The 113,776-nt window shown below is 48.8% G+C and carries 117 protein-coding genes, 1 tRNA gene and 2 riboswitches (1 of these 120 cut by a window edge); of the genes, 56 read left to right on the top strand and 62 right to left on the bottom strand.

Annotated elements, in window-relative coordinates; genetic code table 11:
- The 4 genes from fghA to R3187_RS13640 form a co-directional block, all read left to right on the top strand.
- On the top strand, positions 1-841 hold the 3' portion of the coding sequence (gene fghA, locus R3187_RS13655) for an S-formylglutathione hydrolase (RefSeq protein WP_318967613.1). 11 nt of this gene lie to the left of the window's left edge; 841 of the gene's 852 nt are visible here — the last part of the coding sequence; its start codon lies beyond the left edge, outside the window; its stop codon occupies positions 839-841.
- A gap of 215 nt (positions 842-1,056) precedes the next feature.
- Positions 1,057-1,470, top strand: coding sequence for an HIT family protein (locus tag R3187_RS13650; RefSeq protein ID WP_318967612.1), 414 nt, complete (start codon positions 1,057-1,059; stop codon positions 1,468-1,470).
- 62 nt (positions 1,471-1,532) lie between these two features.
- Positions 1,533-2,957, top strand: a complete 1,425-nt coding sequence (locus tag R3187_RS13645; RefSeq protein WP_318967611.1) for a diguanylate cyclase — start codon at positions 1,533-1,535, stop codon at positions 2,955-2,957.
- Between the two features lie 86 nt (positions 2,958-3,043).
- Positions 3,044-5,056, top strand: coding sequence for a bifunctional metallophosphatase/5'-nucleotidase (locus tag R3187_RS13640; RefSeq protein WP_318967610.1), 2,013 nt, complete (start codon positions 3,044-3,046; stop codon positions 5,054-5,056).
- Here R3187_RS13640 and chrA read toward each other — a convergent pair.
- Together chrA and R3187_RS13630 are read right to left on the bottom strand one after the other, a co-directional pair.
- Complete coding sequence (gene chrA, locus R3187_RS13635) at positions 5,053-6,393, bottom strand: chromate efflux transporter (RefSeq protein WP_318967609.1); 1,341 nt, start codon at positions 6,391-6,393, stop codon at positions 5,053-5,055. The genes R3187_RS13640 and chrA overlap by 4 nt on opposite strands.
- An 11-nt stretch (positions 6,394-6,404) precedes the next feature.
- Entirely contained in the window at positions 6,405-6,869 is a 465-nt protein-coding gene (locus R3187_RS13630) for an Lrp/AsnC family transcriptional regulator (protein ID WP_318967608.1), read from the bottom strand.
- 155 nt (positions 6,870-7,024) lie between these two features.
- On the opposite strand from R3187_RS13630, the gene R3187_RS13625 reads away from it, so the two are divergent.
- The 12 genes from R3187_RS13625 (at position 7,025) to R3187_RS13570 (ending at position 19,222) form a co-directional block, all read left to right on the top strand.
- The gene (locus R3187_RS13625) at positions 7,025-8,248 is read left to right on the top strand and encodes an aspartate aminotransferase family protein (protein WP_318967607.1); all 1,224 of its coding nucleotides are present in this window, start codon (positions 7,025-7,027) and stop codon (positions 8,246-8,248) included.
- A gap of 3 nt (positions 8,249-8,251) precedes the next feature.
- Complete coding sequence (gene astA / locus R3187_RS13620; RefSeq protein WP_318967606.1) at positions 8,252-9,292, top strand: arginine N-succinyltransferase; 1,041 nt, start codon at positions 8,252-8,254, stop codon at positions 9,290-9,292.
- 91 nt (positions 9,293-9,383) lie between these two features.
- On the top strand, positions 9,384-10,187 hold the full coding sequence (locus R3187_RS13615; protein ID WP_318967605.1) for a DUF1338 domain-containing protein: 804 nt from the start codon (positions 9,384-9,386) through the stop codon (positions 10,185-10,187).
- A gap of 53 nt (positions 10,188-10,240) precedes the next feature.
- Entirely contained in the window at positions 10,241-10,747 is a 507-nt protein-coding gene (locus R3187_RS13610) for a hypothetical protein (protein WP_318967604.1), read from the top strand.
- Between the two features lie 62 nt (positions 10,748-10,809).
- Positions 10,810-11,052, top strand: coding sequence for a type II toxin-antitoxin system Phd/YefM family antitoxin (locus tag R3187_RS13605; protein WP_318967603.1), 243 nt, complete (start codon positions 10,810-10,812; stop codon positions 11,050-11,052).
- Positions 11,053-11,202: 150 nt separating this feature from the next.
- The gene (locus tag R3187_RS13600) at positions 11,203-12,438 is read left to right on the top strand and encodes a serine hydrolase (protein ID WP_318967602.1); all 1,236 of its coding nucleotides are present in this window, start codon (positions 11,203-11,205) and stop codon (positions 12,436-12,438) included.
- 110 nt (positions 12,439-12,548) lie between these two features.
- Entirely contained in the window at positions 12,549-13,310 is a 762-nt protein-coding gene (locus tag R3187_RS13595) for a substrate-binding periplasmic protein (RefSeq protein WP_318967601.1), read from the top strand.
- A gap of 112 nt (positions 13,311-13,422) precedes the next feature.
- Positions 13,423-14,895: a VCBS repeat-containing protein gene (locus tag R3187_RS13590; protein WP_318967600.1), complete on the top strand. Its 1,473-nt coding sequence runs from the start codon at positions 13,423-13,425 to the stop codon at positions 14,893-14,895.
- Positions 14,896-14,984: 89 nt separating this feature from the next.
- On the top strand, positions 14,985-17,744 hold the full coding sequence (locus R3187_RS13585; protein ID WP_318967599.1) for a reprolysin-like metallopeptidase: 2,760 nt from the start codon (positions 14,985-14,987) through the stop codon (positions 17,742-17,744).
- A gap of 86 nt (positions 17,745-17,830) precedes the next feature.
- On the top strand, positions 17,831-18,211 hold the full coding sequence (locus R3187_RS13580) for a CrcB family protein (RefSeq protein WP_318967598.1): 381 nt from the start codon (positions 17,831-17,833) through the stop codon (positions 18,209-18,211).
- The gene (locus R3187_RS13575; RefSeq protein WP_318967597.1) at positions 18,205-18,630 is read left to right on the top strand and encodes a CrcB family protein; all 426 of its coding nucleotides are present in this window, start codon (positions 18,205-18,207) and stop codon (positions 18,628-18,630) included. The genes R3187_RS13580 and R3187_RS13575 overlap by 7 nt, the downstream gene beginning before the upstream one ends.
- Positions 18,620-19,222 (top strand): hypothetical protein, encoded by a 603-nt coding sequence (locus tag R3187_RS13570; protein WP_318967596.1) that lies wholly within the window; start codon positions 18,620-18,622, stop codon positions 19,220-19,222. Before R3187_RS13575 ends, R3187_RS13570 begins: the two co-directional genes overlap by 11 nt.
- Before the next feature lie 80 nt (positions 19,223-19,302).
- On the opposite strand, the gene R3187_RS13565 is transcribed toward R3187_RS13570, so the two are convergent.
- Positions 19,303-19,755 (bottom strand): RT0821/Lpp0805 family surface protein, encoded by a 453-nt coding sequence (locus R3187_RS13565; RefSeq protein ID WP_318967595.1) that lies wholly within the window; start codon positions 19,753-19,755, stop codon positions 19,303-19,305.
- A gap of 167 nt (positions 19,756-19,922) precedes the next feature.
- On the opposite strand from R3187_RS13565, the gene R3187_RS13560 reads away from it, so the two are divergent.
- The 3 genes from R3187_RS13560 to R3187_RS13550 all read left to right on the top strand — a co-directional run bounded on the left by R3187_RS13560 (position 19,923) and on the right by R3187_RS13550 (position 21,130).
- Positions 19,923-20,045 carry a hypothetical protein gene (locus tag R3187_RS13560; protein WP_290616830.1) on the top strand — a complete coding sequence of 41 codons (123 nt, stop codon included), beginning with the start codon at positions 19,923-19,925 and terminating at the stop codon, positions 20,043-20,045.
- A gap of 294 nt (positions 20,046-20,339) precedes the next feature.
- Positions 20,340-20,921, top strand: a complete 582-nt coding sequence (locus R3187_RS13555; protein WP_318967594.1) for a hypothetical protein — start codon at positions 20,340-20,342, stop codon at positions 20,919-20,921.
- A 50-nt stretch (positions 20,922-20,971) separates the two neighbouring features.
- Positions 20,972-21,130 (top strand): YqaE/Pmp3 family membrane protein, encoded by a 159-nt coding sequence (locus R3187_RS13550; RefSeq protein WP_318967593.1) that lies wholly within the window; start codon positions 20,972-20,974, stop codon positions 21,128-21,130.
- Between the two features lie 235 nt (positions 21,131-21,365).
- On the opposite strand, the gene R3187_RS13545 is transcribed toward R3187_RS13550, so the two are convergent.
- From R3187_RS13545 to R3187_RS13460, 18 genes are all read right to left on the bottom strand, one after another.
- The gene (locus tag R3187_RS13545) at positions 21,366-21,995 is read right to left on the bottom strand and encodes a hypothetical protein (protein WP_318967592.1); all 630 of its coding nucleotides are present in this window, start codon (positions 21,993-21,995) and stop codon (positions 21,366-21,368) included.
- A gap of 178 nt (positions 21,996-22,173) precedes the next feature.
- Complete coding sequence (locus R3187_RS13540; protein WP_318967591.1) at positions 22,174-22,578, bottom strand: hypothetical protein; 405 nt, start codon at positions 22,576-22,578, stop codon at positions 22,174-22,176.
- Positions 22,579-22,864: 286 nt separating this feature from the next.
- Positions 22,865-23,320 carry a DUF6194 family protein gene (locus tag R3187_RS13535; RefSeq protein ID WP_318967590.1) on the bottom strand — a complete coding sequence of 152 codons (456 nt, stop codon included), beginning with the start codon at positions 23,318-23,320 and terminating at the stop codon, positions 22,865-22,867.
- Between the two features lie 118 nt (positions 23,321-23,438).
- Entirely contained in the window at positions 23,439-23,582 is a 144-nt protein-coding gene (locus R3187_RS13530; RefSeq protein WP_290616814.1) for a hypothetical protein, read from the bottom strand.
- A 57-nt stretch (positions 23,583-23,639) separates the two neighbouring features.
- Positions 23,640-24,197, bottom strand: a complete 558-nt coding sequence (locus tag R3187_RS13525; RefSeq protein WP_318967589.1) for a GNAT family protein — start codon at positions 24,195-24,197, stop codon at positions 23,640-23,642.
- Positions 24,198-24,329: 132 nt separating this feature from the next.
- On the bottom strand, positions 24,330-24,566 hold the full coding sequence (locus R3187_RS13520) for a hypothetical protein (RefSeq protein WP_318967588.1): 237 nt from the start codon (positions 24,564-24,566) through the stop codon (positions 24,330-24,332).
- A 70-nt stretch (positions 24,567-24,636) separates the two neighbouring features.
- The gene (locus tag R3187_RS13515) at positions 24,637-24,894 is read right to left on the bottom strand and encodes a hypothetical protein (RefSeq protein ID WP_318967587.1); all 258 of its coding nucleotides are present in this window, start codon (positions 24,892-24,894) and stop codon (positions 24,637-24,639) included.
- A 184-nt stretch (positions 24,895-25,078) separates the two neighbouring features.
- The gene (locus R3187_RS13510; RefSeq protein ID WP_318967586.1) at positions 25,079-25,432 is read right to left on the bottom strand and encodes a hypothetical protein; all 354 of its coding nucleotides are present in this window, start codon (positions 25,430-25,432) and stop codon (positions 25,079-25,081) included.
- 17 nt (positions 25,433-25,449) lie between these two features.
- Positions 25,450-25,782, bottom strand: coding sequence for a low molecular weight protein tyrosine phosphatase family protein (locus tag R3187_RS13505; protein WP_318967585.1), 333 nt, complete (start codon positions 25,780-25,782; stop codon positions 25,450-25,452).
- 22 nt (positions 25,783-25,804) lie between these two features.
- Positions 25,805-26,275: a L,D-transpeptidase family protein gene (locus tag R3187_RS13500; protein WP_318967584.1), complete on the bottom strand. Its 471-nt coding sequence runs from the start codon at positions 26,273-26,275 to the stop codon at positions 25,805-25,807.
- Positions 26,276-26,370: 95 nt separating this feature from the next.
- A complete protein-coding gene (locus R3187_RS13495; RefSeq protein WP_318967583.1) occupies positions 26,371-26,751 on the bottom strand; it encodes a hypothetical protein in 381 nt (126 codons plus the stop codon).
- Between the two features lie 61 nt (positions 26,752-26,812).
- Positions 26,813-27,349 (bottom strand): hypothetical protein, encoded by a 537-nt coding sequence (locus R3187_RS13490; protein ID WP_318967582.1) that lies wholly within the window; start codon positions 27,347-27,349, stop codon positions 26,813-26,815.
- 127 nt (positions 27,350-27,476) lie between these two features.
- On the bottom strand, positions 27,477-27,746 hold the full coding sequence (locus tag R3187_RS13485) for a hypothetical protein (RefSeq protein WP_318967581.1): 270 nt from the start codon (positions 27,744-27,746) through the stop codon (positions 27,477-27,479).
- A gap of 96 nt (positions 27,747-27,842) precedes the next feature.
- Positions 27,843-28,256: a hypothetical protein gene (locus tag R3187_RS13480; RefSeq protein ID WP_318967580.1), complete on the bottom strand. Its 414-nt coding sequence runs from the start codon at positions 28,254-28,256 to the stop codon at positions 27,843-27,845.
- Between the two features lie 121 nt (positions 28,257-28,377).
- Positions 28,378-28,995 carry a DUF3885 domain-containing protein gene (locus R3187_RS13475; RefSeq protein WP_318967579.1) on the bottom strand — a complete coding sequence of 206 codons (618 nt, stop codon included), beginning with the start codon at positions 28,993-28,995 and terminating at the stop codon, positions 28,378-28,380.
- 138 nt (positions 28,996-29,133) lie between these two features.
- Positions 29,134-29,508, bottom strand: a complete 375-nt coding sequence (locus R3187_RS13470; RefSeq protein WP_318967578.1) for a hypothetical protein — start codon at positions 29,506-29,508, stop codon at positions 29,134-29,136.
- A 129-nt stretch (positions 29,509-29,637) separates the two neighbouring features.
- Entirely contained in the window at positions 29,638-29,994 is a 357-nt protein-coding gene (locus R3187_RS13465; protein WP_318967577.1) for a hypothetical protein, read from the bottom strand.
- Between the two features lie 314 nt (positions 29,995-30,308).
- Positions 30,309-33,482, bottom strand: coding sequence for an amidohydrolase family protein (locus tag R3187_RS13460; protein ID WP_318967576.1), 3,174 nt, complete (start codon positions 33,480-33,482; stop codon positions 30,309-30,311).
- Between the two features lie 141 nt (positions 33,483-33,623).
- On the opposite strand from R3187_RS13460, the gene R3187_RS13455 reads away from it, so the two are divergent.
- The 3 genes from R3187_RS13455 to R3187_RS13445 are packed head-to-tail and all read left to right on the top strand — an operon-like array spanning position 33,624 to position 36,056.
- Positions 33,624-33,869: a DUF1289 domain-containing protein gene (locus tag R3187_RS13455; RefSeq protein ID WP_318967575.1), complete on the top strand. Its 246-nt coding sequence runs from the start codon at positions 33,624-33,626 to the stop codon at positions 33,867-33,869.
- Between the two features lie 22 nt (positions 33,870-33,891).
- A complete protein-coding gene (locus R3187_RS13450; RefSeq protein WP_318967574.1) occupies positions 33,892-34,446 on the top strand; it encodes an MgtC/SapB family protein in 555 nt (184 codons plus the stop codon).
- A 59-nt stretch (positions 34,447-34,505) separates the two neighbouring features.
- Complete coding sequence (locus R3187_RS13445; protein ID WP_318967573.1) at positions 34,506-36,056, top strand: cation:proton antiporter; 1,551 nt, start codon at positions 34,506-34,508, stop codon at positions 36,054-36,056.
- A 58-nt stretch (positions 36,057-36,114) separates the two neighbouring features.
- Here the strand turns inward: R3187_RS13445 and R3187_RS13440 are convergent, their stop codons facing one another.
- The 3 genes from R3187_RS13440 to glpK all read right to left on the bottom strand — a co-directional run bounded on the left by R3187_RS13440 (position 36,115) and on the right by glpK (position 38,984).
- Entirely contained in the window at positions 36,115-36,486 is a 372-nt protein-coding gene (locus tag R3187_RS13440) for a DUF3718 domain-containing protein (RefSeq protein ID WP_318967572.1), read from the bottom strand.
- Positions 36,487-36,599: 113 nt separating this feature from the next.
- Positions 36,600-36,685, bottom strand: a riboswitch (cyclic di-GMP riboswitch).
- A gap of 88 nt (positions 36,686-36,773) precedes the next feature.
- Positions 36,774-37,409 (bottom strand): pyroglutamyl-peptidase I, encoded by a 636-nt coding sequence (pcp, locus tag R3187_RS13435; RefSeq protein ID WP_318967571.1) that lies wholly within the window; start codon positions 37,407-37,409, stop codon positions 36,774-36,776.
- 72 nt (positions 37,410-37,481) lie between these two features.
- Positions 37,482-38,984 carry a glycerol kinase GlpK gene (gene glpK, locus R3187_RS13430; protein ID WP_318967570.1) on the bottom strand — a complete coding sequence of 501 codons (1,503 nt, stop codon included), beginning with the start codon at positions 38,982-38,984 and terminating at the stop codon, positions 37,482-37,484.
- A 111-nt stretch (positions 38,985-39,095) separates the two neighbouring features.
- Between glpK and R3187_RS13425 the strand changes: the two genes are divergently transcribed.
- Positions 39,096-39,425 carry a DUF1840 domain-containing protein gene (locus R3187_RS13425; protein WP_318967569.1) on the top strand — a complete coding sequence of 110 codons (330 nt, stop codon included), beginning with the start codon at positions 39,096-39,098 and terminating at the stop codon, positions 39,423-39,425.
- Here the strand turns inward: R3187_RS13425 and R3187_RS13420 are convergent.
- The 6 genes from R3187_RS13420 to R3187_RS13395 are packed head-to-tail and all read right to left on the bottom strand — an operon-like array spanning position 39,400 to position 46,693.
- A complete protein-coding gene (locus tag R3187_RS13420; protein WP_318967568.1) occupies positions 39,400-40,821 on the bottom strand; it encodes a sensor histidine kinase in 1,422 nt (473 codons plus the stop codon). The two genes, R3187_RS13425 and R3187_RS13420, sit on opposite strands and share 26 nt — an antisense overlap.
- Positions 40,802-42,127 carry a sigma-54 dependent transcriptional regulator gene (locus R3187_RS13415; RefSeq protein WP_318967567.1) on the bottom strand — a complete coding sequence of 442 codons (1,326 nt, stop codon included), beginning with the start codon at positions 42,125-42,127 and terminating at the stop codon, positions 40,802-40,804. The genes R3187_RS13420 and R3187_RS13415 overlap by 20 nt, the downstream gene beginning before the upstream one ends.
- A 3-nt stretch (positions 42,128-42,130) precedes the next feature.
- Positions 42,131-43,315 (bottom strand): FtsX-like permease family protein, encoded by a 1,185-nt coding sequence (locus tag R3187_RS13410; protein WP_318967566.1) that lies wholly within the window; start codon positions 43,313-43,315, stop codon positions 42,131-42,133.
- Between the two features lie 12 nt (positions 43,316-43,327).
- Positions 43,328-44,635, bottom strand: a complete 1,308-nt coding sequence (locus R3187_RS13405; protein ID WP_318967565.1) for an ABC transporter permease — start codon at positions 44,633-44,635, stop codon at positions 43,328-43,330.
- A 1-nt stretch (position 44,636) separates the two neighbouring features.
- Positions 44,637-45,362 carry an ABC transporter ATP-binding protein gene (locus R3187_RS13400; protein WP_413229028.1) on the bottom strand — a complete coding sequence of 242 codons (726 nt, stop codon included), beginning with the start codon at positions 45,360-45,362 and terminating at the stop codon, positions 44,637-44,639.
- Between the two features lie 59 nt (positions 45,363-45,421).
- Positions 45,422-46,693, bottom strand: coding sequence for an efflux RND transporter periplasmic adaptor subunit (locus tag R3187_RS13395; RefSeq protein ID WP_318967564.1), 1,272 nt, complete (start codon positions 46,691-46,693; stop codon positions 45,422-45,424).
- Positions 46,694-46,907: 214 nt separating this feature from the next.
- On the opposite strand from R3187_RS13395, the gene R3187_RS13390 reads away from it, so the two are divergent.
- Positions 46,908-47,864 carry a DUF3667 domain-containing protein gene (locus R3187_RS13390; RefSeq protein ID WP_318967563.1) on the top strand — a complete coding sequence of 319 codons (957 nt, stop codon included), beginning with the start codon at positions 46,908-46,910 and terminating at the stop codon, positions 47,862-47,864.
- A gap of 4 nt (positions 47,865-47,868) precedes the next feature.
- Here R3187_RS13390 and R3187_RS13385 read toward each other — a convergent pair whose 3' ends face one another.
- From R3187_RS13385 to R3187_RS13345, 9 genes are all read right to left on the bottom strand, one after another.
- Entirely contained in the window at positions 47,869-48,213 is a 345-nt protein-coding gene (locus tag R3187_RS13385; protein WP_318967562.1) for a hypothetical protein, read from the bottom strand.
- A 56-nt stretch (positions 48,214-48,269) separates the two neighbouring features.
- Positions 48,270-49,274: an ArsA family ATPase gene (locus R3187_RS13380; protein ID WP_318967561.1), complete on the bottom strand. Its 1,005-nt coding sequence runs from the start codon at positions 49,272-49,274 to the stop codon at positions 48,270-48,272.
- A complete protein-coding gene (locus R3187_RS13375) occupies positions 49,265-49,537 on the bottom strand; it encodes a cory-CC-star protein (protein WP_318967560.1) in 273 nt (90 codons plus the stop codon). The genes R3187_RS13380 and R3187_RS13375 overlap by 10 nt, the downstream gene beginning before the upstream one ends.
- Positions 49,534-51,219, bottom strand: a complete 1,686-nt coding sequence (locus R3187_RS13370; RefSeq protein WP_318967559.1) for a carbon starvation protein A — start codon at positions 51,217-51,219, stop codon at positions 49,534-49,536. The genes R3187_RS13375 and R3187_RS13370 overlap by 4 nt, the downstream gene beginning before the upstream one ends.
- A 137-nt stretch (positions 51,220-51,356) precedes the next feature.
- Positions 51,357-51,707, bottom strand: a complete 351-nt coding sequence (locus R3187_RS13365) for a YdbL family protein (protein WP_318967558.1) — start codon at positions 51,705-51,707, stop codon at positions 51,357-51,359.
- Between the two features lie 13 nt (positions 51,708-51,720).
- On the bottom strand, positions 51,721-51,909 hold the full coding sequence (locus R3187_RS13360) for a YnbE family lipoprotein (RefSeq protein WP_318967557.1): 189 nt from the start codon (positions 51,907-51,909) through the stop codon (positions 51,721-51,723).
- Entirely contained in the window at positions 51,906-54,608 is a 2,703-nt protein-coding gene (locus R3187_RS13355; RefSeq protein WP_318967556.1) for a YdbH domain-containing protein, read from the bottom strand. Before R3187_RS13355 ends, R3187_RS13360 begins: the two co-directional genes overlap by 4 nt.
- 181 nt (positions 54,609-54,789) lie before the next feature.
- Positions 54,790-56,487 (bottom strand): M28 family metallopeptidase, encoded by a 1,698-nt coding sequence (locus R3187_RS13350; protein WP_318967555.1) that lies wholly within the window; start codon positions 56,485-56,487, stop codon positions 54,790-54,792.
- Positions 56,488-56,536: 49 nt separating this feature from the next.
- Positions 56,537-57,133, bottom strand: a complete 597-nt coding sequence (locus R3187_RS13345; RefSeq protein ID WP_318967554.1) for a hypothetical protein — start codon at positions 57,131-57,133, stop codon at positions 56,537-56,539.
- Positions 57,134-57,251: 118 nt separating this feature from the next.
- On the opposite strand from R3187_RS13345, the gene R3187_RS13340 reads away from it, so the two are divergent.
- The gene (locus R3187_RS13340) at positions 57,252-57,524 is read left to right on the top strand and encodes a DUF3081 family protein (protein WP_318967553.1); all 273 of its coding nucleotides are present in this window, start codon (positions 57,252-57,254) and stop codon (positions 57,522-57,524) included.
- A gap of 164 nt (positions 57,525-57,688) precedes the next feature.
- Positions 57,689-57,862: riboswitch (Lysine riboswitch) on the top strand.
- A 93-nt stretch (positions 57,863-57,955) separates the two neighbouring features.
- Positions 57,956-59,305 carry a lysine-sensitive aspartokinase 3 gene (gene lysC / locus R3187_RS13335; protein WP_318967552.1) on the top strand — a complete coding sequence of 450 codons (1,350 nt, stop codon included), beginning with the start codon at positions 57,956-57,958 and terminating at the stop codon, positions 59,303-59,305.
- Positions 59,306-59,359: 54 nt separating this feature from the next.
- Here lysC and queC read toward each other — a convergent pair whose 3' ends face one another.
- The gene (queC, locus tag R3187_RS13330) at positions 59,360-60,016 is read right to left on the bottom strand and encodes a 7-cyano-7-deazaguanine synthase QueC (RefSeq protein ID WP_318967551.1); all 657 of its coding nucleotides are present in this window, start codon (positions 60,014-60,016) and stop codon (positions 59,360-59,362) included.
- Between the two features lie 96 nt (positions 60,017-60,112).
- Between queC and queE the strand changes: the two genes are divergently transcribed.
- Positions 60,113-60,781, top strand: coding sequence for a 7-carboxy-7-deazaguanine synthase QueE (gene queE / locus R3187_RS13325; RefSeq protein ID WP_318967550.1), 669 nt, complete (start codon positions 60,113-60,115; stop codon positions 60,779-60,781).
- 34 nt (positions 60,782-60,815) lie between these two features.
- Here queE and R3187_RS13320 read toward each other — a convergent pair whose 3' ends face one another.
- Positions 60,816-61,397 (bottom strand): LON peptidase substrate-binding domain-containing protein, encoded by a 582-nt coding sequence (locus R3187_RS13320; RefSeq protein ID WP_318967549.1) that lies wholly within the window; start codon positions 61,395-61,397, stop codon positions 60,816-60,818.
- 170 nt (positions 61,398-61,567) lie between these two features.
- Between R3187_RS13320 and R3187_RS13315 the strand changes: the two genes are divergently transcribed.
- Complete coding sequence (locus R3187_RS13315; protein WP_318967548.1) at positions 61,568-62,344, top strand: substrate-binding periplasmic protein; 777 nt, start codon at positions 61,568-61,570, stop codon at positions 62,342-62,344.
- Positions 62,345-62,351: 7 nt separating this feature from the next.
- Here the strand turns inward: R3187_RS13315 and R3187_RS13310 are convergent, their stop codons facing one another.
- From R3187_RS13310 to R3187_RS13295, 4 genes are read right to left on the bottom strand one after another with little or no spacing between them, the layout of a single operon-like run.
- Complete coding sequence (locus R3187_RS13310; protein ID WP_413229027.1) at positions 62,352-62,792, bottom strand: DUF2069 domain-containing protein; 441 nt, start codon at positions 62,790-62,792, stop codon at positions 62,352-62,354.
- The gene (gene wrbA, locus R3187_RS13305; protein WP_318967547.1) at positions 62,789-63,376 is read right to left on the bottom strand and encodes an NAD(P)H:quinone oxidoreductase; all 588 of its coding nucleotides are present in this window, start codon (positions 63,374-63,376) and stop codon (positions 62,789-62,791) included. Before wrbA ends, R3187_RS13310 begins: the two co-directional genes overlap by 4 nt.
- Entirely contained in the window at positions 63,376-63,723 is a 348-nt protein-coding gene (arsC, locus tag R3187_RS13300; protein ID WP_318967546.1) for an arsenate reductase (glutaredoxin), read from the bottom strand. The genes wrbA and arsC overlap by 1 nt, the downstream gene beginning before the upstream one ends.
- A gap of 45 nt (positions 63,724-63,768) precedes the next feature.
- On the bottom strand, positions 63,769-65,217 hold the full coding sequence (locus R3187_RS13295) for a M48 family metalloprotease (RefSeq protein WP_318967545.1): 1,449 nt from the start codon (positions 65,215-65,217) through the stop codon (positions 63,769-63,771).
- 256 nt (positions 65,218-65,473) lie between these two features.
- On the opposite strand from R3187_RS13295, the gene R3187_RS13290 reads away from it, so the two are divergent.
- The 3 genes from R3187_RS13290 (at position 65,474) to R3187_RS13280 (ending at position 68,627) form a co-directional block, all read left to right on the top strand.
- Positions 65,474-66,547: an AI-2E family transporter gene (locus tag R3187_RS13290; RefSeq protein WP_318967544.1), complete on the top strand. Its 1,074-nt coding sequence runs from the start codon at positions 65,474-65,476 to the stop codon at positions 66,545-66,547.
- A 266-nt stretch (positions 66,548-66,813) separates the two neighbouring features.
- Complete coding sequence (locus R3187_RS13285; protein WP_318967543.1) at positions 66,814-68,064, top strand: cytochrome P450; 1,251 nt, start codon at positions 66,814-66,816, stop codon at positions 68,062-68,064.
- A 29-nt stretch (positions 68,065-68,093) separates the two neighbouring features.
- Positions 68,094-68,627 (top strand): DUF421 domain-containing protein, encoded by a 534-nt coding sequence (locus tag R3187_RS13280; protein ID WP_318967542.1) that lies wholly within the window; start codon positions 68,094-68,096, stop codon positions 68,625-68,627.
- Positions 68,628-68,663: 36 nt separating this feature from the next.
- On the opposite strand, the gene R3187_RS13275 is transcribed toward R3187_RS13280, so the two are convergent.
- The 4 genes from R3187_RS13275 to R3187_RS13260 all read right to left on the bottom strand — a co-directional run bounded on the left by R3187_RS13275 (position 68,664) and on the right by R3187_RS13260 (position 72,969).
- Positions 68,664-70,685 carry a TonB-dependent receptor family protein gene (locus tag R3187_RS13275; RefSeq protein ID WP_318967541.1) on the bottom strand — a complete coding sequence of 674 codons (2,022 nt, stop codon included), beginning with the start codon at positions 70,683-70,685 and terminating at the stop codon, positions 68,664-68,666.
- A gap of 14 nt (positions 70,686-70,699) precedes the next feature.
- Positions 70,700-71,824: a PQQ-dependent sugar dehydrogenase gene (locus tag R3187_RS13270; RefSeq protein WP_318967540.1), complete on the bottom strand. Its 1,125-nt coding sequence runs from the start codon at positions 71,822-71,824 to the stop codon at positions 70,700-70,702.
- A 106-nt stretch (positions 71,825-71,930) separates the two neighbouring features.
- Positions 71,931-72,401 carry a thioredoxin-dependent thiol peroxidase gene (gene bcp / locus R3187_RS13265; RefSeq protein WP_318967539.1) on the bottom strand — a complete coding sequence of 157 codons (471 nt, stop codon included), beginning with the start codon at positions 72,399-72,401 and terminating at the stop codon, positions 71,931-71,933.
- A 46-nt stretch (positions 72,402-72,447) separates the two neighbouring features.
- Positions 72,448-72,969 (bottom strand): glycine cleavage system protein R, encoded by a 522-nt coding sequence (locus tag R3187_RS13260; protein ID WP_318967538.1) that lies wholly within the window; start codon positions 72,967-72,969, stop codon positions 72,448-72,450.
- 184 nt (positions 72,970-73,153) lie between these two features.
- Here R3187_RS13260 and dapA point away from each other — a divergent pair, with 184 nt between their 5' ends.
- The 15 genes from dapA to R3187_RS13185 all read left to right on the top strand — a co-directional run bounded on the left by dapA (position 73,154) and on the right by R3187_RS13185 (position 88,532).
- A complete protein-coding gene (gene dapA, locus R3187_RS13255) occupies positions 73,154-74,035 on the top strand; it encodes a 4-hydroxy-tetrahydrodipicolinate synthase (protein ID WP_318967757.1) in 882 nt (293 codons plus the stop codon).
- An 81-nt stretch (positions 74,036-74,116) separates the two neighbouring features.
- Entirely contained in the window at positions 74,117-75,181 is a 1,065-nt protein-coding gene (gene bamC, locus R3187_RS13250) for an outer membrane protein assembly factor BamC (protein WP_318967537.1), read from the top strand.
- A gap of 86 nt (positions 75,182-75,267) precedes the next feature.
- Positions 75,268-75,984, top strand: coding sequence for a phosphoribosylaminoimidazolesuccinocarboxamide synthase (gene purC, locus R3187_RS13245; protein WP_318967536.1), 717 nt, complete (start codon positions 75,268-75,270; stop codon positions 75,982-75,984).
- 83 nt (positions 75,985-76,067) lie between these two features.
- Positions 76,068-77,195, top strand: coding sequence for a DUF2066 domain-containing protein (locus tag R3187_RS13240; protein ID WP_318967535.1), 1,128 nt, complete (start codon positions 76,068-76,070; stop codon positions 77,193-77,195).
- The gene (hda, locus tag R3187_RS13235) at positions 77,196-77,891 is read left to right on the top strand and encodes a DnaA regulatory inactivator Hda (protein ID WP_318967534.1); all 696 of its coding nucleotides are present in this window, start codon (positions 77,196-77,198) and stop codon (positions 77,889-77,891) included. It begins immediately after the preceding gene.
- 152 nt (positions 77,892-78,043) lie between these two features.
- On the top strand, positions 78,044-79,024 hold the full coding sequence (pheS, locus tag R3187_RS13230; protein ID WP_318967533.1) for a phenylalanine--tRNA ligase subunit alpha: 981 nt from the start codon (positions 78,044-78,046) through the stop codon (positions 79,022-79,024).
- Between the two features lie 16 nt (positions 79,025-79,040).
- Entirely contained in the window at positions 79,041-81,428 is a 2,388-nt protein-coding gene (pheT, locus tag R3187_RS13225) for a phenylalanine--tRNA ligase subunit beta (protein WP_318967532.1), read from the top strand.
- 2 nt (positions 81,429-81,430) lie between these two features.
- A complete protein-coding gene (gene ihfA, locus R3187_RS13220; RefSeq protein WP_213997103.1) occupies positions 81,431-81,727 on the top strand; it encodes an integration host factor subunit alpha in 297 nt (98 codons plus the stop codon).
- A 291-nt stretch (positions 81,728-82,018) separates the two neighbouring features.
- Positions 82,019-82,960 carry a DUF523 and DUF1722 domain-containing protein gene (locus tag R3187_RS13215; protein ID WP_318967531.1) on the top strand — a complete coding sequence of 314 codons (942 nt, stop codon included), beginning with the start codon at positions 82,019-82,021 and terminating at the stop codon, positions 82,958-82,960.
- A 1-nt stretch (position 82,961) separates the two neighbouring features.
- A complete protein-coding gene (gene phrB, locus R3187_RS13210) occupies positions 82,962-84,410 on the top strand; it encodes a deoxyribodipyrimidine photo-lyase (RefSeq protein ID WP_318967530.1) in 1,449 nt (482 codons plus the stop codon).
- A complete protein-coding gene (locus R3187_RS13205; protein WP_318967529.1) occupies positions 84,403-84,843 on the top strand; it encodes a nuclear transport factor 2 family protein in 441 nt (146 codons plus the stop codon). The genes phrB and R3187_RS13205 overlap by 8 nt, the downstream gene beginning before the upstream one ends.
- A gap of 14 nt (positions 84,844-84,857) precedes the next feature.
- On the top strand, positions 84,858-86,114 hold the full coding sequence (locus R3187_RS13200) for an NAD(P)/FAD-dependent oxidoreductase (RefSeq protein WP_318967528.1): 1,257 nt from the start codon (positions 84,858-84,860) through the stop codon (positions 86,112-86,114).
- Positions 86,114-86,866, top strand: a complete 753-nt coding sequence (locus R3187_RS13195) for a DUF1365 domain-containing protein (RefSeq protein WP_318967527.1) — start codon at positions 86,114-86,116, stop codon at positions 86,864-86,866. Before R3187_RS13200 ends, R3187_RS13195 begins: the two co-directional genes overlap by 1 nt.
- 2 nt (positions 86,867-86,868) lie before the next feature.
- A complete protein-coding gene (locus R3187_RS13190) occupies positions 86,869-88,113 on the top strand; it encodes a cyclopropane-fatty-acyl-phospholipid synthase family protein (protein WP_318967526.1) in 1,245 nt (414 codons plus the stop codon).
- Between the two features lie 227 nt (positions 88,114-88,340).
- A complete protein-coding gene (locus R3187_RS13185) occupies positions 88,341-88,532 on the top strand; it encodes a CsbD family protein (protein ID WP_318967525.1) in 192 nt (63 codons plus the stop codon).
- Between the two features lie 131 nt (positions 88,533-88,663).
- Here the strand turns inward: R3187_RS13185 and R3187_RS13180 are convergent, their stop codons facing one another.
- Positions 88,664-89,716, bottom strand: coding sequence for a DUF5924 family protein (locus R3187_RS13180; RefSeq protein WP_318967524.1), 1,053 nt, complete (start codon positions 89,714-89,716; stop codon positions 88,664-88,666).
- Complete coding sequence (locus R3187_RS13175; protein WP_318967523.1) at positions 89,706-90,539, bottom strand: S1 RNA-binding domain-containing protein; 834 nt, start codon at positions 90,537-90,539, stop codon at positions 89,706-89,708. The genes R3187_RS13180 and R3187_RS13175 overlap by 11 nt, the downstream gene beginning before the upstream one ends.
- Before the next feature lie 175 nt (positions 90,540-90,714).
- On the opposite strand from R3187_RS13175, the gene R3187_RS13170 reads away from it, so the two are divergent.
- Positions 90,715-91,005 carry a hypothetical protein gene (locus R3187_RS13170; protein WP_318967522.1) on the top strand — a complete coding sequence of 97 codons (291 nt, stop codon included), beginning with the start codon at positions 90,715-90,717 and terminating at the stop codon, positions 91,003-91,005.
- On the opposite strand, the gene R3187_RS13165 is transcribed toward R3187_RS13170, so the two are convergent.
- Complete coding sequence (locus R3187_RS13165) at positions 91,006-92,535, bottom strand: DUF3413 domain-containing protein (RefSeq protein WP_318967521.1); 1,530 nt, start codon at positions 92,533-92,535, stop codon at positions 91,006-91,008.
- Positions 92,536-92,540: 5 nt separating this feature from the next.
- Complete coding sequence (locus tag R3187_RS13160; RefSeq protein ID WP_318967520.1) at positions 92,541-92,765, bottom strand: DUF1414 domain-containing protein; 225 nt, start codon at positions 92,763-92,765, stop codon at positions 92,541-92,543.
- Positions 92,766-92,835: 70 nt separating this feature from the next.
- Between R3187_RS13160 and yejK the strand changes: the two genes are divergently transcribed.
- Positions 92,836-93,879 carry a nucleoid-associated protein YejK gene (gene yejK / locus R3187_RS13155; RefSeq protein ID WP_318967519.1) on the top strand — a complete coding sequence of 348 codons (1,044 nt, stop codon included), beginning with the start codon at positions 92,836-92,838 and terminating at the stop codon, positions 93,877-93,879.
- Here yejK and R3187_RS13150 read toward each other — a convergent pair.
- Genes R3187_RS13150 through R3187_RS13135 form a run of 4 tightly spaced genes read right to left on the bottom strand, consistent with a single transcriptional unit; the run spans position 93,833 to position 96,225 of the window.
- Positions 93,833-94,030 (bottom strand): DUF2897 family protein, encoded by a 198-nt coding sequence (locus R3187_RS13150; protein WP_318967518.1) that lies wholly within the window; start codon positions 94,028-94,030, stop codon positions 93,833-93,835. The two genes, yejK and R3187_RS13150, sit on opposite strands and share 47 nt — an antisense overlap.
- Entirely contained in the window at positions 94,030-94,719 is a 690-nt protein-coding gene (locus tag R3187_RS13145; protein WP_318967517.1) for a M15 family metallopeptidase, read from the bottom strand. Before R3187_RS13145 ends, R3187_RS13150 begins: the two co-directional genes overlap by 1 nt.
- On the bottom strand, positions 94,716-95,876 hold the full coding sequence (gene dapE / locus R3187_RS13140; protein ID WP_318967516.1) for a succinyl-diaminopimelate desuccinylase: 1,161 nt from the start codon (positions 95,874-95,876) through the stop codon (positions 94,716-94,718). Before dapE ends, R3187_RS13145 begins: the two co-directional genes overlap by 4 nt.
- 1 nt (position 95,877) lies before the next feature.
- On the bottom strand, positions 95,878-96,225 hold the full coding sequence (locus R3187_RS13135) for an ArsC family reductase (RefSeq protein ID WP_318967515.1): 348 nt from the start codon (positions 96,223-96,225) through the stop codon (positions 95,878-95,880).
- Between the two features lie 537 nt (positions 96,226-96,762).
- Between R3187_RS13135 and yfbV the strand changes: the two genes are divergently transcribed.
- Complete coding sequence (gene yfbV, locus R3187_RS13130; protein ID WP_318967514.1) at positions 96,763-97,203, top strand: terminus macrodomain insulation protein YfbV; 441 nt, start codon at positions 96,763-96,765, stop codon at positions 97,201-97,203.
- Between the two features lie 30 nt (positions 97,204-97,233).
- Here yfbV and xthA read toward each other — a convergent pair whose 3' ends face one another.
- Positions 97,234-98,049 (bottom strand): exodeoxyribonuclease III, encoded by an 816-nt coding sequence (xthA, locus tag R3187_RS13125; RefSeq protein ID WP_318967513.1) that lies wholly within the window; start codon positions 98,047-98,049, stop codon positions 97,234-97,236.
- Positions 98,050-98,133: 84 nt separating this feature from the next.
- Here xthA and R3187_RS13120 point away from each other — a divergent pair, with 84 nt between their 5' ends.
- Together R3187_RS13120 and deoC are read left to right on the top strand one after the other, a co-directional pair.
- Positions 98,134-98,841, top strand: a complete 708-nt coding sequence (locus tag R3187_RS13120) for a SprT family zinc-dependent metalloprotease (RefSeq protein ID WP_318967512.1) — start codon at positions 98,134-98,136, stop codon at positions 98,839-98,841.
- Positions 98,842-99,119: 278 nt separating this feature from the next.
- Entirely contained in the window at positions 99,120-99,854 is a 735-nt protein-coding gene (gene deoC, locus R3187_RS13115) for a deoxyribose-phosphate aldolase (protein ID WP_318967511.1), read from the top strand.
- A 30-nt stretch (positions 99,855-99,884) separates the two neighbouring features.
- Here the strand turns inward: deoC and R3187_RS13110 are convergent, their stop codons facing one another.
- Together R3187_RS13110 and R3187_RS13105 are read right to left on the bottom strand one after the other, a co-directional pair.
- On the bottom strand, positions 99,885-101,525 hold the full coding sequence (locus R3187_RS13110; RefSeq protein WP_318967510.1) for a response regulator: 1,641 nt from the start codon (positions 101,523-101,525) through the stop codon (positions 99,885-99,887).
- Positions 101,526-101,640: 115 nt separating this feature from the next.
- A tRNA-Tyr gene (locus R3187_RS13105) sits at positions 101,641-101,725 on the bottom strand.
- Positions 101,726-101,830: 105 nt separating this feature from the next.
- On the opposite strand from R3187_RS13105, the gene R3187_RS13100 reads away from it, so the two are divergent.
- Entirely contained in the window at positions 101,831-102,304 is a 474-nt protein-coding gene (locus R3187_RS13100) for a VC2046/SO_2500 family protein (RefSeq protein ID WP_318967509.1), read from the top strand.
- Positions 102,305-102,308: 4 nt separating this feature from the next.
- On the opposite strand, the gene R3187_RS13095 is transcribed toward R3187_RS13100, so the two are convergent.
- Positions 102,309-102,776, bottom strand: a complete 468-nt coding sequence (locus R3187_RS13095) for a YchJ family protein (RefSeq protein ID WP_318967508.1) — start codon at positions 102,774-102,776, stop codon at positions 102,309-102,311.
- 165 nt (positions 102,777-102,941) lie between these two features.
- On the bottom strand, positions 102,942-103,415 hold the full coding sequence (locus tag R3187_RS13090) for a hypothetical protein (RefSeq protein WP_318967507.1): 474 nt from the start codon (positions 103,413-103,415) through the stop codon (positions 102,942-102,944).
- A 207-nt stretch (positions 103,416-103,622) separates the two neighbouring features.
- Between R3187_RS13090 and R3187_RS13085 the strand changes: the two genes are divergently transcribed.
- From R3187_RS13085 to recD, 4 genes are all read left to right on the top strand, one after another.
- Positions 103,623-104,333: a DUF3581 family protein gene (locus R3187_RS13085; protein WP_318967506.1), complete on the top strand. Its 711-nt coding sequence runs from the start codon at positions 103,623-103,625 to the stop codon at positions 104,331-104,333.
- Between the two features lie 63 nt (positions 104,334-104,396).
- Positions 104,397-107,897, top strand: coding sequence for an exodeoxyribonuclease V subunit gamma (recC, locus tag R3187_RS13080; protein ID WP_318967505.1), 3,501 nt, complete (start codon positions 104,397-104,399; stop codon positions 107,895-107,897).
- Positions 107,894-111,589 (top strand): exodeoxyribonuclease V subunit beta, encoded by a 3,696-nt coding sequence (gene recB, locus R3187_RS13075; RefSeq protein WP_318967504.1) that lies wholly within the window; start codon positions 107,894-107,896, stop codon positions 111,587-111,589. The genes recC and recB overlap by 4 nt, the downstream gene beginning before the upstream one ends.
- Positions 111,579-113,564 carry an exodeoxyribonuclease V subunit alpha gene (gene recD / locus R3187_RS13070; protein ID WP_318967503.1) on the top strand — a complete coding sequence of 662 codons (1,986 nt, stop codon included), beginning with the start codon at positions 111,579-111,581 and terminating at the stop codon, positions 113,562-113,564. Before recB ends, recD begins: the two co-directional genes overlap by 11 nt.
- The last annotated feature ends 212 nt before the right edge of the window (positions 113,565-113,776 follow it).

Below are 113,776 nucleotides of genomic sequence, written 5' to 3'. Positions count from 1 at the left end.
AGATTTAGTTAAGCAAAGTGAACAACTTTGCTTTGGCGGTAAACAAATCCGGTTTACTCATCAGTCAGCGGTAACCCACTGCGAAATGCAGTTTTCGGTATTTCTGCCGCCCCAGGCACAATCCGGCAAAGTACCGGCGCTGTACTGGCTGTCGGGGCTGACTTGCAACGATGAAAATTTTTCAGCTAAAGCAGGCGCCCAGCGGGCAGCAGCAGAGCTGGGTATAGCCCTGATTATTCCCGATACCAGCCCGCGGGGCGAGGGTGTACCGGATGACGATGAAGGCGCTTACGATTTTGGCTTAGGCGCCGGTTTTTACGTTAATGCCACCCGCGAACCTTTTAGCAAGCACTACCAGATGTATGACTATATCGTCAGTGAGCTGCCGGCGCTGGTTGAAGCCGAACTGCCACTGTCAGCTGTACGCGCTATCAGTGGTCATTCGATGGGGGGCCATGGGGCGCTGGTTATTGGCTTGCGAAACCCTGAGCGCTACCGCTCAATATCAGCATTCTCGCCAATTTGTAATCCTGTCAATAGCCCCTGGGGTATCAAAGCTTTTAGTGGCTATTTAGGCGATGATAAAAGCCAGTGGGTACATTACGACGCCTCTGTGCTGTTAGCGAAGACCCAGAAAGCCATACCTATTCTGGTTGATCAGGGTACGCTGGATAATTTTTATCCGCAGCAATTGCAGACAGACAGCTTAAAAAAAGCAGCGGAACAAAGCGGCGCAAATGTGCAAATCCGGCTGCAAGAGGGTTATGATCACAGCTATTACTTTATCGCCAGTTTTATTGAGCAGCATATTCAGTTTCACGCAAAATATATAGTTAGTTAAAACGCTTTGCTGCAACACCCGCCTTGGCTCGCCACAGCAACTCGTTCGCGCTTGAGCGCTCGCTCAGACACTCTGTGGCGACCAAAACGGGGTTCCAGCCCGCGTTTTATTTGTATTCATATACCGTAATCTGGTCTTTTTGCGTTCGTTACTGGCATAATTAACCGAATATTGCTGAATCGCCAGCCGGTTCAGCCCGCAACAAGGAGCATTGCATGAGCTACGATACCAATAATATTTTTGCCAAAATTCTGCGTGGTGAAATACCCAGTATTAAATTGTTTGAAGACGACTACACTCTGGCCTTTATGGACATTATGCCGCAGGCTGATGGCCATGCCCTGGTGATCCCCAAATATGACGCGACGACGTTGCTGGATATCCCGGCAGACAAGCTTACCCATACCATGACCACGGTACAGAAAGTGATGGCAGCGCAAAAATCTGAGCTGGGCGTCGAGGGCGTGGTGCTGATGCAATTAAACGGTGAAGGTGCCGGTCAATCGGTGCCACATTTACATTTCCACCTAATCCCGGCTCACCTGACCGAACTAAAGCGCCATGGCGCCGAAAAAGGTGATATGAAAAAAATCGAGGCAATTGCAGAAAAAATTCGCGCCGCGCTGTAAAGCGCAGTAAGCTTTGGTAAAACTATAACAATAATTTGCTTATGCCTTACCAAGCCAATAATGTGCCCGCCTTTTGGCAGGGGCTCTCCGGTTCAGTGCTGCTGCGTCACAGTTTGTTGTGTATTCTGTGGCTCATGGTATGGATGCTCGGGCTACTGGTAGAGTACACCGAACACGCCAGTGTCTGGTTTCCTGCTGCCGGCTTAACTTTTGCTGCACTGTATATTATCGGCCTGCGGATTATTCCTGTGCTGGTAGTGGCGTGCGTCTGTATTACCTTCTGGGCTGTCCATTATTATCAGTTGCAACTTAACAACTGGCAGACATTGCAGGGCGGGCTGCTGTTCGGCCTGGGCCATATTTTACCCTATTATCTGGGCAGCCAGTTGTTGCGTAAACTGGCTAACGCTTCACAATGTACTCTGCCATTGTTTGTTATCGGTTTTATTTTACTGGCGGCCGGCAGTGCCCTTGTTACCACCTTCAGTGTTATCGTCGCGTTAGTGGTTGCCGGTATGATGCCTGTTAGCGCGATCAGTGCAACCTGGTTACCGTTCTGGGTGGGTGATATGGCCGGGGTAATCGTGTTAGCCCCGTTATTTGCTGCTGTGATAAGTACCCTTTACCCGTCAACTGGTATATCACTCAGCCAGTTTGTCGGGCCGGCTCAGCGCATTGCCAGCCGTTTCTATGTTTATAAATTAGTGTTGAACCTGGTGTTGCTGTGCCTGGCCATGTTGCTGGCCAACTACGCTGATACGCCCGAAAGCGCCTTCGCTATATTTTTTCTGGTGATCCCACATATGTGGATTGCCTGCACGGAATCCGCTTTTTATACCACCTTAAGTGTTGCCCTCAGCAGCTTTGCCATTGCTTTATTGGTGAATTTATTGGCACTGATGGATTATGTGATGGTGTATCAGTTTGCGATTAACGTAATAGCGGCTAATGCCTTATTCGGGCTGGCAGTGCCTGCGCTGATGGCCTCGAATAGTCAGCTTCGGTTAGTGGCCTCGACTGACAGCCTTACCCGGGTCGCCTCGCGCGACTACCTGCAGCAGCGCGCTGAACTGGAAATCAGTCGCAGTTTGCAGCAGAGCGAGCCACTGTGTCTGATGGTGTTTGATATCGATCATTTTAAGCAAATTAACGACAATTATGGCCACAGTACCGGTGATCAGGTGCTGCTGCAGGCTTGTCAGCAGGCCCAGCAAATACTCAGACCAGCCGATGTTATTGGCCGTTATGGCGGTGATGAATTTGTGGTCATTCTACCCAATACCCGCAAAGAGGCCGTGGTAGCCATCGGCAATCGGATCATTGAACGTTTTCAACAGATTGAATTGGCAGAGCAGTTAACAGTATCTGCCAGTTTTGGCGTTGCCTCGCTGCAGCAGGGTGACAGTTTCCGCAGTTTATTTGAACGGGCTGATGAAGCCCTGTACCGCGCGAAACAGCAAGGCCGCAGTCAGGTGGCCTGGCATTAAAGGCAGCTGTCTTTTTTTGCTTGAGCTTGCGGGTATTTGTGCTTAAGGTAAGCGCCATTATCAGTTTTTGCAAAACGGACCTGTTTATGTTGTTTTCCCAACGTGTTGCGGTGCTGGTGTTGGCATTGTCAGTTGCCGGTGTAACTGCGGGATGCGTCAGCCAGAATGCCGCTAAAACCAGCGCCAGTCAGAATAGTGGCTTACGCCTTACCCTGGTTCATATCAACGACACCCATTCTCAGTTTGATCCGACCCCGGCCAGCGTTCAAGGCCCCGACGGCAAACCGCTATACACTTTTATTGGCGGCCATCCACGGCTGCTGAGTAAAGCACAGCAGTTACAGGCCGCGGCAACAGCCAGTGGCGTTGCGTCATTATTTTTGCACGGTGGCGATGCTTTTAAAGGCAGTGCTTATTTCGAGTTGTTTGAACAGAAAATCAATATCGATATTTTAAACCGGATGGGCCTGGATGCGATGGCGCTAGGCAACCACGAATTTGATATCGGCCTGGCCAAGCTTGCTGATTTTGCAGCCAATATTAATTTTCCGCTGCTGGCCGCCAATGTCGACACCCGGCCCGAGCCGGCGTTAGCAGCTGTCAGTAACTTAAAAAGCTATCAGCTATTTGTGGTTGATGGTGCCAAACTTGTTCCGGTTGGTAGCATTGGCGAAGCCGGCGGGAAAACCGTGCTGGCGGTATTTGGTTTGGCATTGGAAGATATGCGCAGCATGGTGCCGGGCACCGGCGAGCTGGTATTTGCTGCTGAAGTGGCTTCAGCTCAGGCAACAGTGGATGATCTGCAGACGCAGGGCATTAACCATATTATTGCCTTAACCCACCTGGGGCATCAGCGCGATTTAACCCTGGCGCAGCAGGTTAATGGTATTGATGTGATTGTCGGCGGCCATTCCCATAGTCTGCTGGGTGATTTCAGGCACTGGTATCTGGGGCAACAGCCGCCTTATGCTGAGCTTATTGCTAATCCGGACGGCGCTGGCCAGACATGCATTGTTCAGGCCGGCCAGTTTGCCCAGGCAGTGGGCGCGGCCACTCTGCAATTTGATAATGCTGGCCGGTTGCGCCAGTGCGACGGTGAAAATACCTTACTGGCCAGCCGGGATTACTTTCAGCTGGCGCTGCGCACGGAAGATAGCAGAATCGCTGAAGATGCGCAGGCTAAAACTGAAAGTTATATTAGCCAGCTAAAACATACGGCGATTACTGCAGAGCATCCGGAAATTCGTCAGGTATTAAATGATGTCTACCTGCCGGCAGTAAAAAAGGCGTATGGAGAGCAAATCAGTGTTACTGAGCACACTATACCGCATGTCCGGTTGCCGGGTACTGGTGGTAGCGATCAGCATGGTTCGGTGCTGGCCGGTCATATTACCGATGCGATGCATTACTGGCTGAACCAGCCGGCGGTGCGGGCTAAAACCGGCCGTCAGGTTGATTTCACCTTAATAGGTGCCGGTAATATCCGCGCAGATCTGGCAGCAGGCGCCATTTATGAAGGCCATATCCGCCTGGAAGTTTTACCCTTTGATACCCCGCTGAGTATTCTGACGCTAACCGGCGCTGAGCTTGCTGAATTACTGCAGCAGGTGATCAGTGCCACCTTGCCAGAGGGGGCTCATGCCGGAAAGTTTCCGTATAGCAGCCATCTGCGCTATATCGCCCGCGAGAACGCCAACGACAAGGCAGTGCTTGAGCAGTTGCAATGGCGTAATGGCGAGCGCTGGCAGGATATTGAGCCCGAAGCCAACTACAGCCTGGCCACCACCAGTTACCTGGCCAATGGCAACGATGGCTGGCAACGGCTGCAACAGGTACAGCAAAAAAGCACAGATCGGATTGACGTCATTATTGAGCAGCAGCAACTGGCCATTTACCCGGTTAACCGGGTAGAAGCTATTACCGATAGCAGTGGCCAGCAGGCGTTTGTGTCGCATTACCAACAAGCTGATGGCCTGCCGTGTAAGGTGGCAGGCAACGACTGCAAAGTGGCGGCGGCGGCAATGATTGACTATCTGAAAGGAGTGCCAACACTGTGGCAGCAAAAGCGTCAGCCAACGGTTACCTTGCTCCGCGATTAAAGCAGGCTAAGCAGCATGCCGGCGATGGCCGCGGCTGCCAGCACCCGCAGAATACTTTGCTTAAATTTAAATAATGCCAGGCCGGCGAGCAGACCTAATACTGAGGCGGTCATATCAAACCGGGCACTGAAGCCCTCCGGCCACAGCACGTGATAGCCAAAAAACAGCGCCAGATTAACAATAACACCAACTACAGCGGCGGTAATCGCCATCAGCGGCCCGGTAAACGCGGCTTGCTGCCGGCTGGCTTCGACCAGCGGCGCGCCGGCAATAATAAATAAAAACGATGGCAGAAAAGTAAAAAAGGTGACGATAGCTGCGGCGATAAATCCGGCCTGCACCAGGCTGTCGGGGCCAAATAATTGCTGACTCCAGCCCGCGACAAAGCCGACAAAGGTGACAACCATAATCAGTGGCCCCGGCGTACTTTCACCCAGCGCCAGGCCATCTATCATTTGCAGTGCAGTAAGCCACTGGTATTGCTCTACTGCAGCCTGATACACATAGGGCAATACCGCATAGGCACCACCAAAGGTCAGCAGCGCAGCCTTAGTAAAGAACCAGGCCAGTTGGGTTTGGGTGCTGTGCCAGCCATAAACCGCGGTAAGCAGGCCAATTGCCACCAGCCAGAAAACAACGCCGGTCGCTACTGCAATGATCAGTTTGCGCCAGCTAAAGCGCTGTGCTGCAGGCGATGCACTGTCGTCATTAATAACAGCGGCAGTTTGTGTTGCATTGGCTGCATGCGCTGTTGTCAGGTGTTGAGTCGATGGCGCGTTAAGCTGGGCTGGAAACCACTTCAGCAAAATCCACCCTGTAAGCGCAGCAGTTAAAATAATCAGCGGAAAGGGCAAATCAAAGCCGGCAATGGCCACTAAGGCCAACAGTGCCAGCAGCATCAGAGCGGGGCTGTGCAGGGTTTTCTTGGCCAGCCGCCAGGCTGCAAACAGTACAATGGCAGTAACAGCCGGTTTAATGCCATACAGCACCCCTTGCAGCAGCGCTACATCGCCATGCGCCAGATACAACCAGGCCAGTAACGACAAAATAAAGAATGAGGGTAGAATAAACAGACCCCCTGCGATAAAAGCGCCGTGTTTACCATGCAGCAGCCAGCCGATATAAGTCGCCAGTTGCTGTGCTTCCGGCCCGGGTAGCAACATGGTGTAATTCAGTGCGTGCAAAAACCGTTGCTCAGAGAGCCAGCGGCGCTTTTCCACCAGCTCCTGATGCATCATGGTCAGCTGACCGGCCGGGCCACCAAAGCTGATAAAACCCAGCTTCAGCCAGTATAAAAAGGCCTCGCGCAGGCTGACCTGAGTTTGCAACGTTGACATGAAGTGGCTCCTTAGCGCTTGAACTTGGTTTCCAGAATAACCGACGACGTGGTGCGCTCAACCCCCTCCAGGTTACCGATATCGTCCAGAATATGACTGAGCTGCTCGGTATTTTGCGCCTGTACTATGGCAATTAAGTCGTATTCGCCACTGATAGCATACAGTGCCGCCACCTGGGGTATTTGTTTTAGCTCTATATTGGTGCGGGCGGTTAGTTTCTGGCGCACTTTAATACTGACATGCGCTGCAACCAGCGTGGCCAGATAGGCATCACCATACTCGACAGTGTAGCCTTTAATCACCCCGCTTAATTCCAGTTTCTGCAAACGGGTTTGCACCGTCGAGCGCGATACGCTGAGCTGCCGGGCCAGATCAGAAATGCTGGCCCGGGCATTGTGTTGTAATACCGCCAATAACTTTTCATCTTCTTTACTAATGCTGCTTCTGCTACCACTTTTAAGGGGGTTTTCTGGCATTTTGCTAAATCCTTCCGTCAAAATGACGTGTTTACCTGTTAAATTGTTAATAATGATACTGCACATTGTCGAGGGCCGCCAATATAATAGTGGCATTGTTTCAGCCCCAACCAACGAATGACAATAACGGGGCCTTAGCTGACAGAGGTTAAAAAATGGTAGTAAGCAGAAGTTTGTTTGATGAAGTGATGGTGCCTAACTATGCGCCGGCGCAGATTATTCCGGTAAAAGGCCAGGGTTCTAAGTTATGGGATCAGGCCGGTAAAGAATATATCGATTTTGCTGGTGGTATTGCCGTTAACTGTCTGGGGCATTGTCATCCGGCCTTAGTCACTGCGTTAAAAGAGCAGGCCGACAAACTGTGGCATTTATCAAACGTTTTAACCAACGAGCCGGCATTGTTGCTGGCCAAAGCGCTGGTTGATAATACCTTTGCGGAAAAAGTCTATTTTGCCAACTCGGGCGCCGAAGCGAACGAAGCGGCATTAAAGCTGGCCCGTCGTTATGCTAAAGACAAATATGGCGAGCATAAAGATCAGATCATCTCTTTTAAGCAGGGTTTCCACGGCCGTACCTTCTTTACCGTCACCGTTGGCGGTCAGCCAGCCTATTCAGATGGTTTTGGCCCTAAGCCTGAGGGCATTACCCACGCGGAATTTAATAACCTGGACAGCTTAAAAGCATTAATCAATGCCAATACCTGTGCGGTAATGGTCGAGCCAATGCAGGGCGAGGGCGGTGTCGTACCTGCCACTAATGAGTTTATTAAAGGCGTGCGTGAGCTGTGCGATAAGCACAATGCGCTGCTGATTTTTGATGAAGTGCAAACCGGCGTCGGCCGCACCGGCGAACTGTATGCTTATATGGCTTATGGCGTAACACCTGATATTTTAACCACAGCTAAAGCGCTCGGTGGTGGCTTCCCGATTGGCGCCATGTTAACCACCACCGACATAGCCAAACACTTAGTGGTGGGCACGCATGGTTCTACCTACGGTGGTAACCCACTGGCCTGTGCCGTGGCTCTGGCAGCAGTAGATACCGTCAATACACCTGCAGTACTTAACGGCGTGCATAGCAAAGCTGCGCTGTTTAAACAGGAATTACAGCGGATTAACGATAAGTACCATATATTTAGTGAAGTGCGTGGTATGGGCTTATTAATTGGTGCGGTATTAACAGCCGATTATGCCGGTAAAGCCCGGGAAATAATGCTGGCCGGTGCTGAGCATGGGGTCATGACCCTGGTTGCCGGCATGAATGTAGTGCGTTTTGCACCGTCGTTAGTTATTCCGGATGCCGACATAATTGCCGGCATGGCCCGATTTGAGCAGGCGATTGCTCAGGTTGTGGCCGCAACACCGGCAAAGCAGGCGTAAATTATGCTGGTTATCAGGCCTATTACCTCCGCTGATTTTGCGGCATTAAAGCAAATTGCTATAGAATCCGGCCATGGCTTTACCTCATTGCCGGTGCACGATGGCCGCTTAAATCAGAAAATTAAACATGCCGAGCAGAGCTTTAACGCCGACGTTACTGAAGCTGGCGATCAGGGTTATTTGTTTGTGCTGGAAGATACCGATAGCGGCGAAATTGTTGGTACCACCGGCATCGAAGCAGCGGTAGGCCTGCAAACTCCGCTTTATCACTTTCAGCAAAACACGGTTATTCATCACAGTGCTGAGCTGAACGTGATGAACCAGCTGACAACCCTGACCCTGTGTAACGATTACACCGGCGCTTCAGAAATTTGTACCTTGTTTTTGCGGGAAAGCTACCGGCGCAACCATGCCGGGCGGTTTTTATCCAAGGTGCGGTTTTTATTTATGGCCGAGCACCCACACCGTTTTGCCAGCAAAGTTATCGCGGAAATGCGCGGTGCTGCTGATAAAGACGGCCAGCCGCCGTTCTGGAACTGGCTGCAAAAGCTGTTTTTAACCATTGATTTTCCAAAGGCCGACCAGCTGATTGGCGTTGGTAAAAAAGCCTTTATTGCCGAACTGATGCCGCGCCATCCTATTTATGTTGGCTTGCTGCCAGAAAGTGCTCAGGCGGTGATTGGTCAAGTGCATGAAAACACCAAACCGGCGCTGCGGATGCTGGAAAAAGAAGGCTTCAGCCATCGCGGTTATATTGATTTGTTTGACGCCGGTCCAACCGTCGAAGCACCACTGCATCAGATTAAATCCGTTGCTGCCAGCAGAAAAGTGCCGGTAAAAGTGGCTGCGAGCGCGGAGCAGGCGCAGGGTGAATACACCCTGGCGGTGGCCAATACCGCTGTACAGGATTTTAGGGCCAGCTTTGGTAAAACCGCCCGTTTTGATGAGCATAGCCAAACATTAGTTATCAGCCCGGCGCTGGCAGAAGTTCTGCAGCTCAGCGACGGCGAAATGGCGCGGTTTATTAATCTGGATCAGGCCTGAGTGGCCGGCGTTTTGATATACTGCGCGCCATAAAACAAACCTTTTAAATTAACGTTTTAAACATTGTGATTAGACCTAAACCGGAGTAGATATGCACACTGATGTAAATGCCCTGTTCGCCAACTTATGGCAAGACTATGTAGCGGTAACGCCGTCGGCCAAAAAAGTGCACCAGCTGCTGGGCTCGTCACAACAGGATGATGTAATAAACGACCATATCGCCCTGCGTACCTTTAATTTGGAAAAAGTAGGCCTGGACAAACTGGCAGCACATTTTCTGGCATTGGGTTACGAAGAATGTGGTGAGTATCACTTTGAAGCGAAAAAGCTGTACGCCAAACATTTTGAGCACCCGGATCGCAATCAGCCTAAAGTGTTTATCTCGGAATTACTGTTAGATAAATGCTCGGCTTTTTTACGTGACACTATTACCGGGCTGGTTGCGCAAATTCCGGCCGATGCGGTAACGGCAGATAACTTTTTATACAGTGGCACCCACTGGCAGGTAAGCCAGGCTACGTATGAAAAACTGCTGGAAGAAAGTGAATACGCCGCCTGGGTTGCCGCCTGGGGCTACCGTGCCAACCATTTTACCGTCAGCGTAAACGAGCTGGCCAGTTTCGACAGCTTACAGCAGGTAAATACCGAGCTGAAACAAGCCGGCTTTTTACTGAATACCTCCGGTGGCGAAATTAAAGGCACGCCTGAGGTGTATCTGGAGCAGTCATCCACCCTGGCTGACTTACATCAGGTGCAGTTCAGCGACACGGTAGCCACTATTCCAAGTTGTTTTTACGAATTTGCCCGCCGCTACCCGTTAAGCTGTGGCATGCTGTACAGCGGTTTTGTCGCGGCATCAGCTGATAAAATTTTTGAAAGTACTAATGCGCGCTAATTAGCACTGCTATTAACTTAGTTTATATGGCCAGCACTTCGCTGGCCTTTTTTATGTTTAATATCCGCCAATTGTTCTACGCTTATCAGACTTATTTTTTAAGGATGACTAAAAAAGTTATTGCCATGGATCATCAGCACAACCCTTTAGCACAGACAAAACAGCAACCTGCCAATAGCGTGCTGAGTAACTGGATTATTTTTCTGGCCCATTTGCTGTTTATCCTGGCGGCGTGGACGCTGTTTATAAAATATTTTTTCCCAATAGGCTATTCAATTGCCAATAATGAGCCGTTAACGCGTTATATTTACTGGGATTTATGGCCGATAGCCCATATCTGGCTGGGCTGGGCACTGTTAGCCCGTCCAAGATACGCTCGCGTGCTGGCCATTGGTATGGCCGTTATAGAAATTATCATTATCTGCACGCTGTTTGCTCGTTTTCTGGCCGAACCGGACTGGAGCATCTGGCGCACCAACTGGTTTATAAATAAAGCCTTTGTGCTTAGCTGCTTTGTGCTGATCCTCGGTACTGCTTTGTATCGACCAAATAAAATTTAACGGCGGAGTTGTTGGCTGTTCTCTGAAAGTACCGGCCATAAAGTAGCAATTTAGGAGGCGAGATGACTGGAATTACAGCAAATGAAGCGCGTCGTAATTTTTTCCGGCTGATTGATGAAACTGCCGGGTCGCACCAGCCCATCGTCATTATGGGCAAACGCAACAACGCCGTACTTATTTCTGAAGAAGATTGGTCGGCAGTACAGGAAACGCTTTATCTGCTATCTGCACCCGGTTTGCGGGCGTCTATTCGTGAAGGAATAAATACTCCTTTGGATGACTGTGCAAAGGATTTGGAATGGTGACATTAAAGCTGATTGGCGACCTTGCCGGTTTTCATGTTGAATCAACATTCAGCATCGTTTGGTTTATCAGGTGCTCGAACAGGAGCAAGTGGTAAAGGTTCTCCGGCTTTGGAGCCATTATGAACAACGCATAACAAGGAGTATCGCTAAATGTCTGTATCCCGACTTTTGAAAATTACCACTTTAGCTACTTTGCTGGTCTTTAGCTGGAATGAAATCTCTGCAGAAACAACAACCAACGCCGAATCAGCTTATCCTCATGCCAATGAAACCATCGGCACGGTGCGTCAGGTGTATGATGGCAAGCTGTATCCGGATCTTCAGGTAAACACCTTTCGCAATATCGGCCGCTTATTTCCTACCCGCACGGTGGCGCGGGGCGACAGAGTTAGCGCGTTACCGGTCAGCGACAAGCCGTTGCAAGAGTTTAGCTATACCGTTGCTGATCAGACTTATGATTTATACGATGTGCTGGCGATGAACCGGGTTAGCGGCATGCTGATTATTTACAACGGTGAAATTAAGTTTGAAAAATACCTGCTGGGTAATAACGAACAAACCCGCTGGATGTCGATGTCGGTGGTGAAATCAATAACCGCAATGCTGATTGGCGCCGCCATCCATGACGGCCATATTAAAAGCATCGACGATAACATTGTTGATTATTTACCCCGATTTCACGGTACAGCCTATGATGGCGTCACGGTGCGGCAGCTACTGCAAATGAGCTCGGGCGTGGCCTGGAATGAAACCTATACTAATCCGGCGTCGGACCGGCGGCGGATGCTCGAAGCACAAATTAGTGGCAAGCCCGGTGCGGTGCTGGATTTAATGGCCTCACTGCCCCGAGCGGCTGCGCCGGGCAGTGTCTGGAATTACAGTACCGGCGAAACCCAGGTCGCCGGGGCGCTGGTAAGGGCGGCGACCGGCAAGCCGGTGGCGGACTATTTATCTGAAAAAATCTGGGCGCCGCTTGGTATGGAAAGTGATGCCAGCTGGTGGCTGCAATCGCAACGCGGCCTGGAAGTCGGGGGCAGTGGCTTGTCGGCGACATTGCGCGATTATGGCCGTATTGGCTTATTTATGCTCAATGACGGCGTAATTACTGTCGATAACAAACCCCGGCGGGTATTGCCAGAGGGCTGGATGCAAGCGGCCAGTACTCGCCAGATAGTTGGTGGCAAGACGGTTAACTACGGATATATGTTGTGGCCAATGCATGGCAACAGTTATGCGGCCGAGGGTATTTTTGGCCAGTATGTATTTGTTGACCCCGACACTAAGCTGGTGGTGGTGCAGTGGGCCGCCCAACCTAAACCGCTGTACCGGGCAGGGCTTGATGAATATGTTTTTTTTCAAGCGCTTTCAGCTTATTTCGCGTTATAGTTAGTCAGGTAACAGGCTTAGATGTCTGGAGTACGGCTTAACAGAGACCAGAGTAAATGCTATTTAAGAAGTTACAGGTTTTGTCAGGTTTACTGCTCGTAATGCTGCCAGTGAGTAACAGATTAGCGGCTGAGCCGCTGTCACCCTGTCAGTTTACGGTGCGGGTGGAGTCAGAGCGCCAGCATGCTGCCGCCGGCTCGCATAATAACACTCAGGTGTCCCAGCAGTTTTATGCGATGCTGGACAGCCTGGCAGCAAAAGTGAACTGCAAGGTGCAGCCAGTGGCGCTGCCAGCGGGCCGGGCTATCAAAATGCTGGAGCAGGGTACGCTTGATGTGATGGTGGGCATGTCAGAAACGGCTGAGCGAACCAGTTACAGTTATTTTGTCGGGCCGCATCATACCGAGCGGATGGTGGTCATTGCCTCGCAAAGTGTCGCTGATTCTGTAACAAGTCTTGAGCAACTACTGGCGCTTGACGGCGCAATTTCTGTTGCTGAAGGGGCCTATTATGGGCCGACATGGCAACAGTTGCTGCAGGATAACCCGGCAATTCAGGCCAGGCTGTTTGCCGCCTCAGGTAATCAGCAAAAGCTGGCAATGCTGGTATCAGGCCGGGTAGTGGCATCGCTTGAGGATGAAGCTATTGTCGATGAACTGTTAAAACGGGATGATCTGAAAAGCCAGTACCGCAAACTTTTTGTTATTCATGAAAACCCGGTATATTTTGCCTTCAGCCGGCAGTCGGTTAATCAGGCGTTATTGTCACAGTTACAACAGCAATGGCAGTTAATGCTGACATCGGGCGAAGTGGAGCGGCTGCGTCAGTCACCGCTGCCAGCAACTGCCATCAGCACCGCGTTATCAGATTGATCCGGTCTGTTGTGCACGCTGTATTGCTCTTAATTACAATAGTGGCCTCGTTCGCCGGCCGCTTAGCAAAGTGTTACAGCACCTTTTAGGGTATGCAGGGATGGTTTTATCTATGTATCGGTTGTTAGTGTTAGCGTTATTCAGCAGTGCTGTGGTTGCCAAACAGCTTGATAAAGTGACCATAGAGCTTGGCCATCCGGCCAATGGCAATATGGTGCATCTGGAAGAGGCGAAATTGCTGGCGGTGTCCGGTTTCAGTCAGTTTGAACGCTGGTTAAGTCTGGTAAGTTTAACCGGCGATTTTAAAGTACAGCCGGTTTCAATTCCTGCCAATGCTCAGTATTTCAGTCAGGCCAGGCTGATCGCAACTGACCGAACGCAAAATAAGCCCGTTAGCCGGCAGGCCCTGGTTTTTTTAACCCTGGATGGGATTAGCGCCTATTACCCGCAAACTGGCCAGACTGAACCGTTAATCAGCAGTCCGTCGCTGTACCGGGTATTGGATAAAAACCGCTTGCGCAGCAGCGAGTTTGTGCTGGAACTTGGTAGTGAGCGCGCCGATTTTTTGATCCCGGATTTTAATCACAGTCATTTATTCCGGCAGCAGGCCGATGGCAGCTTTAAGCAATATTCACTGAACATTGATGCGCTGGTGACCAGTTGGCGCGACAGCCCGAGCTATGAGCCAAGGCGCTATTATATTGCTGATGTTGATTCAGACGGCCGGCGTGATCTGGTGTTTATTGCCGGCGGCAAATTTCAGGTTTTTTATCAGTTGGCTGACGGTGCCTTTAACACCGAACCGGTGACTCAGAACTGGCCGGTGGCATTGTCGACTGAACAGCAAGCTGACCAGCGCAACGATGCCGGGCGCAGCTATACCGGCCAGAATATCGACAGTGTACGGGATATCACTGATATTGACGGCGATGGCATTGCCGACATCGTGGTTAACCGTGAGCAACTGGCCGATGCGCTGGAACGTACCAACAGCTTCCGGGTGCATTTTGGCAAACAAACCGCCACCGGTTTGCAGTTTAATGCTGAGCCTGAGACTCAGATAACGACTGATACCTCACCGATAGCGGTAATGATCGATGATTTTAACGCCGATGGTCGCAAAGACTTTTATATTTCCAGCACTCATTTTGGGGTGGGTACTATAGTGCGGGTATTGCTCAGGGGCAGTGCTAATCTGGATATCGACTTTTATCTGTTAAATGGCCAGCGCCAGTACGACAGCAAAGCAGATTTTCAGCAGAATGCGGTTATTGATGTCAGTATCAGCAACCTGCGTTACGACATGCCGTTATTCGAGCTGGCTAATCTGGACGGTAGCGGCAAGAAAAGCCTGATAGTCGGCGAGGGCGGTGACGAGCTTAGGTTTTACAGCCCTGAACCCGACCGGTTATTCAGCCGCCGCTCTGAGCGGGTAAAACTACCGCTGCCACGTGATGCCCGTAAAGTACTGGTGGCTGATCTCACCGGCAATGGTAAAGACGATATCGTACTGCCGTTCGATGCCCAGGACGCCGAGCCGCAGCGTAATCAGCTGTTGCTGTTGTTAAACAATTCACAGCAATAATAAAATAAAGATGTTTGTTAATTTAAAATTTACATAGTGTTTTCCAGCTGGTATTGTCAGAACAATATTTTAATGCTAGAGAACTTTTCATGAAGCTGTTCAATACCTTATCCGTGTCGCTGGCACTTGCCGTTTGCATGGCTCCGCTACAATCCTCGTTAGCTGCAAAGGGTGAATTGCATGCTGAGACGTTACCCAGGGCTATACACAATATTCCGCTTTCAGCTATCAGTCAGTTTCAATTGGATGATTTACAGCACGTTGCGGCCCGGACAGGAGAAAATAGCGGCCTGTTAATGACTAGCAGCGATAAAAATTCCTTTAGTCTGACGTTACCGCATGCTGACAGAGCTTTGAACGTCCGGATCACTCAAAGTATCAGTCATGATAATGGTGATACTACCGTTACCGGCACAGTTTCATTAAATGGCAAACCGCATCAGGTGATATTAACTCAGGGTAAAGCGGGTGCTATTGGCGAAATAGTCGGTGCATCAGGCCATAGCCTTATTCTGCAACAACATGGCCAGGTCTATCTGGTTAATTTAAGCCAGGCCGGTCTGCTGGAGCCGTCATATGAAAATGATGTGGTGTTGCCAGCGGCATCCTCCGGATCATTCACCCCAGATAACCGGATAACAACTGTGCAGGCAGATGACGATGAGGTTATTATCGTCGACATTATGATGTTGTATGCCAGGGAAGTCGCCGAGCAGTACCCTGATGGCTTAGCCGATACCCTGATGAATCAGCTTGTTGCCAAGGCAAATCAGTCTTTTGTCGACAGTGACATCAATATGCAGTTAAGACTGGTCCATCGTCAGTTTGTCGATTATAACAAGCCCTCTAATTTTACTGCGCTTGACGATTTGCGCTTTGCTCTTAATCCCAACAGCATATTTACCGGCACTAACAGCCTGAGCAATGTCTCAACCCTCAGAGAGCAATATGGTGCTGACATTGTATCGATGATCAGAGTACATGATATTAATGAGCGCAGGGTATGTGGTGTGGCGTTATTTCCGCAAGCTGACTCAGATATTCTGATTAATATCAGTAATGTCGGTATTAGCGGTGGCTCCAATTGTGTTAACACCTTTACTCACGAAATAGGCCATAACTTTGGTGCAGGCCACCAGTTCAGTGAAGGTGTAAGTGTCGGTAAACTGCCATTTGCCGGTGCACTGCTGGTAGAGGGTAAATTTAATACCGTGATGAGTTCTATTGGTACCGGCGACATAAACCGCAACTATAAACTTAATCGTTTTTCTAATCCGCATCTAAATTGCGCCGGAGTTGCCTGTGGCGATACCGAACAGGCTGACAATGCGTCAACAATCAACTTTTACGCGTCGATTAATGCTGGTTTGAGGGCTGCTGTCTCAGAAGCCGACATTATTCTGCCGTTGCCAAGCGATCCTGATTCAGATGGTGATGGTGTGACCGATCTGGATGATGTATTTCCATTTGATGCCACGGAAGATAGCGATACTGACGGTGATGGTACTGGTGACAACGCCGATGCGTTTCCGAATGATCCAGAGGAGACTGCAGATTTTGATCTTGATGGTATTGGCAATAACGCCGACCCCGATGACGATAATGATGGTGTGCCTGATACCCTGGATGCACTGCCGTTTGATCCAACTGAATCCGTTGATTCTGATGGCGATGGAGTAGGGGATAACCGTGATCAATTGCCTTTAAATTTTCAGGATTTTAATGATGCTGATAACGACGGTACAGGCAATCACTTTGATTATGATAACGATAATGATGGGGTAGACGATTTTGACCGCCGCCCTGATGGCAAACAGCAGCTCATCGTAGTTAATGCTGGCAATAATAAGGTTCAGGCTATTAACTTGCCAGAAGGGGATCTGCTTGAAACGCTTTATCAGGCGCCCGCCGGGGGCTTTTCTTTTCGTTCTGATATCATTGATTTGGGGGCAGGGCAGATAGGCTTTATTCAGTTCAGCGACGTGTTAAGGCAAGACAGGCATACTAAAGCAGTTGATGTTTTACTATCAAGGTCTGTGCTATTAAGCAATTTCCCCGCTCATTTACTTAAAGTCGGCGATACGCAGGCTCAAAGTACCTTATATGTGTCGCATGGTCTTGAACCCTCATATGTTGAAAATTTTCAATTTTTCGACACTACAACGCTACTCAGCGGCAGGTTTGGTGATTCTGTTGCTGTTTATCGCGACATAATAGCACTAAATGCCAATGATAATCTGTTGGTGCGACGTGATAGCAATCAGTTGTTAAGTTATTCCCTGGAGGGGGGGGGCAGCGAATTAACCGTTTGGGGTGAGGGTGGAGGATTGGATAAGCCTGAGCATCTGGCACGTCTGGCAGATGGCAGTGTTCTGGTAACTAACGCCGGCAGCCGCAATGTAAGCCGTTTCAGCGGCTCAGGTCAGTACAGTGGTGAATTTATCAGCGCGGGTAGTGGCGGGCTTGGTATGCCGGGCTGCATCGCTGTCGATAATAACGGCGATGTCTATCTCTGTAGTTCTGATACTAATCAGATTATCAAATACAGTGGCAATAATGGCGCACCAATCGGGGTGGTCGCCTCTGCTGAAAGTGCCGGAATAAATAATCCGGTTTCTATAGCTATCGTAGGTGCAGCATTAGACCTGGCGCCATTTGATCCAACCAACGACACGGATGGTGATGGTGTTGCCAATGATGCTGATGCCTTTCCACTGGATGCGTCGCGTTCAGCACCAGTAATGCTGCCAACACCGCCACCCGTCCAGGCTGAAGGTAGTGGTGGAAGTCTGTTTTTCCTGCTGCCGCTTTTACTGATACTATACTGGCAACGACGTGTTCGGGGTTAAACAAGAACAGGCTTGATACATACGTTAAAATGTTTGAGCCGCTATCCAATAAATAGGATGTAACAAGTCTGAGCAACATCTTTCAATTGTCGCCATTACTGTTTATTTCCGCGATCGTAGCAGCCGCCATGGGCGGCATGCTGCGTTTTGCGATAGCCAATGTTATTGCCAGAGCATGGGGCGTGCAGTTTCCGCTTGGTACCTTACTGGTAAACAGCAGTGCAGCGTTGATGATAGGGCTGCTGGCCGCCTGGCTGGCGGTTTTTCCCGAACATACTGGCTGGGGGCAGGTTATCGCTGGCGGTTTGCTCGGCAGTTACAGTACGGTCTCGTCATTCAGCCTGCAAACTCTTATCTTGTGGCAAAGTCATCATTACCGCCAGGCGCTGCTGAATATTGGCTTATCATTTGGCTTGTGTCTCAGCCTGGTATTCGCCGGGTTTAAGCTGGGTAAGCTGATATGGTAAGGCCGGGTTTGTATGTTGCCGTAGGGCTTGGCAGTGCTCTGGGTGCCACGCTTCGGTTTGGCTGCTCTTTATTACTGATGACTCCGGCCACGGCTCTGCCCGTTGCCACCTTGCTGGTTAATATTATTGGCTCGTTCTGGATTGGTTGCTATGTCAGTCTGACCGGCGAAAATGGCCGTTGGCCGGTATCTGCCTGGCAAAAGCAGTTTATGCTAAGCGGTGTCTGTGCTGGCTTTACTACTTTTTCCGTGTTCAGCCTGGAGTTTATGCAATTATTGCAGGCCGGCCAGTCAATACAGGCATTCGCGTATGTTGCAGTATCACTGCTACTCTGGCTGTCTGCCTGTTGGGCAGGGTTAACGCTTGGCGAGAAGATAAATAAGGTGAATTCGTCTGACAAAGGTGAAAATGGTGTTTAGATTATTAATTATTGCTGCAACTGGCTTGCTGTTAACCGCTTGCGATAACATGCAAACGTTAACTGAAGCACAGCAGATTGAGCGGACTATCCGCCAGGAAGTCAGCCGCGATTTAGATGGCTTAAATGCACTGACAGAGGCGGCAGATACCACTGAATATGATGGTTTTGCCTGGCGCCGCGGTGAAAAAATTCAAATCCGCCAGCGGATGGATGGCGAGCTAACCTTGCTGGAGCAGGCAGAGGCACCTGAGATTATTGCCAAGGCAGTCGAGCACCGGATCCCAAGCTTTAGTCTGGTGCGTTATCAAAAGGGTTGGCTGGTCGTGTTTCGTACTTATGTCAGCAATCATTGTCAGGTGGTTTATGCTTATGCCTACCGCGGTAAGCTGGCTGACACCCCTCAATGCACTGAAGAGGTGTTTGCCAGTCAGGCCAATGGCCAGTGTCAGAGCCCGATTAACGATGAGTGGCAGGTATTTAAAGAGTGGTTTTTTGCCGAGTCTCTGGTGGCAGAAGGCAACCCGGTGTGCAAAGCGAAGCTGGAGCAGGGCTGGCAAACTCTGCCCGGTCAGAATGCAGGTAGCCGTTAGCCTGAACAGCCAAATACGCTGCTAATGTGAAATGTCAGCCCCGGCATCAGCGGGGCTTAAGCAGTACGGTTGTTAGTCGGCTAATAGGAGCTGCGATCAATTATTTCCCAGCTGCCATCTGAACGACGACAGGCGGTACCGCGCACGTCGTCCCGCTGGCCATCAACATCCATTCTGAATTCACGACAAGGCCGGTTATTGCTCTGAAAGGTTTCAGTTGGCGTCACCTGGTAACTTCTGCCATTATCCGGGTTTTGCCAGCTCGACGAGCGGCCGGTCGGGTTATATTCCAGTGCCTGGTTAATCTGGCGTCTGTCGCGCTGGTCAAGTTCCTCGCCAGCTTCGCGGCCGATAAGACCACCAACAACTGCGCCAAGTAACGCGCCACCAGCACCGCCATCGTCAATTAATGCGCCGGCTGCGGCGCCGGTGGTAGAGCCGACAACAGTACCGGTTTTCTCTTTGGTGGCACAACCAAACAACAGAGTAGCCAATAAGACAACCACAATACTTTTCAGGGGGTAGGGGTTCATTTTCTGTTCTCCTCCGGCTTGTTTAAACATATCCATACATTAAACATAGGGTAAGTTTGTCAGCATTCAAGGGCTGCTATTGCGCTTTGGGTAATAAGGGCCATACTGCTAAACGTAAGGCGCCGCCGGCCCTTACCTAAAGCTTATTTACAACACAGGTGATTATAATGAGCAAAGGCCAGGACAGTAAAAAAGACGTTAAAAAGAAACCGCTGTTAACCGCGAAAGAAAAGAAAGCGGCTAAAGCGACCAAGAAAAGCGAAAAAAATGTGTTAGGACACCAGAATTAATAACGGTAGTAAATTAATATCCTGCGCAGCGGATAAATCCGCTGCCCGCCAACCCCTTTGCCCCTGATAACCGATATAAAGCTGTTTAGTGTAATCTTTATTACTGCGTGAAAATATTTCATCTTTTTTCTAGTTTAATTATTCCAGCAATTCCGCAACATGTTGAACTTTAAAATAAATAAAAGTTGGTTTATTTCTTGCTCGCTTTGGTATTAAAGGCATTTCTTGAGCCTCGCATGAGTTCCTGAATGTTCGGAATATCATCGATTAACTGACAGATAAAAAGGAGTTGTTATGAAATTCAAAATAGCTGCCGTTGCAGTCGCGGTATTAGCATTATCAGGCTGTGAAGTGGACAAAACGAAGTCAGGCGAGTTACCCAGTGTTGATGTTGACGTGAGTGCCGACTCTGGCCGGTTACCCGAATATGATGTGGACTGGGCCAGTGTTGATATTGGCACCACAACTGAAACCATTACAGTGCCAAAAGTGGTGGTAGTAATGGAAGAAGAAGAAGTTGAAGTTCCTTATATGGATCTTGAGATGCCAGGTGAAGAGGGCGAAAAATCGAAACGTTCTATTGTGGTTGCGGCTGAAATCAAGGGCAATATGCAGGAGCTTGAGATTGAAAAGGTGTATGCCAAGGATCGCAGGTTAATAGTGGTCTCTCATCTCAACAGCACCAATGAACCCTTAAACGGGCAAACCGTCCGGATATCAGACAGGATAGTGATTAACGCACCTGATCTTGATGTGCAGCATATTATTGTTGGCGAAAAGCCCCGTGGTGACTGGAATAACCAATATACCTTCGTTAGAAATGAATCAGCGTTGCAACCTCGTCTGGAAGGTGCATCAGAAATTTATTCCAGGTAGCGTTGCTAGTGCTCAGCGCAAATTCACTGATAAGCTAACAAGGAGACAATATGGATATTCTTCGAATTATTCTCGCTATACTGCTACCGCCGCTTGGGGTGTTTCTGCAAGTTGGCATTGGTCCGCAGTTCTGGCTTAATATCTTGCTTACGCTGTTGGGATATTTTCCGGGCATAATCCACGCTGTTTACATTATTGCCAAGCGGTAAGAAGACGCGCCAGACACTTACTGTGCCTGTAATAATGCCAGCACACTGTTTTAAAAACAGCAGTGCAAGGGTCATCCTGAATGCGATGACGATGGCCCTTGCACTGGCATCTAATTCCTCTGAATATTTCGTCATGGCCAAATGCAGGGGTTAACCTTTCTCGCCAAGCTTCCTTCACCTGCATAAAAATAGACATTACCACGTGGCTTTTTCTCACCATGAAACTGCTAAAGCCTTACTCAGATTTTGAAAATGCAAAGCGTCTCCAGGTTGATACGTCGGTATCCATCGCTCCGTCAGGATAAAAGAATTCAGCACCGTACTCACCTTCGTGATACACGGCGCTTACGCCAATCATCATATTCCAGGAGTTACCAAGGAATTTCCTGCGTAAAATCTGGATTTCTCTATGAGATCCTTCCAGAAACTTAGTGCGAGTGCCATTTTCGGTATCTTCATTCCCTGCATAGGGTACCCAGAATCCCCCCCAGTCTTTCAGATCCCAAAACTCAGATGCACTCCATTCCTTGTTTTTCAGCAACCGCTCACCCAACTGTGCAGAAGCATGCAGATTGTGCAGCTGACCTGTTTCAGCATTTTCAATGTAAATATCAATAACCGTATAGTCTTCCGGTTTGCCCTTAGCACAAACAAACAGAGAATCGGAAGTGTGCATCAGATAAACAGAAATCTCTGCAGCTAAGTCGATTTTAGTGGCAGATTTCCATTCATCGTTGTCACAGCGACCGTCGAACAGTGGCGTTTTGCTGGCTTGATTGAGCGTCACAGCTTCGGTAGCTCTTACTTGTGCTGCAAGCATTACAGGTATGATAGTTAATAAAAAAAGTATTGATAGCCTTAACATATAGTTATTCCAACTGTGTAAAGTTAAGCGTTAACGTCGTAGACCCTACCGTCGGCAGCCCACTTTACGAGATCGCTAAATAAACTCATGGATTATCCTTTTCTGAACCAGATAACGCCGCTGCTAAACGGAGACAACGTGCTGGCCGTCGATTTAGACGGCTTGGTTAAACATCTTGTTACTTAACAGCCAACTGATCATGATAGAGTTCCAGATCCGCAAGCCCGACAAGAACGTCACCGATCACCAGCGTGCCGTTTGAGTCGATTATGCCGCTCTCTCCGTCGACAATAACTGAAAAATAAGCTAAGTCTTGACGAGGCGCCTGCGCAGGAGCCGATTCCAACCGATTTAGTTCAACCTTTACCGATCGTCCACTGCTAAGAACCAACTCCATCGAGTTAGAGGCATTTGGGTTCAGTGCAACCGACTCTGCCAAAACGTCTGATACTTCATAAACGTAAGCAAAGGTTTCTTGTCCCGCTATCGAGACTTTATCTTTTTCTCCTACTTGGAGTAATCCATAGGTAGCAACAGCGCCAAATACTACTGCAGATAGGTGGCTTAGTATTCCTTTAGTCATATCTATTATCCTTGTGAGACATTTAAAAAAATTATTTAAATCATCGATACCCGCACGTTGCTGCCAGATTTTCCTTTGAATTTGTTTTGTTGCCTGAGTTTATTATTTAACCTTAATGTATATCAAGAGTTTTATTGTTGTTACATATTTTGTTGCTGCAAAGTGCGCGATTAAGCCGCGCAATTTGCAGTTAGAAAGTTCAGCGTTGGCAGTTATTGATTTAACTAATTGAAATGGGATGGGGGAAGGTACAGGCCTTAAAAAAGCAATGATAAATGGGCTGCCGCTACGTCTTCGCAATTTTCTTATTAAATTTGATGACAGCATTTGAATGCGCTTCGGCTATAAGTGGCACCAGGCTTTCAAATGTTGCTTTACTTGGGTTTAGCACCTGAACCCAGGACATCCAGCCATAAACCGGATGTGGCATTAGTACATCCAAAGCAGTGAAATCATGCCCGGTAGCAATTATCCCACCTTTTGCTGGCCTTTTCGGCCTGCTGCCGAATAGCTGCTCGTAGCGTTGTGCTGCGATACCAATACTAAGCCTGTATACGTCCTCACGATCCAGCGCAGAGGCGGTATCGTTCTCGCCGTTTTTCTGTTTTAGCGTGCAAAAATAAACGCCATTGGGTAAAAGCTTGCCGGGATTATAAAACAAGGCCGTTTCACCCCAGCTGGATTTTGGTATTACCCCTTCAAAATCAGTGGCTATTCTTTCTACAATATTTTTAACATGCATTGCAATTTCTTACCTGATGCTTAGCCAAAGAAGCCCGGCAGTATTAGTGCTGGCTACTTTTTTGTCAGCCGGATATCTTACGTCGTGCTTCGATGTATTGTTCCAAAGTACAACGACTTCAGATAACTTTGCCAAGGGATGAGCCAATAGTTATCCCAAAGCTGAAGATAAGCACTGCCACAAAAAATGCCGCCAGCACTATCAGCCCGGTTTTCTGGGCTTTTGGTACAGAATTCCACCAGTTTTTTAATTCATTAAGCATGTCTCCTCCTTTAAAGATTCGAATAGGGCAGGGCTAAGCTGCGAATGACGAAGTTGCTTATGTTGTGCTGAACTCTGAACGTAGCAAACCGAAACATTTGAGATCATGAAACTTATTCTTCCAATAGCCACATTCACGCCTAAGTCCTTCTTCTTTAAAACCAAGCCGCCGTAATAATGATTCAGAGGCGATATTGCCGGGTATTGTATCTGCCTGAATCCGATGCAATTCTCCACAGGCTAATGTTCCAGCAAAACCAACACCAATAATTGCGCGAACTGCTTCCACGGTATAACCCTGTCGCCAAAATTCAGGATGCAACTCATAACCAATTAGGGCACTTCGCATTCCGCTGCTCCACGAATTAAAGCCGCAGGTGCCTATCAATCTGCTCGATGACTTTAACCGGATCGCCCATCTGATACCCTGCTTTTCATGATATCTTAGTTTGAAAAGACTAATTAAATTAACCGCTTGACTGTGTTCACGAAACACATCTAAATCATAGTATTCGACGACAGATGGATTGGAAAATAAATTGAACAAATCAGCTTTGTCTTCAACATTAAGCTCTGTGAGCAATAACCGCTCAGTTTCTAGTGACGGAAATACCATCTGAATTCCTTTTTCAACCAAAAAAAACCTTTCGGTGCAGCCGTGTGGGCGAATACGGCGAAGCCTCCCACGTTTTTCCGTCCCAGTGAGCGCAAGCGAACGACAATAGCGCCTGGTTGTACGAATGCCACATTAATTCATTGACAGCAGTTGTCTGGGTTTGATTTCTAACTCGCTCTCGATTTTCTCTACTTTTGAAAGCAGCTTGGCATTAGTTGAATTAACGTTGTTAACTTGGTTTTGAAGCTGGTTCACCTTCGCTTCTAAAGATTGATTAGCTTGATGCTGTTGGAAAATGACAAATGCTTGCAAGCCAATAACAGTTGAAACAGCGATTACGGATAAGACTGCTCTTGCAGAGATTTTCATATGATTTCCTTATTTATTTTGTCTAAGCTGGCAAAAATTTAAATTATTTACCACTGATTTTTTTAGGCCGTTAAAAGGGAAGTGGCTCTATTCTTTCAATTTCATAATTCTTTAGCTGAAAGTTTTTATCCAGGTTGACCGTAATTCCATCACCACCTGAATCTAAGTCGATTGGGCCAACATAAATCTGGTACCCGTTCTCTAACTTGGTGATAGTAACGGTGCTGTACCTGATATCAATCTTTTCGGTTATAAGTCCTTTGGGCAGGCTATAAATCCACTCGACTGAAGCAATATGTTCTTTGAAATCGTATAAATCTATATCCAACTACCTGTCCTCATTTTCAGTCCGAAATTGACGAAAATTTGCTTTTTACCACACCAACGCGCGCTAGCCACGCGAGCAACTTATTGCGAGTCTGCATGCGTGGCTGGGTAATGGCGGCGCAAACGCAATGGGGTCGTCGTCGCAGCCAGGGCTTTTTGCGGGCGAGAAATTTTATTATTATGCCTTACCACTTTACGGCAATGCCGGAACATACTTTAGCGGCCCAACAGTTGTTCACAAGTGGTGCGGCACTGCATTTTGTATTAATAACTGCGTCAGCATCCAACACTACTGCTTTAGCTTTTAAGGCCTCAATTGCTTTTTCAGCATCGCCCCAAACTCTGCCACCATAGGGTGCGCCAGAGCAGTCAGCAGCACTTATCTCTTTTAATACTGTATAGGGCTTAGCTGTCGTTTGTTCGCTGTTTAAAACTTCGATTGTTTTTAATTTTTCCGACTGCTCAGCAGTTAACCTTGGTGCTCCACTGACGCAACCTCCTAATATTACTGCGCTCACTAATATCGCAAAAATTCTCATTGTTAACTCCGTAAAACTTAACAATCATTAAACCGGACATGCCTGGCTACCCTTGCTTCTAAAAGCCTTATTAACTCTGGTTGCATGCGATCATAGTTGTCTGGTATATCCAAGCAAACCAGCCTTTTACCTTTAAGTAGGTCTTTGAACTTTTTAGAAACTTTGTCTCTGTGACTCTTTTCCATAGCAAAGATGACATCAGCCCATTCGATGAGATCACCACTAACGGTGGTTTCCGCGTCTGAATTTGTGCCTGCACCGATAGCATTTACGCCAGAATATTTAGAGAATACTTCTTCTCCAGTAGGGCTTCTTAATCTATTTTCACTACAAATGAATAGGAGATTCATCAGATTCCTTGTGACATGCCTATCACTCTATTTGAATTTTGGTACCGACATTTACCAAATCCATAAATTCATCCATTTCGGAGTTTGTAATGGCAATACAGCCGTTTGTCCAATTGAAGCGCTGCGCAATTGGAGCGAGCCAACCTAACCAATTACGCTGCCCATGAACCATAATAAAACCACCTGGCGAAACACCTTTCTTCTCAGCATTAGCTATATCAACTTCGTTTGGATAGCTAACGTGCATAGCCCTGTAGAATGATGAGTTTTCTTTCTTATAATCAAGCGTGTATTCACCTTCAGGCGTTTTTTCATCGCCTTCTTGTTCTTTATGTCCTTTCGGATTTGCACCAAGGGCAATGTCATATACTTTTACTATCTCACCTGCTGATAATAAGTACATTTTCCTTTCGGATTTATCGACCTTAACCAAATCTACTTCAGCAAAAGCTGTTTGAACTACAAACATTAAAATGAGCAGGATATATTTCATAGCATGCAACGCGCTAATAATGGGCAAAAAATTGTTGGCAAAAATGTTGAGGAGCGAAAACAGCCAACTGATTTTTTTCCTTATTATTTAGCTTGTTATATTTCACTTACCACCTCATAGACATCAGTTTCGTCGATTAAAGCAAGTGAAAAGGTGTCCCAAATTGTATTCTCATACTCTTGGCGTTCATTCTTTCGACGGACCATTTTGAAAGTTCCATTAAATATGGATTCTACAAGATAGCGAATTCCCTTAATCCTGTTGGGTAATCCATGCTCTCGGGCTTCAATATTCCCGTGCGTATGAAAGCTACCATTCTTAAGTGATACTGAATCTTCTTCTGCATCATTCCAAATTTCTATGATTAAAGTATCAAAATTATTCGGTAAAGGAATCTCAATTCTTTCGTCAGCAATTTCAAATTGGATTTTGGCATCATTAAGTTCGTTTGCAATTGCTTCCAATGCTGATGACATGCACCAAACTCCTTATGAAACATAACGCCGCCAACACGCGCTTGTCGCGTGCTTGGCTTTGTCATGTGCTCTTTAACTTAGTCACACGCACAACCAGATTTCCTGCGGAGTACACGCTTTCGATGAAACCTTCGATTTGGAACTCTGCGCCATCTTTTGCTAAAGCCATAAACTCATGTCCAATATATGGCACTTTCGCATATATGCTTCCGAAATCACCGACCTTGAAAGTTAGGTCCAGAATATCGCCTTCCTTACTGGCATGTTCCAAAGATCCCATCCAGTTGATCTTTAATCCAATTATATTTTTGGTAAACTCACTTCTCGCTAACGGAGGAAGAGAGTCATAGTGCGCTCGGAGTTCATTGTAACCTTTGGAAGCCTCAATTTCTCCCTGCTCAGCTATTCTCTGTTTGGAAGTAGATGACTTGACAGAAGAGGCTTGAGAGTGACCTTTCTGATTATTCGGGATTGCCTCCCTTCTTTTTAAAAGCGTCAAGAGCATGCCACTGCATCCAACAATAAAGGCGACAATCAATCCTGAAATGATTGCATTGCCACTGGCAAATTCCCAGACATTGCCAAGAAAAGCTCCCAAATCTAAACCTCCAGAATCACATAACGCCGCAAATAAACGGCAAAAATTAGTTGGCTAAAAATGTGAGGAACGAACAAAGCCAACTGATTTTTGTCCGCCTTTTTTAATTTGCTTTGTTATAAAGCGACTAACTCTGCTGCTGTTCTTTGATTTCAATGTAGCAGTGAGAACACAACACTTTGAATGACGCCTGTTCAAACATTTCTTTTGTCCAAGCGTTTAACTTCAGTAATTTAGAATTACAGTCAGAGCACCAAACATCTGGGAATTCTTGAGTATCTTGTCCAGAGTAACAAAAGCCCACTTTATTATCAGTGTCAGCTGCATGAGCTATATGAGTACACATTAAAGTTGCAGGCCTTTTACCGTGTTTACAACAATCCACTTCGTGACTCATTTTTGTACTCCAAATGTTCAGCTAGCTTTATAACGCCGCAAGCAGCGGCGAGCGTTAGCGAGTCCAGCACCAAAGGTGCGATGCTGACTTGCCTTGTTAACTTTTTGCATACTCTACAACTAACGACAGCGGGAACAAAAAAATAGCTGCCAACAAGAAGTAACAACAAAAATAAAACACTCCGTAGTAAACGGCATTTGTTATCTTACAAGCTAGCTCTAAACTCCGGGTACCTACCAGCGACGGAAAATAACTTGAGAATAGATTAATCGCATCCGCATTCTCTTCAAAGAGCTTCACCAAGAAAAGCCTTAGCGTTGCGATAATCATTGCCACACCAGCAAGACTAAAAGTTAAAAACAACAACCACTCAGCCATTTCAAAAGCTGTAACACCAACGAATGCCGCAAGAATAAGTAACACAGTACCGATAACCCACCAGCGATAATAGCTTGCTCCCTTTTTTGTAAGGGCCTGATAGCATAATTTAAGCGGCGCTTGAGGGTGCATCGATCTTCCGTAAAGTTAACGCCCGGCTCACCGAGCAAAATTTTGATGGCGGCTTTTGTGCGTGTTTTTGCACAAAAGGTGACAGCAGAAATTTGTCCGGTGCAGCCGTTTGTTAAGGCTTTTAGCCAAATACTGCATGCATAGCCTCCCTGTCGTATTCTAGTAAATAGTGGCCAAACTGTTGGTATTGCTGTTTCAGAAACTGCTTGTTTGGACCTGCTATGTCCATGCCTCGATCATCGTAAGGGAAAACCATAACGTCTTTATCTAGGTTGAACAAATAGATGTCAGCCATTGGACTCGGCTCAATAAACCCAAAGTCTGACGACAACGCACACCATAAAGCATTGATAAGACATTTAGTGGGTGCCTTAAACGCTATGAAGTGCCATAGTGAGCCAGAGTAATCTTCATCTCCTCGCCACTCTTCATCAAATTCAGTCCAGTGCTCTTTGCCAGAAGCTGGATAGAGCCCCGCGTCTCGCAAAGACTTCAAAATTGAAAGGGTAGACAATAGAGTTTTTCCACCATAGATCCTTACGCAAATTGTTATATCTTCACTTCCGTCAAAAACCTGACTACAAATCTCCATTCCCTTGCGGTGTGCGGTAAGGAATTGATTCAAGTAGTGGCCGCATTCAGAAAGCTCAAATCGAAGACTACCCTCATAGCTATAAAAGAGAGGTCTTTTGAAAGCCTTTCCGTCAAACTTATTCTCAATCTGTGCTCGAATATCCATGATGCCTTAACGCGTAGCTAAACGGCGCACAAAGTGGAGCTGCTTTTGTGCAACAATTTGCGAAGCAAATGCACAAAAGAAGCGGAACTTTGGGCGTCCAGTGGAGGCCGCAGGCCGGAACGGTGTTTTAGCGTATTGTTATGCGAACGATACATGACGAACCCTAAAGTCGGAGTAAAGAATACTACCTAAAATAACTAACATTCCCACCCATACAATACTGCCAACGATATTTTGCCAATCGCCAGTTAACCACCCATAAAGTAAATTTAACATGAGCAATAGTAATTCTATAGCAGCCATCACATACCCCCATAGCTTAAGCCGCTTGAGGCCGTAAACTGTAAGTAGGTTATATATAAGCGGAAGGATAATATATAGACCAAGGTATGGAGAGACCTTATAACCTTCGAGTGCTACTGGGACACCAACAAATGCCACCGCCAAAGCGAGCCCCGCTATAATGGCATAAACTACTGACAACATATTAAAGGCTAAAACAACTTTTCTCATAGTTTTACTTGCTATCTGAAGGGCGCATAACGCCCAGCTAAGCCGCCGGAACGAAGTTGATTGTTTTGTGCGAGCGTAGCGGAAAAGCACAAAACGAGCAACGCAGTGGAGGTCGGATTGAGCTGTTTGTTATGCATTTGCAAGAACCTCAATCAGCAAGGGTTTTGTATATTTTTCGACAGGATCACTACCATCCTTATGATCATACTCTCCTTGATCAAATGCCTCGTAAATTGCATAGCATGGCTCAACAAGTGGAATATCATTTTTCATAATGTAATCCAACATTACCGGCCACACACCATTCATTGCAAAATCCGCATCAGTATACGATAGTTGGCCACTCATGAAGTTCTCAGCAATACGAATAGAAACTAGATTAAATAGCTGAGGCAACTCTACATTCATCTCGCTTGCACAAGAATCGTAATCACCTTTCTCTTCTTTATCTTCAACAATTTTGCTGATCAAATCTTCAATGTTCATATTGATGCATAACAGCTTATTCAAAGGATCTGTGCCCGCAAGTTGCTGCTGGTATTTCCTTTGAGTTTATTTTATTGCCTGAGTCTATTCTTGTACCTGAATGTAAATCAAGCGTTTTTTTCTTGTATACATTTTTACTTCTGCAAAATACGGGATTAGAACCCGCAAGTTGCTGATAAAAAACTCAGAGCGGTTTACTGTTGATTTAATCAGTAATAAAGGAGCAGAAAACAGGGGGGCGCACTAGAATATAAGGCATAAAAAAAGCCCCTGCATAGCAGAGGCTTTTGTTGTTTATAGCTAGCCGCTAGCGGCTACTTTGGCTCGAACTCAAACGGCTGGCGCTGACGTTCGCGCAGGCCAATTTCGTTCATGCTGGCGGCCTCGAATAAGCGGCCATTTACCATGGTGTAGATTACCTTGTCGCTTACCCGGATATTTTCCAGCGGGTTACCGTCGATAACGATTAAATCTGCCAGTTTACCCGGTTCTATAGTGCCTAGCTGGTGGTCCATACCAAAGGTTTTTGCCGGATTGATGGTCGCGGTTTTCAGCGCTTCCAGCGGGCTCATGCCGCCCTGGGCAAACATCCAGATCTCCCAGTGCGCACCTAAACCTTCCCGCTGGCCATGGGCGCCAATGTTGGCAATAACACCGACATCCTGCAGCTGCTTAGCCGTTTTCACCACTTCAAAGTGATTGTAATGATGCTCAGGAGCAGTGGGCCGGCGCATACTGCGCGGGGCTAATACGTCCATTGGTACATACTGGCTTAACCGCGGGTGTTTCCAAACTTCGGTTTTGTCGTACCAGTAGTTCTCGCCCCAGATACCACCATAGGCCACGTTAAGGGTAGGGGTGTAGGCGGTGCCGCTGGCCTGCCATAACTGTTTAATATCGTCGTACACTTTTGCTGCGGGCAGCGCGTGCTCAATGGTGGTGTGGCCATCGACAATCATTGTTAAGTTATGCTGCATTAGTGAGCCACCTTCCGGTACCACCATCATGCCCAGCTCGCGCGCGGCCTGCACTACCTGCTGGCGCTGATTACGCCGCGGCTGGTTGTAGCTTTTAACACTGAAAGCGCCGACTTTCTGTAAGCGCTCCAGGTGGAATTTCGCATCGTCCAGACTGTCGATATGCGAGGTGTAACCGGCTCCTTCAGCGCCATATAAAATGGTGCCGGTAGAGAAAATGCGCGGTCCGACAATCTGGCCGGCCTGCTGCATTTCACTGGCGGCAAATATTTCACGGGTATCATTTGACGGGTCGTGAATGCTGGTAACACCAAAGGTTAAGCCGGCATAATTTTGCCAGTTTTGCTGCGGGGTAATTTGCTGGGCACCCTGGCTGCCATGAGCGTGGGCATCGAAAATACCTGGCATAATGGTTTTACCAGTAATATCAAACACTTTGGCGTTGGCCGGAATGGCAACATCCGCCTGACTGCCAACAGCAACGATTTTGTTGTTTTCAACCACTACTACGCCATTTTCGATAACTTCATCGCCTTTCATGCTCAGCACCCGGCCACCAACAAAAGCCACGGTACCGCGCGGGATATCGGCCGGAAATTTAAAGCCAAGGTTAATGCCGTTTTCAACTTTAAACGCATCGCTGTCTGCGCTGTGCTCAAACAAGCCGTTAATGCTGGCATGATACAACTCAGGGCCTAAGCTCCAGTAAAGGTTGCGGCTATCGCCACTCCAGCTGATATGTTCGCCGGCGCGCACTGACAGTTGTTTTACCGGTAACTGTTTATCGCTGCCGCTGATATCAATAGCGCTGCCCCGTTCAATAAAGGGCGTAACAAAGACTTTAAAGCGGTCAGCAAACGCCAGGTATTTACCATCGGGCGATAATTTAAACTCAGTACCAAATTTGGCGGTGTATAAGGTTTGCTGGGTTTGTTTGGTTAAATCGATACTGATAAAGCTTGGCGAGCTGCCATAGTCCATGGCATAGACTTTATCGTTGCCGGCACCAAACATCGGCGCGCGGCCATTGCGGGCAATTAACTCGCTATCACCGCCACGGCTGCTGATTTTATACAGGCCGGTATTCAGAGACCACTGCCGCGGCAAAATGCTGCCCGCGCCAATTTTGCGGTAAACCACGGTTTTGCCATCCGGGCTCAGGGTCGGTTCAATATATTTACCGGGCTCGCTGGTCAGTTTAGTTACCCGGCCGTTACGCAGGTTCAGCAGATTAACCGCGCCCTGGGTCTGATCATTCCAGCTGACATACACCAGCTGTTTGCCGTCGCGGGAAAATTCCGGATAAAACTCGAAGTCGCTGGTTTGCTTGGTCAGCCGGCGCGGCTTCGGATCGGTTAAATCAGTAATATATAAATGGCCCAGTGCAGTGAATACCGCTTGTTTGCCATCGGGGGATACCTTAACAAACCGCAGCATTTTTACATCAACGTCGGTTTTATCCAAATCCTGAGTAAAACGCAGTGCCGTTTGAATTTGCTTGCTGGCATTCACCTCAAACGGCACGGTTGCCACCTGCTTGCTGGCAATATTCAGCCGTTTAATGTCGCCACCGGCCCAGAATAACAACGCTTTGTTATCCGGCGTCCAGCTTAAGGTAGGGTAAACACCATGAATGGCCCAGGTTTCCTGCATATCACGGTCGAGGCCATCGTAAAGCTTAATATGTTCGCCACTGTTTAAATCATATAAAAACAGCGTGCTTTGAAAGTCGACCCGGCGGATATAGGCCAGGTATTTGCCATCAGGGGACGGCGTAGGGCGGATAGCACCGCCGGCACCGCCAATCAGCTCTTCAATTTTACCGGTTTCACGCTCAAAGCGTTTAATCACATAAATGCCGGATTCAGAGTCTTTGCTGTAATGGAAGGTTTTGCCCGGGGTGTCGTCCTGTGAGAAGTAAATATACTTACCGTCTTTGGAAAATGCCGGCTCGCCTAAATCTTTCTGATCATTAGGTCGCTCAGTTAGCATGACGCCATTGCCGCCACTGACATGGTATTGCCATACCTCACCGGCGCCTAACGAGCGGCTGGCGGTAAAGTGCTTGCGGGCAACAATAAACTGGCCATCCGGGCTCCAGGCCGGGCTGTTCAGTAAGCGAAAGGTTTCGTTGGTCACAGCGCGTGGCTCGCTGCCATCGGCATTCATCAGCCAGATATTATCGCCGCCAGCCCGATCGCTGGTAAAAGCGATGGTTTTGCCATCCGGGCTGAATACCGGTTGCATATTCCAGGCAATGTCATTGGTCAGGGCAGTGGCTTTGCCACCACTTATTGGCATGGTGTAGATATCGCCGAGTAAATCAAACGCCAGCGTTTTGCCATCGGGACTTACCGTAATATTCATCCAGCTGCCTTGCTGGACGTTAATATCGACAGTTTCAAACTGGCCTTGTGGTGAATTTACATCCCACTTTGGCTTATCATCAGCAGCCTGCAGGGTTAAACTGGCAATTGCCAGTGCCAGCAAACAGGGTTTAAATATGGTCATTGGTAGGTTCCCGTGGCGGTTTTAGTTATAGTTAACGTTTTCAACGTTTTCAGAATTACGCCAGATTGGCACAAAGTGCCGCTAAAGTTAAGCCTGAGCGATTAACAATACGACCAAAGTGGCTAAGGAGCCGATAAAATTATGCCTGAATCACCGTGTGTGGCGTGCTGTCGTTTAAACAGTGACAAGATGTGTGTGGGCTGTTATCGCCATATTACCGAGATAGTTGACTGGAATAAGCGGTCAGATGCCGAGAATTACGCTATATTACAAAAGGTTGCTCAACGAAAACAACAAGCTGTTGCATGCGGGGCCAGCGTTGAGCCGACCACGCCCATTACCCAGGCAGAATGGCAGGCCGCTAAAGCTGCGGTACGCTTAAAATAATAAAATACTTCACGGGAGCACTATGCCGGATTGGCAAAGTATTGTGGCAATAGAGCCGCTTGGCTGGCAGGAGCTGTTAACCGCGCTGGTTTGCGGTTTTATTATTGGTCTGGAGCGGCAACTGCGGGGTAAACCCGCCGGCATCCGTACCTCTATTCTGATTGTAATGGGCACCTATGTCTTTATCGCGGCGTCGATGTCAGTCAATTCGGCAATGACCGATCCGTCCCGGATTATCGGCCAGGTGATTACCGGTGTCGGCTTTCTGGGGGCCGGGGTCATGTTAAGCCGCGATGGGATGGTGCTGGGGGTTACGTCTGCTGCCACTATCTGGGTTTTGGCCGCCATTGGTGTTTGTATAGGCATTGGCCTGGATGTAGTCGCTATCAAATTATCGGTACTGGTGGTCGCGGTGCTGGTGGGTATTGGCATACTGGAAAGCTCATCTTCGGCACTACGCCGTGGTGTGCACCGGACTTACAATGAGTGGCTGCAGCGGGCCAATGGCGGCTTGTTCAGCCGGCGTAAGGATGATGCCTTGCCGGGCAGGCGCACTGATATTGATGATCCACATTAAAACAAGGTCTTTTTCTATCAGATACCATATGCCATTTAAAACAAACGTAGGAATAACTGATGCTTGAAGCTGTCTGGATAGGGTTTGCATTTTCACTGGGATTACTGGTGCGGTTAATCGGTTTACCGCCGTTAATCGGCTACCTGCTGGCCGGTTTCGTTATATCCGCCACCGCCAGTGATATGAGCCTGCCAGCGGAAGGGGCGTCAATTATTCATCACGTCGCCCATTTAGGCGTGTTGTTATTGTTATTTACTGTTGGTTTAAAGCTCAATGTCCGTAGCCTGGCCAAAGCAGAAGTGCTGGGCGGTGGCACCCTGCATTTTGGCTTGTCTATTCTGTTAACCCTGCCGGCAGTACTGTTTATTTTTGATGTCAGCTGGTATCAGGCATTGATGCTGGCCATTGCGCTGGCGTTTTCCAGCACGGTACTGGCGGCCAAGGTACTGGAAAGTAAACGCGAGTTACGGGCATTTCATGGCCGGGTGGCGATTGGTATTCTGATTGTTCAGGATTTGCTGGCACTGCTGGTAATGAGTGTGGCCAGTGGCACAGTGCCATCGCCGTGGGCCTTGCTGGTGTTTGCGTTGCCGCTGCTGCGGCCGCTATTGTATAAACTGCTGGATGCCAGTGGCCATGAAGATTTACTTATCCTGTTTGGCTTACTGCTGGCGCTGGTTATTGGCGGCCAGGGCTTTGAACTGGTTGGTCTGAGCTCGGAGCTGGGCGCCCTGGTATTTGGCGCTATGTTGGCCAAACACCCGCGGGCCGGCGAGTTATCAAAATCGTTATGGAGTATTAAAGAGTTTTTTCTGGTTGGCTTCTTTTTGCAAATTGGTATCGATGGCCTGCCGGATGCGAATGCCTGGCTATTTGCCGGGGTCATGACCTTAATTCTGCCGTTAAAAGCCCTGTTGTTTTTCCTGCTGCTGGTACTGTTTAAGTTGCGGGCGCGCAGTGCCTTTCTGGCCAGCCTGAGCCTGACTAATTACAGTGAATTCGGCCTGATTGTTGCCAGTGTGGTGCTACCGGAATGGCTGGTGCCACTGGCGCTGACAGTGGCTATTTCCTTTGTTATTTCCGCACCGTTAAATCGATTAGCGCACCCGTTGTATGACCGGCTTTGCAACCGGCTACTGAAATTTGAGCGTAATATTCATCACCCCGATGAGCAACCGGTCTCGTTAGGCGATGCCGATGTGCTGATAATGGGAATGGGCCGCACCGGCACGGCGGCTTACAACTATTTGCAGGCCAATCGCAAAATTATTGCCATGGACTCTGATCCGGCCAAGGTAAGTGATCATCAACGGCGGGGCATTAATATTTTTTATGCTGATGCAGAAGATCAGGTGTTCTGGCAGGGGCTGGACTATGGCAAGGTTGAGGCAGTTATCCTCAGTATGAACGATGTGGAAGCTAAAGTTATCGCGGCTAAAAAGCTGCGGGCGTCAGGCTTTCAGGGCTTTATCGTCTCGCACAGCATGCACAATGATGAAGCTAAGGACATTATTGCGGCAGGTGCTGATCAAACCTATCTGACCATGTCAGAAGCCGGGGTTGGTATTGCTGAGCACGTCAAACAGCATTGCTTTAGTGCAAAATCCTGAGTGATAAACAAGAAAGGCGCCATAAGGGCGCCTTTCTGACTGTTCAGTAAATTGCAGCTTAGCTGGCGCTACGCTCTTTAATGGCATCAATTACCGGTGATGCGGCGAAACCGTTGCTTTGGGCCCACTCAGCATCGCCAGAGGCAGCAACAAAACTACCAGGTAACTGCTTAATCATAAATTCAGCCGTTTCATTGGCATTGTGTTTAATTGCATGGCGTACTAACGGTAAGCCGTCACATACCACGCCGCTATAAACTGCTGACAGGCGGATCCGGTTGTCACTTAATACTTTACGCAGGTTATTACGGCTGTCTGCAGCAACATAAGAGCAAATAGATATTGCTAACTGATCGTCGGCGGCAACAGGAGTACTTACAAAAGAGGTGGCAGCGATAACAGCGGCTAAAGCGATAATTTTGGTTTTCATATTCAAGCTCCGAATTGAGTCAGTTGACAATCATTGTTAGCAACCGGGGTTGCGATACACGAAAGGTCTTGTGTTTAACTCTGGACGAAACAGAATAAAACATCGCAGTTTGCGACGGCAGCCCAGCTATCATAGGGTTTCCCCGTTAGACCTGAAGCTTTGCGTGATCATCTTTTCAGATGACTTGCCTTTCGAATCCGCGCATCATAAGGAATGCTTAAAATTTATGCAAGCGTTAAATTTGAAAATTTTTTCCGGCTTAAAACTCAGTAACCTGGCAAATTTCATCAGGCAATTAGCTGATCAGCTTGTTGCTGCAAACTAACTTCAATGCAAATTTTCAGTGCTTCGACCTGCGTTGCCAGCGCCATACTGGCGGTGCCTGGCTTACTCAGAACTTGTTCAGGCAGATAAGGTAAATGGATAAAGCCGCCTTTAATACTGGCGTACTGATTTTTAATCAGGTGCATCAGGCCGTAAAAGCTATGGTTACAGACATAGCTGCCGGCAGACAATGACAGCTGGGCCGGAATATGCTGTAAATGCAGGGCGCGGATCATCGCGTGCAGGGGCAAATTACTAAAGTAAGCTGCAGGGCCATGCGAGGCGGTCAGGGCGTTACGGGGTTGCTGACCGGAATTGTCAGCAATGCTGGCATCAATATAGTTACTGGCAATTTTTTCCAGCATAAGCTGGCTGCAGCCGGCTGCCAGGCCAAGCATAATGACCACTGCCGGTTGTAAATGATTGACCGCCTGCTCCAGGGTAAGCAGGCTTTGCTTAAACACGCACGGCAACCGGACCGCTGTTACTGTTACCTCGTGATCTGGCTGCCAGCCGTCCAGGGCACTGGCAACCTGCCACGACGGGTTAATTGTTTCGCCGGCAAAGGGTTCAAACCCGGTGATCAATACCTTCGCCATCTTTGTTACCCCTGTTATCAGTATTATATTAGTTATCAGTATTATTTAGTTATTACTGTTATTTAGTTACTACTATAGCTGCTGGCTGAGCACTGCAGCAACTGCTGTTTGCCAGCGTTGATATAACTGTGCTTGTTCACTTTCACTAATTTTCGGCTTATATTGCTGATCTGCCTGCCACAGCTGGCTGATTGCTGAGATGTCATTAAAATAGCCCAGACTGACTGCGGCTAAAAAGCCAACACCAAATACCGTGGCATCAGCAGTGTTACAGCGCTGCACCGGCTGCAAGCACAGATCAGCCAGCGCCTGTAAAAACCAGCTGTTAGCCGTCATGCCGCCATCGACCCGCAGCTGCGCGACGTTAATACCATCCTGCTGCATCGCATTCAGTAAATCAGCACTCTGGTAAGCTACTGCGCAAAGCGCTGCCGTCGCTAATTGTATTTTGCCGGTATCCCGGGTCATGCCGAACAGCGCGGCTTTTGCTTCAGGCTGCCAGTAAGGTGCGCCGAGGCCGGTAAAGGCCGGGATCAGTAATTCAGATTGCTGATAATCGCTCTGCGCCGCCAGCGACTCAGTATCACTGGCGTGGCTGATAATCCCCAGTTTATCGCGCAGCCACTGCACGGTAGCGCCGGCCATAAAAATACTGCCTTCCAGCGCATAAGTAGCTTTGCCATTCAACTGCCAGGCCAGGGTAGATAGCAGCTGGTTATTGCTACGAATAATCGTAGTTCCGGTATTGACCATCGCAAAACAGCCGGTGCCATAGGTACTTTTTAACATACCCGGGCTGATACAGGCCTGGCCCAGTAAAGCCGCCTGTTGATCGCCCAGCATCGCCATTACAGGAATTGCCGCACCAAGCACAGCGACTGAACTGACGCCAAACAAGCCGGCACTGTCTCTGACTTCAGGCAACAAACTGGCAGGAATATTAAACAACTGCAGTAATTCCGGATCCCAGCTCTGACTGCTCAGATTGTAAAGTGCCGTGCGGCTGGTATTACTGGCGTCGGTTGCATGCATTTTGCCCGCCGTAAGCCGCGCTAAAAGAAAACTGTCTACAGTACCAAAACACAGCTTGCCGGCATTGGCTCTGCTGCGGGCATCCGGAATATTATCCAGCAGCCAGCCGATTTTGCTGGCCGAAAAATACGGGTCGGCCCGCAACCCGGTTTTTTCACTTATTGTGGCCTCGGCCCCTTGTTGCTGTAACTGGCGGCAAAAAGGTGCAGTACGACGGTCCTGCCAGACAATCGCATTGGCTATCGGCTTGCCGGTTTCCTTATCCCAGACAACGGTCGTTTCCCGCTGATTGCTGATGGCAATGGCAGCAATATCAGCAGCCGTTAAGCCTGCACTGGCGATGGCCTGGATAATACAGGTTAATACGCTCTGCCAGATGTGCTCCGGGTTCTGCTCGACCCAGCCAGAGGCCGGATAACTTAGCGCCAGTTCCTGCCGTGCAGTGGCCACGGTTTGCATTTGCCGGTTAAAAATAACGGCCCGACTGGACGTGGTGCCCTGATCAATTGCCAGAATGTAGCCAGAGTTAGTGTTGTTTGCCATAAAATAAAAAAAGTAGGTTATGCTTGGTGTCAGAGTAGCAGCAAATAACGGATTATTACTATTAACAGGTCAATACACTTGACAGGTCAAAATCAATAACGGAGCAATACTATGGTCACCTTTAAAAGCAAAGCCAGCAGAGATGTTGATTATCATACCAATGTTGGCTTGCAGCTACTGAAAATGATGGGCCGGGATAAGAAGGTGCCGAGCGCCATGTTTGCTGACGATGTGCCTGAAGCATTAAACCGGTTACAACAGGCGCTGGCAGAGCTTGATGATGAAGATGAAGTGGCCAGAGATAACCAGACAGGTACCGAAAAAACACAGGAGGATGACGAAGACAAGCCGCAGAAGGTTAGCCTGAAGCAAAGGGCGCAGCCGTTGGTAAAGCTTTTACATAAAGCACAGGAGGCTAATGTCGGTCTGATGTGGGAATAGTTTCTTTGTCGGTGGCAGCAGGCAGATGTACGGTCACTTCCAGGCCGCTGACCGCGGGGCTGCCTGCCACTACGGTGCTGTTGCGTAAGCTGATACTGCCAGCATGAGCTTCGGCAATATCCCGGCATAAGGTCAGGCCAATGCCTGAACCTTGCGGTTTACTGCTGTAAAACGGTACCAGCACCTGATCCAGTAATTGCTGGGCAATACCACCGCCGCCATCGCTAATTTTCAGCTGTAACTCGTTGGCCAGTTCAATACAACGCAAGCTGATATGGCCTGGTGCAGAGCCACTTTCGTGAGCGTTTTTCAATAAATTTAACATCAGTTGGGCCAGTTGCTGCGGATCGGCCAGCCAGTCGCGCCTGGGTAAATCGCCGAGTAGTTCAAACTCAAACTGATCCTGTAACTGATTAATTAAGCGGGGCCAGTTTATTTTGGTTATTTGTGGCGGCGGCAATTTAGCAAAATTAATGTAAGCCTGGACAAACTGGTTTAAATGCAGGCAACGTTCGCTAATGGTGTCAAACAACTGAGATAAGTCGGCTTGCTGTTGTCGCTCAGCAATTTGCTTGCCGGAAAAAGCCAGCGACGATAACGGCGCCAGGGTATTATTAAGTTCATGGCCAATAACCCGCAGCAATTTTTTCCAGGCGTTCAGCTCTTCCCGCTGAATTTCCCGGGTAAGCGGCTTAAGCAGATATAACCAGTGTTGCTGCTGGTTTAACTGAAACTGGCTTACTGATAAATGCCAGACCGACTGGACACTACTATCGAACCGGATTAACCCCTGTTGCTTAGCTGCCATTGCCTGATGTAACTGGGGGTTAAGGTTACTAAGGCTGAATAATTTACTGCCATTAAATTTTTTACCCTGATGCAGCAGCTGGCAGGCAGCCGGATTAGCCATGAGTACCGTATCAGTATGGTTGGTCAGAATAAAAGCAGTCGGGCTGCTTTGCAGTACCGTATCGAGCAACAATTCCCGCTGATAAAGACTGGCGCGCTCGGCCCGCAGTTGTGCAGACATGCTGGTTAAGCTGTTTGCCAGTGGTTTAAGTTCAGTAACCTGCAGCTGATTGGCGCTGGTATTAAAGCTGCCATCCTGCAAATTCTGGGCGTGCAGATTAAGTGCCAGAATTTCCCGGCGCAGTGGCGCAATGGCCCAGCTAAGCAGCAACCACAGGCCAACACCTGCAGCGATAACTGCCGCACTGTATTGCAAATTCAACGTATAAAATTGGGCCAGTGCTGCCAGGCCCAGCGCGCTGAACAACAAACAACATAATGCCAGACGACTGCGACTGGATAACCGCAGCCTAGCGCGATAGCGCACTGGTTCAGGCAGTGGTTCAGGCGCTGGTTCAGGTATTATTTCATGGGGTCGTGATGCCATAAAACTCCATACGGCGATACAACGCCTGACGGCTGATCCCCAGCTGTTTTGCAGCCCGCGATACCACACCGCCAGCCTGCAATAACGCCTGCTCCAGTTGTGGCCGGTCGATATCGTCCAGCGAACGTTTAGCTGTCAGGGGGTTATCAGGCAGGCCCAGCTCATCGACTTGAATTTCAGTATTGCTACTTAGCAGCAGCGCCCGCTGACAGACGTTTTGTAACTCGCGCACATTACCCGGCCAGCTATAATTTTGCAGCTGCTGCCCGGCCGCGCGGCTAAGCGTTTTTTTACCGGCCAGAAAATAACGGGCCAGCACCGGGATATCCTCTGGCCGCTCGCACAACGCCGGTAATTGCAGTTGCACGACATTAACCCGGTAGTACAAATCCTGGCGAAACTCACCCCGGCTGATTGCCGCGGTTAAATCGCTATTAGTAGCGCTGATGACTCTGACATCAGTGTGGCGGGTCTGGCTGGAGCCTAAACGTTCAAATTCACCGGTTTGCAACACCCGCAGCAGTTTGGCCTGGCCGGCCAGCGACAAATTACCAATTTCATCCAGAAACAGGGTGCCGCCATCTGCAGCTTCAAAACGGCCTATCCGGGTTTTACTGGCACCACTATAAGCGCCGGCTTCAGCGCCAAACAGTTCGGCTTCCATTAAATCGCCTGGCAGGGCGCCCATGTTCACTTTAATAAAGGGCTTATTTTTACGTGGTGAATTGGCATGCAGCACATTGGCAATGCCTTCTTTACCGGCACCATTGGGGCCGGTGATCAGCACGGCGGCACTGGCCGGTGCCAGTTGCAGGGTCATTTGCAGTAATTGCTGCATTTTACTGCTGGCAAACACCATATTACATAAATCTTTACCGGCAAACGCGGCCTGGCGTTCGCGCTCGAGCCGTTGTTGCTGTGCAGTAAGCTGTTTAAGTTTCAGGGCATTGGCCACGGTCAGCAGCAGACGCTGATCATCCCAGGGTTTAGCGATATAATCGGTGGCGCCGGCTTTTACCAGTTCCACCACCATATCCAGCTGAGTCCAGGCGGTCATTAATACAATTGGCAGATCAGGATAGTGCTGACGTAACTGATAAAACAACGTTTTGCCCTGATCGCCATGCATCTCACCGGCACTGAAGTTCATATCCTGCAGCACTAAATCAATGTCATTGCTGGCCAGTTTCTGCCAGGCCAGCGCCGGTTCGCTGGCGCAAAATACCTGATAGCCCTGCAGCGAAAACAAGGTTTGCAGGGCCTGACAGATCGGCTGGTTATCGTCAATTACCAATATTTTAAGCATAGTTTATAACGCTTTAGTGGCAGTGGCCGGAGAGACCCGGGTAGCAATCGCCGCAGGATACCATGTTGCAATGGTGACACAAAGCAGAAGCGTCAGCGCACCTGAAAGTGGCAGCCAGAGCGGCAGCGCGGGCAGCGAAATTACGGTAGCCAGTTGCTGTTGTAACAGATAGCTGGCCAGTAAGCCCAGCACTGCACCAATCGCCGTTGTCAGCCAGCTTTCGCTGAATACTTCCAGCAAAATCCGCTGTTTACTGGCCCCTAATGCGCGTTTGACCCCAATTTCATTTTGCTGTTGTACCCCATGAAACAGCGCATGACTATAGGCAGAAATCATCGCAACAACCAGCATCAGGCCGCTTAATACCGACAGCAAAATAGCCAGACCACGTTCCTGCTCGAAATAATCGCGATGCAGCTGGCGCAAACTTACTACCTGCTGAATATCAATTTCCGGCTCAACCTGGCGCAGGCTGCTGTTAATCTGCTGGCGCACGGCGTCCACCGCCTGAGGTTCCACCTGCAACAGCAAGCGGTAACCATAGTCGGCCCGGTTTAAATCACGGTTAAAAAACAGACCGTAATACTGATCAGTGGCAAAACGCTGATACATCATATCCGCGACCACCCCGACTATGGTGCCGCCATTTGTTTGCTGGCCGAGGGCCAGATGACTGTCGCTGAATAGTTGCTTAGCCAGTTTGTCGGTTATTACCACGTTATCGGTGTTTTTATCTTCCGCAGACAACCAGCGGCCATGTAACAGGGTCATTTGCAACGTATCGAACAATTCGGCTTCGGCAAAGTTATAGGGCACCATATCAATATTCGTGGTGTCTTCTTTTCCTTCAATATAAACATTGCCATTCATGCCACCAAATATTAACGGTGTCTGGTTGCTGAAGGCAGCATAACGGACGCCGGCGATCTGTTTTAGCGCAGCGAGCTGACGCTGAATTAGTTCGCCCAGTGCCGGATGCACAATCAGGTTTTCATCGGTGGGTTTCAGTTCAATTGCCAGGGTCGTGTCCAGTTGCAGGCCGGTCGGCTGATTACTCAGCTGATAAGCCTGGGTACTAAGCAGTACACTATTACTTAGCAACGCCAGGGTCAGGGTTAGCTGCACCAGCAGCAAGGCAGTGATGACTTTACGTTGCAGCAAAGATTTTAACAGTAAGGTTATGCTCATGATACTTTTCCGTTATTTCAGCTGACGGTTCAGACCGCCAAAAGAGGCGCGCAGCGCCGGATATAAGGTCACCAGATAGCAGGCAACTAATGCGGTGCCAGCCATTGTTACTACCATAACCGGGTTCCAGCTGGTCAGATTGCGGGTTGCCGGTAACAGACTGGCAATTAATGTCATGGCAGCCGCTGCCACCGCCAGTGACAGTGCCAGTGCCAGGCAGGCACTGACAGCGACATCGGCCAGAATAAGTTGCTGTAACTGGCCGCGGCTGCAGCCAAGAGCCCGGCGTAAGCCGAATTCGTACTGACTGGCCAGATAGCGGTTTAGTGATAAATGACTGGCGTTAAACAAACAGACCAGTAAAAACAGCAGTGACACCAGCGCAAATGCATCCAGCTGGCGGTTGCGGGCATTAAAGTGCTCCGTAATATCCAGTATATTAGTCAACCGGTTAGCTTCGGGGCGGGGATGGCGGCCGGCCTCTTTTTCGCTTTGCACCAATTGCTGCATAAACTGCTGATAAGCGGCTACCTGTTTGGGCGAGTCGAGCTGCACCCAGAATTGCGCCTGATAAAAATCGCCTTCACGGCCATTAACGGCAAAATTGTCGCTGTAATCACGGCTATCCCGCGACATGGTGGTGGTATTGGACTTAATGCCCAGATCATAAGCCGTTTCCCAGGGCAGATAGATATCGGCCGACTGGGCACTGCTCAGGCCATTGGCAACATCATATAACCTTGGCAGCATGTCCCAGTTCTGTAAAACACCGCTTATCGTGAATAATTCATTGCCCAGCTGCAGCGTTTCACCCACCACATTGCTACGGCCAAAAAACCGCTCGGCACTGGCTTTGCTGAGTATCAACTCACGTCTGGCGGTATTATCCGCCCAGCGCTGCCCATGTAAAAAAGGGACGTCGAACAGGGTGAAGAAATCCCGCTGGGTCACCCGCAGGCTAACCGGGGTCGGGCTCTGGTCGGTCTTACCCGGCAGGCGGGCATAACCGGCTGACTGAAACATCGCTGCTTGTGCTGAGGGTATGCCACTGCTACTGAGTTTTTTGACATCCTGATAACTTAGAACCCTGGTGGGTTCAGTACAGCTATCACAGGGTTGCAGTACCGCATTTATCTGCGGATGAAACAGGCTATGGCTTTTATGTGGCAGCGGATCGTGGTTCAGCCAGTAATACAAGGTGGCATTGGAGAAAAACATGCCAAGCCCCAGACTTAAAATTAAAATGGTCAGCAGGTAGGGCAGCGGTGTACGTTTAATATTGCGAACTGCCAGGCTAAAACTATGTAACAGATTATCCATCTCAGGCTCCCTGTGCCACGGCCTGCGGCCGGACAATCTGGGTGGCCAGTGGCTGATAAAGCGTGCTGTCATGTAACTGGCCATCAATGATCTGAATATGGCGACCGGCCCGGCGGGCCTGCTCCGGATCGTGCGTCACCATCAAAATAGTGCAGCCGCGCTGGTTAATTTGCTCCAGCAGCTCCATAACCTGTCGCGCCATTAATGAATCAAGGTTACCGGTAGGTTCGTCAGCCAGCAGAATACGCGGCTCGCCGGCAATGGCCCGGGCAATCGCCACCCGCTGCTGCTGACCACCCGATAACTGACCCGGCAGATAATCACGCCGGGCGTGCAGGCCGACCAGTTCCAGTGCCTGCTCAATCCGTTGTTTACGTGCGCTTGCTTTTAAACCACGGTAGCGTAGAGGCAGTTCGATATTGTCATAAATGCTGAAATCTTTAATCAGGTTAAAACTCTGGAAAATAAAGCCAATTTTTTCATTGCGCAGTCTGGATACGGCCGCATCAGATAAGCCCTTTACCGATTTGCCATCCAGCTGATAATCACCGCTGTCAAAGTTTTCCAGGGTGCCCAGAATATTTAACAGGGTTGATTTGCCGGAGCCCGACGGGCCGGTCAGTGCGGCAAATTCACCTTCATTTACCTGCAGGTTAATATCGCGCAGCGCATGAGTTTCAATCAGTTCGGTGCGGAAAATTTTGCTTAAGTTGGTTAGCGTTATCATTTTTAATCCCTGTTTAATTAAATTGAGTTTAGATACTGTGCTGATCGGCAGCCGGGTGGTTAATTCAGGTTTACCCGGCTCTGATCTTTAAAATCAGTTAAGTTTGAGATCACCCATTGCTCGCCTTCAGTGGCCCCGCTTAAGATCTCCACCCACTGCACAGACAGGACACCCAGCTCGACGTTTTTGCGCACGGCCTGATTATCGAGTACCTGATAGGCCTGGCGACCACCGCCGGAGCTGACAAAGTCGCCGCGGGCAATTTTCAGCACATCGGTTTTATGCTCCAGGATCACCCGCGCGGTCAGGCGCTGGCTTTGGCGCAGTGCCAGATTGTCAGCCTGGTCAAAGCGGACCCGGGCACTGACCTGATTATTGCGAACTTCCGGTGCGATATAGCTGATCACGCCATTAAGTTGCTGGTTTGCTATAACAATCTCGACGTGCTGGTTGGGTAGCAAATCACGGGCATAACTTTCCGGTACGGCCAGTTCGGCTTCATACTGACTTAAATCAATGACGGTTAGTAACGCCTGGCCAGGCAGCACATGGCTTTGTTGTTCTACCAGCCAGTTACCTAATTGTCCGGTTACCGGGGCGGTAATATTCAGCGCCGCCACTTTGCGCTCCAGTTCATTTACCACCAGTTGCTGGCGGTGAATATCCTGCGCCCGCGAGCTTTGCTCAAACGCCAGTTTGTCGCGGGCCAGCTCAACTTTACGTTTGGCATGATCAAACTCAAGCTCTGCTTTGGTCAGGTTGTCTTTGGCAATATCAAAATCAAGCGCCCGGATAACGCCCATTTCAATTGACTGGGTAGCCCGCTGTAATTCGCGCCGCGCCGCCAGTAAATTAACCTGGGCGGTATTCATTACCTGCTCAATATCCAGCTGTTGCTCGCGGGCACTCAGCACCGCGCGCTCTGCTTCTGATGTCATACCTGACAGTACCGCCTGCTGCTGCTGCAAATCATTTTGCAGCGCCGGGCTGGTAATAGTGGCAACAAGTTCGCCCTGATTAACCGCCTCGCCGGGCTGTTTAAATAACTGCACCTGACCGGTTTCCTGGCTGTACAGGGTAGGGGCGTTTGCCGCAACAATCCGACCCTGGACCGCGATATCCCGCACTAAATCGCCGCGCTGAACGGTGGCAAACTGCAGCTGATTGCGCGCGACTACTATACTGGCACTGTTGCCGGCCATTGTTTGAAACAGCGCCAGCGTCAGCACACCGGCAACGGTGGTAACAGCAATAGCTGGCAGAAAACGGCGCAGTCTGCTTTTCACGGGGCGCTGCATAAACGTATCTTGTTGTTCGGTACCCTGGATCATAATCGGCCTTTATAGTCATACTTGCTGCAATGATATAGCAGCTTTAGTGCCAACATTTAAGTCTCTGATAATTAAGTGAAATATAAGTATGAAGTGGTTTTAAGTTGTGTCCGCGGACAGAAAAAGTGTCCGCGACATTTATGCGGACAACTGTTGCTAAAACAATTGCTTAACGTAGAATCAACCAAGTCGGAAAACATGAGGTAAGCTCAGGATGGATACCACAGCACAGACCTGTGATAATTGTCACAGCGCATTACATGGCGATTTTTGTCATCGGTGTGGTCAGGAGAAAAAAAGCTACATCCGCAATATAAGTGGCGTGGTGACGGAATTTTTCGGCGAGTTCAGTAACTGGGATACCCGGGTCTGGCAAACATTGATCCCGCTATGGTTCCGGCCTGGCTTTTTAAGTCGTCGTTATGTTGCCGGTCACCGGGTGCCTTATGTACCGCCGCTAAGACTCTATCTGTTTACGTCGATTATTGCCTTTCTGATTTTTGCCAGGCTGGTGCCGGACACCCCGCCGGTTACCAGAGGGCCAGACAATGTGGTGGTACTGGGCACTGACACTGCGATACCAGATAGTAAAAACCTGACTGACTTAGCAGCTGATCTGAATAATGATGTAGCGCAAAGTCAACCACAGACGACACCTGAAGCATCTAAGCCCGGTGTCCGGGTCTCTTTTTTGTCTGATGAAGCAGAGCAAGAGTTTAATGCCAAACTGGATACAATCCTTGCTAACCCCAAACTGGCGATAAGTAAGTTTTTCAGTCTGGCACCGCAAATGATGTTTCTGCTGCTGCCCATTTTTGCTCTGCTGCTGAAACTGCTGTATCTCCGTTCCAGTCGATATTATATGGAGCACCTGATTGTCGCGTTGCATAGCCACACCTTTATTCTGCAAATGTTAGTTATTTATCTGGCTATTGATTTGCTCGAAAAAAGCATAAGCTGGAACTGGCTGGCGACGGGATTAATTTTAGCCGGGCTGGAAACCGCCATTTTTTGGTGGATCCCGCTGTATTTGCTGCTTTGTCAGAAGTACTACTATCAACAAAGCTGGGGTAAAACGCTGTTAAAGTTCTGGTTAACCAGTGCGGTATATACCATGCTGTTTATCAGCGCTATGTTAAGCCTTGTTGTGCTGAGTATTCTTTGGGCTTAGCCTGTTACTGCGTGGTCTGTGGCGTCGTTTTACACTGTAGTAATTGTTTTTTTAACGCATTAATCTGCTGCGGGTTGGCTGCTTTATCAGCCGCGAGCATTCGCTGAAAAACAGCAAAGTGCTGATCAATCTGATCCAGCTCACATTTGCATTCGGCTTTAATGGCGTCGCTGCTATAGCCTTTGCTGTTAAGCACCTCAACGCAACGTTGCAAATAGCTGTCCATGATGGCAGTTTTAAAAGCGGCTTGATCTGTGGCAGCGGCTTGCGGTGCTTTGGCGCTATAAGCGGCCAGGCTGCTGCCAAAGCAGCTAAAGAAAAAGGTAAGCAACAGATAGCGGGTCTTCATGCAAATAAACCTGTTATTAAAAACGCTACCATAGCCGATTTCTGGCTTAAAATCAGCTACAAACCTGACTCTTCTAATAAGCCCGCTATCTGCTGCAAAGCAGTAATTCCCTCGATATCAGTGGCTTGCAGCGGTATTTTGTAGCGGCGCAAGCTGGCAAAATCCTCTGCAATCTGGGTTAAGTGCACTTGCTCCTGAGTACGCCGCGCCGCAAGAAAGTTGCCATCGGCGTTGGCGGGTAAAATACGGTTAACGACCAGCCCGGCCAATGGCAATTTTTCCTGCACTAAACTTTGTACCGCACGGCCGGTTTCCAGAATAGGCAGTTTTTCCGGGGTTAATACAAATAACAGTGCACTTTGCTGCGCATCGGTTAATACCTCACGGGTGCGCTGGAATAAACGCTGGCGGGCTAACAGGGTTTCAGTAATGGCTTTATTGCGTTCATCCATACCAGCAGGGGCATGCTCAGCGGGGTCGGCCAACGGGTTTGCCAGATCCCGGCCACTTTTCGGGGTTAAATGGCCTAATACTTCCCCCAGCTTTTCTGAGCGCTTATTGGCATTAAGCAGCCCCTGAGTCCACGCCGCCATGGCTTCGGGCAGACTGAGTAATCGCAGGGTATGGCCGGTGGGGGCAGTATCAAAAATAACAATATCGTAATCAGTTAAGCCCAGTTCAATGACATTAGCCATTCGCTCCAGCATCGCCGCTTCCTGCGCACCCGGTGACTGACGGGTTAAGCGCATTTGCCGCTCTATTTCGTTAAACATTTCCGGCCGGGTGAAGCGTTTTAGCTGGGCACTGACCCTGGCCAGATGTTGCTCAACTTCCCGATCCGGATCTAACTCTAACGCGTCAAGATTGGGCGCCAGGCGGGTAATACTGTCACCGACAGACCGGGCAAAAGCATCACTTAAGCTGTGCGCCGGATCGGTTGATACCAGCAATACCTTTTTACCACGGCTACTGGCCAGCAAGGCCATCGCTGCACTGATGGTGGTTTTACCGACACCACCTTTACCACCGACTAACAGCAGCCGTTTATCGGTTAACAGCATCTGACATTATCCAGTGGCGAGTGTGGCATGCCCATCCGGGTATGCCACTCGTGAAACCGTTCCAGCAGCAATGGCTGCAGCTCCAGCGTGTAATAGCTGGCGGGGTTAGGCACCCCCATTATTTCAGAGAAAATCAGCAGCATAAATAAATCATCCTGCTCACGTTTGGCCCGCGCAATCGCGCTGCGATAGGGTGCGTTATAGGCTTCCTCAGCATAAAAGCTGGCCTGGCGCAGCCAGACCTTAAGTTTTTCCAGTTTCATGGTTTATCAGTAGCCGGCATGTTTTTGTTTGCTTTTAACTGCTTATTCAGCGTTGAAGAACACTCCAGTGATACCAGAATGGCCGCAGCAAGCACCACCAGATCAAGCGTGAATAAAAACCAGTCGCCCTTATCGTAAAAGCTTTTCAGTTGGGTTAACAGCGCCAGGGTAGTCATGATTAGCAGGAAAATTAATGGCGTCAGGGTATACCACATCGGCCGGCGTCGTTTTACCAGCATCACGGTAATCACCAGTAGGGTTAGCCCTGCCAATAACTGGTTAGTGGTACCAAATAACGGCCAGATTAACATGCCGCCGGCGCCATCGCCGCCGGCACCAAATGCCAGCAGCAAGCAGGTGCCAACCGCTAACAGGGTGGCCGGGGCGGCTTTTTGCATCCAGCCAATATTATAAATATGGCCCCATTCCTGAAATATATAACGTTGCAGCCGCAGGCCGGTATCCATGGTGGTGCCGGCAAACAGCACCACCATCACCGTGAGCAGGGTTTGCGCCAGCACAGTATCCAGGCCCACGCCTTGCTGCAGAATATTGGCCCCGCCATTAATAAAAGCAGAGACGCCGCCCTGGCCAAAGCTGTGATAGATAGCCTGCCAGTCGGCCAGACTGGCGAAACCGGCGGTTGCCGCAATAATGGCTGCTAACGCCAATGAGCCTTCGCCCACTGCGCCAAAATAACCAACAAAACGCACATCCGGCTCTTTATCCAACTGTTTGGAGGTGGTACCGCTGGAGACTAAGCCGTGAAAACCGGAAATAGCGCCGCAGGCAATGGTAACAAACAGCAGCGGGATCATCGACGGCGTATTTTCCGGCAGATTAGTATTAAACGCCGGTGCAACCAGTTCCGGGCCGGAAATAAGGACAGCACCATAAAGCAGAATTAAGCCGATAAACAGCTGAATACCATTAATATAATCGCGTGGTTGCAGCAGCATCCACACCGGCAGTAACGAGGCAATAGCCGCGTAGCCAAATAAAATGATGATCCAGCCCTGATTATCACTAACTGGTCCCAGAGTCTCTGGCAACGCCAGCGGCAGCAGCGGGCCGGCGTAGATCATGGCATAGAGCGCAACCACGCCAATGATGGTGACCATTAACAGATTAATCAGTTTGCGGTATATAAGCTGGCCAATGATCAGCGCAACCACAATGGCGCCCCAGACCGGAAGCGTGGCACTGGGAAAATTAATCAGCTGACCGGCAATCACCACCGCAAAGACGGCGTTTACCATCAGCAGCACCAGAAATATTACGATCATAAAGATACTGCGGGCCCGGTTGCCGACAATATCGCCGGTTAATGAGCCTATCGATTTGGCTTTATTGCGGGCACTGACCCAGATGGCGCCGGCATCATGCACCCCGGCGAAAAAAATCGTACCAAATACGACCCATAAAAAAGCCGGTACCCAGCCCCAGATCACGGCAATCGCCGGGCCGATTATTGGCGCTGCCCCGGCAACAGAGGTAAAATGATGGCCCCACAGCACATATTTATTGGTTGGCACATAATCAATGCCATCCTGCATTTCATGCGCCGGTGTCCGAAAGTGCGGGTCAACCTTAAAGATTTTTTCGCAGATAAACTTCGAATAGACGAAATAGCCCAGCGCCATCGCGCCTAAGCCCATCAACATTAAAAATATTGCGTTCATTCAACACCCTCTGCTTACATAACAGCATCAGTTAAGACGGTTTTAAGCATAGTACATCAGTGGGTATTGGACAGGCATGCGACTAAAGTATGATAGCCGGCGCAGCGCAAACTGAACCGGCAAGTGGCGGACAGGGGCTAACGCTTGCGGACCCAGTTGCCATCGATCAGAATAAAGTGACCAAGGGCTGTTTTTTCCAGCGCTTTCTGGCCGGCAATGGCTTCGACATCAGCGACGGCGATATCGTTTTGTCTGGCCAGTCTGGTATATTCAGCGCGCCTGGCGTCGTTAATCAGTTTTACCACGGCTTCGCTTCGCTCAGTGCTTTGCACGACACCCAGATAGCCATTAGGTTGCTCACCGACCAGGCCCTGCGATTTAGTCTCACTCAACGCTGCCATAGCTTGCTGCAAGTTCATCGCCATAACCGGTAAACTTAGCGCCAGTAACAGGCCTGCCAATAGCAGTCGGAATTTTGTCAGTTTCATCAGTATGATCTCCTTAGAATAAGCCACTGTTTTCGCTAAATAACTCATCAAGCTGTTTGTCTACTTTGATATAGATTTCATGCTGAATTTTGACATTAAGATTAATATTGATCGGCTCATTAGGTAGCTCTACCTGAACCTTAGGGGTGCAGGCCAGCAACAGCAGACTTGCTATTGCCACCCCTCCGGCTAATCTTCTCATGGTTTTTCTCCGTTAGCGGCCGCTGCCGCTTGTTGTTGTTTAAGGTATCGTTTAACCCGTTGGGTAATCACGTCATTTAACTTATTGGTAAGTTGCAGGCTGGTAATAAGGGCGGGCAGATCTTCTTCCAGATTAACATTTAAATTAATCGCCCGGCCTTGTTGCAGGTTAGGGTTCTGCCCCTGCAATGTTAAGCCCAGCACCAGTTTGCCATTGGTTTCATAGCTGATATCACTGCTAAGCACCGTGTAGTGAAAGTTTTCCAGCGCGTCGAAAACCAGTTTCATATTACGGTTCGATTTCGCCATAGCGCTGGCACTTTGCGACTGGTATTGCAGGCGGCCACCGGGGGCTTCTGCAGCAATATAGCCGTTATTGACACTGATCCCCTTGTTACTGATAAGCACAGGAACGCTGCCGGACAGTTTGCCATTGCCAGTGAAATCGCTTGACGGGTGCTGCTGTAATAAACTGGCTAAATCGATTTGCTGTAGTTGCAGCAGCAACTGGTTGGTGTTTTGACTGAAATCCAGCTGCTGGTTGTTGGCGGTTATTTTTCCCTGCATCAGTTGTAATTCTGCCTGTTGTAAACTGATGGTCAAATGTTCCGGCGCACTGAACGGCACTGTGGCAGAGCCAGTGATTTGCAGTGGCCCCATTTCAAAGCCATGATTTAAGCGGTTAAGGCGTAAGTTATTGGTCTGCAGTTCAAATCTGTCGTCGTTAACCGCGATATCAATGCTGGCTGTTAAGCCGGCAAACAGGCTGCGATCGTAAATGCCGCCCAGATCACCCAGCTGTAACTGGCTATTGCTGGTGAACTGGTGATTGTCCAGCATGACATTGCCACTGGCGCTGAGTTTGCCCCGGTTTAATGTCAACAGTTCAGGCCAGGCACTGATGGTTTTTGCCAGCGGGTTACCGGCCAGTAAAAAGACTTCAGTTAACTGCCATTGCCCCTGCAATTTACTGGTCGCAGGCTGATATGTCAGTTGGTGGGCCAGCGTAATACCGGCATCATTACTAAGCTGGCCATTCTCAACAGTCAATTGCGCCGTGTTACCACTGAGCAGGCCCTGCCATTGCCAGTTCTGGCTAACCAGTGCCGGAACACTGAGCGGATTGACGTTTAAATCCAGTTTGCTACCAAAAGCCGTCAGGCCGGTTTCATCGCCGCTGAACTGACTGTTTTGCAGCGATAATCTAAAGTCGCGACCAGAGAGGGTATCGCTGCTAAAGCTGCCACTGAGGGTGCTGTTATCAGAGAGCTGAAATTGCCAGCTGTCAGTCTGCCAGTGACCACTAAGCCGGGTTTTTAAGGCAAGCGATGTTACTGTGGCCGCCTGGTTTGCTAACTCCAGGCGGGCAATAGTGGCGCTTAAATCTGCCTTGCCAAGCCTGAATGCCGGACTGCCACGAAGATCAACAGTAAGCTCGCTGTCCAGCATAAAACGGCTGTCGCCGTCGCTGCTTAACTGCAGCTGCAAAGGCAGGGAGGCCAGATCAAACGGCTCAGTGGCATTGGCGCTGACAGTAAACTGCAGCAGACTCAACGCCAGGCCGTATTCGCTTAGCGTCGCTGGCATTTCCAGCTCAGACAGCCGGCCTGCGGCGCTAAATTGCCAACGTTCAACAAGCTGGTTCTTCAGTCGTAGCTCACCATTGAGCTCGCCCTGAATCAGCCCAAGTGCTGGCAGGTAAAACGGATCGGGCGCGCGGGCAATCAGCGTCGCCTCAATATCGTGGCTGCTGAACAAGGTGCTCAGATCGCCATCTGCCGGTAATTGCCAGTGTAATTTGCTGTAAAGCTGCACCGGTTGCTGAAACTGGGCCAGCCAGGCTGCTGGCAGGTTAACCCCCCATTGCTGCAACACTGTCTGATTAGCTGATGATGGGGGGGAGAGCGCTAACACAATCTCAGTCATTGCCTGGCCGCTTGCCGGGTTAAGTTGCTGTTTGATACTCAGACCAATCTGGTTTTCCTGCTGCAGCGTTAATTGCAGTGCCGGCTCTGGTACTGGCTGATATCGGGCATCTATTAAGATATTGCTAATGGCTGAATCAGTATCCTGAACTGAGCTTGCAGCCTGCAGCTGTGGCCTGACAGTCAGCTGGCTTTGCCAGTAAGCGGCATTGCTGCTGTCAGGCTGCACTGTCTCCTGCATTGTCTCCTGTATTGAGTCCTGTATTGTGTTTTGTATAGGGTCCTGCGATGTATGCTGCGGATCAGCAAAGTACTTCAGATAACCGTTTACCCGCAGCTGACACTGACCCGCAGGGCAGGGCAAGCGCAGCAGGGTATCGTTTAGCTTAATATGTTTTGGCAGCCAGTCCGGCAGCTGCCAGGTAGCGGGCAGCGTCAAAGCGCTGGCAGCGGCAGGAGAGGAGGCCGCTGGCCGGTCAAGTGTTATGTCAGCGGGGCCAAAGCTGATTTGTTGGAAAACCGGTTTAAAAGCAGCTGGCCAATGCCAGTTAAGCTCGACGTTTTGTAAGTCCACCTGATGCAGGGCGCCGTTTTGCTGCAGCTGAAAACGGGCACTGGCCAATGACGCGCTACGTAGCGTTACTCTGCTAAAATCCAGCTGTAAATTGCTAACCCCGGCCCTGGCAATTTGTTGCTGCAAAAACCAGTAGCCAGCAGCAGCTAACAGCGGTAAACCGATAGCTAAAATCAGCAGTGCTTTTAAAAAACGTTTCATAGATTATCCAACGGCACCCATCAGCTAAGTTATTCACTGCCAACAATAATTGGTAATGTAGTTTAGCCTAGCTGAATAAGTTCTGAATTAGCAAGCTTGCCGTTTTGCCGTTAAGCGAGGCTGATAAAAAAGGCAGCCTGCTGGCTGCCCTTGTCTGAGTTGCTATTAAGTTGGCACTGATTTACTGCCGTGCTGCCGCAGAAGCGTCACGAATCGCTCTGAATTCGTTACCTTGATACCAGTTTGGCCACTGCCGGCTGTTTGCCAGTTCATTACCAACCCGGTAATACAGGAATAAATCCTGCTGAGCGCCGCGTAGGTCGAAATCATCCCGCCATTCGTCACCTACCTTGTGATAGCAGCAACGGTTATATTCAGCGCGCTGCGCAGCACCCCATTCAGCACCTTGCTGATAATGATCATTACCGCCTTTGGCATACAGAATAGGCACGCCTTTTTTCGACAGATTAAAGTGATCAGAGCGATAGGCAATACCCGCTTCCGGGTTTGGTTCTTTCACAGCGTAGCGGCCCTGCTGCTCGGTATAGTTCACCAGCAGTTGTTCTACCTCAGTATTACCCAGGCCAACAATCACCATATCTTTCATCGGGCCATAGACATTCATCACATCCATATTAATGGCAGCAACGGTTTTCTCCAGTGGAAAGACCGGGTTGGCTGCATACCAGGCAGAACCGAGTAAGCCGCGCTCTTCAGCAGTTACTAACGCAAATACCACCGAGCGTTCAGGTTGTGGCTGGCTGGCAAAATATTCAGCCAGGGCAATAACAGCGCCGGTGCCACTGGCATTATCCTGCGCGCCATTAAATACTTTATTATCCGGGTTGGAAAAATCCATACCCAGGTGGTCCCAGTGCGCCATATACAGCACATATTCGTCCGGGTATTTGCTGCCTTCGATATAACCAATAACGTTACTGGAGGTGAGTTCACGCAGATTATTATTAACGGTAACCGATGCTTTGGCATTAAGCGCTACCGGGCTGAAATCCGGCTCAAGCGCTTTTTTATGCATAGTGGCCAGATCGGTACCGGCATTGGCGAACAGTTTTTCAGCAGACTCAGTGGTTAACCAGCCTTCTACTTTGGCTCTGTCCATGTTTTTGTTTTCGTTAACCAGGTCAAATTTAATTGGCGAGCCATGGGCAACCACACCCCAGCCATAACTGGCCGGGGCGGTTTCATGAATGATCAATGCCATCGCAGCGCCCTGGCGGGCAGCTTCTTCAAATTTATAAGTCCAGCGACCATAGTAGGTCATGGCATTGCCATTAAACAGTTCCGGGTCCTGCGTGGCATAACCGGGATCGTTGACAAACATCACCACGGTTTTACCTTTAACATCCAGGCCTTCGTAATCGTTCCAGTTGTATTCCGGCGCCACAATGCCATAGCCCACAAATACCATCTCGCTGTCTTCAACCGATACCTGCTCGGTAACCCGGGTGGTCCAGGCAATCATTTCGTCCCGGTATTTAAAGCTCTGTGGCAGGTTTTCGCCGGTTAAAGTCATATCCGATACTTGTTTCGGATCGATTTGCACCAGCGATACCGGCTGCTTATAGCTGTCGCCATCTATTGGCTTTAAACCAATGCGGCGGAAGTTCTCTTCCAGGTAAGCGACGGTCAGCTCTTCGCCTTTGGTTGCCGGCGCGCGGCCCTGAAATTCATCCGAGGCCAGGGTTTTAATATATTCCGCCAGGCGTGGGTTAAATTCAGTATCGACCAGTTCAGCAGTTGGTTCAGCGTCAGCCTGGCTGTCGCTGGCAGGCACTGCCGGTTCTTTAGAGCAGGCGCTGAGGGTCAGTGCACCTGCCAGGATCATAACAAGTGGCGAAAACTTTACAGACGTTTTCATAGTGGCTCCAGTTATTGAAGGTTGTTTATAATTATAAGAGTTACAGTTTTCAGTCAGCATAGCCCCAGGGGGTTGGCGGTAACGCGACTGGTTGGGTCAGGTCAAAATCAACCCGGAATTCCCGGCCTTCCCGGATAAGCCGGTAGCTGAATTTTTCCGGGTAGATAAACATTTGCCAGATATTGGTATTAGACTGCGGAATACCGCGGGCGCTAAACAGCTCTTTTGAGTACTGATCGGCCGGAAACGACTGAACATTAGCCCAGCCCGCATCGAGTGTCTGACCACCATACATCGTTTGCTCATCATGGCTGCCATCGGCATTACGATGGTCATGCTTCAGGGTAAGACCAGAGCCGGTTTTAGAGATAATCCAGGTACGGGAATGATCGTCGCCGACATGAAACGGAATTTGCAGCTGCTGGTCGGTGCATTTTCTGATGTGCATAATCAGCGCACCCTCAAAACCCGGCGCTGGTGGGTTATCGACCGCAATGTTGCCGGCAAAGGCTTTGCCGCACAGCGCTTTTAGCTGCTTAAAAAAAGCATCATGGGTTGCGATAGAAACCAGCGGTGCGTCCTGAACAATATTGGCGCTTGCGCCGAGGCTGACTAACAGCACGGCGGCAATCAGGGTCTTTTGCATTTTTTTCTCCTAATAAGACATCCGTACTATACCTGCATTGCGTAAAGTCATCAAACCAATGGCTTTTAGCTGCTATGCTAATGAGCAAACCCGACGATAGCGTTAAAACGGACTGATTATGCATAATGAACTGGATGGTAAATTACTTTTAAATGTCTACGCCAAAGTAGAAAAGCATGGCAAACCAGTCGATACCGACCACGGTGCCGGTTTTACCCTGGATGGGCTGACTGTCAGCCAGGGTTTTGATGGTTATGAAGTGTATTTTCAGTCAGCGAAAGTGCAACTGACCCTGGGGTTTCATCATAAGTGGCACAGTGACGCTCAGAATGAAAAAGACATGGATGCTTTTATTGAGCTGATTAAGCACATTAACAACCATTACAGTTAATTAAAGTTATCCTTACTAAGGCAGTATTCAGTTATAGCTGGTATGATGCGGCGCAAAATAACCGATGGAAAATCGGTAGACGTGCGCTAAGCTGATAGACGGCTATAAGGCTATTGCTATCTGGCGGCTGACGAGGTAAAGTGGCCGCCGTCAATCATATCTGATAGACCAGAAGAGGCGCGTTAACCAGGTAACCCATGACAGAAGACTATACTTCGCAGCACGGGCCAGGGGGATTAACGCCGAGAAAGCACACGATATAGTGTGTGTGCTTTCGGTCGGGCAGGCTGAATCCTGCCGACTGTCACCTGTTTGTTTGGTGGAGAGCTTCTGGCCTTTGTTATCGATAGCAACGGTCTGTATTCATTTCCGTTTTGCTGCAATTAGCAAAAGCCATGCTCTGCTTATTTTATTTGTAAGGAGAGACACCCTTGTCCAATCTTATTATTGCCAAATTTGGCGGCACCAGTGTTGCTGATTTTGATGCGATGAGCCGTTGTGCCGATATTATTCTGGCCAACAATGCCATCCGGGTTGTTGTGGTCAGTGCCAGTTCCGGCGTTACCAACCTGTTAGTCGATATTACCAAAACCACCAGTGTTACCGAGCGTTATGACGCTTATGCCGGTATTGAAGCCATCACGTTAGCCGTACTTAACCGCCTGAGCCAGCCTGGGCAGGTGGCAGAGGCGATTGAATTGCTGCTTGGCGAGCTAAAAGCCCTGATTGAAAATGGTGGTGCGGTATACAGCAGTGCCCATAAAGATCTGATTCAATCATTCGGTGAGCGTTTAAGCTCGGCGCTATTCAGTCAGGTTTTGCGCGAGCGTGGCGCTGCTGCCCAATGTTTTGATATTCGCCGGGTAATGCGCACCGATAGCCGCTTTGGCCGGGCCGAGCCGCAGGTAAAACAGATTGCTCAGCTGGCTGAAGTGCATTTACAGCCATTAATCGCCGAGCAGCGGATTGTGACCCAGGGCTTTATCGGCCAGGACGACTTTGAACAAACCACCACGCTTGGCCGTGGTGGCTCAGATTACAGCGCCGCTTTGCTGGCAGAGGCGTTACAAGCAGATACCGTACAAATCTGGACCGATGTGGTCGGTATATTTACCACCGATCCGCGCTTAACCGATCAGGCGCGCTGCATCGGTGAAATCAGCTTTGATGAAGCGGCCGAAATGGCGACCTTTGGCGCGAAAGTGCTGCATCCGGCCACGCTTATTCCGGCGATGCGGCGCAATATCGGGGTGTTTGTCGGCTCCAGCCGTGAACCCGAAGCCGGTGGCACCTGGATTGCGAAAGAAGTAAAACAGCGGCCGCCTTACCGCGCCATTGCTTTGCGTAAATCACAAACCCTGATCACGGTAAAAAGCCCGGACATGCTGCATGCCGCCGGTTTTTTAGCCCGGGTATTTGATATTTTAAGCCGGCATCAGATCTCGGTTGATTTAGTTACCACCTCAGAAATCAGTGTCGCGCTGACGTTAGATGAAGGCGGCATGACCAGCGCCTTCAGCCATGCGGTAGAGCCGGCGCTACTGGAGCTTAGAGCATTTTGTGAAGTGGTGGTAGAGCAGGGCTTAAGTCTGGTGGCAGTAATTGGTAACCATTTGCACAGCAGCAAAGGCATTACCGGAGAGCTGTTTAAAACGCTGGAGCGGATTAATATGCGGCTGATTTGCCACGGCGCCTCCAAACACAACCTGTGCTTTTTAGTACAGGATGCCGACGCACCAGGCGTAGTAAAACAACTGCACTCCAGCTTATTCAGTGCCTGAACTTAAACAACATGCCGGGCTCGCTTATCTCAGAGCCCGGCTGGTGATTGAACGTTATTCGTATGGCAGCGGATCGGTGGCGTTATTAAGATTAAAGGCTTCCAGGCGCTCCTGGCATGAGCCGCATTTGCCGCAGGCTTTATCGCGGCCGTTGTAGCAGGTCCAGGTTTTGCTGTAATCAAGGCCCATCGCCAGGCCGTCGGCCAAAATTTCAATTTTTGTCTGGTACAGGTAGGGGCTGACAATATCGACCGGCTGGTAATTCGCTATCTGACAAACGTCATTCATTTTCTGCACAAATTCCGGCCGGCAATCCGGATAAATAAAGTGATCGCCGGAATGAGCGCCGTAATACACCGCCCGGGCGCCAATTGAATCCGCGTAACCTACCGCCAGCGATAGCAGAATCATATTGCGATTGGGCACTACCGTCGATTTCATATTATCGGCCGCATAATGGCCCTCGGGTACATCGATATCGCTGGTTAGCGATGAGCCACTGATCAGCTGGTTAATCGCTGAAATATCGACAATTTTATGGTTGATATTCAGCTCTTTACAGACATCTGCCGCACATATCAGTTCTTTAACATGGCGCTGACCATAATTAAATGACAGAGCATAAACATCGTGACCGGCGGCGATTGCTTTATGCAGGATAGTAAATGAATCCATACCACCGGAATAAATAACCACAACTTTTTGGCTCATCACTGTCTCTCTCTGTATAATAGCGGGCAAACTGGCCGCGCATTGTACTTGAACATGGCGGTCAGATCACCTGCTTGTCTTAAAGGAAACCGCGGCTTGTTGTATAAGGTTAACGAAATTTTTGAAACCATTCAGGGCGAAGGCAGCTTTACCGGTGTGCCGGCGATTTTTATCCGGCTGCAGGGCTGCCCGGTTGGGTGTGCCTGGTGTGATACTAAACATACCTGGACAATTAACCCGGATTTGCAAGTTGCGCCAAAGACACTGATGGCCAAATCAGCGGAGACTGAACAGTGGTCAGCGTTTACTGTAGAGCAATTTCTGGCACTGTTTCAGGAGAAAGGCTATCAGGCGAAGCATGTCGTGATAACCGGTGGTGAGCCCTGCATGTACGATCTGAATCCGCTCTGTAACACTCTGCATAATGCCGGTTATCAGACCCAGATTGAAACCAGCGGTACTTTCGAGATCCTGGTCCCTGCCGCCAGTTGGGTCACCGTTTCTCCCAAAGTGAATATGAAAGGCGGCTACAAGGTGTTGCAAAGTGCATTGGACAGGGCGGATGAGATAAAGCACCCGGTGGCGATGGATAAACATATTGAGCAGTTACAACAGCTACTGGCACAGACTGAAATCAGTAAAAAACTGATTTATCTGCAACCAATCAGCCAGCAGGCAAAGGCAACAGCACTGGCGATTGCCTATTGCAAAAAGTATAACTGGCGGCTAAGTGTGCAGGTGCATAAGTATCTGGGGATCGAATAATAACCAACAGTTGCAAGCTGGCATAGACCTGAGCTCAGCTGTTGTGTTCCAGCCAGTTCTGTAAACCTTCCAGACAGGTTAACGGATCATGTTCGGCAGAGAGTTTTTGCTTTAAACCGGGCTGCATTGGCATCAGCTCTAACCAGCGTGAAGCCAGCCAGCTGGCATTATCAAGTTCGGGTTCCGGATACAATTGTTGCAGCTGCGGATACTCTGCCAGTAAATGCAGCAAAGAGCTGGCCAGGTCGCTGTAGCGCTGGCTAAGTCTGATTGCAGGCCAGCTGCTTAGTTCGGTTACATTGGCAACATTCAAACCATCTTCTTCCTGCCAGCGGGTTATAATTTCAACCCGTTTTACGCCGCGAACCGTGACACCCAGTAAGCCATCAGGTAACTGCTCAAAATCATCAATTACCACTTCGGTCGCCAGCGGCAGGATCCGATCCTGATGTTGCCGGGTAACAAAAGGATTGAGTAATGCCATCGCAAAGCCGCGATTGCCAAGACCGGCCTCTTTTACCAGCCGGATGTATCGTTTTTCAAACACCCGTAAGCGCATTTTACCGCCAGGTAAAATAAAGCTGCTTAATGGAAATAATGCTAATTGTTTACTCATACTGCCATTCACTGCACATCAGTTGCCAATAATGTTTTGTTTACGGCTGTCGCTGGCTATCAGATCGGAACCTGAACAATATTTCTGCGCGCGGCTCAACTGGCTATTTTAACAAAGCATGTTAAATTAAATGAGTAAGCCATTACTAAATGGAATGCTCCGAGGTATTCATGCTGTGTATCCTGCGTCAGGGTGTCAGACTGCTGCTACTGGTTGCTATGGCTAGCGTGGCAGCAGTTGCCAGTGAAAGAAGCGTGTTACGGGCGGTGGTCAGTGACAGCAATACGCCTCCTTACGCTATTTTTGACGAGTCGGGTATGCTCAGTGCCGGGTTAAGTAAAGATATACTGGATGCGCTGGCGCTGGTCAGCCAGCTGGAAATTCAGTATCTCGACTTACCCAGAGCACGGATAGAGAGCTGGCTTCAGAGCGGTGAAGCCGATATCGCCTGTTTTCTTAATCCCGATTGGGTGACTGAGCCCGCATTATATTTCTGGAGCCCGCCGCTGTTTGCAGCCCAGCAATTATTTATCCGCCGCGCTGATAGCCCGGCAATAAAAGCGCTACCTGACTTGGCTGGCAAACGGGTAGGGACGACCCGCGGTTTTACTTACCCTGAGCTGGAGCAGGTATTTGCGCTGGGCGATGTGATCCGCGATGACGCTCATTCTCTGCAAAGTAATCTGAAACGGCTGGAGCAGGGGCGGCTGGACGTCGTGATGAGTGTCGATTTGTCCTACTATTTCTTTATGAATAATGGCGGGGCAGGTAATTTTGGTGCCGATCCGATCTGGTCAGCGCCACCTTCTGTGTATTGTGCTATCAGCCGACATAACGCGCAGCTCGCTTCCCGGTTACTATCAGGGCTGAACAGGTTGGTAGATAACAGATTTATTAACCGGCAGCTTCGTCGATATAAAGGTGAACCTGCCGAACAAACAAATTAATTGAAGGTTAGCGCCTTGGATCGTCTTTCAATTTTGGAATTTTCAAACCAAGCTCAATGCCGCGGTGCCGGGCATAGTAGGTACAACCGATAAACATCACTGTTGCCAGCAGCAGCTCAATTCCCGCCAATAACTGATACAAACCTGAACTGACCCATAAATTGGTTAGACTGTGTAAAAAGTAAATCATCACAATAAAATTTGCCCAGGCAAAAGTGTATGCATTACCTTTGATAATACCGTACATCGGTAACCACAGTGGCAACCACAACAATGCCGTACTGATGAGTTTATTTCCGGTAACTGCACTGGCGCCGCCATAGGTAGTGGGGGAGAGCCACAATAACCATATTGGCATAAGCAACCATAATCCCCAGTATCCGGTCCGGGCTAATCGCAGATACATTTTAGTACGTGGCGCCATTGCCACAGCCGTATTGTCATTCATTGTTTATCAAACCCTGCAGATTTCAAAGAGATACTCAGATGCGCCAGCCGTTTGCCAAAGGCGACGGCTAACCGCTGTTCATCGACACTTAATTTGGGATTGCCCTGTAAACCACTGACATGGGTAGGGCCATAAGGGGTGCCGCCACTCTGGGTATTATGTAATTCCGGTTCTGCATAGGGTATGCCCATTAACACCATGCCGTGGTGCAGCAAAGGTAACATCATACTAAGTAAATTTGCTTCATTGCCGCCATGCATGCTGCCAGAAGAGGTGAAAACCCCGGCGGCTTTGTTGATTAAATCCCCTTTTAACCAGACATCACTGGTGTTGTCCCAGAACGCTTTAGCTTCCGCTGCCATATTGCCAAAGCGCACCGGGCTGCCAAACGCCAGACCATCACAAGTACTAAGGTCGCTGTTACTGACACAAGGGTGGCGGGCGGGCTGATTATCATCAAAACCCGCGATACAGCGAATAACTGCTGTGGCCCCTGCCTGGGTTATGCCAATGGCAATTTTCTCTGCCAGCGCCAATACACTGCCATGCCGGGAATAATAGAGTACCAGTACCTGAGCGCTCATCAGAGGATCGCGCTTACATTACTTAACGGCCGGCCAATTGCTGCCCGATCACCAATAACAACGATAGGCCGTTCAATCAGCTTTGGATGTTCGGTCATTGCCTTAATCAGTTGCTGCTCAGTAAGCTCAGGGTTATCCAGTTGCAAGCTGGTATAGTCGCTCTCGCCGGTGCGCAGCAAACTGCGAGCAGGTATGTTCAGTTTAGCAAGTATTGCGCTAAGCTCAGCTTCAGACGGTGGTGTTTTCAGATACTCAATAACGTTGAGTGGCTCGCTGGTATGCTGTTGCAACAGTGCCAAAGCATCGCGGCTTTTTGAGCAGCGGGGGTTGTGGTAGATGGTAATCATAAAGTTTTCCGTTAAGTTTTAAACCAGCTGATTAGCTGCAGCGGCTTACATTTTCTGCAGTCGGTCGAATTCAGCCTGTAATTGTTGTTTTTTGGCTTCTACCCGTTTGTTTTCCAGGCGGGAGTTTTCACCAATATGGTTAAGCGCTTCGTTCAGATCATCAATCGCTTTTGGGTAATTAGCCAGCTGATAGTATAAATCTGCTCTGGCTTCATAGTACTTAGGATAATCTTCCAGCTGCTTATAAGCATCGGACAGTAAATCGTAGGCCAGAATATTGTCGCTCTTGTAATAGAGTAAATTGCGCAGCAGATGAACTGCCAGACGATAGCTGCCTGCTTTTACCGCAGCATTAGCATAATTAAGGGTGACAACCTGATTGTTTGGTCTGATCAAATACTCCTGCTCGAGCATTTCCAGTGCTTTGGTAAACTGGTTCTGGCCCAGTAAAATGTCGGTATAGGCGTCGACATAGTATAAATTATGGGGATCATGCTGCAGTAAATCTTCGATAATTTGCTGAGCCTCAGTAAACAGGCCATTATCAAGTTGAGCCAGCGCCAGGCCGTAGAGATTGGCTTTAGTGTTACCACCTGGCTTACTTAACCGTTGCTGAAATATTTCTACAGTTTCTTTAACCGGATATTGATAGCGAGCCAAAACCCTGGCTTTTGTAAGAATGTAGTCCTGGCTGTCCGGAACATAGCGTTTTTCAAATTGCTCTGCCCGTAAGCGGGTATCGCTGACTCTGGCTTGCGACAGCGGATGCGTTTGCAAAAAAGCCAGTTGCTGGTTAACAAAGCGGCTTTGCTGAGTAAGCTTGTAGAAAAACTCGGGTACCGCATAAGGGTCAAAGCCTGAATCAGCGAGGATTTTCATGCCAATCCGGTCTGCTTCCTGCTCATTGCCCCGGGTGAAATTAATTGCGCTTTGCTGCGCAACGCCCTGAGTGGCCATCATAGCCGCCATACCTGCTTCAGGGTTAACTGTTGCCAGCACCACAGCGCCCAGAATGGCTGCCAGCGACATTGGGGCCCGCTGATTCTGCGCTTCAACAAAGCGGGCAATATGCCGCTGGGTTACATGGGCAATTTCATGAGCAATAACCGAGGCAAATTCGCTTTCAGATTCTGACACCGCCAGGGTACCGGTATGCGATGCAATGTTGCCACCGAGCGTGGCGAAGGCGTTAATATTTTTGTTGTTTACCCAATAAAACTTAAAGGGAAATTTAACGTCATAAGCACGGGCAACCAGGCGGTTACCCAGATCATTAAGGTACTCGTCGAGGAGCGGGTCGTAGACCATCGGTAAACTGCCACGGGTCTGGCGCATCAGCACATCGCCCAGCTGTTTTTCTTTTTCAGGGGTAATGGTGGAAAAAGCATTACCGCCAATATCAGGCAAACCTGACTGAGCCTGCACAGGCACGATTACCATGCTGAAACTGGCCAGGCAAGCTATTAAAAACTGCTGTACTGCTTTGTATGACATACTGCCCCGATATTTGTGTCAGATATTGGCATTTACTGGGTAATTGGTCTGCAAGTTAGCGTTTTAGTTCAGTATTAAACGACTAATAACCGCATAAGGTTTCACCAGTTATTCCCTGTTCAGGCGCTTTTTCAAAAACAGCGATAATTTAGCATAGTCTGCGCCCGTGCTGACAGAATTAGCCACAAAATTTGTGGTAAGTTAGGTATACTAAAGCAATGAGTTGTTATTGCAGACAAAGGGTTGGAGCGGCTATATGCTGGACTGGTTAAAAAAGTGGTATACCAATAAGTTTTCAGACCCTCAGGTAGTCACATTATTTTTAACGCTGTTACTGGGTTTTCTAACCATTTACTGGCTCAGTGGTATGCTGGGGCCGGTATTAGTTGCCATTGCCTTTGCCTATTTACTCGAATGGCCTGTCGCGCGCCTGGCCCGGCTGGGTTTTAGCCGCACCATCAGCACCAGCGTGGTGGTTGTCACCTTTATCTCAGTAATTACCTTGATTATTATGTCAATTATTCCAGCAGCCTGGGCCCAGGGCCGCAATCTGGCGCGGGATTTACCCAGTATGATTGAATCGGGTAAGACCTATTTGCTCGAGTTGCCTGCGATGTTCCCCGGCGTTGTCAGTTCAGAACAAATTAACCTGATGATCCAAACAACAGACGAGCGTCTGATGACCTTCAGCCGCGAAATTCTGTCGCTGTCACTGGCTTCAATTTTTGATGTGGTGGCGGTATTGATTTATCTGGTGCTGGTGCCGGTAATGGTATTTTTTATGCTCAAAGACAAAGAGTCGTTAAGTGCCAGTTTTGTCGGGCTGCTGCCAACTGAGCGTAAACTGATTAGTCAGGTCTGGCATGAGATGAATGGCCAGATAATGAATTATATCCGGGGTAAAATTCTGGAAATTCTGATTGTTGGCGCAGTCAGTTTTGTAGTCTTTACGTTATTTGGTTTGAATTACGCATTATTACTGGCGGTTTGTGTCGGTTTTTCTGTCCTGGTGCCTTATATCGGGGCTGCGCTGGCGACAGTGCCGATTGCGCTGGTTGCGTTGTTTCAATGGGGGCTGACAGCCGAGTTCGGTTACCTGATGCTGGCATATGGCATTATTCAGGCATTAGACGGTAATGTGCTGGTGCCGCTGTTATTTTCAGAAGTGGTTGATCTGAATCCGGTATTTATTATCATCGCTGTACTGTTCTTCGGAGGCCTGTTTGGTTTCTGGGGCATTTTCTTCGCGATTCCGCTGGCATCTCTGGTAAAAGCGACGATAAAGGCCTGGTCGAGCAGGGTTCATCCGTTGCCTGAAAATGCGGTTTGAGGCACGCCACAAATACCGCTTCGGCGGGTTAGTTAATAAATGAAAAACTTACTTACCAACTGAAAATATTGCAGTTCTGATACGTGCTGGCTGATGTCAGCACGTATTCTTCCTTAACCGATAAGTGCTGGCCGCAGGCACGATTATTGCTTTTCTATCACCACACGTATTTGCAGTTTTCCATACGACTTACAGTTTATGCCTTTTCAGCTACCTGGCTATCATCCCGGGGAGCGAATTGTAAAATACAATTAGAAGGGACTAATATGGCCAGCATTCCACGCGATTCAATCTTTGATAGCTCACTTGCCCTGCTTAAAGAGGGAAACACTTTTATTTATAACAGATGCAAAAAGTTAAATTCCGATATTTTTGAAACCCGTTTGCTGCTAAAGAAAACAGTCTGTATTCAAGGTAAAGAGGCCGCGAAAGCATTTTACAAGGAGGGCAGATTTACCCGGCAGGGAGCAATTCCCAAATCAGTCTTATGGTCGTTACAAGATGAAGGAAGTGTCGCAACGCTGAACGACGAGGCTCATCACCAGCGAAAAGCCATGTTTATGTCGATGATGACGCAGGCGGCAATAGAAAAGTTACTGCAACATACAGCACACCACTGGCAGCAGGCAATTGGTAACTGGAAAACAAAGGACAAAGTTGTCCTGCTGCCCGAGTTGGAAAAAATCATTTGCGCCGCGGTGTGTCAATGGATAGGGATAAAGCTGACCGCTGAAGAAACAGCAAGCCGTAGTAAAGAGATTGGCGCCATGATTGACGGGGCGGGCAGCGTTGGTTGGCGTAACTGGCGGGGTTTGTTTTGGCGACGCCGAACCGAAAAATGGTTACAACGTTGTATTCTGAAAACCCGCAACGGAGAATTTCAGCCGGAACAAAACAGCCCGTTGTTCATCATTGCTTTTTTTAAAGATGAAAATGGTCAACAGCTCGACACAGATATTGCGGCGGTCGAATTACTCAATATTGTCAGACCCACAGTGGCTGTGGCACGCTACATTCTATTTTGTGCTTTTGCACTGCAGCAATATCCACAATGTCGGCGAAATGTGTGCAACACAGCAGACTATGCCGATTACTTTGTCCAGGAAGTGCGTCGGTTTTATCCTTTTTTCCCATTTGTTGGCGGCATTGTCAGGCAGCCCTTTAGCTGGCAGGGTTATGATTTTACTCCTGGATTACGGGTGTTGTTGGATATCTATGGCTCTAACCGTGATCCACGGGAATGGGATAGGCCAACTTGTTTTAAGCCTGAGCGTTTTGCTCAAAGAACGGACGATTCTTATACTTTTATTCCGCAGGGAGGAGGCGATGTTTTGTTTAACCATCGCTGTGCGGGAGAATGGATAACAACCGCATTAATGAAACAAGCCGTTCTGATATTAACCCAGCTGCGCTATCAGGTTGTAACATCGGGGGTTGAGTTATTGTTACACCGGATGCCAGCAGTGCTGAGTCCGGAATTTACCATCACTCACGTCAACACAATTCATGAAGATTAACTAACGTAGGCGTTGGAGGGGCTACGGTTATGGAGAATATCTTTTTTGATAACTGGCAAACGATATGGCGCACGCTGATCATTGGTGGCTTTGCTTATCTGACTTTGCTGGTATTGCTGCGAATTTCTGGCCGCCGTACTCTTTCAAAAATGAATGCTTTTGACTTTGTGGTTACCGTCTCCCTGGGTTCTACTTTAGCGACGATTTTACTTAATAAAGATGTCGCTCTTGCTGAGGGAGCGCTCGCACTTGCGTTGCTGATTGGTATGCAGTTCATCGTGACCTGGACCAGCGTCAGGGTAAGCTGGTTTAAAAAGTTGATCACGGGCGAACCGGCTTTATTGTTCTATCAGGGACAGCATCTGAACGCGGCGCTTAAGCATAGCCGCGTAACCAGAGAAGAAATTAAAGCTGCCGCCCGCTCAGCTGGTTTTGATGATTTGTCCGACATAGGCGCCATTGTGCTTGAAACAGATGGCTCCTTCAGTGTATTAAGAAAAGGCGATGAGCGCAGTTATTCAACTCTGCAGGATTTATCCACCCCTGCAAAACGGGGAAAATAACTGATGCTCTTGCACTTGTTAATAAAATAGGTATTATCACCAGCGATAACTGATGGCAAAACCGGCGGCTAATTCGCGGCCAGCCGCAGGTTCAAAGGATCTGCCATTGGCCTGATTTACCACGACGGCGCCAACATAATCTTTGTCTGTAATGTTACTCAGACTTAACCACTGTCTGAAATGCCATTGCCGGTACTGTTGTTCGCTGTTGACACTGGCGCTGAAATAGACGGCGGCCGGTGCAGCATTACTGTTTTCATCATCGGTGTAGACCTTACTCCGGTAATGGCTATGCAGCGTCACCTGCAGCGGCAGGCTCAGCTGTGGCGTAAAATGCCATTGCCAGTGCAATTCGGTAGCGGCAACACCAGGTAACTGGTTACCGGCCCTCTGCTCATCGTCAAACTCTGCTCTTAACCAATGGCCGGATAGCTCTGAACGCCACTTTGCTGATAGCTGATAATGCCACTGCAGCTCCAGACCCACTCTGCGGGTTTGGCTGGCATTGGCAAAACTGGTGCGACCGCCTTCACTGCTCTGGGCAATAATTTCATTGCTGGTTGCAATATTAAATAAACTGATACTGGCCCGCTGCTGGTTGCTTTGCCATTTAAGGCCGGTTTCCCACTGCTGGTTGGTACTGGCGTCGAGCTCCAGATTAATACCACCATCAGCCGGGCTATAGGCAAGCTCTGCCAGGGTAGGGGTTTCAAAACCTCTGCCGGCACTGGCAAACCAAGCCAGCTGCGGGGTTAGCTGGTGGTTTATGCCGAGGGCAAAAGCCTGCTGGTAGTAGTTCCGATGACCGCTGTCATCCGGGTTGTCTCCCTGAACAAAATAGTCTGTGATCTGATAGGCCAGATCAGTGTAGCGCCAGCCGCCGTGTACCGTTGTGTTTGCAGCTGGCTGGTAGTTCAGCCTGATAAAACCATCAAGATTACGGGCAGTGTTGTCTTCATCGCGTCTTAAGTCGCCACGCTGGCCAAAATTATTAATAAAGCCAAAGCGCCGATCGTCTGTGCTAACCGCACTGCCGCCGATCACTGCAGCTACTTTGTCATGCAAAGCCAGCTGATACTGACCTTTAAGGCCGTAATACTGCCGCTTAAGCAAAATTTCACCGCCTGCCGAGGTCGTTGCTGATCCCGGGAACGCCAGTCGCTGGTTTATGGCCCGCTCGCCCTGCCAAACGCTGAGCTGAAATGGATTCGCCCCTTCATCAGTTAAGCTGATACTGGTCTGGCGCTGCTTAACCGTTTTTTCAGTATCAAAGGTCTCGGCTGCTGCGATTGTCTGGCGCGGGTTTTCCCGCCATTGGTCCGGGCTTAAACTAAGGGGGTCTTGCAGGTAGGGATCGTAGGCCCAGTCATAGCGCAGTTGTAATTGCAGGCTGTCGGTTAATTGCCGTTGCCAGTTAAGTTGCAGCTGGTCTTTGGCTGCTGTTGAGTGTGGCCGGTAGCCATCGGTTTTAAACTGCTTTGCTGCCAGCTGCAGGCTGTTGTTATCGTTTACCAGTGCGAAATTAAGTTGCTGCTGCTGGTGGTGTTCACTAAGCGCTGCCTGAGTAGTGAGTTCGTTTTCAGTGTACTGGCGGCTATTCAGTGAAATCACTGCGCCGGCACCATTGCCATAAAGTACCGCCAGCGGGCCCCGTAATACTTCAACGCTGGCAATATTATCCAGCAGCACACTGGCCAGCTGGCCCTGACCGTCTGGTGCACTGAGCGGAATGCCATCCTGTTGCAGGTATATGCCACGGATGCCAAAAGGACTGCGACTACCAAACCCCCGGACGCTTAACCGGGTATCCTGGGCAAAATTTGCCCGGCTGTCTGCCTGCAAGCCGGCAATACCCTGTAACAGCTGGGCACTGTCGAACAGTAAACCTGACTGCTCCGGCCAGCTTATATCAACTGTAGCCGGGCTTTGCAGCCAGTTCTGGGCACTGTTGGTCGCACTGACAACAATAATTTCAACCGGTTCGTCAGCATGGCTGACGGCGGTATTAAAAAGTACCGCCAGCGAGCTGGCGGTAAGTAGTGGTTTAAAACGATGCAAAAGCACTCATCCTGTTATTTTTTTGGAGTTAAACGTAAAATCTGGCCATTTTTTTGATCAGTTAATAAATATACTGCGCCATCAGGGCCCTGGCGGACATCACGAATACGTTGGCCAATCATTATCCGCTCTTCATGGGTTACTTTTTCGCCATTGAGTTCCAGTCGGACCAGCTGGCCAAATTTAAGTGAACCTACCAGCAAATTTTGCTGCCAGGGTTTAAACAGTTCAGCAGTATAAAATGTCATGCCACTTGGCGCGATTGACGGCACCCAGTAATGCAGTGGTTGTTGCAGACCTTCTTGTTTGGTTTTGCCAATTTTACCGCCGCCGTATTCTTCACCATAAGTAATTACCGGCCAGCCGTAATTGTGATCAGCCCGGGCAATATTGATTTCATCACCACCTTGCGGACCATGCTCATGCGTCCAAAGCTGGCCGGTTTGCGGATGCAATGCCGCTCCCTGAATGTTGCGATGGCCAAATGACCAGATATCAGCAAGTGCCTTATCCTGCTTAAGGTAAGGATTAGCGGCTGACGGGCTGCCGTCGGTGGTTACTCTTACTACTTTGCCATGGTGGGTATTGAGGGTTTGTGCGTCGTCACGGCGTTGACCACGATCACCCAGGGTGATAAATAAATCACCGTTGTCAGCAAAAACTAACCGACCGCCAAAGTGATGCCGGCTCTCAAATTTAGGCTGGGCACTGAAAATAACCTGAACATCGCTGATGCTGTTTTCGTTAAGGGTAGCCCTGGCAACGGCGGTGCTGCTGCCATTTTCGCCAGGTTCATTATAACTGAAGAAAATCTGATTGTTTTGCGCAAACTGCGGGTGCAGGATAATATCAAGCAAACCACCCTGGCCGGCGACAGTGATGTCTGGCAAGCCGGCTAACGGCTCGCTCAGGCTGCCATCAGCGTTAACGTAACGCAAATGCCCGGCCCGTTCCGTTACCAGCATTCTGCCATCGGCCAGAAATGCCAGGCCCCAGGGATGCTCCAGACCATCAGTGATCATTTCAAGCTGTATCGTCGTTTTTTCTGACTTAATTTCGGTGGTTTGCCGGGCATTGAGGTTGCTGCTTAGCATTAATAGCGCAGCACTGGCGCAAAGTAAAAGGCTGAACCTGTTCATAACATCTCCTGTAGAATTTTGTATATCCTAGTCGTTGCCCTGCCAATTGATATAAAAACCGGCCAGAATGGCCGGCCGGCACGATAAATGTCACTGGCTGCAACACTTACTCGCCTTGCAGGTAGTCCAGCACAACCTGGTGATGATCTTTGGTTTTAAATTTATCGAAGACATGGGCAATGCTGCCGTCCTGATTTACCAGAAAGCTTAGCCGGTGTATGCCGTCATAAACCTTACCCATAAATTTCTTGGTGCCCCAGACGCCAAACTGGTCGGCAACCTGGTGGTCTTCATCGCCCAGCAGGGTGAAATTGAGTTGATCGCGCTCAGCAAATTTGGCCAGCCGCTTTGGCTCGTCGGTACTGATCCCGACAACTTTAACACTGTGCTTCGCTAATTCCTGCTGACTGTCTCTTAAACTGCAGGCCTGCACGGTACACCCTGGTGTCATGGCTTTAGGATAAAAATAAACTAACACTCTGTTATCTTTCAGTAAGTTGCTTAACGTAACCGGCTGATTGTGTTGATTGGGTAAAGTAAAGTCTGGTGCCTGCTGACCAGCTGTCAACGTTTGCATAGTAACTCCTGTCAATTGAAAATATTAACTGGCAATGTGATGCGGTCTATCGCACCGTAAAAGTACCGGTAAGATTCAGCTCGGCCAGCAATGCCATTACCTGACTTTCTAATACTGCCGGCTGCACACCATCGGGAATTTCCAGGGTCATCTGGCTGTGCATATGGACACTGTTATCGTCATTAATGGACGTTGCCGACTGCAAAGAACCAATATAAATATTCTGGCTGGCCAGTAAGCCGGTTATCGCCCCCAGAGTGCCAACCCGATCCGGCCCTGAATAATCCAGCACATAATGGGCCGCTACCTGAGTACGGGGCCGCGCAGTAGTACGCTTAGTCATCGTTGTCAGATCAAGTTCCAGACCTAACGCAGGGATCAGGTATTCAATTTTGCTGATAGCGGCCTGATCACCCTGGATTAGCATAATAAAGGTAAACTCATTGCCAAAAACAGCCATCCGACTGTCGATTATATTGGCATTGTAATCTGTTACCAGCCGTGCCAGTTTACTGACAATACCTGTACGGTCAGTACCAATAGCAGTAATGACGAGTTGTTGAGACATAAAACTCCAACCAAACCATTTCGAAAAAAAAAAGTGATACTGAACAGGGCGCTAAGCTTAACATATGCTGCCTGAGCTAACTATTGGCATTATCGGTTTCCTGTCTTGTGTTTGTCTGCCGCACTCTTTAACATAGGCCGCCTTATAAATGTTGCCTGATTATAGTGTGGAGCCGTTAACTGTGATGTTCAGTGGAAGTATTGTTGCGTTAGTCACCCCTATGCTGCCAGATGGCGGCATTGATTATAAAGGTCTGGAACATCTGGTTGACTGCCATCTGCAGCAGGGTACCGATGGCCTGGTTATTATGGGTACCACAGCCGAAGCAGCAACCATTAGCTTTTCCGAACAACTTGAAGTTATTGGCCGGGTTGCCGCTCAGGTAAGCGGGAAAATTCCTGTATTGGCAGGAAATGGTACCAATGCAACCGCTGAGGGCATATTGCGGACCCGTGAACTTGATAAACTGGCAATAGACGGCTTTCTTACCGTTACGCCGTTTTATAATAAACCGATGCAACAAGGTATGCTGGCGCATTTTCAGCAGGTTGCTGCAGCAACTGATAAGCCGGTGCTACTGTATAACGTTCCCGGGCGCACCGGTGTCGATTTGTTGCCTGAAACGGTAGCTGAACTGGCAATGACAGACAATATTGTTGGCATAAAAGAAGCGACAGGCTCACTGACCCGGCTGACTGAACTGCAACAGCGTTGTCCGGCGGATTTTCTGTTATTAAGTGGCGACGATGCCACCGGGCTTGCTTTTATGCAGGCTGGCGGCCATGGGGTTATTTCGGTTACCGCAAACGTGGCGCCGGAATTGATGAGCCGGCTGTGTCAGCTGGCGCTTAGCAAGCAATTTGCAGCAGCAAAACAGTTGGATGACAGCTTGCAGGGGCTGCATCATCAGCTGTTTATTGAATCAAACCCCATTCCAACGAAGTGGGCATTGCAGCGACTGGGTATGATTGACTCAGATTTTATGCGTCTGCCGATGACCCAACTGGAACCAATTCATCATCAGATAATCGAACAGGCATTACAACAGGCCGGGTTACTGGCCTGACGTCTGAATTTTACAATGGATAATTTAATTCGGTGCTTAACGCCGGGTTGTAACAGAAATACCTTATCAGGAGTAGTACAGGTGCATTATTGGAAAAAAAGTTGTATCACATTGTCGCTGGCGACCGTTTTATTAAGCGGTTGTTCGGTTTTTAACGATGAGCCCGACAGTCGTGTGCAACGTCAGCAAGTGAACCTGGAAATTCCGGCCGATCTGGCAACACCGCGTCAGCCCGGTAAGTACGATATTCCGTCAACCGAAGGTCGCAGCAATGAAGTTGCAGAAAAATCACCGGTATTGGTGCTCGCGACTGCCTCGAGCAGCCGGATAACTGATGAAGCTGAAAAGCTGGCCAGAGTGATGTTCGAGCGCAATGACTTAACCGGTGATCTGGTCCCTTTTCTGCAGGCGCAAATAGTTAATTATTTTAGCGCGCAGGATATCGACATTACACCAACTGACAGCGACAATCTTAGTTTTGAAACCGGCTGGATTAAACGTTATCGCACAGAGGGTTTCTGGTTCTGGCAGGATCAGAAGCAACTGGATGAAGCGCGTTACACTATTACTATAGAGCCGAAACCGCATGGCAGAACGGCCATTGTCAAGGTAAGTCTGCAAGAGCATCGCTATTTTGATCAGCAAGCTCAGCTGACTAAAGCCGCAGCCCGCGATCAGGAAGTAACGTTACTGAATGGCTTAATTAACCAGGTAGCGGTAGCCGAAATAGAAACCGCTGTAGCAAACCGGGACAAGGTGCCGGAGGTCGGTCTTGAGCCCGCCTTAAACAGTGCAGGAGAGCCGGCGTTTATTACCCCGCAGTCAATCGATGTCACCTGGTCGCAATTAGAGCCGGTGTTTGAACAGCTTAATTTTACTGTTAACGATATTAACCGCTCTGCGTTTACCTATTATGTCAGTTATAGCAAGCCAAGCCGCGGCATGTGGTCAGCCATGATGGGACGCGAGCCGCCGCCGGTGCTGCCAATTGCTGACAGCGATTATCAGATTGTATTGCAACGCTCTGCAGACGGTACAGTGATTAACCTGTTATCGAAAGAAGGTAAACCGTTAGCGGCTGACGTTATTGTCGCAGCCTATGATCCCTTCGTTGCCGCAATCCGGGCTGCGAAAGTGGAACTTTAAGCAGAAGACAGAAAAAGTCATTTGCCAACCGCACAAAGATCTTTATACTTTCGCCTGATTTTTTCGCCAGGCGATTGGAGTGAATAATGGTTCAGAAAACGACAGAATTGTATCGTGGTAAGGCCAAAACAGTTTATAACACAACTGATGAAAACTTACTTATCCTTCACTTTCGCAACGACACCTCTGCGTTTGATGGCGAGCGTATTGAACAGCTAGATCGTAAAGGCATGATAAATAATAAATTTAACTTTTTTATAATGCAAAAACTTGAGCAGGCAGGTATTCCTACTCAGGTTGAAGCCTTACTGGCGGATGATGAAGTGCTGGTGAAGAAACTGGCGATGATCCCGGTGGAATGTGTGGTTCGTAATTATGCTGCAGGCTCGCTGGTTCGCCGGCTGGGCGTAACCGAGGGTATTGCCCTGAGTCCGGCAACTTTTGAACTGTTCCTGAAAAATGATGCTTTGCATGATCCTATGGTTAACGAATCTTTAGCTGAATCATTTGGCTGGGCCACTGCTGAGCAATTAGCAGAAATGAAACGTTTAACCTTTAAAGCAAATGATGTGCTGCAAGCGTTGTTTGCCGATGCAGGTATGCTACTGGTTGATTTTAAGCTGGAGTTTGGTGTTTATAATGGCAATATTGTACTCGGTGATGAATTTTCTCCCGATGGTTGCCGCTTATGGGATAAAGAAACCCGCAAAAAGCTCGATAAAGATCGCTTTCGCCAGGGGCTTGGTGGTGTTGTTGAGGCCTACGAAGAAGTCGCCAACCGGCTTGGCGTAAATTTAGGTTAAGCACGCTGCAAAGCCACCGTAAGGTGGCTTTGTTGTGTTATGCCGGAATGTTAATTGGCTATACAGATAATAAAGGAGTTCAGATGGCACAGCAGATGAGGGCGATTAGGCTGTTGCTGGCAACTTTGCTGATATTGTTAAGCAATCTGGTGGCCGCCGTTGAGGTTGAAAATTTATATGTTGCTGATGTCAGTGCTGAGCAAAATCAGCGGCAATGGCAGAGCAATGCCCTTGCGCAGGTTATTACCCGGCTGACGGGTATTACTGATCTTACTGTATATCCGCAAGTTGCCAGTGAGCTTGATGACCCCGCTAAATATGTTAAGCAATTTGAATCAGTGCGGCAAAATGGTTCAAACCGGCTGAGAGTGTTACTGGATGCCAGTTTAATTAATTTGTTATTGCAGCAACAAGGCATTGCTATCTGGGGCGCACAACGCCCAGAAATACTGGCCTGGATAGTGCAGCAGCAAGGGGCTGAGCGGACTTTTTTACGTCAGCAAGAAAATGAGCTGGTCAAACTGTTGTTGCAAAAACTCGCAGAGAGCGGCGTGCCGGTAACCCTGCCACTTTATGATATTGATGATTTGATGCAACTGACGGAAACAGACGTATGGGCCGGCTTCTGGCAACCTATTAATCAGGCGAGTGCCCGCTACCGGCCGGATATGATAATGACGCTGGCATTTGATGAAATCAGCCGGGACGGTGAAAAGCTGCAGCGGTTAAGCTGGCAGCGTCAAAGTCCGGTAGCCGGAACAAACCAGAACAGAATAATTCGTAATGACGTGACTGCGGCCGACCTTCCCGGGCTGGTCACCGCATTTGCTGCATCATTAGGCCAGGAGCTGGCTGCTGAGCAGGCCGTGGTGTTAAGTCCACAGCACAATACCGTTCAGTTGGCCGTTGAAAATTTACAAAGCCTGGCTGATGTAGTGGCGGTAGAGCGCCTGTTAAACCGCGTGCTAGGTGTGGCAGCCGTCACGTTGCATGAATTTTCTGACAACGAGGCGCGTTTTGCCGTTGATTTACAAATTGAACTGTCGCAGCTAATCAGTATTTTGCAATGGCAACCCGCATTAGCACTGGCACAAAGCAATAGTGTGGCTGTGGTGCAAGATAGTGGGCGCAGAAACGACAGATTTGCCGCCGCAGTTGAGCTAAATCCGGGATCAGCGGCTGATGTTAAATATGTGTTTATCAGGCGCTGAATGCAACCGTTACAATATACCCTTGCTGTTACGCTGCCCGATGATGAAACGCTTGATAGCTTTTATGCGGCGGGCCAGACTGAGATAGTTAACGCGGTAAAACGCTATCTGAACGCACCAGGTGGTCAGCCGCCGTTGTTTGTGTTCGGGGCCAGTGGCAGTGGTAAGTCGCATCTGTTATACGCATCCTGTATTTTTGCGCAGGAGCAGGGTTTAACCAGTCAGCTGCTGGCATTGCAGGATTATCGGCTGCTCAGTCCGCGCTTACTTGATGATTTAGAGCAACTTGATGTTGTTTGCCTTGATAATATTCAGGCCATTGCCGACGACCTGAGCTGGCAGATAGCCGTCTTTGATTTGTACAACCGGATGGTTGAACAGGGTAAAGCGTTAATTATTGTGGCTAATCAGCCGCCGGTGCAACTGGGCTTTAAACTGGCTGATCTGGTGTCCCGGCTGCAAGCCTGCCAATCATTACAACTGCGCTTGCTGACTGACGACGATAAGCAAAAACTGCTTCAACAAAAAGCCCATCAGCGTGGTATGGAACTGGGCGATGAGGTCGCCCGTTTTTTACTGAACCGATACGAGCGTGATATCCGTTCACTGGTTACCATGCTCGATCAGCTTGATAAAGCCTCTATTGTTCATCAGCGAAAATTAACTATCCCTTTTATTAAATCTATTCTTACCTAGCAACGCTGCCGGGACGCTTCGGCGTTTACTGGTTGTGCGCTCTACACTTTTTGCCGAAAAAAGCCGGTCAGCTACTGCGTTTTAACTTGCTTTTTGGTGTATCATTAGCGGTTTTAATCTGACTGACTATCTTGGCTGCTTTGAGGACAAAGATGAATCTGACTGCGATATTAGACAATGCACTGCAAGCTGTTGCTGCTGCACCAGACATAGCGGCACTGGACGAGGTTCGGGTAACCTTTATGGGGAAAAAAGGCAGTATTACTGAGCTGCTGAAATCGTTGGGCGCAATGGATCCTGAACAGCGCAAAGTGGCCGGCCAGCAAATCAATGAACTTAAGCAGCAGGTGCAGGACGCGTTAAACCAGAAGCGTGATCAACTGCAACAGGCGCAGTTAACCGCAAAACTGGCGCAGGAACAGATTGACGTTACCCTGCCTGGTCGCAAACTGGATGATGGTGGTCTGCATCCGGTTACCCGCACCATCGCCAGAATTGAAAGCTTTTTTACCGAATTAGGTTTTGCTGTTAAACATGGCCCGGAAATCGAAGATGACTTTCACAATTTTGATGCGTTAAATATTCCTGAGCACCATCCGGCGCGGGCTGATCACGATACGTTTTATTTTAATCCTAAACTGATGCTGCGAACCCAGACCTCTGGCGTTCAGATCCGGACCATGGAGCAACAACAGCCGCCGCTGCGGATTATTTCGCCGGGCCGGGTATATCGTAATGATTATGATCAGACTCATACCCCGATGTTTCATCAGGTCGAAGGCTTAATGGTTGATAAAAATGTCAGCTTTACTGAGCTCAAAGGCATATTGCATGACTTTTTACAGAATTTCTTTGAGCAGGATCTACAGGTACGGTTCAGGCCCTCTTTCTTTCCGTTTACCGAGCCATCAGCTGAAGTCGATGTGATGGGCAAGAATGGCAAATGGCTTGAGGTATTAGGTTGTGGCATGGTCCATCCTAATGTGTTGCGCTCAGTGGGCATTGATCCTGAAATCTACAGTGGCTTTGCCTTTGGTATGGGGGTAGAGCGGCTGACGATGCTGCGTTATGGCGTTACTGATCTCAGATCCTTTTTCGAAAACGATTTACGCTTTTTAAAGCAGTTCAGATAAGCGGAGTATTCCAAGTATGAAATTTAGTGAAACATGGTTACGGCAGTGGGTTAACCCGGCGATTGATACTGCCACCTTATCTGAACAATTGTCGATGGCCGGCCTGGAAGTGGATGGTATTGAGCCGGTTGCCGGTGTATTCAGCGGTGTGGTCGTCGGTGAAGTCGTGGCCTGTGGTCCGCATCCTGATGCTGATAAATTGCAAGTTACTCAGGTAAATATAGGCCAGCCAGAATTGCTGGATATCGTTTGTGGTGCTAAAAACTGCCGCAAAGGTTTAAAAGTTGCCGTGGCAACGGTTGGTGCGGTATTGCCCGGCGATTTCGTCATTAAAAAGGCCAAGCTGCGCGGTCAGCCTTCAAATGGCATGTTGTGCTCGTTTTCAGAACTGGGTATGGCAGATGACTCTGACGGTATTATGGAGTTGCCGGCTGATGCGCCGGTAGGTATCAATATCCGGCAATATCTGGAACTGGATGACCATACAATAGAAGTGGATTTAACACCAAACCGGGCTGACTGCCTCGGTATTAAAGGGCTGGCCCGTGAAGTTGGAGTGTTAAATAAGCTGTCTGTTTGTCAGCCAGAGATGGCAGCGGTGGAGCCAACGATTAGCGCGCAAAAAGCTATTAAACTGTCGGCGCCGGACGCTTGTCCGCGTTATCTGGGCCGGGTTATCAAAAATGTTGACCTGAGCCGGAGCAGTCCGTTGTGGTTAACTGAAAAATTACGCCGTTGTGGTGTGCGCAGTATCGATCCGGTAGTCGATGTGACTAACTATGTACTACTTGAGTTAGGCCATCCGATGCATGCCTTCGATTTAGATGAGCTGGCGGGTGATATTGATGTCCGTTTTGCCCAAGACGGCGAAAAGCTGGTATTGCTTGATGAAACTGAAATTGAGCTAAAAGCCAATACGCTACTGATTGCAGACGGTGAGAAAGCCCTGGCCATGGCGGGTATCTTCGGCGGTCTGCAAAGCGGCGTTACCACTAAAACCAGCCATATTTTTCTGGAAAGTGCCTTTTTCTCACCGCTGGCGATTGCCGGCAAGGCCCGCCAGTATGGACTGCATACTGACGCGTCGCACCGCTATGAACGCGGTGTCGATCCACAGTTACAACGCACCGCTATCGAGCGCGCCACGGCGCTGTTGTTACAAATAGTAGGGGGGGAAGCAGGTCCGGTTGTTGAAGCCGTTGCTGCAGAGCACTTACCAAAGACAGCCAACATCAGTCTGACAGAAGCAAAACTGCTCCGTCTGTTGGGCCATCCAATAGCCAAAACGGAAGTAAGCGATATTCTGACCCGTCTGGGCTTAACTGTCAGTGAAACGGCCAATGGCTGGGATGTTCAGGTACCCGGATACCGGTTCGACATTCAGATCAGTGAAGATTTGATTGAAGAGATTGCCCGGGTATACGGCTACAACAATATCCCCAATGTTGCGCCGCAGGCCGCACTTAGTATGCGAAAATTCAGCGAGGCAGAATTAAGTGTGCAGCGGATGCGCGAGCTGTTGGTCGACCGTGGCTATCAGGAAGCGATAACTTACAGCTTCGTTGATCCTAAAGTGCAGCAGGTTTTGTTTCCGGGCCAGCAGGCACTGATTTTACCAAATCCGATTTCAGCAGATATGTCGGCGATGCGGCTGAATTTATGGCCAGGTTTAGTTCAGGCGGCGCAGCATAACCAAAACAGGCAACAATCACGGTTACGGTTATTCGAATATGGCCTTAAATTTATTCCGGATACGTCAGCAGAAGGCGGAGTGCGCCAGGTTGAGGTGATAGGTGGTTTGGTTGTCGGTTCGTTAAGTAATGAACACTGGGCCATGGCCGAGCGTGCTGCTGATTTTTATGATGTAAAAGGTGATGTTGAAGCATTAGTCGGTGTGACCTCAGCCACAAAAGACATTAGCTTTTGTCCGGCAGAGCACAGTGCGCTGCACCCAGGGCAGACAGCACAGATTATTCGCGATGATAAAGTAGTCGGTTACCTGGGGGCACTTCATCCGGAAGCCGAACGTAAACTGGGAATTAAAGGTAAAGCGTATTTATTTGAACTGGAACTGGCAGCGCTTGGACAGCGTGCTATTGTTGAAGCTGAAGAACTCTCTAAGTATCCTGCCAACCGTCGGGATCTGGCCGTGGTAGTGAAAACGGATGTGCGTTTTGCTGATATTACTGCTAGTATAAAAAAAGTTGGCGTAAATCAATTGGTTGACCTAAAATTGTTTGACGTATATACCGGACAGGGTGTGGCAGACGGTTACAAGTCACTTGCTATTGCTCTGACCTTGCAGGATAAAACACGTACGCTTGAGGATAAAGATATCCAGCTTGTTGTAAATCAAGTAGTTAACGTGCTTAAAGACGAATTCGACGCAACGTTGAGGGATTAAGAATGGCGCTTACCAAAGCTGATTTAGCAGAACGTTTGTTTACCAAGTTTGGCGTTAGCAAACGTGATGCTAAATTGATAGTAGAAGCTTTTTTTGAAGAAATTCGTACCGCGCTGGAAGCGGGGGAACAAGTAAAGTTATCTGGCTTTGGTAACTTTGACTTGCGGGTAAAAAATGAACGACCTGGGCGTAACCCGAAAACGGGCGAGGATATTCCGATCTCGGCTCGTTGTGTGGTCACCTTCCGGCCAGGTCAGAAGTTAAAGTCCCGGGTCGAAACGGGCACCAGCAAAGCCTGAGCTCCGGTAACAAAAAGGCTGCGACGTTAGCTAACTGGATGTTTAGGTCAATGCCAGTGCTATTGTCTTGGTGATATCTAAGCTGGCTGAGAAAAGCTATCAGATACACGGTAATTATCTTGCAGGTAATTGCCGTTTTTTTTTGCAAAAATTTATCCGGTAAATTTTTGCTGTAAACTGATCTGCCTCCTGACTTTTGCTGTAAAGAAAAGAGTTCACTACTGTTTTAAATCAGCGGTGATGTATTAACGATAATCAGGGTAAGGCTCTAAATGTTCAGGCTTTTTAAATATGACAATTAAAATTGGGATCAGTGCCTGTGTACTGGGTGAACCGGTACGCTTTGATGGCGGCCATAAAGCCTCGACTTTCTGTCTGCAGCAACTCAAGCCACTGGTGCAATATGTTGCAGTATGTCCGGAGCAGGCGATTGGCCTGGGTGTGCCAAGACCAGCAATCCGGTTACAACGTGATGCAGAGCATAAGATTAAACTGGTTCAAAGCCGCGACCCTGCCATTGACCATACCTCCGCTATGTTGGCCTACACTGAGCACTTATTGCCCCAACTTGCCACGCTTAGTGGTTATGTAGTGTGCGCCAAATCACCCAGTTGCGGCATGGAGCGGGTACGAATGTATGATGACGCCGGTCAGCAATTAGGCAAAATAGGCGTCGGTATCTATACCCGTCAGTTAATGCAGCGATACCCGTGGTTACCAGTTGAAGAAGATGGACGCTTGCTTGATCCGGCACTTCGCGAGAATTTTATCACCAGGATATACGCTTGTTACGATTATCAACAGCAAATGAAAGAGGGATTCAGCGTTGCCAGACTGGTTGCTTTTCATAGCAGATACAAATTTCTGGTGATGGCGCACAGTCCGGTTGCTTACCGTGAGCTCGGCCGACTGGTCGCCGGTGCCAAACTGTTTGATGCTGCTGAGTTATCGCTAAGGTATCTGACTGATTTAATGCAGGCGCTTAAAAACATTGCCAGTCGCAAGCAGCATGCTAACGTGCTGCAACACTTGCAGGGCTTTTTGAAGAAATCATTAAATCAGCCTGAAAAACAGGAACTCGCTGATGTTATTCATCGCTACCGTCAGGGCTTTTTACCTTTAATGTCGCCATTAACCCTGCTGACCCATCATTTACGCCAGTATCCTAACCAGTATCTGGCCGCGCAGCGTTATCTGGAACCCTATCCGGAGCAATTAGGATTACGGGCCTGATATGACAAAAATAACTTCATATCACGTTGTCTGGTTGCGCAATGACCTGCGATCATATGACAACGCAGCACTTTATCATGCTGCAGCAGCGGCCAATGACGATCAGAATAGCGCGGTGTTAGCGTTGTTTATCGCCACGCCCCAGACCTGGCAGCAACATCATATGGCGGAGCAAAAGCAAGATTTATTACGCCGGCGCGTGTTACAGATGCAAGCTGAACTTGCAAAGCAAAATATCGCGCTGCTGGCAGCAGAAGCTGATAGCTATGATGACTGCGCAGCAATACTCGCTAAGTTAACTGATGTGGGTATGGTGGCGTTATATGGCCAGACTGAATATGAGCTGCGCGAGCAGCAACGCGACCAGACAATCAGTAAGCAGCTGCAGCAGAATGGCGTAGAAGTAAACTGGTATGACCGATTGTGCATTATGCCACCTGGCAGTGTTGTTACCCAAAGCGGGGATACCTATAAAGTATTTACGCCTTTTAAGCGTAACTGGATAGCCCAACTGCATGAGCAGGAAATTCATTGCTTTCCTAAGCCGAAAGGTACTGAGTTAATTAATGTTGAAAAACTGGCGCAGCAACTTGAGTTACGGGAGATGGCTCACGGTGACGGCAGTTCAGCCGACTGGCCGGTGGCCGAGAAACAGGTATTAGACAAGCTGCGCAGCTTTTGCCAGCAGCAGGTGGCTGACTATAACGATCATCGGGATTTCCCGGCGATAGATGGCACATCTGGTTTATCCGCTTATCTGGCTTGTGGTGTGTTATCTGCACAGCAGTGTGTTAACCGGCTGCAAATGGAAGCCGGGCCGGCGCTGGAGCAGGAAAAAAGCGGTGCCAGTGTCTGGTTATCTGAGCTGATATGGCGTGAGTTCTACAAACACATTTTGCTAGCTTATCCAAGGCTTATCAAGCATCAGCCCTTTCAGGAAGACACTGCTGCCATTCAATGGCGTCAGGACAAATCACTGTTTAAAGCCTGGTGTGACGGCAAGACCGGCTATCCGATTGTTGACGCGGCAATGCGGCAACTGAATCAGACAGGCTGGATGCATAACCGGCTTCGGATGATAACTGCCAGTTTCTTAGTGAAAGATTTACAGATCGATTGGCGCTGGGGTGAACAGTATTTTATGTCAAAGTTAATCGACGGCGAGTTTGCAGCAAATAATGGTGGCTGGCAGTGGGCAGCCTCTACCGGCACAGATGCAGCGCCTTATTTCCGGATTTTTAATCCGGTAACCCAAAGTGAGCGTTTTGACCCTGACGGTAAGTTTATCCGGCGTTTTTTGCCGGAGCTGGATCTTCTGGAGGGCAAGGACATTCACTGGCCGCACAAGAAATCAACTCCGGCCGGTTACTGGCCTGCGATTGTTGATCACAAAGAAGCCCGCAAACTTACTTTGGAGATGTTTACTGAGGTTAAAAAATCTGATGAATAAACATACTGAAACAAAGTTAGCCGGCTTTCTGCAGTTTTATAATTCGCTGTCACATGATGGTTTGAACCGGCTTGCCGATATTTACACCGATGACGTTAACTTTATTGATCCGGTGCATCAGATACACGGCCGGCAGAATTTGACAGCCTATTTTTCTCATGCATATCAGCGATTAACCTATTGTAACTTCGAGCCGGTTAGCCAGACTGACGGGGATAACCTCAGTTTTATCAGCTGGATTATGACCTTGTCTCATCCGGCAATTGGCAAAGGTAAAGCCATTGAGGTACATGGTTGTACTGAATTGCGTTGGCGGGAGCAGCATATTTATTATCATCGTGATTATTATGATTTGACTGAATTAGTTTACCGGCATTTACCGGTGCTGGGCTGGGCAACGAAACAAGTAAAACAAAGAATGGCAAAGGCCTGATTAAGGAAGCGTGAATGCGTATAGCAGTAATTGGCGGGGGGATTTCCGGGATGCTCAGCTGGTATTTATTACAGCAAGAACATCAGGTAACCCTGTTTGAAGCAAATGACTACCTGGGAGGGCATACTGCAACTGTTGAAGTTGAAGTCGCTGGTCAGTCGTATGCGATCGATACCGGTTTTATCGTTTTCAACGACTGGACTTACCCTGTTTTTAATAAATTCATTGGCGAGTTAGGGGTTGAAAAGCTTGATACAGAAATGAGTTTTTCGGTTAAAAATTTAAAGCAGAACCTTGAATATAATGGTAATACCTTTGCCAGTTTATTTGCACAGAAACGTAATATCTTGCGGCCGTCATTCTGGCGAATGTTAGCTGATATTGTCAGGTTCAATAAGCTTGGTAAACAACTGGTCGCAGCTGATCATCCGGATCTGGATTTAAAGCTGGGTGAATTTCTGCAAAAATATAAATTTGGTAAAGGTATGCGCGACAATTACCTGTTACCCATGGGCGCTGCCATCTGGTCGGCTGGTTTAACCGAAATGCCATCATTTCCGGTACGTTTTTTCCTGCGGTTTTTTAATAATCATGGCTTGCTTAATCTGGCAGACCGGCCACAGTGGGCAGTAATCAAAGGTGGCTCGAAGCGCTATGTCGACGCACTGCTAAATAAGGTTGGTACGCATAATCTCAGATTGTCTCAGCAGATCTCGTCTGTGGTTCGCAATGAGCAGGGCGTTATCATTCATTTTGCTAATGGTACGACTGAGCAGTTTGATAAAGTAGTATTTGCCTGTCACAGCGATCAGGCGCTGGCATTGCTTGGTAATAATGCTACCACAGATGAACAGACCATTTTAGGCGCGATTGCTTATCAGCAAAATGAAGTGGTGCTGCATACCGATACCCGGCTATTGCCGCAGCGCCGCGCAGCCTGGGCTTCATGGAATTACAATTTAGATGCGACAGAGCGAAGTCGGGCTACCTTAACCTACAATATGAATATTTTGCAGCGACTGCAGGCCCCCGTCACTTTTTGTGTTACGTTGAATAACAGCACCGCTATCGCCACTGATAAGATCCTCGGCAGCTATCGCTATGCACATCCGGTGTACAATATGATGACAATGGCCGCTCAATTAAAGCGAAACCTCATTAATGGTCAAAATCACAGTTATTTCTGCGGCGCATACTGGTATAACGGTTTTCATGAAGACGGTGCCAGAAGTGCAGTGGATGTAGCGGCGATGTTTGGGATCCAGTATTAATGCAGTCAGGACATGCGGTATATTGCGGTGAAGTGGGACATAAACGTTTTGTACCCAAGGTGCATGGGTTCAGCTACTCACTCAATGCGTACTGGCTTGATTGTCAGCAATTAACCGCAGCAGGCTTATCCGCTAAGGGTATCGCCTGTGAACGGTTTGCTGCTATCAGCTACCGGCGGCGTGACTACCTTGCCGGTGATCCAGACATATCGCGGGCAGTGCAGGATAAGGTGCGTCAGTTAGGGGGCGATAAACCGCTGGCGAGGGTCTACTTGTTAACGCCGCTGGCGAACTGGGGGTATTACTTCAGTCCACTGACCCTTTACTATTGTTATGATAATAATGACGCATTTTGCTATCTGCTGGCTGAGGTCAGCAATACACCTTGGAATGAACGGCATTATTATTTGCAGACCATCAGTACTGATAGCAGTCAGTCAGGCTTTTACCAGCATGACAAAGCGTTTCATGTCTCGCCTTTCAATCCGATTGAGATGCAGTATCGCTGGCAAATTCCGCCACCTGCTGCAGAGCTTTACTGCAGTATTACCAATCTTAAAGCCCAACAGGCGGTATTCAGTGCCTGGATCAATCTTAAACGCTTTGAATTGACCAGGGCAAACCGGCGGCGGATCCTGATCCGCCATCCATGGCAAAACGTACAGGTAGTGTGGCGCATATACTGGCAGGCATTAAAACTTTATTTCAAGGGTGTGCCGCTGCATCAACATCCAAAATCCAGGGAAAAGTAGTTATGAGTTTATCGCTTACCGATCAGGCGGTGTTTGCAAATTTGGGTTGGTTTGACCGGCTTTGCCGCAAATTTACCCTGTCGTTTCTGGGACAACTAAAGCAGGGTGATATCACCCTGATTGAAGGGGAGCAACGTTTTCAGCTGGGTGAAGCGGGCAGTAATTTGAAAGTAACGTTGACAGTACTGGACCCGGCTTTTTATCAGAAATTGGTATTAGCAGGCTCGGTCGGCGGAGGGGAAGCTTATATAGAAGGATATTGGCGTTGTGACAACCTGACTGCTCTGGTACGTATTTTTGGTCGCAACTTACCTTTGCTGGATAAGATGGATTCTACCTGGTCGCGATTAAGCAGACCATTTTTAAAAGCCTTAAACTGGCGAAACAGTAACAGCAAGGCGCAGGCTAAAAAGAATATATCGGCCCATTACGATCTTGGCAATGCCATGTATCAGTTGTTTCTGGATGACAGTATGATGTATTCCAGCGCAGTGTTTCCATCTGAAGCAGCTGACTTGGCAATGGCTCAGCAGCATAAGTTACAGCAAATATGTGACAAGCTGCAGTTAAAACCCACTGACCACCTGATTGAAATTGGCACCGGTTGGGGAGGCATGGCAATTTATGCAGCCCAGCACTATGGTTGTAAAGTCACTACCACTACTATTTCAGAAGAACAATTTGCTTATGCGAAAGCCAAAGTCCACGCTCTGGGTTTACAGGAGCAGATAACCTTGCTGTTTGACGATTATCGGGATTTAACCGGCCAGTTCGATAAACTGGTGTCTATCGAGATGATTGAAGCAGTTGGTGATAATTATCTGGATGAGTATTTTCAAAAATGTGCCGATTTGTTGAAACCCGATGGCTTAATGGTATTGCAGGCCATCACTATTGTTGATCAACGTTATCAACAATATGTGCGGGAAGTCGATTTTATCAAGCGATATGTCTTTCCCGGCGGTTGTCTGCCTTCAATTAGCCGGATGGCAACGGCAGTTAGCCGCAAAACTGATCTGGTGATCCGTCAGGTGCAAGATATTGGTTTTGACTATGCTAAAACTCTGAAGTTATGGTGTGATAATTTTATGCATCAGCGGGATGCGGTACATCAGTTAGGCTATGACGACAACTTTATCCGATTGTGGCATTTTTATTTGTGCTATTGCGAAGGCGGGTTTATGGAGCGCGCAACCAGTGCAGTACACATGGTATTGTCCAAACCTGACAATCGCAGTGTCTGCTAAGCAGTTGGCCTGCATTTTTTTCAGACTGGTCGGTAAATTGTGCTTTATTTTTTAAAATTGAGTTAATAATAAAGTGCCTAATTTTTTAAGTGTCTGTATTTTAAGGCGTATAAAATCTTTTCTTTGTTGGTATGAGCATTGCAGCATTATTAATGTGGTTGCCGTATTCAAGCGTATAACTTGAGATCCGGCAAAGCTTTTGTTCTGTAATCTAATGGAGAATGATGATGAATAGCGATATCGCAGAAGGCAAATGGCGTCAGATGAAAGGCTCAGTAAAGGAAAAATGGGGCAAACTTACTGACGACGATATACAACAGGTTGATGGCAACTTTGAAAAATTCTGTGGCAAAATGCAGGAGCGCTACGGCATGAGTCGAGATCAGGCAGAGCAGGAATTTAACCGCCTGAAAGACTGATCATTCAGTTTGAAAAGGGCCCTAGGGCCCTTTTTTTATTAGCTGTTACACAGCGATTAGCAGCACAGCGAAAAAACCTTGGTAAGATAAACTCAGTCACGAAGTTAGTCAGTCATGCTGCAGGCTGCAATTTATAGTCCCGGATCTTTGAGTACCTGAAAACGGGTTAATCCAATTAAACGACCTGACTCTGTTACTACCTGAACCTGCCAGTTACCTGCGGGGTAGGGAGGAAATATCAGCTTATGACTCCACGCCCGATAGCCTGCTTCGCGCCCACCTCGAATATCCAGCACAATCCGGTCAACTTCCCGGCCATTAAGGATCCAGACATGATGAACTTGTTCTCTTAATCCTCTTGGCGCCCGAACGGCAGTCCAGGCATATAAACCTTGTTGTAAATCCCCGACCGTAAGCTGGTCGATGTTCGCACCAGCCAGGCGTTGTTCAGTATCAACCTGATGAGAGATAGTAATATCAGTCAGCCGGATGCCGGCAGGTGGGATCCAGCTTCGCACTTGCCATAACGTAAATGCCATCAGACAGAGCATGCTGAACAATAGCGGCAGCCGCCACCAGCGGCCAGGCGGTAACACCCTGTCCAGGCTGGGTAAGCTGAACAGCAACGCTGCAATTATTGCGGCAATAAGGCTTTGTTGAGTTGTCAGCTGTAATAGCAATGGCAGTATTACCAGCAAAACTATAAATAATGCAAAAGTGTGAAACGCCACAAACAGCGCATAGCGGGTCGCCAGAACCTTGTAATAGAGCGGGTCAATTATGGAAACTAAGGCACAGAGCAGTAACAAGCCGGTAAATACCGCCTGGCCATGATCCCAGCTGGTTACTGCCAGAAAAAAAGGCAAAGCAAAAAATAAACTCTCCTGATGCACCAGCTGGGTCAGAAATCGAATAACAATAGGTGATAAATTCCAGCCGAATCGCTGCGCTAAACTGGCTCTTAGCCAGCTGTCGGCCACCAGCAATACCCAGCTGGCCAACATAAAAACAGCAATAAACTGGGCAATTGACTCTTTGCGGTCAATAAGCACATAACTGGCGATGCCACTGACAAAGGCTAATATCGCCATCAGTCCGGAATGGCGTTGAAAAACAGCCAGCAGCCAGTCAATCACTGGCTGTAGTCTGGCCATTTTGGTTGTATCGGGGGTTTTAGTTGCCAACTAACATGATGCCTGCATCTAAAATGACGATTTTTTTATCTTTATAGAGCGTACCTATTGCTTGCTTATAGGCTTTTTTGCTTACTCCGAATGTCTCGTAAATAAGCTCTGGTGAACTTTTGTCCGTTAGCGTTAGCTTGCCGCCATTTTGCTTTAATTTGCTCAGGATCTGCTCAGTCAGCTCGAGTGCCTGTTTATAGGTGGTAGCCGTTAATCGCAGATCTATTTTACTGTCTTCCCGGACCTTTACAATGTAGGCGGTGAGTTTGTCACCCCGACGCAGCGGCTTAAATACTTCATTTTTGTACAGTACGCCCCAGTGCTGCTGATTTACTACCGCTTTATAACCAATATCGGTTTGCTCACTGATAATAATATCTACCTTATCACCGGGATTATAATGAGGTGTGGTTTTATGCAGATGGCGGTCTAATTTAGTTGAAGCAACAATCCGGTTGCTGACATCGACATAACAGTAAACCAGATATTTCTGACCTTCTTTCAATGGAATTTGTTGTTCGCTGAAAGGCACCAGTAAGTCTTTTTTCAGGCCCCAGTTTAAAAAAGCGCCAACTTTAGTTACTGCCACTACCGGTAACATGGCAACCTGACCTACCATGATTGCCGGTTTTTCTGTCGTGGCGATTAGCTGATCTTCTGAGTCAAGATAGAGAAAAACCTGCAACTGCTGGCCGATTTCCAGTCCCTTAGGAGCAACATTATTTGGCAATAAAATTTCTCCCCAACTTAAGCCGTCAAGATAAAAGCCAAATTTAACCTGCTTTTTAACGGTTAAGGTATTCAGGGTGCCCAGTGCAATCATCAGTTATCCAAAATTAGTTTTAATGGCCATATTGTAACGCCTTTTATCTGCTGCTGCAGAGCTTATTTAACGTCGACGGCATACGCTATACTGGTAGCCAGAACCAGATCACTGCTTATTACGTAAGTGATAGTAAATTTAACAGTAAACCCTAGTCCGGTATGGTGGTGAAGAAATGGATTGTCGGCAATGGCTGGATATCAAACAGTACGAATTTTTACTCAATTGGTTTATGCGCAAACAACAGGAAGTTGGTCTGGCTGATTTGCATGAACCGTACTCTTACGATGGTTATAGTCAGTACGACCAGCTTTATCAGCAGTTAGTCAAAGATGCCAGGATTGCCTATCTGGAACGCTTCAGTGAACAGGCACCACCCATTGTTTATACTAATTTATTTCATCTTGCCGAATTAGAACTGGCAGGCAAACGGCCTAAGTTAAAAGCACCGAAAGCGTTGCAATAGTCAACGTTGCTGCTCTGCCGGTTCCAGTCTTTTTAAGGCGTCAGTCAGCATTGGCGTATCAAGTTTTTCATTTAACGGCAGTAAGGTGCCGGCTGACCAGACGCCATAACTGCCATCCTGACGTAAAACCACCATTTTATCTTTACGAATACTGACAATATCCTGCTTGCTAATACTCAGTTTAGGCCGTGCCGGTTTGTGCAGCAAATTATCACCCAGCCAGCTGTTTGTGGTATTGCAGCCCGCTGAACTTAGCAAGGTTGGCAATAAATCCAGATGTTGCGAGCTGTGCTGCTTTAATTGCTCATGCAGTTCAGGCCAGCGGATCAAGGTGTCGACCGGCGCTAATACAAAAGTCGGCTGCTTACTGATAAGCGGTAACACCATTATCCGCTTAAATTGCTGATATTCAGCCCAGTTGGCTACCGGCGAGTTATCAAAAATAATATTCGCTACTGCTTTGTCAGTTTGCTCAGTAGCAGGCAGCCAGGGTAACTGCGTAGTAACTGCAGACCACTTACTGTCAATGGCCAGGGTATTGGCCGGCAACTGCTCAATGAATGCCGGTGCCTGATTTAACTGACGCTGGCTATCTTCGGTAAGTAAAAACTGGCCGTAGAGTAAATGCAATAAGGCTTCGGTGCTGTTGTTCGGCGCAAAGTGCTGCTCGTGCCAGCGTAAGCCCTGTCGTCGGATAAAGTCAGACGTGTCGCTGGATATTTCATCTGTGATCAATACCAGTATCGGCTCTGCTTGTGTTACTGAGCATTGTAACTGACGCAAATTAAGTTCCGGGTTGGAAATGCTCAGTCTGTCTGCCTGACGTTGAGCCCGCTTGGCCAAATCGACTAATTGATATTTGGCAAGAAAGCTTTTTGCTGTAGCCGGGTAGGAAAAGGGTAATACGTTATCCAGCTTAGTGACATCCCATTTTAAACGGGCGTCAGCATAAATATGAATCAGATGGCTTAACATAAAACTGCCGATAAAGACCACCAGCAATGGCCGGCTGATGTTGCTTTGTTTAAGCCTTGCAATTTTTTTCCAGCAATAGTTACTTATCACCAGCTCAACGGCGATAAGAATTGCCGTAACACAGCCGACGATAATTATAAAATTACGCAGATTTGTCACAACCTGCTGCTGCAACAGCTCCAGGGTTTGATGGTATGACGCACTGCCAATATGATAACCGAGGTTAGCGTAGACATAGGCATCAAAAATTAATACCACCATCCCGATTGTCGCCAAAAGTGCAGCCAAACCCCGTACATGTTTCTGATAAGGAAAGACTAATGACAGTGGGAAGACGGTAACGATAAAGAACATAAAACACAAAAAAGCGGTATGGCCCAGCCAGTAACAAAACAGGTATATCCAGCCGAGCAGTGTTTCCGGTGATGGCTCAGATAGCCAGTAAACACTGGTCACCGCCAGCGCCAGTAATGTATTAAAAAAACTGAACCAATGGCCCCAACTTAGCAGCCGATTGACTTTTTTAACCAGCGATAAGTTTTGCTCAATGACCATTCGGCTTAATTGCTTTTAGAGTTAATGGTGTCGGCTAATGCCTGACTGAAGTGGCTGGCCACAGCGCTGCGTTGCGCTGGGGGCACGCTGCTGTTAATCACGTGACTGACCGCATTACCTAAGCACATCAGGGTAAGTTCTGTCGTTGCATTATTAGTGTGAAAGGTTTCCAGAAGCTGATTTACCAGATTTTCAATTTGTGTAGTGGAATACTTTGATACAATGGGCATGCGTCACTCAGATTAAGATGATATTCAGACTAAAGAATAGTATCAGATTTAAGTTAAAACAGGAAAAATTATGTCCGTCGATGTTTTGCATTTAGCTATTAACTATATTGACTTGTCAGCCAGCGGTGAGCACAGCGCCCATTACCGGGAGCAACTTATTGGTGCTGACGGGTCGGTTTCGACGCTGCTGGAACAATTGCACCTGGCATACAATGGCAAACCGGCAAAAGGCTACGCCAGTTTCACCGATGATAAAGATCCGGTAGTGCCGCAGGCTCTCGCCAGCTGGCAGGCAGGTGATACTGATTATCTGGGGTTTGCTAAAGCCCTGACCGATTGCTTAATTACTCAGCTAAGCACTCATCAGCTACCGGAAACCGGCTATTTGGTGCTGGGCCACTACCGTTATCTGGCCAGTGAGTTTCTGTTAGTATGCCTGCTTGGTAGCAAAGATCACTTTGCATTAACAGATCAGCTTGATTTGTCGACCTCCCGTCATCTTGATATTGCCCGAATGCAGCTGGCAGCGCGAATAGATCTCACTGAGTACAACGTGAATGCAGCTGCGGGTAATTACATTAGTTTTATCCGCGGCCGGGCAGGGCGCAAAGTCGCAGACTTTTTCCTTGATTTCCTCGGTTGTGCTGAAGGTACGGATGCCCGGCAGAACAGTCAGAAAGTGTTATCTTCTGTCGAGGAGTACTTTGCTGCCGCTGAATTTGAACACGGCGAAAAAACCTCTGCCAGGCGTCAGGTCTTTGATTACTGTGAGGAGCGGGCTAAGGCAGGTCAGGATGTGGTATTAGCGGAGCTTTCTGCTGTGGTTGACCCGGAACAGGAGAACGGTTTTCTGCACTATTGTGCCGAACAGCAACTTGAGGTGGCAGAACAGTTTCCGGTAGAAGTGAAAGAACTGAAAAAGATGGTGAAGTTTAACGGCGCCGGCGCTGGTTTGTCGCTGAGTTTCGACGAGAAATTACTCGGAGAACGGGTGCAATATGATGCCGCGACGGATACGTTAATTATCAAAGGTACGCCACCTAATCTACGGGATCAGTTGCAACGTTTTACTCAGGGCTATTCGGCTTTTCAGCGTCAGCGTGACGATGAATAATATCGTCTTTGTTGCCGGCTGGTCTGGGGTGCGTTTCCTTCGCATCTTTAAGGCTGGGCATTTTCATTTTGGCAGAGTGTTTCACCAGCATAATATTGCCGATGATCATGCCAAAGCCAAATAGTAATGCCCAGAATAACGGCCAGTTCATCAGCTGTCCTCGCAAATATTGATGACGTAAGTCTGATACAGTTGCGCTAAATTAGCCAGCACAGATTGTTGCTCAGCCACAGGATGTTGCGCCAGGCATTGGTGCAGAGTAGGCAGTGTTAACGCCTGCATATAGGGTTTGGCAACTGGGGCATAACTCAGATGCCAGGGTTCTGCGGCAACGCCCCCACGATAGTGTTTGTAGGGGCGGAAAAACCCAAATCTTGCTGCCTCAGTTTCAAGCCACTGGTTTAATTTGTAAAAAGGCCCGGTTTGCTGATATTCACTTTGCAACAATTGCGGTCGGTAGTCTGATGTTACCGCGGCGGCATCATAAACATCCAGTTCAGTGCCCCAATGGTGCCGGCTGGCACCAGGTAAGGCAGAGTACAGTAAAATGGCTTCCAGTTTAGCCATACCGTTCAGTGAGGCAACAGCTACCTGTTGTTGCTGCAGATTATAAACCGGCCGTAAGCCATTGCATTTTGCCTGCCAGATCGCTGCCTGGCGCTGAAAGCTTCTGAATGCTGAAACAATGGTTATGACGATGCCATCGGCTGCAGCGGCCTGCTGCAGTTGCTGCCAGGCCGATTGCATCTGATGATGAATAAGCTGACCGTCTGCCAGTGTGCTCAGGTGGGAGTCGCTACATCCGGTCAGGATATCAGTAGAGGGAGACTGAATTTTCATCCGGTCAGTTTTTGCTGTAATTGTTGCAACAGCGCCTGATAGATATCAGCAAGTACTGTCAGATCATGAATAGACACACATTCATTAACTTTATGGATGGTGGCATTGCAGGGGCCCAGTTCCACGACCTGAGCGCCTGTTGGCGCAATAAAACGACCGTCAGAGGTGCCACCGGTTGTTTCCAGTCGAGGGGTAAAGCCTTGCACCTGCTCAACCGCAGCTACCACTGATTCAACCAAGCTGCCACTGTCTGTCAGGAAAGGCAGACCGTTTAAAACCCAATCTAACTGATAATTCAGGCCATACTTATCCAGCATCGCATAAACACGTTGCTGTAATTGCTCTGCCGTGACTTCTGTGCTGTAGCGAAAATTAAACATCACTTTCAACTCACCCGGCACGACATTGGATGCACCGGTGCCAGCATTAATATTAGCAATCTGAAAGCTGGTAGCAGGGAAGAACGCGTTGCCCTGGTCCCATTGCTCACTGGCTAATTCGGCCAGTGCCGGGGCGGCCTTATGCACCGGGTTATCGGCTAAGTGAGGGTAGGCCACATGCCCCTGAATACCTTTCACGGTAAGGTGGCCGGTTAAGGAGCCACGCCGGCCATTTTTAATCACATCAGCCAGTTTCTGGCCGCTGGAAGGCTCACCGACTAAGCACCAGTTTATTTTTTCATTTCGCTGCTCCAGCGTTTCAACAACCCGCATGGTACCATTAATAAAGGGGCCTTCTTCATCGCTGGTTAATAAGTACGCTATATTGAACGCAGGTTCAGGGCAAGCCGCCAGAAAGCGCTCCGTAGCCACCAGCATTGCCGCCAGACTGCCTTTCATATCGGCCGCACCCCGTCCAAACAAATTGTCACCAATGATTGTCGGTGTAAAAGGAGATGTATGCCATTGGCTAAGCGGACCGGTTGGTACGACATCCGTATGACCAGCAAAGCAAAATAACGGCTTGCCTGAACCATGTCTGGCCCACATATTGAGCGTGTCTTCAAATTCCAGCACTTCAATATTAAAGCCAATAGCGGCCAAACGGTCTGCCATTAAGGGCTGACAGCCGGCATCGTTTGGTGTAACAGACTCTCGTGCCATCAAGTCCATTGCCAGAGACAATACCGGGTTTTGCAGCGGATCCAGCCAATTCATCTTATTCTTCCAGAAGTTTTTGATAGTGTTCAGCATTAAAGCCAAGAATATAAGTATCCTTTACCTGCAACAGCGGTCTTTTAATCATAGCGGGCTGTTGCAACATTAGCGCTAACGCGGTTTGCTCAGTCAGATTTGCTTTGCTTTCGGCTGGTAGTGCACGGTAAGTTGTGCCGCGGGTATTTAACAGGTTTTGCCAGCCTAGTTGCTGACTGAACGTTGCCAGCAGTTCACTGCTAAGACCGTCCTTGCGATAATCAATAAACTGATAGTCTATCTGGTGTTGATCCAGCCATGCTCTGGCTTTTTTAATGGTGTCACAGTTTGTAATACCGTACATATTAATCATAGTAAAGCGTCCACAATCTTTTGCCGACTATCGTATTTGCCAGCCGTCTGCTTAAATCTGCGAACAATACTACTGTAATCTGAATTTTTTTTCTGCTGTTAGTTAAAGCAAATTACCGAAACACAAGTTTGTCAGGTCGGGCAGAAATGCTAAACATGACAGAATGATGACCTTATGATGAATTTTTATCGAAACAGTTATTTTTGTTGAAAAAAATACTGACAGCTGCTGTTATTGCCGCTGTTTATTACAAAAACTTGTCCACAGCTTCTGTGGGTAAGATTGTTGGTAACAACGGCCTAGTGATTCAAGTTTATGATATAAAGCAATAATTTAATTGGCCCGGAAATTGTATAAACCTTATCTGTGCAAAATGAGTGGTATTTATAGCAAAATTTACAATTGGCTGTGCTATGAGCAGAGTTTTGTTATCGATGCCAGCGACGGGCAGGCTGACTGATACAACTTAGCCTGCGCAACGTACAATAATTATGCTAAAGTTAAATTGGGCCGTTGTAACGATTAGAGGCTATTACCATGAAGTTGTTTGCGTTGTTGCAAGAGGGGCGCCAGTACAGTCTGGTGTGGCCGGTAAAGCCAGAGCTGAACCCGGTATTTCTGGAAAACAAAATTATTCAGTTAACCAGCCTTGGCTTTCGCTATTTGCCTGCTCTGGCCGTATTAACGGCGTTTTTCCAGTTAACGTTGCTCGGAAGTGGCTTTACCGGCCAAATTCTGGCGATGATGTTATTTATTTTGTCGTTGCCATTTCAGGGGTGGTATTGGCTGGGGGTAAGATCATCGAGCCGTTTGCCGCCTGCTTTGGCTAATTGGTGCCGGCAACTTCGCCAGCAAATGCACGAGCAGGGTGTCGAAACATCAATGGTTAATGAGCCAAAAAACTATTCAGATTTAGCTCATACTCTTGCCGTCGCGTATAAACAGTTAGACAAAACCTTTATGCGGCCCTGGTTATAAGCCGCATTGGTTTTTTCCTTCCGGTGACAGTCAGTTTTCCAGATTGAATACCGACCATACCGGTGCATGATCTGAAGGACGTTCTATGCCACGCAGTTCGTAGTCGATACCAGCCTCAGTGCAAAGCTCCGCCAGAGGTTGGGTGGCCATTACCACATCAATTCGCAGCCCCCTGTTATCGTCAAAACCTTTTGAGCGATAATCAAACCAGCTGAAACGGCTGATATCGTCGGGGTAAAGCTGGCGATAAGTATCAATCAAGCCCCAGTCTTTCAGGCGCTGAAGCCAGGCACGTTCTTCCGGCAAAAAAGAGGTTTTTCCTTCTCGCAACCAACGTTTGGCATTGGCTTCGCCGATGCCGATATCAAAATCGACGGGTGAAATGTTTATATCCCCGATGACTGTCAGATAGTCATCGGCACTATGGTGTTGCTCAATGTAGCGTTGCAAATCGGCATAAAACTGTTCTTTGGCGGGGAATTTTGTCGGATGGTTCCGATTCTCTCCCTGCGGGAAATAGCCATTCATAACCGTCAGGGTTTTACCATTTTCTAAGCTGTACTGGCCAATCAGCATTCGACGCTGGGCATCGTCAGCATCGCCCGGAAAACCATACTGTATATGGTTGGCGGCTTGTTTACTTAATATAGCTACGCCATAATGGCCTTTCTGGCCAAAATGGTATACGTGGTATCCCATAGCCCTTACCTGGGTCATGGGGAACTCATCATCGTGTACCTTGATTTCCTGCAAGCCAATGATATCGGGTTGATGTTTGTCAATCAGGGCTTGCAGCTGGTGAAGTCGTGCGCGAATACCATTAATATTAAAAGAGATTATTTTCATGTTGTGTTTTATGCCTCAACCTGGAACAGATTGGCATCATAACATGCTCATCCTTCACAAGGTAAGTCTGCTAGGAGTTGGAAGTTGATATCATTGCCAGCTGATGTCTGTCAGCAACAGGACTACCAAATTGTTTACAGCCGTCGCCGAAGTCTGGCAATTATTGTCAGCCAGGGCAAGGTGACGGTGCGGGCGCCGCATGGTTGCAATTCGAAGCAGATTGAGCAATTGCTAACAGCTAAACAAGTCTGGATCCAACGGCATTTATTAAGACAACAGGCGCGAATACCAGTACTGAACTGGCAGCAACGCGCCGAAGTTCTGGTAGCAGGTGAGCTGTGCAAAGTTGTTTTTCGCCGTTCGGCCAAAAGTGACGTGTCGTTTGCCAACGATACGTTAGTTATATCGGTCAGTGAGCGTGTAGCTGATATAAATCTGCCAGCGTGGCACGATAAATTACTTAATGGCTGGTTAAAAGCGCAAGCAGCAGAATGCTTTAATCAGCGCTTGCTGATCTGGGCTGCTGTTATGGGTGTTAATTATCGGCAGTTGAAACTGGGTCAATGGCAACGTCGCTGGGGTTATTGTGATAGTTTGGGAGTGATAGGCCTGAACTGGCGGCTGGTGATGGCGCCAGAATGGGTTACTGACTATGTGATGGTGCACGAACTTGCCCACCGGCTGGTGATGGATCACTCTGAGCGTTTCTGGCAAACGGTGAGTCGATACATACCAGAATATCAGCAGGCCCAAGCCTGGTTAACTTATTATCAGCCGCAGTTAGTTGTTTAGCCTGGTCAGTATTGTTTATTGGAGAGGCAGATCACGGGCAAAAAAACGCCGGTTTTAAACCGGCGGTAAAATTAAGGACAACTTAATTTCAGGGAGAGAAGTAAACACAACATTACAACTAATAGCTATGACCCGCAGGTAACTGAAAAATTCCATAAAAAATTATTTTTTTTCACTTTTGCATTTTCACTGAGTTCTGGTTTACTCTGCCTGTCAAATTTGCCGGACAGAGTAAATAACAATAGTCCGGTTAGTATCAGGATAATGGAACGTGTCAAATGACCAACAGATTGCGCTTATTACAGTTGACGAAACTGCTTGATGTGACCCGGTTAAATGACCACGATGAGCCGCAGCTGATGGCTGGCTGGCTAAAGCAGCAGCCAGAGCTGCCTGTTGCTGTCGCGGCTTATTGTGTATATCCGGATTATTTGAGCGAGCTGAGTCAATTTAAAGACGGAACCAGACAGCAGTTCGGGTTAGCAACGGTGGTTAATTTCCCGGGGGGAGATATGCCGCTGTCTGCTGTTTGTCAGCAAATTACCGCTGCGCTTGCAGCGGGAGCTACTGAAATTGATTGTGTAATGCCTTATCAGGCGTTGCTACGGGGCGAGCAGCAGCACGTCAGTGAATTTTTAGCGGAAGTACGGCGTTGTTGTAAAACGGCCTGTTTGAAAATCATAATTGAATCCGGCGAGCTTATTACCGCGCAACAGGTAGCCAGAGCAACGGAGCTGGCTATTGCCAGCGGCGCTGATTTCGTCAAGTCATCAACCGGCAAAGTTGCCGTTGGTATTACGGAAGAAGCGGCCAGAATTATGCTGACTATCATTGCTGCAGCAGATCGTCCTGTTGGCTTTAAAGCATCTGGTGGCGTTCGGACGGTTACTCAGGCACTGCAGTTTGTCGACTTATATGAACAGATAACCGGGGTAACGGCGACCAGCGCTACCATGCGAATTGGTGCCAGTTCACTGGTTGGGGAATTGGCAGCGCTATTTGCTGCTGAATAAGCAACAAATAATGGCATTAGCATTTCAGGTTTATTTACGGCGTTTTTCAGGTTTCAGCTGTAGTTGGGAAAACTGACTGAGTAGTTCCTGATAACGTTTGCGATGATGTTCTGGTAAAGGCATATTGTCGACAATTCTGAATGCTTTTTTACAGCGCTCCAGCATGCCGCCACCGGGTCCATAACTGTTAGTTTTAAGCAGTTGCAAGCTGGTTTGAATAACATTTAAGGCGCAGCCCGTGTTCATTGGTGCCAGTTCCAGCGCTTGTTCAAACAGAGCAAGTGCAGCCAAATGCTGGCCGTCTTTATACTGCCGGATACCGTCCTTGTTTAGCTGAGCGAAATGCTGTTGCTGTAACTGATTTTGCCGTTGTTGTTCAGATAATAGTCGTTGTAATACCGGATCCTGTTTTAGCGCCGGGTCTATTAGTGACGCCAGCTTGTCTGCCTGCTCAAATTCACCAATCTGGTTCAGTAATAGCACGGTGTCCGGCAGCACCTGTTGCTGAGTTTCAGCGTGCTCTGCTACCGCTGCATAGGTTTTTTTTGCCTGGAATTGCTGGCCACTTAGTGAATCAAGTCTGGCCTGACACAGGATTTCAAACAGGTCAAAGTCTATTTCACGGATAAGGTTGTCATCCCGCCGGGCTCGCTGCAACGCAATAGCAACTTCCTGAGCATATCGGTTGCGTTGCTGCGGTTCGTCACTAAGCGTTGCTGCGGCAATAATACTGCGAATGTAATTGAGTAAATGAACAACATCCTGACGCATTGAGCGGCGGGTAATTTCATAAAGTTGCTTGCTCGCCAGCACCTTGGCATTGGTATCTTGCAGTGCATGGGCAATATCCATATACAGATATTGACGCTGCATAGAGTAAGGTGCAATATCAGTTGCTGCCTGAATACAGCTGAATGCTTGCTCAGGATCATTATCAGCCAGGTAACAGCGGGCTTTAATGTCAAAGGCTTCCGCGAACAATCGGTTTTCCTCTAACGCTTCATCACACAAGGCCTGGCTTTCTTTGAAACGCTGCTGTTCAAAGCATATTCTGGCCATTAATAATAAAGCCCAACCATTACGCCGCTGCTCCAGACAAGTCTGCAATACTTGCTCTGCTTCAGTAAATCGCTTTAACGCTATTAAGTTCTCGGTCAGCACCCGTTTACAGAACTGCTGATAGCGCCCGGCTTCACTGATTTCCTGCTGGCAAAGCTCAATTACCTGTTCAGAATTATCATCATAAAGTGCCTGAAATAATTCAGCTAAATGTGCCTTTTTCTTCTGAATGCGGATTATTCTGCTGCGTAAAACACTTTGTGAAAATGGTTTAACAAGGTAGTCATCGGGTTCAAGTTCTACCGCACTTACCACTACCGGAACCGAGTTTTCTCCGGTAACGAGCATAAAGATACTATGAGGCTTTAATAATTTTTTCTCGCGCAGATCTTCCAGTAGTTGTTTACCATTTTTGCCTATGCCCAAATGGTAGTCGACAAACAATATGTCGTAATCAATATTACTGCATTTAGCCAGAGCTTGTTCGCCGGTAGGGGCAAACGCGACATTGGTCGCGCCCATTGAATAGAGCACGCCCTTAAACATTAACTGGAATGCGCGCTGGTCATCAACGATCAACACCCGTTGATTTTCCAAAGTCTTATTTTGCATTAGCGCCTTTACTTTAGCCTGAATAAGCTAAGTGTCGGAAATATGGGGCACTTTAGCAAGCAAATTAATTTGAAAGGGAAGAGTAGATTAACAGAGAAGTTTACAGAGGAAGAAATGGTGGAGGGGGAAGGATTCGAACCTTCGAAGGCAGTGCCGGCAGATTTACAGTCTGATCCCTTTGGCCACTCGGGAACCCCTCCACGAGTGCGCGCATATTACCAAACTGTCTTTTGATGTAAAGCATTTTACTTAACTTTTTCACCTGACAGCCGATAAACCAAACAACCCTGGTCAAAGATGCAGCTATGACACCTATTATCAATGAATGGCAACTCGATTGCCGGCTGAATAAGGCAATAAACCAGCAGCAGCGGGCAGATTTCTCTCTGTGGCTGGCATTTTTGTCGCCAGCAATTGATGAAATGGCTGAGTTCCAGACACCACAATTCACACCGCAAACTGCAACCAACGATTTATATGCCCGGTTTTCATTACAGCAGCCAAGAAGTTACGGCTGGCAGGAGCAGGATCTGGCAAATCTCAACCGGCAAAGCCAGGCATTGCATCAGGGCGGACTACGCCAACTCAAATTGCAACAATATTTAGTGCAGGGGCCGCTGGTATTATCAGATGATAACGCCAAACTGGCGCCGGAAGTAAACCAGAATTTAGATGCGCATAGTAAACGCCGTCGTGCCGGCGGAGAGGTTAAGCGGTCTGAGGCTGACCCTGCGGCTCTTTATGACATTTTACAGCAGTTGCAGCAAACAGCGGCCTGATTAGTTACGCTTTTCCCTGATGGGTAGACACAGTGCCGGATGCTAAATGCAGATTGCAATGCTTAAACTTTTTACCACTACCACACGGGCAAGCATCGTTGCGGCCAATCGTCTGCGCTGGCGCAGAAATAAACCGGCCCTCTGAATAATACCACTGACCATTAAACACAAAGCGCGATTTCTCGGCCAGACTTTCCAGTTTGTTACCACTGATATAACGGGCAACAAAACTGACTGAGCCCTCATTGCCGGGCTGTGAAGCCACATTTTCTGATCTGTCTGTATCTGAGCAGTTGGTAGCTGACCAGGCTGTAATCGTTAAGCCAACAAAGTGTACCGCATTGGCAAATTCTGCTATCTGATCTTTTAATGTTGCTTGCTGTTGCAAGCTATTTTGCTGATGCGCTGGCAGCTGGGTTTGGTATATATATTCGATATTTTTACAACAATAGGCACTGTAACGTGAACGCATTAACTGCAAACAGCTGTCTGGCGTAGCGACACCTTTAAGCAGCGGCTGACAGCAGTTGCTAAATAGCAGGCCAGAGCAACAATAACAGTTCACAACTACCTCAAATACCATAGGTTAATAGTAAGACTGCCAGTATACATTAACACTATGGGTTGATGCAGCCTGCTAATGAGTCTGGGCAGTCAACTGATTGAATTGATAAAACCAACGCTGCTCTTTGGCGGCGCTATTGCTAAGCTGCGTTGTTAGCTCATCAGAGGCAAGCTGGCTAAAATTTATTACCACCCGGCAACTGTCGCTATGGAGTAATTTATTTAAGGTTTTTGCAGGGTCTTTTATCGTATCAGCATGGATAACCAGTATTTTATCCACCGGCAGCTGTAAGTAACTGGCCAGTGCTTTTGACGGCAGCTGTTTTGGCGCGACCAGTACAATCCAGCCTGTTTCGTCACAATGCCGCTGTAATACTTTAATAAGTAACTGTTCTGCGCTGGTTGCTGAAGCCGGCGCCAGCGCCTGATAAAACGGTTTGGCAGATGCTACAGCTGCCGCTAAGCGCTGTAAGCGCCCGGTACTTTGCTGAACTGGCAGGCTTGCTGTGTCTGTCATCTGGTTTGAAAAGGACGTAGTCGCTAACATAATGTGCTCCAGCTGTGTATTTATACAGTGTATGGATATACAGTAGTTGCTGCTTAAAATAAAGGCAAGTTTTTTTTTGATGTTTTAATGCTAGGGGGCTGGCGGCCGTGGTCAGTGATTGTTAGTTATTTATTACTGGCTGGACCATTAGTTTGCTAAATTAGGTTAGAATTGCCGGCTTAAGTCTAAAAAGTGAGTGCTTGATTGATGTTGTTAGACGATTTTGTCACCCGTTCTGCCGAAGGTTTTAGTTTCAGCCGGTTGCAATCCTGTAGTTTTGCTAAACAAATAGCGACCGACTTTAATCCTATTCACGACGTTGATGCTAAAAGGTTTTGTGTGCCTGGTGACTTGCTGTTTGCTTATTTGCTCAGTCATTATGGCCTTAGCAAGGAGTTAAGCTGTACCTTTGCCGGCATGGTCAGTGCTGATGTTCTGTTGCACTGTGAACATCATAATGACGAGCTGAAAATTTGTGACGCGCAGGGTAAGGTCTATCTTTCATTGCAGAGGCAAGGCGAAACCAGCCATAATTTAGCAGTAATAGAGCCGCTTATCCGAGATTATGTCCAATTTTCCGGGCAAAACTTCCCGCATATCCTGCAGCCGTTAATGCAGCAGCATAATGTGATGATCCATCCCGGCCGGCCGTTAGTTATCTATGAGAGCATGGCGTTATCCTTTGATACTCTACCCACAGCAGAGGTAGCACTTAGCCTTGCCGCATCGTCGTTACAGGTTGAAGGTAAGCGCGGTAATGTTCTGCTTAATTTTGTGCTGACCCAGCATGACAAACAGATTGGTCGCGGTGAAAAGCGCATGATTTTAAGTAATCTGCAGGCCTACGATGAAGCGCAAATGCAACTGATGATTGCAGAGTATGACCGTCGTAAAAACCTAAACAGAACACCATGCTAAGCTGCTTTTAATAGCGATATAAAATCAGCTATAGTGGCAGCTTGCTGTCATTAAAGGCTTTTTATGTCGCACGCGAGTAAATTACAACCTGGTTTTCTGGTGGTTCATGCCAATGCACCAGAGCAATTACGGGCATTGGTGGTAAACTGGTTGCAGCGCTATCCTCTGATGCCGCTGGAATCAGAACATATCCTGGTGCAAAGTAATGGTATCGCGCAGTGGCTGAAACTGGCCTTGGCTAATGAACCCGACGCAACAGAGCCGGGCTGTGGTATCGCTTCAGCTATTGATGTGCAGCTACCGGCCCGTTTTATCTGGCAACTTTACCGCAATGTACTGGGCCAGCAGCAACTCAGTGAACGCTCGGCGTACAGCAGGGATCTGTTGCGCTGGCATTTACTGAGTTTGCTACCCGAGTTACCGGACGACCCCTGCTTTACGCCGCTGAGACATTTTTTTGCCGATGATCCAACGCTATTAAAAACCTACCAGCTGGCAGAACAGCTGGCTGCGTTATACGATCAATATCAGGTATACCGGGCCGACTGGCTGAATCTCTGGCAAAATGGCCAGGATCAGCTGGTTAATGCGCGAGGTCAGCTGACACCACTTCAACCAGACCAGCAATGGCAATGCAGCTTATGGCGCATGCTTCACAATCGGATCAGTGTGCAGCAACTTGGTGACAGCCGCGCTGAAGTGCATCAATGCTTTATCGATAAATTAGCTGCCATGCCGGCAGCGCAAGCCGCCAGTTTATTGCCGCGACGCTTAATTATTTTTGGTATTTCGGCAATGCCGCAGCAGAGTTTACAAGTGCTGGCGGCAATAGCGCCGTTTTGCCAGATACTGCTGGCGGTACACAATCCCTGCCAGCACTACTGGGCAGATATTATCAGCGAGAAAGAGCTGTTAAGGGCTCAGCGCCATCGTCAATCTTATAAAGCGGGCATGCCAGCTGATATCAGTGACGAGCAACTTCATGTCCATGCGCAGCCGCTGCTGGCATCGTGGGGCCGGCAGGGTCGCGATTACATCAGATTACTGGATGAGTTTGATGAGACAGCACAATATAAAAATCTTTTTGTTAATCAGCGAATTGACTTATTTCAGCCACCAGAGGCCAGCCATTTGCTGGGCATGCTGCAGCATGATATTTATGATTTAAGGCCGGTGCGGGACAGTCAGCAGCATTGGCCGGCAATAGCGAACAGCGACCAATCCATTCAGTTTCATCTGGCGCACAGTGCAATGCGTGAAGTGGAAATTCTGCACGATCAGTTATTGGCAGGGTTCCAGCAGGACCCTAGTCTGACACCGCGCGATATTATGGTAATGGTGCCGGATATTACCAGCTATGCGCCGTTGATCCAGGCGGTATTTGCTTCGGTAAAGCCGGAAGATCCGCGCTACATTCCTTTTACTATAGCTGATTTACCGCCGGGTACCGAACAGCCAATGTTTAAGGCAGTTGAACAGCTGATGGGGCTGGCACAAAGCCGGTTTCAGCTCAGTGATATCCTGGATTTGCTTGAAGTCCCCGCCGTGCGGCAACGGTTTGACATTGATGAGTCAGCGTTACCGTTATTGCATCATTGGCTGCAGGATGCAGGTGCCCGCTGGGGGCTGGATGCGACGCAGCGGCACAGTCTTGATTTACCTGATGGCCTGCATCAGTTCAGCTGGCAGTTTGCCCTGGACCGAATGTTACTTGGCTTTGCCACCGGTCCGCTGCCTGACACAGAGCAGGGCGCTGACGGCTGGCATGGCATCGACCCTTACACAGAAATCAGTGGTCTGGAAGCAGCACTGTTAGGCCCTTTGTACCAGCTGCTGGCAAAGCTGAAACAGTACTGGCAGCTATTGCAGCAACCCCACAGTCCTGAGCAGTGGCTACCGCTGTTAAATGGTTTGTTGCAGGATTTCTTACAACCCGCCCTGACGGATGAGCAGGCATTGCTGGCGCAGTTATATGAAGCACTGGATCAGTGGTTTAACGATTGCCAGCAGGCTGTACTTAGCACCGCGCTGCCTGCAGCAATAGTCGCGCAAAGCTGGCTGGGTTTAGTGACCCAGCCCGGCGTGCAGCAGCGGTTTTTATCCGGTGGGGTGACATTCGCCACCTTACTACCGATGCGGGCAATTCCGTTCAGGCATATCTGTCTGCTTGGCATGAACGATGGCGCTTTTCCCCGCCAGCAGCCAAGGCAGGATTTTGACTTAATGCAAACAGATATGCGCCCTGGTGATCGTTCACGGCGCGAGGATGACCGCTATCTGTTACTGGAAGCGGTATTGTCGGCACGCGACCGGCTGTATATCAGCTGGGTAGGGCGCAGTATCCATGATAACAGTGAGCGGGCACCGTCAATGCTGATTGGTCAGTTACGGGATCATTTAGCACAGTGCTGGCGGCTGTCAGACAGCGCTGTCGCTGGCAATACGGATAACACCGCGTTGCTGCAGCACTTTACCACTGAACATCCGTTACAACCTTTCAGCCCACGTTATTTTAACGAAAATGAACCAGAATTGTTCAGTTATCAGCAGGAATGGCTGGCAGAAACAGTCGCTACGCAACAGCCTGAAATGCTTAGTCGCTGGCAGCCAACAGAGCCTGTCAGCTTGCGCCAGTTAGCTGAGTTTGTCCGCGATCCGGTAAAAAGTTTTTTTACCCAACGTTTAACGATCTGGCTTGGTCAGGCAGATCTTGCCACCGAAAATGATGAAGCTTTTGCGTTAGATGGCCTCAGTCGCTGGCAGTTACAGCAGCAGTTACTCAGCCGGGTGCAGCAGGCGCTGGCGGATAATCAGCCACTGGCAACTGCTGTTAATGATTGCCTGGCCCGGATGCAGCGCCGCGGCGAGCTTGGGGTCGGGGCGGCGAGTGCTTTACATGCAGGCCAACTAGCCGAGCCGGTGCTGGCGTTAGCCGGCCGGCTGGAACAACTGCAACAACGCTATCCTGATTGTCTGAAGGCGCGGGCGGTGCACTGGCAGCATCAGGATATTGAGTTGCAGGACTGGCTTACCCAGCTGCGGCAAAATGCCAGTGGCGAGCAATGTCAGTTACTGTTAAGTGCCAGTGCCATTGTTAAACAGCGCAAATACCAGTGGCGCCATCTGGTGTTGCCCTGGCTCAGTCATTTGCTGGCCAATACCCAGGGGCCTTGTCAGACGATAGTGTTAAGTCAGGCCGGTGAAATTAGCATTACTCCGTTGCCAGTAACGGCCGCTGCTGAGCAGCTTAACCTGTTACTGAGCTATTACCTGCAGGCGCATCAGGCGCCGTGGCCGCTGGAATTAGAATGTGCCATTCTGTACCTGCAACAGACCGACAGCGGCAAATTCAGCAGCGAGCAAATTCTGGCGCAATGTGAAAAACGCTATCAGGGCGACAGCTATAACCCCGGGGTTGTGCACTTTAATCCTTATTTGCAGCGGTTATTTCCGGATTTTCAGCAGCTGAGCCAAAGTGGCGATTTTTTCCGGCTTGCCGAACAACTGTACCGGCCATTATTAGCTGCATTAAGCCATGCCGCCATCGCCGGAGAGGCAGAATGAAACCACCTGTAACGCTCAACCTGCTAACACTGCCGCTAACAGGCAACCGGTTAATTGAAGCCAGTGCCGGTACCGGTAAAACCTTCACTATCGCAGCATTGTATTTACGGCTGGTGCTTGGCCATGGCAAAGCGCAGGCTTATCAGCGGCCGTTGACCCCACCGGAAATTCTGGTGGTAACCTTTACCGAGGCGGCAACCCAGGAGTTACGCGACCGTATCAGGTTACGCCTAACCGAGGCAGCTCAGGCATTCCGACAAGCTGAAACTGACGATGATGTGCTGGCAGCGCTGCTGGCCGATTATGCTGACACTCAGTTTGCCCACTGTGCCCGTCGGCTTGAATTGGCAGCCCAGTGGATGGATGAAGCGGCAATTTCAACCATTCATGGCTGGTGTAACCGCATGCTGGCAGAGCATGCGTTTGCCAGCGGCAGTTTATTCAGTCAGCAACTGAGTACCGATCTGAGCGCGCTGAAATTACAGGCTGCCCGCGATTACTGGCGCAGCTTTTATTATAAGCTGCCAGAGCAGGCCTTAGCTGAGTGTCTCAGTTACTGGCAAACACCAGATGAGTTGTGGCAAAGCGTTGCCAGACTGACAAGCAACTATCTGGAGCGGATGACAACGGAAGACTTTAGTTACGCGGAACCCGAAGTGGCTATCGCCCAGTGTCAGGCAGAACGCCAGGCTCAGTTGCAGCAGCTGACAGTACAGTGGCAGCAGTGGTTACCTGAATTAGCCAGGCTGCTGAACGATGGCATTGCAGCCAAAGCCGTTAACGGCAGACAATTGCAGCAACGCTACCTGGATAACTGGCTGCAAAAGCTGCAAAGCTGGTTGCAGGCACCCAGTGCAGAGCTTGACCTGGGCACCGGCTGGTACCGGTTGTCACCCGACGGCATTGCAGAGTGTTGGAAACAGCAGCCGGCGCCTGACCATCCGGCATTTGCCGGTATTGTCGAATTACAAGCCGCACTTAAAAACCTGCCGCAGCCCCGCCAGTTGCTGATGCAGCACGCTGCCTGCTGGCTGGCGCAAAGGATCCAGGCCGGGCTGAGTCAGCAGGCGCTGATGGGCTTCGACGACATGCTGCTGCGACTGCACAGTGCCTTGCATGGTAATCAGGGGGCGGAGCTGGCGACACTAATTCGTGAGCAGTACCCGGTAGCGTTAATAGATGAATTTCAGGATACCGATCCTGTTCAGTATCAGATATTTTCAGCTATCTATCTGGCTAACCCGGCAAAGTCAGAGCAGGCAGCGACAGAAGACGGTCAGCATGCGCTACTGCTGATTGGCGACCCTAAACAAGCGATATATGCCTTTCGCGGTGCTGATATCTACACCTACCTTAAAGCCAAACTGGCAACCACGGGGCAGCATTACACCCTGGACACCAACTTTCGTTCAGACAGCCGGCTGGTCAGCGCTGTCAATTATATTTTTGCTCAGGCAGAGGCGCGTCCGGGCGGGGCGTTTCTGTTTCGGCAGGAGCAAACAGCCAGTTTTCCGGATCCGTTGCCATTTCACCCGGTTAACGCTAAAGGAACCTCCTGGCAGCTGCATATCAACCAGCAAGCGGCGGCAGCGCTGACTGCCTGGTTGCCGGAAGAGTCAAGTGAAAAACCGCCGAGCCGTCAGGCCTATCTGCAATTGTTTGCCGGCGGTTGCGCCAGTTATATCACGGAAATTCTGCAGCAGGCAGACAATGATGAAAGCTTTTTTATTGCTCAAAATGGTGAAAAACGCCGGCTTAAACCGTCGGATATTGCGGTTTTGGTTAATAATCAGACTGAAGCTCAGGCTATCAGGAGCCAGCTGGCTGAGCGGCAGATCCGTAGCGTCTATTTATCAGACCGGGAATCGGTATTCAACTCTGCCACAGCAACTGATTTACAGCTTATTCTAAGTGCCTGCGCTGAGCCTGAGCAAGACAGTCTGCTGCGCTCGGCTATTGGCTGTCGTACTATCGGCCTTAGCCTGGTGGAGCTTGACCAGTTACAGCAACAGGAGCTGAAGTGGGAGCAACTGTGTCTGCAGTTTAAAAACTATCAGCTGCAGTGGCGCCGTTATGGCGTATTACCGATGCTGCGCAGTCTGCTATTTGATTTTGCGGTCCCGGCACGTTTGCGCCGAAGTGCTGATGGCGAAAGAGCATTGACCGATTTGCTGCATCTGGCCGAATTGTTGCAACAGGCCTCTCAACAGCTGGATGGTGAGCAAGCCTTATTACGTTTTTTAACCGAGCATATTCAGCAACAAGCCAGCGGTGACAGCGAGCAACAGAAAGTGCGGCTGGAAAGTGATGCCGAGCTGGTGCAGGTGGTAACAATCCATAAATCAAAAGGACTGGAGTATCCGCTGGTGTTTCTGCCTTTTATTTGCGCCGCCAGAGCGGTTAACGCTAGCCAGTTGCCGGTCAGTCATCGCGACGAAGAGGGTAATCTTTGCTTCAGTTATCAGCCAGATGAACACATTCTGGCCTCAGCTGAGCAGGAGCGGCTGGCCGAAGATATTCGTAAGTGTTATGTCGCGCTTACCCGGGCAAAGTATGCTTGCTGGTTAGGCCTGGCACCGCTGGCAGAAACAAGTGCGATCAGCTATTTACTGGCAAGCTCTGGTATTACGCCCACGGCTTTTGCCTCGCAGGTAAAAGAAAGCTGGGCAGGGTGTCCGGCTATCAGGCTGGAGACATTGCCCAAAGCAAGCCAGAGCGTTTATCAGGCGCCCTACCAACCCAAGCTGACCTTAACTGCCCGGCAAATTACCCATATATTCCGGGAGCACTGGTGGATTGCCAGTTACAGTGCCTTAACCCGGCAACTGGGCGAGAGCAGCATACTATTGCAAAGTGGACCAGAGCGGGCCAGCGAAAAACTATTGCCAGAGCTATATAATGAATCTGATGTTGAGCCAGTAGCGGCACAGTTGCAGGATCCTGCTATTCAATACCAGTTTGTTGCCGGGCCGCAAGCCGGTACTTTTCTGCACGGGATGCTGGAGTGGATGGGCCAACAGGGATTTGCAGTAATCGGCCAGCAGCCGCAGCTACTGACAGCAGAGCTTAGTAAACGCTGCCAGCTTAGAGGCTGGCAGGCTGACTGCGAGCCATTACAACAGTGGTTAATTCAGCTGCTAGACAGTGCACTGTCGTTGCCGGAACCCAGCAACGCTGACCCGCTTAATCTGGCAGGGCTTGCCAGTTATCAGGTAGAGCTGGAATTCTGGTTGCCCTGCCAGCAGATTGATATCAGTCAATTGGACAGGTTGTTACAGCAGCACATCTGGCCAGGTCAAGCCAGGCCCGCACTATTGCCCGGCCAGCTTAACGGGATGCTCAAAGGCTTTATCGATTTGGTTTATTGTCAGCAGCAGCGCTATGTGGTGTGTGATTATAAATCTAACCGCGCCGGGCAGTGCGCCAGCGCTTATAACGAGGACGCGTTACGACTGATTATGTTGCAAAAACGCTATGATTTGCAGGCGGTACTTTATTGTCTGGCGCTGCACCGCTTATTACGCAGCCGGCTTGCCGATTATGATTATCAGCGCGATATCGGCGGTGCTTTGCACTGGTTTATCAGAGGTGTAGCGGCGCCACAGCAGGGCATGGTGTGGTTAAAACCCTCTTTGCAATTGATTACTACCCTGGATCAACTGTTTCGCGGGGAGGCTATCGTTGCAAGCTGAACTTATTCTGAAGCAGTGGCAGACTGACGGCTGGTTGCGGCCGTTAGATCAGTCGTTTGCCGGTTTTATTGGTCGCTACGAGCCGGCACAGCCACTGGTATGGCTGGCTGCAGCGCTGTGCAGTTATCAGTTAAAGCGCGGCCATGTCTGTCTGGATCTGGCAAAATTGCAGACTGAGCCGTTATTAACGCTGGGGCTGGGGGCAGAGTTGACTGCCAGTCAGCAAGCTGACGTACAACAACTCGCTGCAGTAAGCTTAGCGCAGTGGCAGCATGCGCTTAATCAGTCGGCAGTGGTAGATCGCGGTGCCGGTCATAATCCGCTGGTGCTGTCAGGTAGCCGCTTATACCTGCGCCGCTACTGGCAATATGAGCAGGATATTGCCAGCCAGATTAATCAGCGTCTGAGCCAGAGTGACATCCTGAGTGCGCAGCTACCAGACAGCGTTTTATTGCCGTTAATAGCCCGGTTGTTTCAGCAAAGTAAGCCAGCTGAACAACAGCTGCAACCTGACTGGCAACAGCTGGCCTGTGCGCTGGCCTGTCGCAGTGCTTTTACTGTGATTACCGGTGGCCCGGGTACCGGCAAAACCACCACAGTGGTGCGTTTACTGGCGTTGTTGCAATTATTACAGCTGCGCCAGCAGGCACCGTTGCTGGAGATCCGCCTGGCAGCCCCTACCGGTAAAGCAGCCGCCCGTTTAAAAGACAGTATCAGTGGCGCCATCAGCCGGCTGGCGGCGCTTGATATTGACGGTTTCAGCCAGATTGAGCAGGCTATTCCGGTTAATGTCAGCACTATTCATCGTTTACTGGGGGTACGCCCCGGCAGCAAAAATCTGCGTTTTAATCGTTATCAGCCGTTGCCGCTGGATATTCTGGTGCTGGATGAAGCGTCGATGGTTGATGTCGAAATGATGGCGGCATTACTGCAAGCTTTACCGCAATCTGCCCGGATCATTTTACTGGGTGATAAAGATCAGTTGTCGTCTGTAGAGGCAGGCGCATTATTGGCTGAGCTGTGCAAAAAAGCCGTTGCCGGCGATTACCTGCCGGCAACGGCCAGCTGGTTAGCAAAGCAAACCAGCCAGCAGATCCCGGCCACGCTTATCAGTGATAAAGGCAGCTTACTGTCGCAGCATATTGTGATGTTGCGACATAGTCACCGCTTTGGTCAGAATAGTGGCATTGGCCGGCTGGCTGCAATGGTGAATCAGGGGCAATTAGATCCGGCTATCTGGCATAACTATCCTGCTGAGCTGTTATTGTTACAGGAAGCCGGCAGCACCGGTGCAGCATTTAGCCAGTTAATTGTTGATGGTGCTAATCACCCGAAAGGTTATGGTTACCGGCATTATTTGGCCATGCTTGGTAATGTGCCCGCTGAGCCAGAGCTACAGGATGGCTGGGCTCAAGATATTCTCCGGGCCCATAGTTGTTTTCAGGTATTGGCGGCAACCCGTAAAGGTGAGCTTGGCGTTGAACAGTTAAATCTGCAAATTCAGCATTGTCTGGCCAAAGCCGGCTTAATTGCGCCAGAGCATCAATGGTATGCTGGTCGGCCGGTGATGGTCACCCGCAATGATTATCAGCTGGGGCTGATGAATGGTGACATTGGGATTTGTCTGCCTAAATCAGTCGTCCAGTCAGATGGCAGTGTCAGCGTCGTACTCAGAGTCGCATTCGCGATAGCGGAGGGGATTAAATGGGTTATTCCGGCCAGGCTCAGTGCAGTGGAAACAGTGTTTGCGATGACAGTGCATAAATCCCAGGGATCAGAATTCAGCCATACTGTGCTGGCAGTGCCTGCTCAAGACAATGGACTGCTGAATCGAGAGTTATTCTATACTGCCATTACCCGCGCATCGGCCCGCTTTACCCTGATTTGTGCTGAGCCGTCTCTGCTGGTGCGGGTAGTACAGCGCCAGACGTTGCGTGCCGGTGGTTTATCATTAGCGCTGGCTGAGGAGTCTTAACAGGCTTTGCTTGTTTTTTAGGCAAACGATTTTATTTCTTCAAAAAGCGCTTGCACAGTGTTTTAAACTCCCTATAATGCGCATCCACAGACGGGGCAGCGGTAACGCAGCAAACGACTGAGAAAGACTTCTGAGAATGGCGCAAGCGGTTCTCGCTTCAAACGAGTTTGAAGCACGCTCTTTAACAATTAGCAATCAATTATCTGTGTGGG

The sequence above is a fragment of the Arsukibacterium sp. genome (genome assembly GCF_033721375.1).
GTDB lineage: Bacteria > Pseudomonadota > Gammaproteobacteria > Enterobacterales > Alteromonadaceae > Alishewanella.
This window is presented reverse-complemented; position numbering and strand designations above follow the sequence as displayed.

Bases quoted from the DNA above. Each gene is read 5' to 3' on its own strand.
- R3187_RS13150 (WP_318967518.1), bottom strand. From the start codon at position 94,030: ATGAACTGGCCGTTATTCTGGGCATTACTATTTGGCTTTGGCATGATC.
- dapE (WP_318967516.1), bottom strand. From the start codon at position 95,876: ATGAATTGGCTGGATCCGCTGCAAAACCCGGTATTGTCTCTGGCAATG.
- recC (WP_318967505.1), top strand. From the start codon at position 104,397: ATGTCGCACGCGAGTAAATTACAACCTGGTTTTCTGGTGGTTCATGCC.
- R3187_RS13215 (WP_318967531.1), top strand. From the start codon at position 82,019: ATGACAATTAAAATTGGGATCAGTGCCTGTGTACTGGGTGAACCGGTA.
- R3187_RS13550 (WP_318967593.1), top strand. From the start codon at position 20,972: ATGGATATTCTTCGAATTATTCTCGCTATACTGCTACCGCCGCTTGGG.
- ihfA (WP_213997103.1), top strand. From the start codon at position 81,431: ATGGCGCTTACCAAAGCTGATTTAGCAGAACGTTTGTTTACCAAGTTT.
- pheS (WP_318967533.1), top strand. From the start codon at position 78,044: ATGAATCTGACTGCGATATTAGACAATGCACTGCAAGCTGTTGCTGCT.
- R3187_RS13090 (WP_318967507.1), bottom strand. From the start codon at position 103,415: ATGTTAGCGACTACGTCCTTTTCAAACCAGATGACAGACACAGCAAGC.
- R3187_RS13505 (WP_318967585.1), bottom strand. From the start codon at position 25,782: ATGAATCTCCTATTCATTTGTAGTGAAAATAGATTAAGAAGCCCTACT.
- R3187_RS13545 (WP_318967592.1), bottom strand. From the start codon at position 21,995: ATGTTAAGGCTATCAATACTTTTTTTATTAACTATCATACCTGTAATG.
- R3187_RS13650 (WP_318967612.1), top strand. From the start codon at position 1,057: ATGAGCTACGATACCAATAATATTTTTGCCAAAATTCTGCGTGGTGAA.
- R3187_RS13460 (WP_318967576.1), bottom strand. From the start codon at position 33,482: ATGACCATATTTAAACCCTGTTTGCTGGCACTGGCAATTGCCAGTTTA.
- R3187_RS13395 (WP_318967564.1), bottom strand. From the start codon at position 46,693: ATGATCCAGGGTACCGAACAACAAGATACGTTTATGCAGCGCCCCGTG.
- chrA (WP_318967609.1), bottom strand. From the start codon at position 6,393: ATGTCAACGTTGCAAACTCAGGTCAGCCTGCGCGAGGCCTTTTTATAC.
- recB (WP_318967504.1), top strand. From the start codon at position 107,894: ATGAAACCACCTGTAACGCTCAACCTGCTAACACTGCCGCTAACAGGC.
- pheT (WP_318967532.1), top strand. From the start codon at position 79,041: ATGAAATTTAGTGAAACATGGTTACGGCAGTGGGTTAACCCGGCGATT.
- R3187_RS13385 (WP_318967562.1), bottom strand. From the start codon at position 48,213: ATGAAGACCCGCTATCTGTTGCTTACCTTTTTCTTTAGCTGCTTTGGC.
- dapA (WP_318967757.1), top strand. From the start codon at position 73,154: ATGTTCAGTGGAAGTATTGTTGCGTTAGTCACCCCTATGCTGCCAGAT.
- R3187_RS13185 (WP_318967525.1), top strand. From the start codon at position 88,341: ATGAATAGCGATATCGCAGAAGGCAAATGGCGTCAGATGAAAGGCTCA.
- R3187_RS13450 (WP_318967574.1), top strand. From the start codon at position 33,892: ATGCCGGATTGGCAAAGTATTGTGGCAATAGAGCCGCTTGGCTGGCAG.
- R3187_RS13445 (WP_318967573.1), top strand. From the start codon at position 34,506: ATGCTTGAAGCTGTCTGGATAGGGTTTGCATTTTCACTGGGATTACTG.
- R3187_RS13560 (WP_290616830.1), top strand. From the start codon at position 19,923: ATGAGCAAAGGCCAGGACAGTAAAAAAGACGTTAAAAAGAAACCGCTG.
- xthA (WP_318967513.1), bottom strand. From the start codon at position 98,049: ATGAAAATAATCTCTTTTAATATTAATGGTATTCGCGCACGACTTCAC.
- R3187_RS13575 (WP_318967597.1), top strand. From the start codon at position 18,205: ATGGTAAGGCCGGGTTTGTATGTTGCCGTAGGGCTTGGCAGTGCTCTG.
- purC (WP_318967536.1), top strand. From the start codon at position 75,268: ATGGTTCAGAAAACGACAGAATTGTATCGTGGTAAGGCCAAAACAGTT.
- R3187_RS13455 (WP_318967575.1), top strand. From the start codon at position 33,624: ATGCCTGAATCACCGTGTGTGGCGTGCTGTCGTTTAAACAGTGACAAG.
- R3187_RS13390 (WP_318967563.1), top strand. From the start codon at position 46,908: ATGGATACCACAGCACAGACCTGTGATAATTGTCACAGCGCATTACAT.
- queC (WP_318967551.1), bottom strand. From the start codon at position 60,016: ATGAGCCAAAAAGTTGTGGTTATTTATTCCGGTGGTATGGATTCATTT.
- R3187_RS13260 (WP_318967538.1), bottom strand. From the start codon at position 72,969: ATGTCTCAACAACTCGTCATTACTGCTATTGGTACTGACCGTACAGGT.
- glpK (WP_318967570.1), bottom strand. From the start codon at position 38,984: ATGGCAAACAACACTAACTCTGGCTACATTCTGGCAATTGATCAGGGC.
- R3187_RS13285 (WP_318967543.1), top strand. From the start codon at position 66,814: ATGGCCAGCATTCCACGCGATTCAATCTTTGATAGCTCACTTGCCCTG.
- R3187_RS13205 (WP_318967529.1), top strand. From the start codon at position 84,403: ATGAATAAACATACTGAAACAAAGTTAGCCGGCTTTCTGCAGTTTTAT.
- R3187_RS13410 (WP_318967566.1), bottom strand. From the start codon at position 43,315: ATGAGCATAACCTTACTGTTAAAATCTTTGCTGCAACGTAAAGTCATC.
- phrB (WP_318967530.1), top strand. From the start codon at position 82,962: ATGACAAAAATAACTTCATATCACGTTGTCTGGTTGCGCAATGACCTG.
- R3187_RS13160 (WP_318967520.1), bottom strand. From the start codon at position 92,765: ATGCCCATTGTATCAAAGTATTCCACTACACAAATTGAAAATCTGGTA.
- R3187_RS13375 (WP_318967560.1), bottom strand. From the start codon at position 49,537: ATGAAACTGGAAAAACTTAAGGTCTGGCTGCGCCAGGCCAGCTTTTAT.
- R3187_RS13200 (WP_318967528.1), top strand. From the start codon at position 84,858: ATGCGTATAGCAGTAATTGGCGGGGGGATTTCCGGGATGCTCAGCTGG.
- R3187_RS13640 (WP_318967610.1), top strand. From the start codon at position 3,044: ATGTTGTTTTCCCAACGTGTTGCGGTGCTGGTGTTGGCATTGTCAGTT.
- R3187_RS13380 (WP_318967561.1), bottom strand. From the start codon at position 49,274: ATGCTGTTAACCGATAAACGGCTGCTGTTAGTCGGTGGTAAAGGTGGT.
- R3187_RS13110 (WP_318967510.1), bottom strand. From the start codon at position 101,525: ATGCAAAATAAGACTTTGGAAAATCAACGGGTGTTGATCGTTGATGAC.
- R3187_RS13295 (WP_318967545.1), bottom strand. From the start codon at position 65,217: ATGTCATACAAAGCAGTACAGCAGTTTTTAATAGCTTGCCTGGCCAGT.
- R3187_RS13480 (WP_318967580.1), bottom strand. From the start codon at position 28,256: ATGCACCCTCAAGCGCCGCTTAAATTATGCTATCAGGCCCTTACAAAA.
- R3187_RS13510 (WP_318967586.1), bottom strand. From the start codon at position 25,432: ATGAGAATTTTTGCGATATTAGTGAGCGCAGTAATATTAGGAGGTTGC.
- R3187_RS13625 (WP_318967607.1), top strand. From the start codon at position 7,025: ATGGTAGTAAGCAGAAGTTTGTTTGATGAAGTGATGGTGCCTAACTAT.
- R3187_RS13370 (WP_318967559.1), bottom strand. From the start codon at position 51,219: ATGAACGCAATATTTTTAATGTTGATGGGCTTAGGCGCGATGGCGCTG.
- wrbA (WP_318967547.1), bottom strand. From the start codon at position 63,376: ATGAGCGCTCAGGTACTGGTACTCTATTATTCCCGGCATGGCAGTGTA.
- R3187_RS13280 (WP_318967542.1), top strand. From the start codon at position 68,094: ATGGAGAATATCTTTTTTGATAACTGGCAAACGATATGGCGCACGCTG.
- R3187_RS13565 (WP_318967595.1), bottom strand. From the start codon at position 19,755: ATGAACCCCTACCCCCTGAAAAGTATTGTGGTTGTCTTATTGGCTACT.
- R3187_RS13355 (WP_318967556.1), bottom strand. From the start codon at position 54,608: ATGAAACGTTTTTTAAAAGCACTGCTGATTTTAGCTATCGGTTTACCG.
- R3187_RS13555 (WP_318967594.1), top strand. From the start codon at position 20,340: ATGAAATTCAAAATAGCTGCCGTTGCAGTCGCGGTATTAGCATTATCA.
- arsC (WP_318967546.1), bottom strand. From the start codon at position 63,723: ATGATTACCATCTACCACAACCCCCGCTGCTCAAAAAGCCGCGATGCT.
- R3187_RS13485 (WP_318967581.1), bottom strand. From the start codon at position 27,746: ATGAGTCACGAAGTGGATTGTTGTAAACACGGTAAAAGGCCTGCAACT.
- R3187_RS13165 (WP_318967521.1), bottom strand. From the start codon at position 92,535: ATGGTCATTGAGCAAAACTTATCGCTGGTTAAAAAAGTCAATCGGCTG.
- R3187_RS13605 (WP_318967603.1), top strand. From the start codon at position 10,810: ATGACTGGAATTACAGCAAATGAAGCGCGTCGTAATTTTTTCCGGCTG.
- R3187_RS13425 (WP_318967569.1), top strand. From the start codon at position 39,096: ATGGTCACCTTTAAAAGCAAAGCCAGCAGAGATGTTGATTATCATACC.
- R3187_RS13195 (WP_318967527.1), top strand. From the start codon at position 86,114: ATGCAGTCAGGACATGCGGTATATTGCGGTGAAGTGGGACATAAACGT.
- R3187_RS13175 (WP_318967523.1), bottom strand. From the start codon at position 90,539: ATGATTGCACTGGGCACCCTGAATACCTTAACCGTTAAAAAGCAGGTT.
- R3187_RS13350 (WP_318967555.1), bottom strand. From the start codon at position 56,487: ATGAAAACGTCTGTAAAGTTTTCGCCACTTGTTATGATCCTGGCAGGT.
- R3187_RS13540 (WP_318967591.1), bottom strand. From the start codon at position 22,578: ATGACTAAAGGAATACTAAGCCACCTATCTGCAGTAGTATTTGGCGCT.
- R3187_RS13495 (WP_318967583.1), bottom strand. From the start codon at position 26,751: ATGTCATCAGCATTGGAAGCAATTGCAAACGAACTTAATGATGCCAAA.
- R3187_RS13405 (WP_318967565.1), bottom strand. From the start codon at position 44,635: ATGGATAATCTGTTACATAGTTTTAGCCTGGCAGTTCGCAATATTAAA.
- R3187_RS13440 (WP_318967572.1), bottom strand. From the start codon at position 36,486: ATGAAAACCAAAATTATCGCTTTAGCCGCTGTTATCGCTGCCACCTCT.
- R3187_RS13190 (WP_318967526.1), top strand. From the start codon at position 86,869: ATGAGTTTATCGCTTACCGATCAGGCGGTGTTTGCAAATTTGGGTTGG.
- yejK (WP_318967519.1), top strand. From the start codon at position 92,836: ATGTCCGTCGATGTTTTGCATTTAGCTATTAACTATATTGACTTGTCA.
- R3187_RS13270 (WP_318967540.1), bottom strand. From the start codon at position 71,824: ATGAACAGGTTCAGCCTTTTACTTTGCGCCAGTGCTGCGCTATTAATG.
- R3187_RS13470 (WP_318967578.1), bottom strand. From the start codon at position 29,508: ATGAGAAAAGTTGTTTTAGCCTTTAATATGTTGTCAGTAGTTTATGCC.
- R3187_RS13630 (WP_318967608.1), bottom strand. From the start codon at position 6,869: ATGCCAGAAAACCCCCTTAAAAGTGGTAGCAGAAGCAGCATTAGTAAA.
- astA (WP_318967606.1), top strand. From the start codon at position 8,252: ATGCTGGTTATCAGGCCTATTACCTCCGCTGATTTTGCGGCATTAAAG.
- R3187_RS13420 (WP_318967568.1), bottom strand. From the start codon at position 40,821: ATGGCATCACGACCCCATGAAATAATACCTGAACCAGCGCCTGAACCA.
- R3187_RS13525 (WP_318967589.1), bottom strand. From the start codon at position 24,197: ATGGTATTTCCGTCACTAGAAACTGAGCGGTTATTGCTCACAGAGCTT.
- R3187_RS13535 (WP_318967590.1), bottom strand. From the start codon at position 23,320: ATGCATGTTAAAAATATTGTAGAAAGAATAGCCACTGATTTTGAAGGG.
- R3187_RS13570 (WP_318967596.1), top strand. From the start codon at position 18,620: ATGGTGTTTAGATTATTAATTATTGCTGCAACTGGCTTGCTGTTAACC.
- R3187_RS13600 (WP_318967602.1), top strand. From the start codon at position 11,203: ATGTCTGTATCCCGACTTTTGAAAATTACCACTTTAGCTACTTTGCTG.
- R3187_RS13085 (WP_318967506.1), top strand. From the start codon at position 103,623: ATGTTGTTAGACGATTTTGTCACCCGTTCTGCCGAAGGTTTTAGTTTC.
- R3187_RS13500 (WP_318967584.1), bottom strand. From the start codon at position 26,275: ATGAAATATATCCTGCTCATTTTAATGTTTGTAGTTCAAACAGCTTTT.
- R3187_RS13585 (WP_318967599.1), top strand. From the start codon at position 14,985: ATGAAGCTGTTCAATACCTTATCCGTGTCGCTGGCACTTGCCGTTTGC.
- R3187_RS13315 (WP_318967548.1), top strand. From the start codon at position 61,568: ATGCTGTGTATCCTGCGTCAGGGTGTCAGACTGCTGCTACTGGTTGCT.
- R3187_RS13170 (WP_318967522.1), top strand. From the start codon at position 90,715: ATGGATTGTCGGCAATGGCTGGATATCAAACAGTACGAATTTTTACTC.
- R3187_RS13340 (WP_318967553.1), top strand. From the start codon at position 57,252: ATGCATAATGAACTGGATGGTAAATTACTTTTAAATGTCTACGCCAAA.
- R3187_RS13520 (WP_318967588.1), bottom strand. From the start codon at position 24,566: ATGAAAATCTCTGCAAGAGCAGTCTTATCCGTAATCGCTGTTTCAACT.
- R3187_RS13095 (WP_318967508.1), bottom strand. From the start codon at position 102,776: ATGCGTTCACGTTACAGTGCCTATTGTTGTAAAAATATCGAATATATA.
- R3187_RS13240 (WP_318967535.1), top strand. From the start codon at position 76,068: ATGGCACAGCAGATGAGGGCGATTAGGCTGTTGCTGGCAACTTTGCTG.
- pcp (WP_318967571.1), bottom strand. From the start codon at position 37,409: ATGGCGAAGGTATTGATCACCGGGTTTGAACCCTTTGCCGGCGAAACA.
- R3187_RS13400 (WP_413229028.1), bottom strand. From the start codon at position 45,362: ATGATAACGCTAACCAACTTAAGCAAAATTTTCCGCACCGAACTGATT.
- yfbV (WP_318967514.1), top strand. From the start codon at position 96,763: ATGAAGTTGTTTGCGTTGTTGCAAGAGGGGCGCCAGTACAGTCTGGTG.
- hda (WP_318967534.1), top strand. From the start codon at position 77,196: ATGCAACCGTTACAATATACCCTTGCTGTTACGCTGCCCGATGATGAA.
- deoC (WP_318967511.1), top strand. From the start codon at position 99,120: ATGACCAACAGATTGCGCTTATTACAGTTGACGAAACTGCTTGATGTG.
- R3187_RS13615 (WP_318967605.1), top strand. From the start codon at position 9,384: ATGCACACTGATGTAAATGCCCTGTTCGCCAACTTATGGCAAGACTAT.
- R3187_RS13310 (WP_413229027.1), bottom strand. From the start codon at position 62,792: ATGAATGACAATACGGCTGTGGCAATGGCGCCACGTACTAAAATGTAT.
- R3187_RS13415 (WP_318967567.1), bottom strand. From the start codon at position 42,127: ATGCTTAAAATATTGGTAATTGACGATAACCAGCCGATCTGTCAGGCC.
- R3187_RS13100 (WP_318967509.1), top strand. From the start codon at position 101,831: ATGACACCTATTATCAATGAATGGCAACTCGATTGCCGGCTGAATAAG.
- R3187_RS13290 (WP_318967544.1), top strand. From the start codon at position 65,474: ATGCTGGACTGGTTAAAAAAGTGGTATACCAATAAGTTTTCAGACCCT.
- R3187_RS13475 (WP_318967579.1), bottom strand. From the start codon at position 28,995: ATGGATATTCGAGCACAGATTGAGAATAAGTTTGACGGAAAGGCTTTC.
- R3187_RS13365 (WP_318967558.1), bottom strand. From the start codon at position 51,707: ATGAAACTGACAAAATTCCGACTGCTATTGGCAGGCCTGTTACTGGCG.
- R3187_RS13590 (WP_318967600.1), top strand. From the start codon at position 13,423: ATGTATCGGTTGTTAGTGTTAGCGTTATTCAGCAGTGCTGTGGTTGCC.
- R3187_RS13610 (WP_318967604.1), top strand. From the start codon at position 10,241: ATGTTTAATATCCGCCAATTGTTCTACGCTTATCAGACTTATTTTTTA.
- R3187_RS13360 (WP_318967557.1), bottom strand. From the start codon at position 51,909: ATGAGAAGATTAGCCGGAGGGGTGGCAATAGCAAGTCTGCTGTTGCTG.
- bcp (WP_318967539.1), bottom strand. From the start codon at position 72,401: ATGCAAACGTTGACAGCTGGTCAGCAGGCACCAGACTTTACTTTACCC.
- R3187_RS13345 (WP_318967554.1), bottom strand. From the start codon at position 57,133: ATGCAAAAGACCCTGATTGCCGCCGTGCTGTTAGTCAGCCTCGGCGCA.
- R3187_RS13145 (WP_318967517.1), bottom strand. From the start codon at position 94,719: ATGAAAATTCAGTCTCCCTCTACTGATATCCTGACCGGATGTAGCGAC.
- R3187_RS13320 (WP_318967549.1), bottom strand. From the start codon at position 61,397: ATGAGTAAACAATTAGCATTATTTCCATTAAGCAGCTTTATTTTACCT.
- R3187_RS13135 (WP_318967515.1), bottom strand. From the start codon at position 96,225: ATGATTAATATGTACGGTATTACAAACTGTGACACCATTAAAAAAGCC.
- R3187_RS13465 (WP_318967577.1), bottom strand. From the start codon at position 29,994: ATGAACATTGAAGATTTGATCAGCAAAATTGTTGAAGATAAAGAAGAG.
- R3187_RS13530 (WP_290616814.1), bottom strand. From the start codon at position 23,582: ATGCTTAATGAATTAAAAAACTGGTGGAATTCTGTACCAAAAGCCCAG.